Genomic DNA, 115,343 nt, shown 5'->3' with positions numbered 1-115,343 from the left:
TGTAATTATCCCATTAATGGGCAAGCAAGAGGTAATGATAAACCCTGCTCGTCCGATGGTAATTTACGAATCAATGCTTATCAATCTTGATAATCTTGATATAACAGCACCAGAACTTGAGTTTGCAGAGCCTAGTTTTGAGTATGCCGGTAAGCGCGGAAAAATTACACTACGTTTTAACCTGCTAGAAAACGGCGTTAAAGTGGGCAGTGGTGAAAAGCACATGGTGGTTTCGGGTATTCGCGAATACTGCCAAGCAACAGTTGACGATTTAATAGCGTTTTACAACGAACGTAAAGCAACACTAAAGCCAGCTTAAAGCTACAGCAAATTATAAAAGGCGCTAAATACAGCTGTTATTTAGCGCCTTTTTTATTGGGTTTTTTATTGTTTTAGCGCTAAAGCGAAAGTGAGCAATCACGATTAAATACTTTTCTGGACTGGTTAATTTACGCAGTACAGTAATATGCGTACAATAGCGCTCTTTGTTATTTTAAAGCTAAGCCTATGTCTGCCACTACATTCTCATCACTTAATCTCGACCCGTTATTATTAACAGCGATTGAGCAAAATAATTACACTCAACCAACCGCAATTCAGATTAAAACTATTCCGCCTATTTTAGCCGGAAGTGATGTAATGGGCAGCGCGCAAACAGGTACGGGTAAAACCGCCGCCTTTGTTTTACCTCTATTACATAAGCTTTTAAATACCCCTAAAAAAGATGAGCAAGGCCTTGCCCGCGTTGTAATTTTAACGCCAACACGAGAGCTTGCTCAGCAAGTATTTGCCAGCTTTGAAAAGTACGCACAAGGCACTAATATCAATGGTGCTTTAGCCTATGGTGGTGCAAGTATTGGCCCTCAAATTAAAGCACTTAAAACAGCACAAGTTATAGTGGCCACACCAGGGCGTTTGCTTGATCATATAGTTAAAGGCAGTGTGGTACTTTCAAGCGTAGACTCTTTAGTGTTTGACGAAGCCGACCGCATGCTTGATATGGGCTTTATTGATGAAATTAGACGTATATTGCGACATATACCAGGCGATCGCCAAACTTTACTCTTTTCAGCTACGTTTGATGACAGCGTGTTTGAACTCAGTAAAAAACTACTTAAAAATCCAGAACTAATTGAAGTTGATAAGCGCAACTCAGCCGCAGTTGAAGTAGAGCAAGTTATTTACGCTGTAGATGAGGATCGTAAGCGTGAACTTGTATCGCACATGATTGGCATGAAAAACTGGCACCAAGTGCTTATTTTTACTCGCACAAAACAAATGGCTGATCAGCTTGCTAAAGAAATGTGTAAAGACGGTTTAAAAACCGAATCAATCCATGGCGACAAATCGCAAGGCGCACGCGACCGTGCATTGCAAAACTTTAAAGAAGGTATTACACGCGTACTTGTTGCAACCGATGTAGCCGCGCGTGGTTTAGATATTTCCACACTTAGATACGTAATTAACTTTGAACTACCGTATATTGCCGAGGACTACGTACACCGTATTGGCCGTACAGGTCGTGCTGGTGAGCAAGGGCTTGCCATGTCGCTGGTAAGTCTTGATGAGCAATGGCTGCTAGAAGAAATTGAAGTATTACTCGATACGCGTTTAACGCCGCAGTGGTTAGAAGGTTACGAGCCAGATCCTAATAAAAAGCCAAAAGATAATCGTAAAAACACCAACAAGTCGCGAAAAGATCGCGATAAAAAACGCATCACAGGAAAAAGAGAGCCTAGTAGGCGTCGTAAATAATAGCTTTTCTTTTGCTTTTTTGCCTATACTGAAGCTAATAAGTAGCTGAGGTAAAGCAATGTTTGAAATTGATCAATGGGCATTTTCTGGTATTGATGGCCAAATATCTTTGCATAAATGGCAAAAAACAATTGATCTTATCACGGGGCTATTTTCGGCCCCGTCAGGTTATATAGTTCAGGCAACAAGCAAAGGCTATCGCGTTGTTATTAGAAATAACGAAGGTGGCTCTAACTTTGAGACCAATCCTATCCTTCCTCCCCAAACACCTCTTTTTTGTAAGTACGTAGCAGAGAATAACAATACCTTATACGTTAATAATGCAAGTAATAATGATGCATGGAACACTCTACCGGAGGTTGTTGAAGATGGTGTTGAATCCTACTTAGGTTTACCAATCCATTGGCCAGAAGGCGAAGTATTTGGCACGCTATGCTTAAAAGACACTAAAAAAACAACTTATACCAATGAATATTTTGAGCTTATAGAACAACTACGCGATTTAATTGAAGACGACTTAGCGCTTATTTATAGTTATGAACAAATGCGCGAAATAGCCATGCTCGATGCGCTAACTAATATCTATAACCGCCGAGCACTTAGTTTGCTCGCTCAGCAAAAGCTTAATTTAGCGCTACGCTTAGGTTTTGATGTATGTTGTTTATTTATTGATATAAACGACTTTAAAAAATTAAATGACACCTTTGGTCATGAAGTGGGTGACAAAGCCTTAATTATATTGGCAGATACGCTAAAAACCCATTTAAGAGATGCTGATATAGTCGGGCGTATCGGAGGTGATGAGTTTGTTGTGGTAATGCAAGTAAGCGATAAAAGTAAGATTGGCTACATTTTGGATAAAATTTCGACTGAGTATTCAAAAGCCTTACTCAAAGAAGACGTTTGCGATTTATCGCTCAGTATTGGTTATAGCTTTACTGACAAACAAAGGCAGTCATTTGAAAAACTATTAAATGATGCAGACCAGGCAATGTATAAAAATAAACAAGCGTATAAGCTCGCTAAAAAAGCACAATTATAAAAGGAGGTTCATGCCACACAAACTTGGCTAGTTTTTTCTGCGATAGGTTTTATTTTTTCCTTAGCAATAATAAGCTTATTTGAAACGTTCCCTAGCATTAGATTTATATCTAATGAGGGAATAATTTTTGGTGTTATGTGCTCATCGATGGGGGTTGCCTTAAAAAGGCTTGAGAGTAATAACCAAAAATAGCTTTCATTGATAGCTTAAGCTGCAAATCTTTACTTGTATTTATTAATTAATTTTTCAAAGAACGGACATAAAAAAGCAAGCCATGAGGCTTGCCAAGAAGGGTGTTAATTAGCTCTTACCTAGCCTTTAAGCTATTAGCTTTTCCGCAAGGTTTAATTCCATAATGGCTTTTAATAAACGGTATAAGTTAATTGACGCGTCAATTTCTTCTTTACGGTTTGTTAAGCTTTCAATATTTAAGCCCAGCGGTACATCTAAATGCGCACAGCTTTTAAGTATTAAGTCGAGGTTTTCGCGGCAAATACGGACTGATTCGCTTAATGTATTGTCTGCATCAAGCATGCGCCATTTAGTTGCCTCTGGCACTGAGATACCCAACCATTGCATAAACTCTAAGGTTTTTTCGCCGCCGCACGGGGTAAACGTTAATATAATACGTTGAGGTGTAATCCCTTGTGCTTTACATGTACGTGCGTAGCTAGTAATTAGCTCTATAGTAGCTTGTGCGTCGTAAACAGCTTGCGATATAAAAAACTGACAACCTTGTGCTGTTTTTTCTATTAATCGTTCGTGCTCATTTCGTTTACTTGAATGGCGCTCGGCAATCGTAACGCCACCTAAAAAGAAATCATCTGATTGCTCAGCCATCGCTTTATACGCATCTGGCAGGCTTAGCTTTATATCGCCTATTGATGACGGGCTACCTACTAAAACTACATTTTGTAAATCGTAGTCGTTTTTAGTCTCACTTAGCCAATCTTTAAATTCGCCTACGCCACGCTGCGCCACACTTTTATAAGTAATTACATCTTGTGCAGATAAATTACGAAGTAAATGGCTGTATTCACGCGGATCAACGGTTTGTTTAAACGCAAATGGACGGTCTTGATTAGTTCGGCTGCTTTCGTCTTGAATGTCGTAAATTATCACGCCGTCGTATTCAATTTCGTGTAAGCGACCTAATAGCTTTTCTGCAATGGTTTTTAATTGCGCTTTATCGGTGCCAATTTTAGGCGGGGTAGTACCAATAAGATAAACACCTTGATTGGTGTCCACTATCTTCTCTTTTAGTGATAAAGCCATAATCCTCATTCCAGCTAAGTTTGTTTTGATGGATTTAATATAGCAGCCATTTAGACGTCTAGATAGATTTATTTAATGAAAGTTTTTCAATTAACATGATGTTTATTCATAGTGCTTGTTCCCATAATTTATAATTGACACAGTTGTTTACATAATAAATTCCCTTGGGGCTCTTATATTTATTGGCTTTGGGGCATAATTAAAGAGTTAAATCTGACAACAAATTTGCTCAATTTAAAAAGGGACAACAATGAAATTTAAATTATTAGCAACGAGCTTAGCGGTATCGCTGGCGTTAACAGGTTGCGCCATGCAACAAAACCAAAGCACGCAAACAACAGCACAACAAGAACAAGTAAATAAAGCTGATGACCGTGTTTTTTCACAAGATTACTTAATTGAAGAGCTAGAAAACGGCTTACGTGTCATGGTTGTTAAAACCGATTACCCTGATGTCGTATCGCTGCAAATTCCGGTATCGGTTGGATCGCGTAACGAAGTTGAAGAGGGTAAAACAGGCTTTGCTCACTTTTTTGAACACATGATGTTTAAAGGCTCACAAAAATACCCTGAAGATGTGTACTCAGACATATTAAAAAATTCAGGTGTTGATAACCGCGCTTATACAACAAACGATTACACAAATTACCATTTAAACTTTTCGAAGCAGCACCTTGATAAAGTACTTGAGCTTGAAGCTGATATTTTTCAAAACTTAACCTACACCGAAGAGCAATTTAGAACAGAAGCACAAACGGTAAAAGGTGAGTACTTAAAAAACAACGCGAGCCCAATTCGTAAATTATTAAGCGCTGTACGCGAAGAAGCGTTTGATAAGCACACGTATAAACACACCACTATGGGCTTTTTTAAAGACATAGAAGCCATGCCAGATCAAATGGCGTACGGGAAAGAGTTTTTTGCTAAATTTTATAAACCTGAGTATGTGTCACTTGTCATCGTGGGCGATGTAGATCCACAAGCAACAATGGCAATGGTTAAAAAGCATTGGGGCAGCTGGAAAAAGGGTAACTATGTTGCTGACATTAAAGCAGAGCCTGTTCAACAAGCATCAAAATATTTGCACCAGCAAGATGAAGCGCTACCAGGGCATTGGTTACTCGTATCGTACAAAGGCGCTGCGTGGGAACCTGCTAAAAAAGACAGAGCGGCACTTGATTTAATCTCACAGCTTTATTTTTCAAATAATTCAGATTTATATCAAGAGCTAGTGGTCGACAAACAAATTGCCAGCCAAATGTTTACCTATAACCCAGAGACTAAAGATCCGGGTTTATTACACGTATTTGTTAAAGTAGAAAACGCAGATGATTTAGCCACTGCACGCGATGCTATTAACCGCACTTATGCAAAAGCACGCACTGAGCTTGTTGATGAGCAAAAGCTAAGTGATTTAAAATCGAACCTTAAGTACAGCTTTATTAATGGCTTAGATTCGTCGCAAGCGATTGCATCAACCCTTGCCAGCTACATGCATTTTGAGCGCGATCCTGAGGTTATAAACCAGCTGTATAAATCGGCAGATAACATCACCAGCGCAGATATTAAAGCCGTTGCTAATAAATACTTTACTGATAACGCACGTACCACATTAACAATGTCGGCACTTGATAAAGCGCCAAGTTTTGAGCAAGAAGTTGATTTAAATGCGCTTACTGCAAAGCTTGAACAAGCACCTGCGAAGCCTGCATTTAAAGTACTTGATAAAACCAATGGCTCGCCATTAATCGATGTTAACTTTTTATTCAATACCGGTGCGGCTGCCGACCCACAAGGCAAAAAAGGTGTTGCTGCGTTAACTGCGGCTATGCTTGCACAAGGTGGCTCAGAGGCGACAAGCTATAAAGATATTCAAAAAGCACTTTATCCGCTTGCGGGTAGCTTTGGCTATCAAATAGATAAAGAAATGCTGTCATTTCAAGGGCGTATTCATAAAGACAATGCAGCGCAGTGGTATACACTTGTGAGCGATCAATTATTAAATCCAGGCTTTAGAGATGACGACTTTAAACGCCTTAAAAAAGAAATGATCGATGGCATTAAGTCAGGCTTGAAAGCATCTAACGATGAAGAGCTAGGCAAAGAAGTGCTATACAGTGCGCTTTACAAAAATCACCCTTACGAAAGCTACAACTACGGTGATATTTCGGATTTAGAAGCGCTGACGCTAGATGATGTTAAAGCGTTTTATAACAGCGAGCTTACGCAATCTAAACTCACGGTTGGCTTAATTGGGGCTGTGCCTGCAAAACTTAAAGCTAAAATGATGAGCGACTTTGCAACGCTACCAAAAGGTGAGCAAAGCCGTTTAAGTATTCCTGATGCGCCAGCGCTTAAAGGTCATCATGCAACTATTGTAGAAAAGTCAGCGCAATCGACTGCGGTATCATTTGGTTTTCCTATTGATACAATTAGAAGTAGCGAAGACTGGACAGCCCTTTGGCTTGTGCGTTCGTACTTTGGTGAGCACCGTAGTTCTAACAGCTTTTTATATGAGCGCATTCGTGAAACTCGCGGCATGAACTATGGCGATTACGCATACATTGAATACTTTCCACGTGGTATGTTTCAAACCAAGCCAGATGCAAACCTAGGGCGCTCAGAACAAATATTTCAAGTGTGGTTACGCCCACTTCGCTCTAATAACGATGCGCACTTTGCAACACGTACCGCCTTGTTTGAGCTAGATAAGCTAATTAAAAATGGTATGAGCGAAGGCGACTTTGAAGCTACGCGTAACTTTTTAATTAACTTTGTGCCGCAAATGGTGGCAAGTCAAAACCGCCAATTAGGTTACGCACTTGATAGCGAATTTTACAACACAGATAGCTTTGTAAGTTACGTAACTAACAAACTTAAAACGCTAACGCTTGCTGATGTTAATCGCGTTATTAAAGAAAACTTACAAACAGACAATGTTCACTATGTATTTATTACTGGTGACGGCGCTGATATGCAAAAACGTTTAGCATCGCAGCAAACATCGCCAATGATTTATAACACAAATAAACCTGCCGAATTAGTGGCTGAAGATAAAGTGATTGCTGATTACAAATTAGCAATTCCTGCAAAAAATATTGAAGTGATGAAAGTCGATAAAGTATTTCAATAATTTAAGTGGTTTTTAAGCGTTAAAATAATGCCTCGGTGCTTAAAGTATTGGGGCTTTTTTATTATTTAACCTGAACTCTGGTTAAGAGATTTACTAGCGTATTGAATCATGGTGGTATTTAAATTTATTTTCTCTAGCCAGAGATTTTCAGTAAATTCAACGCAGTTAGCGCTGAAAATAGCTGCTCGAGATAGATTTATTATCCACAGTTCAGGTTATTTAATAATGAAACTTAATAAACGGTTATACCTAATAACCAGAACAAATAACTAAGGGGTTAACACCTTAGGCTTTAAATCCGTTAGACTTGATAAAAGGCTCTTTTATATCAATTTAAGGCAGTGCAGTATTATGCGTCATGAAATTTGGCAACAGCTTCGTACTGAAGCAAATGAAGTCGTAACCCGTGAACCTCTTTTAGCGAGTCATGTGTATTCATGTATTTTGAATCATGAGTGTTTGGGTTCAGCGTTGAGCTTTATTGTTGCTAATAAATTGGCGGACGCGGTGGTATCTGCGTTTACTATTCGTGAGTTGTTCGATCAAGCATTTGTAAAGTGCGATCGTATGCTTACTTATGTAGCTGAGGATATTAAAGCGGTAAAAGACAGAGATCCCGCAGCTGAAACTTACCTTACGGTGATATTAAACTTAAAGGGTTTTCATGCTATTCAAGCGCACCGTTTAGCAAATTGCTTATGGCAACAAAACCGTAAAGAGTTAGCGCGCTTTGTACAAAGCCGAACATCTGAAGTGTTTGGGGTCGATATTCACCCAGCATGTAAAGTGGGTAAAGGCATTATGTTTGACCATGCAACCGGTATTGTTATTGGTGAAACAGCGGTAATAGAAGATAACGTATCAATTTTGCAATCTGTAACGCTTGGCGGTACAGGCAATGAGCAGGGCGATCGTCATCCCAAAATTAGAGCGGGCGTATTAATTGGCGCCGGCGCTAAAGTACTTGGTAATATTGAAGTGGGCGAGGGCGCACGAATTGGTGCAGGCTCTGTTGTACTTAGCAATGTTCCAGCACACACAACCGCTGTTGGCGTACCCGCTAAAATTATTGGTCGACCGGATTGTGAGTGTCCGGCGCAAAGTATGAACCAAAACTTTTTAGCAAATCCTGAGCCTGAAAATGCTTCACATACAAGTGCAATGCTATAAAAGTAGGCGAAAATAAATGCCATATAAAAGTAACTTATTTGCAATGATACTCAGCTTTTTTGTGGGGGTAGGATTAACAAGTGGTTACTTTTTGCATTTGTATGAACCGTTTAACGATAAAACGGCTCAATTTATACATGCTAGTCAAGATGTTATTATTGAAGTAAGCGGTAATAAATCAGTTCAAAAATCACCTATAAACACTACAACCAAAGCACTTCAACAACCGCTGGAAAAAGAGTACATTACGAAAATAAGTGCGCTAAATAACGAATTGTCAGTAGCTACAAAACAGCTGAAAGTTGCTCAGCAGCAGTTAAAGCGAACTCGCTTAGAAGGCACTGATTTTGCTAAGCAGCTTGATGAAAAATTTGATAGTGAAAGTGAAAATACGCAGTGGAGCTTCGAAATAGAAACGGCACTTACTGACTTTTTAATCATCAGTGATTTAAGTAATACGGCGCAGCTAAGCTATTTAACTTGTAAACAAACTATCTGTAAATTTGAATTACTAGCCGATAAGAATAATGAACAAGGCCATGCACAGTGGCGTGAACTTAATGATAAGTTGGCAACGACACCTTGGTGGCAACAGTTTAAAATCACCTCATCAAGCTCAAACGACGAGCGAATAGAATTTATAGTGAGCACCAAAGAGTAAGTGCTCCTATTTTAGTTAAGCGTGCTAGCTCACTACTTTAGAATGTATAACACCATCAACAAGTTCGGTAATAAGTGCATCACCGGTTTTCACATCACTTACTGACTTAACCACTTTATTTTTTTCATTTTTTGTAATGCTGTAACCGCGTGCTAAAACATTTAGCGGACTTACCGAATCTAATTTACTTGCCTGTAGTGCCAAGTTGTTATTTGCTTGCTGCAATTGATGCTGTATAGCTTGGTTTAGTCTTGCGTGTAATTGCGTGAGTATATGGTTTGCTGTAGCGAGTTTTTTGTCAGGCGATTGGCGCATTAAACGCGGCGTTAAGTTATTAAGTGTGCGTTCTTGCTGGTATAAGCGATTACGCATAGCTTGTTGCAGTGCAATGCTTAGCTCATCCAAACGTTGCGTTTTTTGATTAAGCTGATTACGTGGATGACATAAATTAAGGCGGTGTTGTAACTGCGTTGCTAATGCGCGCTTGTCGGCAATACCGTGCTTAAACGCGTTAGATAAACGATTAACTAATTGCGTTACTTTGTTGTGTAACTCTTGCGTATTTGGGCTTACAAGCTCAGCTGCCGCTGATGGGGTTGCTGCACGAACATCGGCAACATAGTCGCTAATAGTGGTATCTATTTCGTGGCCTACCGCACTTACTATGGGTAATTCACTTTTAAAAATAGCGCGGGCGAGCTGTTCGTGGTTAAAACACCATAAATCTTCAAGTGATCCGCCGCCTCGTCCTAAAATAAGTACGTCTACTTCATCACGAGCATTAGCTAATTCAATTTGATTAATTAAATGCAGGTGTGCTTCTTTGCCTTGCACCATCGCAGGGTAAATAATGACTTCTAATTGCGGCGCACGGCGTTTAAGTACCGTTAAAATATCTTTTATAGCAGCGCCGGTTGCTGAGGTAATAACACCAATACGATTAATATTTTGCGGTAATGGCTGCTTGTGAGCAGAGCTAAATAATCCTTCGGCGGCCAAACGCATTTTAAGCGCATCAAACTCTTGCTTTAGCTGACCTTCGCCGGCCGGCTCCATATGCTCAACAATAAGCTGGTAGTCACCGCGAGGTTCATAAAGTGATACACGCGCTTTTACTGTGACTTGTGCGCCATTTGCAGGGCGGTAGCTTTGGTTGCGGTTGTTGCCGCGCCACATTGCGGCTTTAATTTGTGCTTTATCGTCTTTTAGCGAAAAATACCAATGACCGGATGCAGGGGTAATGAAATTAGAAATTTCGCCTGTTAATACTAATGAGGCAAAGCCTTGCTCAAGTAATGTGCGAATTTCTCTATTAAGGCGTGACACGGTGTAAACCGTCTGCGAAGGCTTCGAAAACATAAAAAACAACCTAAAACTATTTATGAGGCAAGTTATAAGGTAAGTTTATCATAAATATTTACGAAATATTATTTACTCATGCCAACAACGCTGTTAAAATTTGGCCGCAATTCCTTATCGTAGTTCCACATGTGAGAAGTTGCCAAAATGCTTAGAATCGCTAAAGAAGCTCTTACCTTTGATGACGTACTTTTAGTACCTGGTCATTCTACTGTTTTGCCACACACGGCAAACATTTCAACTCGCTTAACGCGTGGTATCAAACTTAACTTGCCGCTTATTTCAGCATCTATGGATACTGTTACAGAAGCTCGTTTAGCTATTGCCCTTGCGCAAGAGGGTGGTCTTGGTTTTATTCATAAAAACATGACTATCGAAGAACAAGCGAAAAACGTACGTAAAGTTAAAACCTACGAAGCAGGTATTGTTTCTTACCCTGTAACGGTGACTGCCGATTTAACAATTGCTGATGCAGTTGAGCTTTCGCACGAAAAAGGTTTTTCAGGCTTTCCGGTTACCGACAGTAATAATGTACTTGTAGGCATTGTTACTAGTCGTGATATGCGTTTTGAAACTAAGCTTGAACAGCCTGTTTCTACCGTTATGACTAAAAAAGAAAAGCTTGTTACCGTTAAAGAAGGCGCAGCTCGCGAAGAAATTTTAGGCTTAATGCACGAACACCGCATTGAAAAAATCCTTGTTGTTGACGACGCTTTTAAACTTAAAGGCATGATCACAGTAAAAGATTACCAAAAAGCCCAAGACAAACCTGACGCATGTAAAGACGACCAAGGTCGTTTACGTGTAGGTGCTGCTGTAAGTGTTGGCGCGGGTACTGATGAGCGTATTGCTGCATTAGTAGAGGCGGGTATTGATGTTTTACTTATTGATACATCGCATGGTCACTCTCAAGGTGTTATTGACCGTGTTACTAAGACTCGCAAAGAGTACCCAGACTTACAAATTATTGCCGGTAACATAGCTACCGCTGAAGGTGCGATTGCACTTGCAGACGCTGGTGCCGATGCAGTTAAAGTAGGTATAGGCCCTGGTTCTATATGTACTACACGTATTGTTACCGGTTGTGGCGTTCCACAAATTACCGCTATTTCAGATGCTGTTGAAGGCTTAAAAGGTCGCGACATTCCTGTTATTGCTGATGGTGGCATTCGTTTTTCTGGTGATATTGTTAAAGCGCTTGTTGCTGGTGCATCGTGTGTGATGGTGGGTTCTCTTCTTGCTGGTACAGAAGAAGCACCAGGTGAAGTTGAATTATACCAAGGTCGTTACTACAAGTCTTACCGCGGTATGGGCTCATTAGGTGCGATGGACCAAAAAGAAGGTTCATCAGATCGTTACTTCCAAAAATCAAACGAAGCAGACAAGTTAGTACCTGAAGGTATTGAAGGTCGCGTAGCTTACAAAGGTCCAATTGCAACGATTATTCATCAGCAAGTGGGCGGCCTACGAAGCGCTATGGGCTTAACGGGTTGTGCAACAATTGAAGAGCTAAATACAAAACCACAATTTGTACGTGTTACTTCAGCAGGTATGGGTGAGTCGCACGTTCATGATGTGCAAATCACTAAAGAAGCACCAAATTACCGCTTAGGTTAAGCCGCGTAATTAATTTAATATACTGGGCTTGCTTTGCAAGCCCTCTTTTTAGTCGTTTACATTAACAAATGACATTTAGCATCAGACTTTACGAGATACTCCATGAGCAAAGATATTCACGATTCACGAATTCTCATTTTAGACTTTGGTTCACAATACACGCAATTAATCGCGCGCCGTATCCGCGAAATTGGTGTTTACTGTGAACTATGGGCATGGGATGTGACTGAAGAGCAAATCCGCGAGTTCAACCCACAAGGTATTATTCTTTCTGGTGGTCCAGAATCAACAACACTTGAAAACAGCCCGCGCGCTCCAGAGTATGTATTTAATGCAGGCGTGCCTGTACTAGGTATTTGCTACGGCATGCAAACAATGGCTGCTCAACTAGGTGGTAGTGTACACAGCTCTGATAAAAAAGAGTTTGGCTACGCACAAGTTGAAAAAGTGGGTAATTGTGCATTGTTTGATGCAATTGAAGATCATATTACCGATGGTGGCAACGGCATACTCGACGTATGGATGAGTCATGGCGACAAAGTAATGGATATTCCAGCTGGTTTTGCAACAACAGCTAAAACATCTACTTGTCCACATGCTGCAATGTCTAACGAAGAAAAACGTTTCTACGGCGTACAGTTTCACCCAGAAGTAACACACACACATCAAGGTCAGCGTTTGTTAGAGCGTTTTGCTATTGATATTTGTGGCTGTGAAAAACTGTGGACTGCGGCAAAAATTATCGATAATGCAATTGAGCGCATTAAAGAAACTGTTGGCGATGACGAAGTTATTTTAGGCCTTTCTGGTGGTGTTGATTCATCGGTTGTGGCTATGCTTATTCACCGTGCAATTGGCGAAAGGCTAACATGTGTATTTGTTGATAATGGGTTACTTCGTTTAAACGAAGGCCAACAAGTAATGGACATGTTTGGTAATAAATTTGGCTTAAACATTGTTAAAGTTGAAGCTGAAGAGCAGTTTTTAAATGATCTAGCGGGTAAGTCAGACCCAGAAGATAAACGTAAAGCCATTGGCCATACGTTTATTAATGTATTTGATGAGCAAGCCAAAAAGCTTAAAAATGCAAAATGGTTAGCGCAAGGTACAATTTACCCAGATGTAATTGAATCAGCGGCATCTGCAACTGGTAAAGCGCATGTTATTAAATCTCACCACAATGTGGGCGGATTACCAGATGACATGAAAATGGGCCTTGTTGAGCCATTACGTGAGTTATTTAAAGATGAAGTACGCAAAATTGGCCTAGAGCTTGGTTTACCGTACGACATGCTTTACCGTCATCCTTTCCCTGGACCAGGTTTAGGTGTGCGTGTACTTGGCGAAATCAAAAAAGAATACTGTGATTTATTACGCCGCGCCGATGCGATTTTCATCGAAGAGCTACACAAAGCAGAGCTTTACCATAAAGTAAGCCAAGCGTTTACTGTATTCTTGCCGGTTAAATCGGTAGGGGTTATGGGCGATGCACGTAAGTACGATTGGGTTGTATCACTTCGTTGTGTTGAAACAATCGACTTTATGACGGCGCGCTGGTCACATTTACCGTATGAGTTTTTAGGTGTGGTTTCAAACCGTATCATTAATGAAATAGATGGTATTTCTCGTGTTGTTTACGATATTTCAGGTAAACCACCTGCAACTATCGAATGGGAATAATTAATTTTAGTTTTAATTAACTAATTTTAAGTGATTAAAAAACGGCGGATTAGCATGCTAATTCGCCGTTTTGTTTATTTAAAAAGCAGTTAAACTAAAAGAGTGATTTTTCTCTTTACCTTTAGCGAAACTTCTCTATAATTCGTCGTCATTGCAGGGGCGTAGTTCCAATTGGTAGAACAGCGGTCTCCAAAACCGATGGTTGGGAGTTCGAGTCTCTCCGCCCCTGCCATTTCTTCTTTACATCGTATTTATTAATTCTTATATTACCTTACTTACTAATTTCATCGAGTCGTTATGCATTCACGGTACGCAGCTGTTTTTGGTATTGAAAACCTCGAATTAAATAAACACTTTAAACCAGCCGATAAATTTCCAGCGGATAGCCTTCCTGCAAATAATCTTTTAATAGATAGTGTTGCGGCAAGTAGTCATGCACCTGATACTGCACCAAAAAACAATGTACTTGAGCCTATAGTGCTTTGTGAACAATTATTTGCAGATATTAAGCGTGCAGCTTTACCAATTGCTATTAATAGCGTTGTACAAAGCGCTGAGATGCAATTAAATGACGATCAGCTAGTACTTACAAAACCACAGCTCAGCACGGCCGATAAGCGCGCTTTATGGGCTTTAATGAGTGAACACCTTGATAAACTTTAAACCAGTAGACGAAACCGCAATACCTCAATTAATGGCAATAGAAACAGCATGCCATAGCCATCCGTGGACGTTAAATACAATGAGTTCGTGTTTAGGTGGGCGCTATTTTAATGTGGCCGCGTTTGAAAATGAGAATATGGTTGGTTTTTATATTGGTGAAAAAGCAGGTCCTGATTTTACGCTCATGGATATTTGCGTAACACCAAGTTATCAAGGCAAGGGCATTGCTAAGCAGTTGTTAGCTCAGTTTATTGAATACGGTGAGCAACAAAACGCTGAAAACTTATTTTTAGAGGTACGCGAATCTAACTCGCGAGCAATTGCGTTGTATGAGTACGCAGGCTTTATAGAAATGTCAGTGCGTAAAAACTACTACCCAAGCGACAACCCAGCTAAAAATGGCTTTGAAGATGCTATTTTAATGGGGATGGCATTAAGTTTAGGTTTCCAATAACAGCGAGCATGTGTTGTTTATACTTGCTTATTATTTATAGAGTTTTCAATAGCGGTAATTAAATCGGCTATAAGATCATCGCGAACTATTTTGTTATCATTTTTTAATGAATCTTCCAGTGCGCCTGCGCTGTGGTAAATATCGTCAAAGTTAAAGCACCCAGCACTTCCTTTAATACTGTGGGCAACATTTCGTAGTGCTTCCCAGTCATCAGAACGTTGATATGTTTTTACCTCATCTAAGTAAGTCGGCAAATTAGCTAAGTAGTTGTCTGCAATTTGTTGGAATTTTTCACTTTTTAATAAATTATCCCATTTATTTTGGTTATCTTTTTCAAGGTGTAAATAACTCACGAGTACGTTTTCTAATGCGTCTTTATCAATCGGCTTACCAAGTGCTTTATCACAACCAGCCTCTAAATAAGTGCCAATATCATGGTTCATGACGTTTGCGGTTAATGCGATGATAGGGCCGTCGTACGCAGCGTGGCGTAGCATTCTAGTTGCTTCTAACCCGCCCATAACCGGCATTTGCATATCCATAATAATTAACTGATAGTCGTTAACTAGCGCCATTTCTACTGCTTGTGCGCCATTACTTGCTATATCGGGTTCTAGGCCCCACGTTTGCAGAAGCAGTTTTATTAGTAATTGATTATCAGGGTTGTCTTCAGCCACTAAAATATTGGCATCAAAGTGGTTGGTTGCAAACGATAGTAGTGGATCTCTTTCTGGCGTTAATTGGCTTTTATCTGTAAGTAATTGTAGTGCGGGTTTTCTGCCTGTTAAATGACACGACACGCTAATAGAAAACTTACTTCCTTTACCTATTTCACTTTTTAGTACTACATCACCACCGAGTAGTTGCGCCAAGTTTTTGGAAATACATAAACCAAGCCCTGTACCGCCAAATCGACGGGTAGTCGTTGCATCAGCTTGCTCAAATGGTTTAAATACACGCTTTATTTGATTTTCAGACATTCCGATGCCGGTGTCTGTGACAACAAATTCAAGCATTTTTCTTTTTTGATGAAAGTGTACGCAAATAGAAACGCTGCCTTGCTCTGTAAATTTAACTGCATTATTCGCAACGTTAATTAATATTTGTTTTAAACGCGTAATATCACTGTATATGGTACGAGGCAGTGGTAATTCATAGTTTATATTTAAAGTAAGCTGTTTCTCTTTTGCTAAGGGTTCAATAATAGATTCAATATCATGTACGAGCTGTACTACATTGATAGGCGCTTGATCTACTGCAAGCTTTTCGGCCTCAATTTTAGATAAGTCCAAAATGTTATTGATTAGTTCTAGCAAGTGTTTTGAATTTCGTAAAATAGTACTGAGGTGCTGTTTATCGTTCGCTATTTTATCGTTGTGTAGTAATTGTTCTGTAAAGCCCATAATAGCAGTGAGCGGTGTACGTATTTCGTGACTCATATTTGCTAAAAAACGACTTTTAAGTTGATTCGCTTGTTCAGCTTGAGCAATCGCCAGCTCTAGTTGGCTGTTCATTGCTTCAAGTGCTTTGGTACGGCTTTCTACTTTATCTTCTAAGTGATGTTTATAATCTTCCAGCTGTTGTTGGTAGTGTCTTATCTGGTTAACCATGTGATTAAAATCGTTAAATAAAATGCCTACTTCATCATTTGTATGCGCAGGTAAATTCACCGATAAATCACCATCCCCAACGCGGTGGCTTGCTGCACCTAATAACTCGATAGGGTTGAGTAGTAAGTTACGCACAACCACAAAAATTAATATAGGCAGGGTGATCACCGAAATAAGAACAATTAAGCCTGTTATTAAACTAATAGCCTTACCAGATTGATAAAGTACAGCTTTAGGAATAGTAGAAACATAATAATAACCGCCACTCATTTGCACCGCAAAAATCATGCGCTCTATTTTATCTATACTTGATAGTTCGATAGTCGACAAGGTGCCAATATCAGCTAAATCATGTATTCGGTTTAGTTCGTATTCGCTAATGTATTGGCCGCGCATACTGTAATCGGAACTAAATAAAATTTTACCATCTTTGGTGAGTAGTAAATTAAGTGTATTGTTATAAGGCGCCTCTAAAATACTGGTATTGAGTATTGAAGGCTCAACATGGACAACGATAAAGCCTAACTGTTGAGGGCGTTTTAAATAGTAGTCAACACTATAAATTCGCTGAATAAAATACAAACTGGTTGTTCCGTCTGATTTTTGATCCATGAACTGTTGCTGGCTTAAATTACTTTGCAGTACTTTATTTAAAAAGGGATAGCTTTTAGGGGCTGTAGTCAGGTTGTTTGAATAATAAGCGTCGCTTTTTCCGCTTGCAGAGACTAAATTAATACTAACTATATCTGGATAGGCTTCGCTATAACTGGCAAATACATCCATTAAGGCACCTAGTTGGCGTGTATAACTGCCATTAGCTCGTACATCATTTGCTAAAAAGTCACTCAGTACGGGAGAAGTCGAGAGCAGCTTTGTAGTTGAGTGAAAAGAGTCTATATAGTTAAATACTTTTTGTTGTTGTTGCTCAACAAAACGACTCATTATTAGATCGGCTTGTTTTTGAGTGGAGTTAGTTACATTCGTGAGCGTGAAGCCCCCTAAAAATAATAGAGGCAATATAACAAGCGGCGTTATATACCATAATAATCGAATGCTTAACTTACTGGTTTTCATGACCAAACTACTTATCCTCCATGCAATTTATCAATAATATGCGTAACCGCTATATTACACAAGCCTGTAGGTGTCTTGATGGCTAATTTCTGTAACCAACGAAAGAAACTTACGTAAAATAATAAGGGGATGGGGGGCGAGCTTTGCATTTTATTTTAGAACTCAACGGCCTTTAATAAAAAGATCAGTTAATAACTAACCATTGATTGTTTATAAGGCCAAGATCAGCGAAAATAGTCTTCAATTACGATTAACATAACGGATCGCATGTGAAGAGCCAATTTAGGGCTTTTCTGATGGTGTGTTGAGCTTTCGAGGTTGCTTTATACCAATTTTATTAAAAATATGATCATTCTAGCGTATTGAATAACTCACTAACTACGTTAAAAAATTATTCATAGAGAACAACTCTATGTGATAATTTTCGCCTTGTTATTACACTATTTACTTATCGCTATAATAGATCACTAATTTAATGCAATTGTTATTATTTAAGCCTTGAAAGCTCAGCATACTTAAAGTGGATAATATCCGTATACAAACTAAAAGAACTTTTTAATGGCAGATCAAAATCTCCTTAGCGAAATTAATAAACGACGAACCTTTGCTATCATCTCTCACCCAGATGCTGGTAAAACAACCATCACCGAAAAAGTATTGTTATTCGGACAAGCTATTCAACGAGCTGGTACTGTAAAAGGCCGTGGTTCTAACCAGCATGCTAAGTCTGACTGGATGGAAATGGAAAAAGAGCGTGGTATATCTGTTACCACCTCTGTAATGCAGTTTCCATATAACAACGCACTTGTTAACTTACTTGATACGCCAGGGCACGAAGACTTCTCTGAAGATACTTACCGCACATTAACAGCGGTAGATTCGTGTTTAATGGTTATTGATGCAGCAAAAGGTGTAGAAGACCGTACCCGCAAGTTAATGGAAGTTACACGCCTGCGTACCACACCTATTGTTACCTTTATGAACAAATGTGATCGTGATATTCGCGACCCAATGGAAGTGCTGGACGAAGTTGAAACAGAGCTAAATATTGCCTGTGCCCCCATCACTTGGCCAATTGGCTGTGGTAAAGAGTTCAAAGGTGTTTACCACATTCATAATGACGAAGCTGTTTTATACAAAACAGGTCAGGGTCATAAAATTCAAGAAGTTCGTACCATTAAAGGTCTTGATAACCCAGAGCTTGATATTGCCATTGGTGAAGATTTAGCTGCGCAATTACGCGATGAGCTAGAGCTTGTTATTGGTGCATCAAACGAATTTGATTTAGATCTGTTTTTAGCCGGTGAACTTTCGCCAGTTTATTACGGTACAGCACTTGGTAACTTTGGTGTTGACCACGTGTTAGATGGTTTAACTAAATGGGCGCCAACGCCATTACCACGCGAAACCGAAGACAGACTTATTGTTGCAACTGAAGAAAACTTTACTGGTTTTGTATTTAAAATTCAGGCCAACATGGACCCTAAACACCGTGACCGTATTGCATTTATGCGTATTGTATCGGGTAAGTACAGCCAAGGCATGAAGATGAATCACGTGCGAATTGGCAAGCAAGTGAGCATTTCTGATGCGGTAACCTTTATGGCGGGCGACCGCGAGCGCGCAGCTGACGCTTACGCCGGCGACATTATTGGTTTGCATAACCACGGAACTATTCAAATTGGTGATACATTCACGCAAGGCGAAAAACTTAAATTTAGTGGTATCCCTAACTTTGCGCCTGAATTATTCCGCCGTATTCGTCTTCGCGATCCTCTTAAGCAAAAGCAATTATTAAAAGGCTTAGTACAGCTGTCTGAAGAAGGTGCTGTGCAAGTATTTAGACCGCTTATAAACAACGATTTAATTGTGGGCGCGGTAGGTGTACTTCAGTTTGATGTAGTTGTAGCGCGCTTAAAAGCCGAATATAACGTAGATGCTATTTACGAAGGTGTAAACGTAAATACAGCGCGTTGGGTAAGCAGCGACGATGTGAAAAAGTTTGAAGACTTTAAGCGCAAGTGCGAAAGTAATTTAGCACTCGATGGCGGTGATAACTTAACTTACATTGCGCCGAGCCGTGTAAATCTTAACTTATCGGTAGAGCGCTACCCTGAAGTAACGTTTAGCCATACACGCGAAAACTAGAATCGACTGACTACAGTTAACTGAAAGCCTGCTTTGGCGGGCTTACAAAGGTAAAAAAATATGAATATTCGTACTATTTTAATCGAAAAAGCCGTTGCAGCTATGGTTGGTGCAGGCTTACCTGAAGATACAAACCCGGCAGTAACGCAAAGCACGCGTCCACAATTTGGTGATTACCAAATTAATGCAGCAATGGGCGCGGCTAAAAAAATGAAAAGCAACCCACGTGAGCTTGCGCAAAAAATTATAGATAACCTTGATGTAAGCGATATTGCTCAAAAGACTGAAATTGCAGGCCCAGGTTTTATTAATATTCATTTAAAGCCTGAGTTTTTAGCGCAAAGCGTACAAGCCGCTAACAGTGATGCAAAGCTTGCTGTAAATGAGCATGCTAAGCCACAAAAAGTGGTTGTTGATTACTCATCACCAAACCTAGCTAAAGAAATGCACGTAGGCCATTTACGTTCAACCATTATTGGTGACTCAATTGTGCGTGCGCTTGAATTTAGAGGCGATACGGTTGTACGTCAAAATCACATGGGTGATTGGGGCACGCAATTTGGTATGTTAATCGCGCATTTAGAAGATCAAATTAGCCAAGGTGTTGATTTAGATTCTGTAGCGCTTGCTGATTTAGAAACCTTTTATCGCGATGCTAAAAAGCGTTTTGACGATGAAGAAGGCTTTGCAGATAAAGCACGTAATTACGTTGTTAAACTACAAGGCGGCGATACGCACTGTGAAAAACTTTGGAAACTATTTATAGCCACCTCAGTTAAACACTCTGAAGAAGTATACAAGCGTTTAAATGTAACGCTTACTCAAGCCGATATTATGGCTGAAAGCGCATACAACGCAGAGCTTAACGATATTATTAGCCTACTTAAAGATAAAAATATTGCCGTAGAGTCGCAAGGCGCGCAAGTGGTGTTTTTAGATGAGCTTGCCAACAAAGATGGCGAGCCATCAGCGTTCATCGTACAAAAATCTGGCGGTGGCTTTTTATATGCAACAACCGATTTAGCAGCATGTGATTACCGTTCAAATAAATTAGGTGCCGATCGTATCTTAATTTTTGTAGATGCACGTCAAAACCTACACTTTAACCAAGTAGAGCTAACAGCGCGTAAAGCTGGTTTATTACGAGACGAAACAAGTTACGAGTTTTGCCCGTTTGGCACCATGATGGGCGCCGATAACAAACCATTTAAAACACGTACTGGCGGCACAGTAAAACTTGCTGATTTATTAGAAGAGTCAATTAACCGTGCAGCCGCAAAACTAGCTGAACGTGAGTCTGATTTAAGTGATTCTGAGCGCAGCGAGATTGCCCGTAAAGTAGGTATTGGTGCAGTTAAATACGCCGATCTTTCTAAGCATCGCACCAGCGATTACATTTTTAACTGGGACAGCATGCTAAGCTTTGAAGGCGCAACCGCTCCTTACTTACAATATGCTTATACACGTATACGCAGTATTTTTCGTAAATCAGGCGTTGATGCAGCTACATTAAATTCAGATGTTGCAATTGTTGAGCCTCAAGAAAAAGCACTAGCACTTAAGCTACTACAGCTTGAAGAAGTCCTTGATTTAATGATCAGCGAAGCAACACCGCACGTACTATGTGGTTACTTATATGAGCTTGCAAGCTTATACATGACATTTTACGAAGCCTGCCCAGTACTTAAAGAAGGCGTAGAGCCAAGCGTGCGCGATAGCCGTTTAGTGCTGTGTAATTTGGTTTCAAGAACATTAGAAACGGGATTGGATTTGCTAGGTATTGAAGTTATGGAGCAAATGTAATCTGCTGCGTGTAGTTCGCTTTAGCTGCGTTGGTAAAACTATTTAGCCTAAGTCACATACAACAAAACGTATGCTCCTTGGCATAAATAGTTTTACCGCCTTGCTAGCACTCCTACACTTGCAGATATCTGAGTTGTGTAGTTTACGTTGTAGGTTGGGTTGAGTGAAACGAAACCCAACGATACACCTGAATCTTAATATTTGTTACTGCTCAACATCTAATGTTTTAAGCTCGCTACTCTAAGCTCTTTTCTAAGGCTTTATTTAAAGGATTTGTTATGAAACTCGACGATATCCGCCGTGAATACCTGCAAGACGCGTTAAGCGAAGATAACTTGCAAGATGACCCATTCAAGCAGTTTGAAACATGGCTTGAGCATGCAGTAGCAAGCCAATTACCTGATCCAACAGCGATGGTTGTAGCAACTGTTGATGAAACCGGTCAACCTTCACAGCGCATAGTGCTTTTAAAGCATTTGGATGATAACGGCTTTGTGTTTTTTACCAATACAGGTTCGCGTAAAGCGCAAGAGCTTAAAGGTAATAATAAGATATCGCTGCACTTTCCGTGGCATCACATGGAACGCCAAGTTATTGTATATGGCGAGGCTAAACCATTACCAACTTCTGCTGTGGCTAAGTACTTTTTATCTCGTCCTAAAGAAAGCCAATTAGCCGCGTGGGCATCAGCGCAAAGTCGTCCGGTGTCATCACGAAAAGTACTCATGGAAACCTTTGCCAATATGAAAAACAAGTTTGCTAAAGGTGAAATTCCACTTCCCGATTTTTGGGGCGGATATTGTGTAGTGCCCACTAAAATTGAGTTTTGGCAAGGTGGAGCACATCGTTTGCATGACCGCTTTATATATCAGCGCCAAGCAGATAATAGCTGGCAAATTACGCGCTTAAATCCTTAATAAATAGATGAGTAAGTAACTGTGCAATTTATTGACTCTCATTGCCATCTCGATTTTAGTGAGTTTGATTCAAATCGTGAATCTCTCATAAGAGAGTGTGTAGCAAAGGGAGTTAATCAGTTTATTGTGCCAGGCATTACCCTTGCTCAATCGCATGCCCTCATAGAGCTCAAAGCAACCTATCCAAGTATAAAAATAGCGGCAGGGCTCCATCCTTATTTTTTAAAACAGCATGAAGAATCTCACATTGAAGCGTTGTTTGAGTTTGCAACTACAAATACGCATCAGCTGGTGGCCATTGGTGAGTGTGGGCTTGATAGAAGTATTGAAAACCTCTGCAAACAAACTTATTTATTTGAACAGCAAATAGAGCTATCAAACAAGCTTAACTTGCCGCTCATTGTGCATCATAGGCAAAGCCATGATTTAATTGCGCAATCGTTTAAACGTTGTAAGCCAAAAAATGGGGGTAATTCATGCATTTTCAGGTTCAATCCAACAAGCGCAGTACTATATCAAACAGGGCTTTAAGCTAGGAGTAGGTGGTGTTATTACCTATGAGCGCGCAGTTAAAACACGCGCCGTTATTGCTGCTATCGAGCCAGAAAATTTAGTGCTAGAAACAGATTCTCCCTCAATGCCTTTAAGCGGCTATCAAGGTGAAGTTAACACGCCATTGCATATACCCGATGTATTTAATGCATTGTGTGATTTAAAGCCACACAGTAAGAGAGAGACGCTTGCTAAGCTACTTTATGATTCTTGCTCAGATGTTTTTTGCATGTAGCGATTAACCTGCCAACGTTTTAAGCCTCGCCCTAATTGCCACGTGAAAATGCAGGCAATCACTAGCATTAAAAGTACTTGGCGACCTAAATCATGAAAATGATTATGACTGTCGGCAATTGCTGCTCGTGTTAAATACGTAACTGACACAAACCCAAGTGGACGATCATCATCACTTATCACAGGCTCTACAAAGGGGGTTTTTAATTTGCTAATACCTGGTGTTGAATCAGGAAGTTGGCCAAAAATATGATGCGATTGCCAGTTATCGCTACTGGCTATTAAAATACCTTGTTGATCGTAAATAGTTGCCGAAAGTACAAATTCATCTTTGCTTATATCGTTACAAATTGTATTTAGCTGTGGTTTGTTTTTTTCGATTAAAGGTGTTTTTACATTCAAAGCCATAAACTTAGTTAAACTTTTTGCAGTGCTATCGGCACTATCATAAAGCAGTTGGTGGCTTTGGAAACTGCTACTGACAGCAACCCAACTTAGCAACACAAAACAGGCAGCCGCAAGTAACAGGCGCACAAGCCGCTTTCTTTGAGAAGCCGATATAGGATTTTTAAGATGGTTATTTTTCATAGTCACCGTATATGCTGCTGACAGGATTTTGATTTGATGTTACAACTAGCACTATAACCTTAAACCTCACCTGATGGCGAATTTAGCGCTAATAATACCTACATCAATTAGTTTATATCAGGAAAATAAAAATAAATACGGAGATCTCATGGCGCAAACGAGCATGGCACAGCTTAATACTGATCAATCATTATCAATGTTAACTTTAAATCAATGGTTTAGTTATCAGGATTGTACTTTTTTACCGCTTAATAATGTTCCAAATAAACAGCTGGGATTATTTAGTATCGCATTTGCAGGTGACTTTAACACAAGCCATGTGACTAGCATTATTGATTTTTTAGCTAAGCATAACCAAATAGTTACAGCTATATGCCAGTATCAACCTGATTTAGGGCTAGCCCCCGCACTGTGCTTTTATACGCAAAATGCAGAGCAAGCTATAAACCCGTTAGAGCTTCAAACGTTTTCAAGTACGCTTGATTGCCAGTTAGTACAAGTAGCCACACCTCCTAACCTTTATGAGCCTGGTTTGTTGGTTATGGATATGGACTCAACGGCGATTACCATTGAATGTATTGATGAAATAGCGCGTTTGGCCAATGTGTATGACGAAGTAGCGTCGGTTACAGCACTCGCGATGGCAGGTAAACTCGACTTTAGCGAAAGCTTAAATCAACGTGTCGCTAAACTGGCTGGTATTGAAAAAAGCTTGATTGAAGAGCTTAAAAATACATTACCACTCATGCCAGGTATTAAAGTGCTTTGCCAAATTTTAAAACAACATAACTGGTACTTAGCTATCGCATCAGGTGGTTTTGTACCGTTTGCAGAACGTGTACAAGCGCTTATTCATTTAGATGAAGTTCATGCTAATGTACTTGAATTTGAAGGCGATAAACTAACGGGTAAAGTACTGGGTACAATTGTCGATGCACAGCAAAAAGCGGTTGTTTTAGAGATGCTTCAACAAAAGCTAGGACTTGAAAAAATACAAACGGTTGCTATCGGTGATGGTGCAAATGATTTAGTCATGATGGCTAAAGCAGGCCTAGGTGTTGCTGTACATGGTAAACCTAAAGTAGTTGAGCAGGCACAAGCTGCTATTTGCCAAGGATCATTATTGCAATTGTTGTATATGTTGGCTATTCCGTTAGGAGAAGAGCCTACTTTTTAAATAGATTAGGTTAAACCGGTTAACGTAAGCGGTTTAACCAAATAAGTTTACGACGTCCCATTTGCTCAATTTGTTGTTGATTGAGGTCTAGGTGGCTAAGCGCTTCTTCAGTAATATCTACTACGTCACCTACGCCTGCTACAGACCATAATGCTTTTTCCAAATCTTTTGCTTTATGCATAGCGTATTGGCTTACATATTTTAATTCGTTAGATAAGTAATCGGTATCAGGACGTCCCGTACGTGATAAATATAAACGCATCACAAAAATTAGATCCGATTTAATACCTTGGCTAATTTGTTTCTCAAAGCCGCTGTAGTCTTCACCTAGAACACATTGGCTTGTAATAGCCTCTTTGATATCTCCTTTGCGGGGATCAAAATTAATAGCGATTGTAAATGCCAGAGGAGGATCTTGGCGGCTTCTATCTTTAATATGCGGCGAAATTACATTAATTATTTGCTCATCTGTCAATATACTAGATAAGTCTGTTTTATTACTCAGCAGCCCAAAGTTTTGTAAAATCACATGTAACGGGCTAGCGTATAAACCAAAACCAATGGCTCCCGTTTTAAAATGAGCAGCTTCTTTATGTAAGTATAATGGAAATTGACATACGCTTTTTGTAACCATGTTTCTAAGCGCGGTAGATAAGCCTTCTACTTTAGGTGCTTCTTCAGATACTTTAAGTTTGTCTTTGTTGTTTTCAATTAACTGAGTGAAAAAGGTAACGCCAGCATGAGGGAAGTCAGATACCCGACTTGCTTTTAAGTTAATGGTAGTAAACGATTTACCAATTGCCATTACTTCATATTTTAATTCACTAAGTTGGTGCTTTTTAGTTATTTTTTGCAAGTCAGGAAATGATAATAAAATAATGTCACCTTTTTTAAAGGTGATGGGTTGCTCGCACTCAAGTTGTAAGCCCATTACAGAAAAGTCACGCGTGTAGCCACTAAAGGTAATGTCACCTAAGGTTACTTTTGCTGCTGTTTTATATAGATAGCGCTTATGCGAACGTAAATTTACATATTCAAGTGCAACAATATCTAAATAAGGTGGTGTTTGATGTTTAGCATGACCAAAATGTTTAAGCTGATTAACAAGTGCTTTATCATAATTTAATTTTTTATACTGCTCTTGTTCTACAGCATTACCAATACTTGTTAAAACAACAATGTACTTTACATCTTTTACTAGCCCTTCAACGCGAGGCGAAGGCGGCTTATTAAGCTTTTCAATGTTTTCACCAGCACTATTGGGTAAAGAAAGTGGAATGTACGAATCGTCTGGGTGAGTAGGCATGATTTGAAGTTTAAAACATTGCCAACTTTCTTTTTGACTGCCAAAACTTAAAAATAAACTGCTCAACTCAGGCGTTTTTTCAAGTTCACTACGTGTTGCAGAATAATAGTAAATTTTACCTGAGGATACATGCGTAAAAGTATATAGATAATCTTCTTTAACGGCCGTTGTTTGCGTTAGCAATTGGGTTATACGCTGGTGATTGAGTACATTGTACAAGCAAGGGATTGCTCTTTCGTCAGTAAAATAGCGCTGAATAAAAATATTATTTTCTGTTGTTAAGCTCAAGCTTGGGTAATAGTGATCATCTTTTTTGCTTAAAAATACATATAAAGAAGTTACTCGCGGAATGTAATATTGCTCATAGCCTTTTGAAACGACAGCATCAAGAGTGTTATCAAGGTTGACTTTATAACGGCGTTTATTGCCATGAATAAAGCTCTTTAAAAAGCGATCAAATGCTTCATTATTTTCTACATAAGTACGCTTTAAACGAATGTGGTTGTATTCACGAGATATATTTTCCACAGCCACTACTTCGTATTGAATACCGTTTTTTAAGCCTAGCTCAAAGTCTTGCTCAAGCCCGACTAAACGCATTGCGATGAGTTGACCTTTCTTTAAAATATGGCGGGTAACGAGCTTTACTTTACAGCCACTAAGAGAAATGTCAGAGGTACTTGCCGCAATGTTTTTCTTGTCATCGTAGGTAATAGTGACTTTTATTGAGTAGTTCATCCGCTCTTCACGGCGACTCTCATAAGAGGCAAATTTAATGACATCGGTATCTAACGAGTCATCTAGTTCTGGTAATTCAGCCTTTTCTATAGCCTTTTTTTGTAACACACGATGATTATTCTCAGTATTCATTACTGCTTCGTAAACGGCTAACGTGTACTCACCATGTTGTTCTAAAGCTTTTTCAAAAACCTCAATGGCAGTATCATCCATAAAGTGCTGTTTGCCATTGTGCTCATAGGGCTTTACATGTCCGGTAACTAAACCGCGTAAATCAACAAATCGGGCAACAGGCTGAGATAAGCGTGACATCTCCATTTTCATCAAAAATTGTTCAGGCTTTGTAAGCTCTGCCGTTTTTGATTTGAAAATCATGTCAAACTTGGTGTTACCTAAATATTGTTTTAGCTCATTCACGAGGTCTTCGTGTTTGAGCATTATGTCATCAGCCATTTATAAAACCATCACCGTCTAATTGAAAAAGTAGGTATACTGTTGAGTCTATTTATTAGAAAAAATAAACGTTAAACCATTCTATGTTATTAATATAGGTACGGTTATTTGAGTAACTACAGTTTAGCTCTTGTTATTATGTGTTAAATGCCATTTTGTTGGCAAGTTACTTTAAATTATTTCAAAGCAAAAAGTATGCCCTAAATTACAGGGAATAAAAACAGAATTGTATTTAATGATTGTGATGCTAGGTTTTTCACAGTTAAAAATCGTTGCTGAGAAAAAGCGTGGAATGGCAAGATAATCATTTAATAGTAAGTATTTTAAAAATTAAAGAATAGTAGGTAAGGTTATTAATGGCAAAAGCGGCAAAAGTAGAGTTTGTTTGTACTGAATGTGGCATGAACTACCAACGTTGGCAAGGTCAATGCCGCTGCGGTGCATGGAACACATTAGCAGAATTTAAACCTTCAGCAGGGCACAGTAAAAAAGCGGCAGTGCGAGCAAGTGTAGGCGGTTATGCTGGTGGTATTGGTGGCGGCTCTAAAAAAATTAATGACATTACTACAACAGAGGCTGAAAAACAGCTAACTGAAATCGGCGAACTCGATCGTGTGCTAAGCGGTGGTGTCACAACTGGGTCGGTTAATATAATCTCTGGCGACCCTGGCGCTGGTAAAACTACATTGCTGTCTGATTTAGTGGCTAGGATGTCACAGCGTATGCCATCACTTTACTGTACGGCAGAGGAGTCTTTATCACAGTTTAAAAACAGGGTTAACCGTTTAAAGTTAAACTACAACCCTGATGAACTTTATTTACTTTCAGAAACAAGCGTTGAAACAATTATTGATGAGCTTGAGAAGAATAAAATTAAGTTTGCTGTAATCGACTCTATTCAAGCTGTTGTAACCGATACCGCTAATGGTAGCCCAGGCTCGCCTTCGCAAGTAAAGAGTGCCGCACAAGCATTGACTCAATATTGTAAGCAAAATGATGTCACCATGTTCATTATTGCTCATGTAAATAAGAATAACGAAATAGCTGGCCCGCAGACCTTGGTGCATATAGTGGATGCGCTTTTACATATTGACACCAACGATGGGCAAATTCGTACTTTGCGAGCCAATAAAAATCGCTTTGGTGATATTGATACTGTGGGCATTTTTAAAATGTGCGAACGCGGTATGTTAAGTGTTGATAACCCAAGCGAAATATTTTTATCGGGTTCAACCACCGATTCACCTGGGTCTACAATTACTTGTATTCGTAAAGGAAATCGTAATTTATTACTCGAAATTCAATGTTTAACCACCGAAACTGAGGCGGAATTTCCGCAGCGTGTTTGCGTTGGTTTAAATATGAATCGTATAAAAATGCTGACCGGTATATTGCGCAAGCACACTAAAACTAAAATATTTCACGATACGTTTTTCAATATAGTAGGTGGTTTAAGAATTGATGAATCAGAAACCTGTATTGATTTGGCGTTAGTTACCGCATTACTTAGTAGTTTAAATGAATTTGTTGTACCTCGTACCACGTGTATTATGGGGGAACTTAGCTTGAACGGCGATGTACGCCCAATTGATAGTGGTGTACCGCGCGTTAAAGAAGCAGCACAACATGGTTTTACTGAAATATTTATTCCATTTCGTAATTATCATAAATCCATGGAAGGGTTGGGTGCTAAAATTACCCCAGTAAAAACAGTGCATGAGTTACTTAGTTTAATTAACTAGCCAGCAAAAACGCTTAACCGGTAATGTTCATCAGTGTTACTCTTGAGTTAAGACCATTTTATATTAAGAATTAAATAAGGAGATAACATGAAAAAATTAGTTATAGTTGCCGCTATTGTTGCAGCAGGTGTTGGTGGTGTAAGTTATGCAAATTACGTAGCAACACAAGAAGTGCGTGCAGAAGTAGATAAGCAACTTGCTTTAGTAAGTGAGCAAACGGGCGCTATATTTAAATATGCTGGTTTATCAGCAAGTGTTATTTCAAAAAGCGTAGAAATAACAAATATGGAAGTAATAAGCCCTGAGGGTGACAATGTTGCTAAGATTCAAAGTATTGAAATAACGGGTTACGATCCGGATAATATTTCGCCTCATACATCGTTTGATGTAAAAAGCTTCCAGTTTGATAAAGACTTTGCCGCAAAATTACCAGCAGATACGAACGAAATGTTAGCATCGGCAAGCTATGACTTACACTCATCGCTTGATTACGACGAACAGTCGGGCAACAGTGATGTGGTTGTTAAATTAGATGCAAAAGATATTGTTAGTTTTAATATGGATATGGGCTTAGCTAATTCAAAAGCATTAATGGATGCGTCATTGGCTATTAGTAAGGCGCAACAAGAAGCCGGTAATCAACCTCTGACTTACGAGCAAGAGTTACAGCAGCAAACACTTGTTATGCAAGCAATGAGCAAACTGGAGCCGCGCAATGTTAGTTTTTCCTTAAATAATCAAGGTAAACTAAAAGATTTATTATTAAGCGAGCTTGAAAAGCAAGGTATGACGTTAGAGCAAATGGAACTTATGCTACAGCAGCAGCTACAACAAGCTCCCGTAACGCAAGACATAGCTGAGGCTTTAACTAGCTTTGCTAAAGGTTTGAATTCATTTAGCGTATCTGCAAAATTACCTGAAGGTAAAACCATGATGGAAGTTAATCAACACATTATGATGCTAGTAGGGCAACCTGAAGAGCTCGTTAAGTTTATTAATTTAGAAGTAAAAGGTGATTAATAATCGCGTTGAGCTGTCAGTGAAGCGAAAAGGTGTTGATAGTTCAATTTAAATGATTTAAGCGTGAGTTTTACTCGCGCTTTTTTGTGCCTTGAGGTTTTTATTTTAAACGGTGTTATTTAATATATTTAGATATGTAAAGCGAGGTATAAAACCTCACCTACAAAATTATATATACCCAAGCGGTAGGTGCGATTTTACATCGCGCTCATGTAACGTGTTTTTAATATGTAAAAGCGAGGTATAAAACCTCACCTACAACAGCACAAACACCGAACCTGTAGGTGATTTTATTTCGCGCTTATGTAACGCATGTTTTTAATATGTAAAAGCGAGGTATAAAACCTCACCTACAAAATTATATATACCCAAGCGGTAGGTGCGATTTTACATCGCGCACATGTAACGCGTGTTTTTAATATGTAAAAGCGAGGTATAAAACCTCACCTACAAATTATATATACCCAAGCGGTAGGTGCGAATTTATTTCGCACTTGTGCATTGTCGCTTAAATTTTAAACAGCGAGGTATAAAACCTCACCTACAAAATTATATATACCCAAGCGGTAGGTGCGATTTTACATCGCGCACATGTAACTTATGAGAAATACACAGCTTATAAAAAAACACCGCGCTTAAATTAAGTGCGGTGTTTTTATAAAACAGTAGTTATTGCTCAAAGAGCCAATCTCATTATTAATGAAGAATACGTGCTCTAATTGTACCCTCAACAGCGCTTAGTTCTTTAAGTGCAACTTCAGAGTGATCAGTATCTACATCAATAACAACATAACCAATTGCTGAATCTGTTTGCAGGTATTGCGCGGCAATATTAATACCGTGCTGTGCAAACGCTTGGTTAATTTGTGTTAGTACGCCAGGGCGATTGTGGTGCACGTGTAATAAACGGCTACGATTAGCAAGCTCTGGTAGCGATACCTCGGGGAAGTTAACCGCAGTAATGGTTGAGCCGTTATCTGAGTATTTAGCCAGTTTACCTGCTACTTCAATGCCAATATTCTCTTGTGCTTCTTGTGTCGAGCCACCAATGTGTGGTGTTAAAATAACATTGTCGAATTGACGCAGTGGCGATACAAATTCTTCATCGTTAGATTTAGGCTCAGTAGGGAACACATCGATTGCTGCACCACTTAGCTTTTTCTCGGTAAGCGCTTCTGCAAGTGCATCAATATCAACAACAGTTCCGCGAGAAGCGTTGATCAAAATAGATCCCTGCTTCATAACAGCAAGTTCAGCTGTGCCGATTAGGTTTTTAGTTTGCGGCGTTTCTGGTACGTGTAAGCTAATAATATCAGAGCGTTGTAATAGCTGAGTTAGGTTATGAACTTGTTTTGCATTACCCAGTGATAACTTATCTTCGATATCGTAAAACTCCACGTTCATACCGATATTTTCAGCCATAATACCCAGCTGAGTACCAATATGACCGTAGCCAATAATACCTAATGTTTTACCACGTGCTTCAAACGAACCATTTGCTGTTTTTAACCAGCCACCACGATGAGCCGCTGCATTACGCTCTGGAATACCACGTAGTAAAAGCAGAATTTCGCCAAGTACAAGCTCTGCAACAGAACGAGTGTTAGAAAACGGTGCGTTAAATACAGCAATACCACGTTCGCGTGCGCTGTCTAGGTCAACTTGGTTTGTGCCAATACAAAAACAACCAACTGCAACGAGCTTTTCAGCGGCATCTAATACCGCTTCGCTTATATGAGTGCGAGAACGAAGGCCTACAAAGTGTACATCTTTAATGCGTTCTTTTAGTTCGTCCTCAGGTAAGGATGTTTTAACGTAATCGATGTTGCTGTAACCGTTACGCTTTAGCGTTTCAACAGCGCTTTGGTGAACACCTTCAAGCAAGAGAATTTTAATTTTGTCTTTTGCTAACGATACCTTACTCATAACCTCATCCTATTTAATTTGAGGCCCATTTTTAGTGCCGATAATCACTTTATCAGCACCACGCATCGCAAATAGGCCGTTGGTAACTACGCCAACAATTGAGTTAATTTGTGTTTCAAGTTGTTTGGCATTGGTAATTTTTAAGTTAAATACATCTAATATAACGTTACCATTATCGGTAACTACACCTTGACGGTAAACAGGGTCACCACCAAGTTTTAATAATTCTCGTGCAACGTAGCTGCGCGCCATTGGAATAACTTCTACCGGAAGCGGGAAGTCGCCCAATGTATCTACCAGCTTTGTGTCATCAACAATACACACAAACTGTTTTGCAACTGCTGCTACTATTTTTTCACGTGTTAGCGCAGCGCCGCCGCCTTTAATCATTTCGTTTTGAGCGTTTATTTCGTCAGCGCCGTCAACGTATACATCTAAAGCATCAACGTTATTAAGTTCAAACACTTCAATACCTAACGCTTCCAAACGTGCAGTTGACGCTTCTGAGCTTGATACAGCGCCTACAATAGTGTCCTTTACTGAGCCAAGGGCATCAATAAAGTGATTAACAGTAGAGCCTGTACCGACACCTACAATGGTGTTTTCTTTTACAAACTCGAGTGCTGCCCAGGCAGCTGCTTTTTTTAATTCGTCTTGTGTCATTGCTTTGTGCTCATGTATGTCAGAAATATGCGGCTAGTAACCAAAATTAAATGTTACCAACAGTATGTTTTATCTGGGGTGATAATGGTTTTAAGTGGTACGTCCCATGACTCGATTGGTAGAGCATCAACTTTTTGGCATTCATGTGCAAGGCCAATTAGTTGCGGTTTTTGCCAATTTTGTTCATGTAAACGCGCCAATGTCCGGTCGTAAAACCCACCTCCCATTCCTAGGCGATTACCTTGTTTATCAAATGCAACTAATGGCATAAGGAGGTAATCAAGCGCTGGTAATGGGCATATTTGAGAGCAGTTCAGCTTAGGCTCCAAGATACCATAGCGATTTGCCCTCATGGGTGAGTTTTTCTCATAGCGCTGAAATAGTAAATTAGCGCCATTGAATGGGTGTATTATAGGTAGATAAACAACGTGGTTTAAGTTCCATAATTCTTTAATTAACAATGAAGTGTCTAGTTCTCCGTCGTTACTTAAATAAATGGCAATATGCTTTGAATTCGTTGTGTTTTCGCTTTTCAAGTGTTGAATAAAATTCATATATAGCGATTGCGCCGCTAAATTTTGTTGATTTTTTGACAAGTTATTACGTATTTCACGGATAGATTTTCTTATCTGCGCACGGTTATTATTCATTTGATGATTTCACTATGCAATTATAAAGAAAATAAGCTAGGAAATGCCAAATATACAGCCAATATAATAAGTAACGTCACGGCTGTTGCTATTAAAGAATATAAAAGCACATTACTGCGTTTTTTAGGTGTGCTTACTAACTCTTCATCAAGCAATAAATCGTCGTCTTGCCAATCGTCATCCTCATCTATTTCAGGATTTTTTGATTGCTCTTCTGGTAAGCGTTGTTCAAGCTCTTCGAGTTTTTCTTCAAGGCGAATTAAGCTACTGGTGATGTAATCAAGGGCATCAAAAATACGCTCATCACGTTGACTGTTTTGAGGTTGCTCAGTTGGCGTATTAGCTGCATTTGAAACTGCCTGCAACTTACTTTTAATGCCCAAACTAGCCAATAGTTTGGCTTGTTTTAGTGCTTTGTCTTTATGGCTCGGTGCAAACAGTGGCTTTCCTTTAAAAAAAGAGCTACTTTTTCTTCTGAGGTTTTTAGTTTATCTGCAAGGTTGATAGATGCAGCGTTACTGTCTACTCCATCAGCAAGTCCAGCAAATATAACGCGAAAATTGTCGGCCATTTAAGTACCCCTAAAGCTTTTTAATAAAAAGAGTATAAACCGAACTCCTTTATAAAGGCATCCATATGTAAAATTAAATTATTTTAACTTATGAGCTACTTTCTGTGCGATCACAAAATAAAGTCTGTGGATTAGGGCTTGTTGGCCTTTCAGGATTGAAATTTGTTCAATCTAGGGGCTGTTTAATCGCGGCGTGAGGTTTGTAACCTAGTGGGCTCGGTAACGGCTCCTGCGCTGCGCTACTGGCTTACATCCATGTAAGAATAAGTAAAAACCGAGCAACAAAGAGTAAATTGCCTTAATATTTTTATTAATGTACCGTTATTTTAATTAAGTTTGAATTTATTCTGCTATTTATAATACATAAAAAAAGCGCCAATTGGCGCTTTTTTTGTATTTAGATAGTTACCTAACCAATTAAAGGCCAGCAGCTGCGCGAAGTGCTTCAGCTTTATCTGTACGTTCCCAAGGGAATTCGTCACGACCAAAGTGGCCGTAAGCCGCTGTAGGAAGGTAGATAGGGCGCTCTAAATCAAGCATTTGAATTAGACCATAAGGGCGCAGGTCAAAATGTTCACGAATAAGCTCGATTAAACGGCTTTCTTCTAGCTTGCTTGTACCAAACGTTTCAACGCTGATAGAAGTAGGCTCTGCAACACCAATTGCGTAAGAAACTTGTAGCTCACACTTGTCAGCAAGACCAGCAGCAACAATGTTTTTAGCAACGTAACGTGCAGCGTATGCTGCTGAACGGTCAACTTTTGATGGATCTTTACCAGAGAAAGCACCACCACCGTGACGAGCCATACCACCGTATGTATCTACAATAATTTTACGACCAGTTAAACCACAGTCACCCATTGGTCCGCCAATTACAAAGCGACCTGTTGGGTTAATGAAAAACTTAGTTGCACTTGTAATAAGTTCTGCAGGAAGTACCGGCTTGATGATTGTTTCCATCACAGCTTCTACTAAATCTTTTTGCGAAATGTCTTCGCTGTGCTGAGTAGAAAGTACAACAGCATCAATACCTACTGGCTTACCGTTTTCGTATGCAAAAGTCACTTGAGATTTTGCATCTGGACGTAACCAGTTAAGCTCGCCGCTTTTGCGTACTTGCGCTTGGCGCTGAACTAAACGGTGTGAGTAAGTAATTGGAGCAGGCATTAGTACTTCTGTTTCGTTACATGCGTAACCAAACATTAAGCCTTGGTCGCCAGCGCCTTGCTCTTCTGGGCTAGTACGGTCAACACCTTGGTTAATGTCTGGAGACTGTTTACCAATAGTGTTTAAAATTGCACATGAATCGGCATCAAAGCCCATGTCTGAATTTGTGTAGCCAATGTCACGAATTGTTTTACGTGTAATTTCTTCGATATCAACCCATGCGCTAGTCGTGATTTCACCACCAACCATAACCATACCGGTTTTCACGTACGTTTCACACGCTACGCGAGCATGAGAGTCTTGCTCTAGGATAGCATCAAGTACCGCATCAGAGATTTGATCGGCGATTTTATCCGGATGACCTTCAGAAACTGATTCAGAAGTAAATAAATGTTTTGCCATTGTATTTCTGCTCACAAATATTGCGCTTCACAAACGTCGGTATTAGCGCTAAAAAATTAAGGGGCGTATTTTATCGAAAACAAAACACCTTGCATAGTGTTTTTACGCCTAGACGTCTAAATAAAATTACGAATGTCGTTCTTGTCTTAAAAAATATTCATAATGCTCCCTTTTATGGGGTTTTTAATTGCACACCGCCCCCACAATAAGTAAGAATGGTCGGTATAACAGTATTCAATAAACTTGGATACATAAACGAATAATAAATACCCGTGCAAATACACATATAAAGGTAGGAGAATTCATGCCATCTCGCAAAGAACTTGCAAATGCTATTCGCGTCTTGTCAATGGACGCAGTACAAAAGGCCAAATCTGGTCACCCTGGAGCCCCTATGGGCATGGCTGATATCGCAGAAGTATTATGGCGCGATTATCTAAAACACAACCCAACAAATCCAGAGTGGGCTGACCGTGACAGATTTATTCTTTCAAATGGCCACGGTTCAATGCTTATCTATTCTCTATTGCACCTAAGTGGTTACGACTTACCACTGGACGAAATTAAAAACTTCCGTCAAATGCATTCTAAAACACCAGGTCACCCTGAATATGGCTATGCACCAGGAATCGAAACTACTACGGGCCCATTAGGTCAAGGGATCACAAATGCCGTAGGTATGGCAATTGCCGAAAAAGCGCTAGCTGCACAGTTTAACCGCGAAGGTCACGATATTGTTGATCACTTTACCTATGCATTTATGGGCGATGGCTGCCTTATGGAAGGTATTTCTCATGAAGCTGGTTCACTTGCAGGCACATTAGGCCTTGGTAAACTTGTTGCATTTTGGGATGACAACGGCATTTCAATCGATGGTGAAGTAGAAGGTTGGTTTACAGATGACACGCCAGCTCGCTTTAAAGCATACGGTTGGCATGTAATTAGTGGTGTTGATGGCCACGACAGCGATGCTATAAGTGCTGCAATTGCAGAAGCTAAAAGTGTTACCGATAAACCATCACTAATTTGTTGTAAAACAATTATTGGTTACGGCTCACCTAATAAATCTGGTAGCCACGATTGTCACGGTGCTCCACTAGGTGATGACGAAATTAAAGCGTCTCGCGAATTTTTAGGTTGGACTGGCGATGCATTCGAAATTCCAGCTGATATTTACGCACAGTGGGATGGCAAAGAAAAAGGCCAACAGCTTGAATCAAGCTGGGACGAAAAATTTGCAGCATACGCAAAAGCATACCCAGAGCTTGCAGCTGAATATAAGCGTCGTATTAATAACGAACTGCCTGGCGATTGGGCTGAAAAATCTCAAGCATACATTGAGCAGCTTCAAGCAAATCCTGCAAACCCAGCGTCTCGTAAAGCATCGCAAAATGCATTAAATGCATTTGGCCCGTTATTACCAGAATTTATGGGTGGCTCAGCCGATTTAGCTGGCTCAAACTTAACAATTTGGGATGGCTCTAAAGGTTTAACACGCGATGATGCAAGCGGTAACTACATTTATTACGGTGTGCGTGAGTTTGGTATGTCGGCAATTATGAATGGTATTGCCCTTCATAAAGGCTTTATTCCTTACGGTGCAACGTTCCTAATGTTTGTTGAATATGCAAAAAATGCCGTACGTATGGCTGCATTAATGAAGCAACCAAGCATTTTTGTATACACGCACGATTCAATTGGTTTAGGTGAAGATGGTCCAACTCACCAACCAGTAGAGCAAATTGCAAGCATGCGTTTAACGCCTAACTTATACAACTGGCGTCCATGTGACCAAGTTGAGTCGGCAATTGCATGGCAACAAGCTATTGAGCGTAAAGACGGTCCTACATCGTTAATCTTTACTCGCCAAGGTCTTGAGCAACAAGCGCGTGACGCACAGCAATTAGCAGATGTTAAAAAGGGTGGTTACATCCTTAGCTGTGACGGCAATCCAGAGATTATCTTTATTGCGACGGGCTCTGAAGTGCAACTAGCACAAGATTCAGCAACTGAGCTACGCAGCCAAGGTAAAAAGGTACGTGTTGTATCTATGCCATGTACTGATGCCTTTGAAGATCAAAGCGCAGCATACAAAGAAAGCGTATTACCGGCATCTGTTACACGCCGCGTAGCAGTAGAAGCGGGTATTGCTGACTACTGGTACAAGTACGTTGGTTTAAACGGCGCAGTAGTAGGTATGACTACCTTTGGTGAGTCAGCACCAGCTAATGAGTTGTTTGAGCACTTTGGCTTTACAGTGGCAAACATTGTAAGCAAAGCAAACGAGCTTTTTTAATAGTATTTGATTAAATAAAGTAAGTAATTGAAAAGCCCGCACTGTGAAAAAACAGCGCGGGCTTTTTTGTTTGTAGGTCGTGCTTTAGCGCGTTAAAGGTAAATCAAAAATATGACGCCATAAATGACGACCTACAATGGAGCCAAAAAGGTGCAATTCAACATTATAATACTGCGTTAAATTATTTTTGCTCTAAAAATTCGTTTACGGTATCATTTTAACCCAGACTCATTTACAAGGAAGAAATATGTCTTGGTCTAAACTCAATAAAACTATCAATGCTCATTCTGTAATCCCTCTTGACGCGCTTAGCTGTCGAGATTTTGGTGTTAAACTCCCTATTAACTTCCCATTTAGTAAAGCTAAATTTACTTGCCAAGCTCTCGCTATGCTATCGCAGCTCAATGACTATGATTTAAAAATGGTATGCGCCGATATTATTCAAATATGCGCGAACCCTAATGCTACAAACTCAATTAAGCACAGCCGTAACCCGCTGCGCCGTTTATGGCGAACAAAATATCCATTTCGTAATTATCATTTTTTAATTCAATATATGTTGACTGATGGAATGATAAATATCGATGATATTCTATTTGATTCACAGTTACATGGAGCTAAAAGTAACTTTTCTGCGGAGCGGACTATGTTATATGAGGTGAAAAGGCGCAGCAGTGATACATACGACAAAGCAATGAACGAAGAAGAAATAAAGAAAGTACAAGGTGCTTGGGAGCCAATTCCAACTCCAACCACACAAATAAAAACGCAGCATGCGGCGGTCAATGGTATGCAAAATGAGCTTACCAAAGCTACGTGGTTAATGGGTACACACCTTGATAGAGCTTATGAGGGAGACGGTATTAAAGCTTATACGTTATTTCATAACCCCACCGATTATACAAAGCTTGACTTAATTGAGTGCGCGTTTGATAAACTCTCAAGTACTAAATCCCATAATGCCCAACATTTAGCGGCTGTGCTGGCACAAAATAGCCAACAAGGTAAACAGGTAAAATGGCTGGCGCACAGCCAAGGCGCGATAATTTTTTGCGCGGCTCTGGAGCACTATCGTATTTATTATGGTAAGCCTCTTACAGGCCAACAACTTGCTGTGCATGGCTCAGGCTCAAATGTCGAGCGTTTAAAACGCATTGCCCACAGCATGGGTGTAAAAGTAATCGCAGTGCGTAACAACCCTTATGATTTTGTACCTAACTTAGCTGACCGCAGTAAAATATCACCCAGTAGTTTAGTGCGTTCGATGAAATTTAAAGGTCTTGTTACAGGTGGCTCTGTTGGCGAAAGCCCACACACTTTACCGTTTTTAGGCTTAGTCACCTATGCAGCTCAGCTAGAAATGCTAGGAAATAATGAAAAAGCCGATATTGTAAAAAGCTTTATTAAAACCCTACCACCTACGGATAAGCGATTATGATCAAATTAGCCAAGGCTTTTTACCGTGGCTTTGTAGGTGGGCCCCGTTTTGAAAATTGCATCCACTATCGCCTTATTTTAGAAAACAAACTGTTAACCCTTGACATGCCTAGCAGTAATGTTACTGCTGTACCTTCTACGATTGATGTCTCATTTCCTTTTAATTCAACTACTTGGTTTAATCAGTATAAGCAAGATTATTTACAGCACGTATATGTACATATGCTCACTAAAAACTGGATGTACTTGCCACCAATAAGTTATTTGCCAAGTGGTGAGTATGGCATGCTCAGTTGCCAATTGAGAATTAAGCAAGTTTTAGAAATAAATGTACTGGATATCGCACAATTAAAACATTTTGTTATTGAATCATATGATAAATTTCATTGGCGTACAGATGGGAAAAATACAGAAATAACTGAAAAAATCAAATTACAAAAGAGTAAAAGTTCAGTGGCGTGGACTGAAGCTGAAATAGAGGAAGAAATTGAGGAATACATCAAACTACATGGTCAACCGCCCTTACCAGCGGCTAAAGAGATAATTATTAATAATCGCCTGTGGGTGTTTTACAAAGAGTGCAGAGATAATGTCCTTTCTCGCCAAGATTTTTATTGTTTACCATTAAGTGAACATGCATTTTTAGAGGTTGAATTTAATCATCGAGTTGATCGCTCTGATAAGCATAAAAAATGGGCTAAGCATGCGCTTGAATCACAACAGCGAATTATGGAATCAATAAAGCTCAGTGATTTACCTCCTGATCACGATAATTTAATTGCTGATAATTCTAAAAGTGTTTAATTTAGCCAAGGCTTTTTACCGTGGTTTTATTGGCGGGCCTAATTTTGAAAATGGTGTTCATCACCGGCTCATTTTAGAAGATAAGTTACTTACTCTTGATATACCGGATAGCAATGTCGCAGCTGTACCATCTACCATTGATGTGTCGTTTCCCTATAATTCGAAAACTTGGTTTAACCAACATAAAAAAAACTATTTACACCATGAATACGTACATATGCTTACAGAAAACTGGATGTATTTACCACCGATTAACACCTTCCTTAGCAGAGAGTTTGGTATGTTTAGTTGCCAACTAAGGATTAAACAAACCAATGAAGTCAATGTGCTTGATATCAACCAATTAAAACATTTTGTGATTGAATCATATGACAACTTTCATTGGGGACCTGATGGCAGAAATACCGAAGTTAAAAATGATACCACATTAGAATCCAGTAAAAGAGCAAACCCTTGGCAGGGCGAAGCACTAAAAAAGGAGATTTTAGAGCGTGTAGAAATTTATGGTTATCCACCATTGCCCGCTGCTCAAGAGACAATTATTAATAATCGTCAATGGGTATTTTATCAAATTAAAAAATCAAATCGACGCTCTCGCTATGATTTTTATTGCCTCCCTTTAAGTGATCATGCTTTTTTAGAAGTGAAATTTAACCATCATGTTGAGCTACCATATAAGCATAAAAAATGGGCTAAGCATGCGCTTGAATCACAACAGCGAATTATGGAATCAATAAAGCTCAGTGATTTACCTCCAGATCACGATAATTTAATTGCTGATAATTCTAAAAGTGTTTAATTTAGCTAAGGCTTTTTACCGTGGTTTTATTGGCGGGCCCAATTTTGAAAATTGCATCTACTATCGCTTTATTTTAGAAGGTAAGCTATTAACCCTTGATATGCCTAGTAGTAATGTTGCTGCTGTACCTTCTACAATTGATGTCTCATTTCCCTATAATTCAACAAGTTGGTTTAATCAGCACAAGGAAGATTATTTCCACCACGTATATGTACATATGCTTACTAAAAACTGGATGTACTTGCCACCAGTAAGCTATTTACCAAGTAGTGAGTATGGCATGCTTAGTTGCCAACTAAGGATTAAACAAACTAATGAAATCAATGTACTGGATACCGTGCAATTAAAGCGTTTTGTGATTGAATCATACGATAACTTCCATTGGGGACCTGATGGCAGAAATACCGAAGTTAAAAATGATACCACATTAGAATCTAGTAAAATGGCCGTCCCCTTTGAGCCTGATGAGTTAGAAGAAGAAATTTTAGGTCGTATTGAATCTTATGGAAAGCCGCCATTGCCTGCCGCTAAAGAGGCTGTGATTAATAACTGCCAATGGGTGTTTTATCAAGTAAAAAGAAATAATAGCCTCTCTCGTCAAGATTTTTATTGTTTGCCATTAAGTGAACATGCTTTTTTAGAGGTTGAATTTAATCATCGTATTGATCGCTCTGATAAGCATAAAAAATGGGCTAAGCATGCACTTGAATCACAACAGCGGATTATGGAATCAATAAAGCTTACTGAGTTACCCCCGACCACGATAATTTAATTACTGATAACTCGCAGGGCGTTTAACTTTGTCAGAGCCTTATCTCTTTTTTTGAAAGCGCAGTGTCTCTTATTCCTCCTTGTAATAAATTATAAGTTCTGTTGCGCGATCTCGCTGGTTTAAAATTTTGTAAAAGAGTTACTTTTAAAACAAGAAAAGCTAGCTTTACAAAAAGTTGCACCAAAAGTTAAGGAGCGTTATTTGTAGACGTAGAGCTTGCTCACGTGAGAAGCGTAGCTTCTAATTATTTAACGTATCCTCTAAAGCTAATATTCAATAAAAATAAGTTGTTGTTTGCCGTTATGATATTTTGACTTAATGTTTTTCGCTCCACTTCCTTGCAAGCTCATTATGTATCAGGCAATGTGACCGCAATTAAATATAAAAATTAGCAGGAGCTAAAAATGCCAAAGTTCGATAACGTAAGTGTAGTAAAAAAAGCCAATGTATATTTTGACGGAAAAGTGTCAAGTCGTACCGTTATTTTAGGTGATGGCGAAGCGAAAACTTTAGGCTTTATGCAACCTGGTGAGTTTGTTTTTGATACAAACCAAAAAGAATGCATGGAGCTTTTAGCTGGCCAATGGGATATTTTATTACCAGGTGCAAGTGAGTGGAAAACATTTAACGCGGGTGAGTCGTTTAATGTTGATGCAAATGTAAGCTTTAAAGTAAAAGTATCTGATTTTGCTGACTACTGTTGTTCGTACACAGATTAACCAATCTTAGTTTAAGTTAAGTAGACGTCTGAAAGCCCATGTACAATGGGCTTTGCATAAACTTTGCACAACGCATGATTTAAATCACCAAAAGCCGCAAATAAACCTCAAATATCTCTCTTTTTTCCTTGTGTTAATCTAAATAGCCCCCAATACTATTTATGAGGTAACAAATAAAAGGATACCCTATGAAAATTAATCTTTCTGGTCACCATGTTGAAGTTACTGACTCTATTAGAGAGCACATCAACGAAAAATTTTCTAAAATCGAGAGCCACTTTCCATCGCTTATTGCACTCGATATTATTTTGTCTAAAGAGCATCATAAAATCCAAGCTGAAATTAGCACTAATTACGAAGGCACGCGCATATCGGTAAAAGGGGAAAACGAAGTTATGTACCCTGCCATTGCAAGTGCAGCTAAAAAACTCGATGCGGCACTAAAACATCGAAAAGGGCAGATAAAAGCAAACCTACACGAAAAGCCTGTTAGCACGACACCTGAAATCGCACACGAGATCATCCAAGAGATGGATCTTAAATAAAATTTAGTTCCAAAGTATTATAAAAAAGAGCCGTATGGCTCTTTTTTATTGCCTGTAATTTAGGTAAGTTATGCGTTCTTGCAGTTTATTAATCAAAAGAATTAATAAAAGCAGCGTACAACACACATATTTTGAGAAATTAATGCACACAACAAAAGCAGTATGGAAGTCTCGACTAGGTGCGCTTGGACCTGGAATACTCATGGCAACAGCCGCTATTGGCGGTTCTCACTTAGTTGCCTCTACACAAGCTGGGGCAATATTTGGCTGGCAATTATTTTGGCTTATCCTCGTTGTGAATGTTTTAAAGTACCCGTTTTTTCGCTTTGGGATGGAATACACACTCGCTACTAAAAATAGCCTAGTGGAGGGCTATAAAAGCAAAGGCCCGTTTTACTTTTATAGCTTTATCGGTTTAAACATTGTAGCTGCTGTAGTTAATACAGCCGGTGTATTGCTGCTTACAGCAAGTTTGCTACATTACGCTCTACCTGTGGTTATTGAAGTAACCTTGCTTTGTTGGATGCTGCTAGGCGTATGTTTAGTTATATTGCTACTTGGGCACTTTAAAGCGCTAGATAACGTTGCCAAAGGCATTATGGGGCTGCTGACGCTCGCTACTTTGATTGCCCTTGCCATTGCATTTAGTAACGGCCCAATGGCACCTGCTGATTACATAGGGCCTTCACCGTATGAACTTGCCATGCTTAGCTTTATGGTGGCTTTAATGGGCTGGATGCCAGCCCCTATCGAAATATCTGCATTAAGTTCTTTATGGCTAAAAGAAAAACAAGCGCAGCAAACAGTTTCTAAAAGCCAAGGCTTATTCGATTTTAACGTAGGTTACTGGCTTACAGCTGGCTTAGCCTTGGTATTTTTTAGCTTAGGTGTATTAGTGCAGTACGGGCAAACCAGTAGTATAGAACTCGGCGGTGTCGCGTTTGCCAAGCAGCTTATTGATATGTACGCATTAACAATAGGCGAGTGGGCAAGGCCGCTTGTATCAGCAATCGCCTTTTTATGTATGTTTGGCACTACACTCACCGTGCTAGATGGCTACGCCCGTACGCTTAACGAATCTCATAAACTACTTGGCTTTGGGCAATCAAAACACAGTCTAAATATTTGGTTAATACTACAAGCATTTGCCGGTATGGCCGTTATTTTATTTTTTAAATCAGCCCTTGGCCCCATGCTTACGTTTGCCATGACGCTTTCGTTTGTTACAACGCCTGTATTTGCATGGCTTAACTTTAGCCTTGTGCGCTCAGAGCCTGCTATAAAGCACAGCGTGCTATTACGTAGTTTAACGTGGTTAGGTTTAGTGTATTTAGTAGGCTTTGCTGTTGCGTTTGTAGTATGGAAACTAGCAGCCTAAATAGAGCCACTTACTTTAGGGTTTTCATTAAAGCCCTAAAGCATTAAATTCTAGGATTAAACGAGGTATAAATGGATATTAGAATAGGTGGGCTATCAAACCCACACGTTATAAAGTTACTACAAGCGCATCATAACGATATGTTAAAACACTCGCCCGTTGAGAGCGTACATGCACTTGATGTGAGTAAACTCACTCAGCCCGATATAACTTTTTATAGCTTATGGATTTATAATAATTTAGCGGGTGTTGGCGCTTTAAAAGCACTAAATACAACACATGGCGAAATTAAATCAATGCGCACATCAAGCAACTATTTACGCCAAGGCATCGCTGCTAAATTGCTCACGCATATTATTGAGCAAGCAACTTTGCGAGGTTACAAAAAGTTAAGCTTAGAGACCGGCACGGCAAAGGCATTTTTGCCCGCACAAAAGCTTTACACTCAATTTGGTTTTAAAGAATGCGAACCATTTGGTGATTATGAGTTAGATCCGTACAGCTTGTTTATGAGTAAAGGGCTTCAAAAGTGAGTAGGAGATGTTATGGAATATAAGGTTGAATATTCAGCTCCAGCACTGGATGAATTTACTAATTTACGCGCACAAGCAAAGTGGCAAAACCCTGACGATAAAACATTAAAAGCAAGCATCGAAAATTCATTGTTTTGGGTTGCCGTGTACCACATCGATAAGTTGATAGGTACTGGTAGAATAATCGGTGATGGCGCAATGTATTTTTATATTCAAGATGTAATTGTTGCGCCAAGCTATCAAAAACAAGGCATAGGTCATTTAGTTATGACCCACATTGAAGACTACCTAAGCAACACCTGCTCTAATGGCGCTACAATAGCTTTATTAAGTGCTCACGGTAAAGAAAGTTTTTATACACAATATGGTTATGTCAAGCGTGATGGAGATGTTTTAGGATTAGGAATGTGTAAGTTTATTAAGTAAATAAAATTCTACAGAAAAAATAAAATGTCTTTAATATAATAATTTAACTGGATCAGAATAATATGGAAGTTAATAAGTTTGGTTTGAGTAGAGTAATTCCAGCAGAAATAAAGCGAGAGATTCGTCAGCAATGTGGGTTCGGGTGTGTTATTTGTGGATTAGGAATAATTCAATATGAACATGTAGATCCTGAGTTTAAAGATGCAAAAAAACATGACCCGGCTAATATGACCCTCCTATGTCCACAATGCCATTCAAAGGTAACTACAAAAATGTGGTCAAAGTCACGTGTAAAATTAGCAATGCGGATGCCAAAGTGTTTACAACAAGGTTACTCTAATGAGTTTTTTGATTTCCCAGAGCGTAATCCTTCTTTAATTTTTGGTGGTGTAAAGTTAAGCAACTGTAAAATCCCTATTCAAGTTGCAAATTACCCATTATTTCAATTAAAAAAACCAGAGTACTTAGGTCAACCATTTTTGCTATCTGGTCTATTTACAGACTCTAATGGAGAAGTCTCACTAGAAATTAAAGATAATGAGTGGAAAGCTAATTCTTCTCTCTGGGATGTAGAAGTTAAAGGCCCTTGTATAACTATTAGAGAAAGGCATCGAAAAATACATCTTGTACTAACTATCACTGAGCAGTGTGATATTTTGGTTTCGCGTCTGGATATGGTTTTTGCAGGCTTCTATTTTGAAGCTAATGGTGATTATTTAAAAGTAACTTTTCCTGATGGAGGTTCTTCAGAGTTATCTGGATGTGTTGCAGATAATTGTAATGTTGGTATTTCTTTTTGATGTAAATAACTAAAGCTACTATTACTTTTTAAATTGATGATTCAAACTACTCTAATACAAATATAGCTGAGTCAAACTTTAACTCAGCCCTTTTATCGCTCTACTTATCCTATCCAAGCTCAGCGCATACATGCGATTGTTCATTAGCTTTTTTATAAAGCCAATTGATTGATAGTGCAGCCAATGCTCGACGAGTTGTGAGTTCAGCCAATCTAGCCTAATTGTTACTCATTTGAGTAAACAATAATTTCATCAGAATTTGGTAATTTATAAAATCCAACATTTTTTGATTGCTTACCCATGAAATCAATAGCATATTTCATCTCTGCAATTGTTCTTACTGTAGAAAATTTATCTTTAAAACATGCTGAGAATTCGTATGTGAAAGATGTTGACTGATCATAACCTCCCAGCTCTAAAAGGTTATACTCAGTAAAAGGATCTGGTCCTAAAACTTGATGAGAGGTAATAAAAGGCACCCTAGAGTCTTGTGATTTCCAATCATTCAAGCATTTAGCTTCAACATTGCTTGCTAATAAATAAATGCTTTTATCCTTTTTAGAATCACTTATAAAGATAGTTATAAAAACCAAATTTATAATAAGTGATGCAAACAAAATTAATTTTAATATATTTCTATTATTCACTTTAACTCAGCTCTTTTATCGCTCTACTTATTCCATCTAAGCTCAGCGCATACATGCGGTTGTTCATTAACTCTTTTATAAAGCCAATTGATTGATAGTACGGCCAGTGTTCAACGGGTTGTGGGTTGAGCCAGGCGACTTTATCAAAGTGGTTTGTTATACGTTGCAACCATGCACTGCCGGGCTCTTCATTGTAGTGTTCTACCGAGCCGCCCGCATAAGCTATTTCGTAAGGGCCCATAGTGGCATCGCCAACAAATATGACTTTATAGTCGCTGGTAAATTTATTAATCAGCGTCATGGTGTCTATTACGTTTGAATGGCGGCGTGCGTTGTCTTGCCAAACGTGCTCGTATAAACAGTTATGAAAGTAGTAAAACTCTAGGTGTTTAAATTCGCTGTGAGCGGCGCTAAATAATTCTTCGCAGGTGTGGATATAGTCATCCATTGAGCCGCCAATATCAAACAGCATCAATACTTTTACTGCATTGTGGCGTTCGGGTGCCATTTTTACATCAAGCATGCCGCCTTGCTTTGCAGTAGCGCGAATAGTCTCGTTTAAATCAAGCGTGTCGCTTGCGCCAGTGCGGGCAAACTTTCGTAACTTTTTAAGGGCGAGTTTAACTGTGCGCGAACTAATTTCTCTGTCGGTGTCGAGGTTTTTGTATTCTCGTTTATCCCACACTTTTACCGCTTGGCGGTTACGGTTGCCGTCTTGCCCTATACGCACGCCTTCGGGGTTATAGCCGTATGCACCAAAAGGTGATGTGCCGCCAGTGCCCACCCATTTATTGCCGCCTGCGTGGCGTTTTTGTTGCTCTTGTAAACGCTCTTTTAGGGTTTTCATAAGCTCGTCGAGCCCGCCCATGGCTTTTAGTTGGGCTTTTTCTTCATCGCTTAGGTTTTTTTCAAACTCTTTGCGTAGCCAGTCTTCAGGTAAGTTGTGCTGTTGCTTTAAGCTCTCGAGCAAATCAAGGTCGGCAATACCACTAAAGTAGTCGCTAAAGGCTTTGTCGAATCGATCAAAATGCGTTTCATCTTTTACCATTATGGTGCGTGCTAAATGGTAAAAGGCGTCTACGTCGGCAAATATAACGCCTTTTTTTAAGGCGTTAATTAAATCGAGCAGTTCGCGCAGGCTTACAGGTAGGCGGTATTCACGCAGTTTGAAGAAAAACGCAATCAACATCTTAACGGCGGCTCATAAAGGCTAATTTTTCGATTAGGCTTATGTCTTGCTCATTTTTAAGTAATGCGCCAAACATGGGCATTAAACCGCCTTTTTGTGCTTTGTCGTGCAGTGTTTTAGCGTCTATGTCTTCTGCCATAAGTAGTTTAAGCCAGTCGAGTAATTCGCTGGTGGAAGGCTTCTTTTAAGGCCGTTAGCTTCGCGCAGATTAAAAAACACTTCAAGTGCTTGGCGTACTAAATCCTGTTTAACGTTAGGGTAGTGCACGTCAATAATCTGCTGCATTTCGTCACTGCTTGGAAAATCAATGTAATGAAAAAAGCAGCGGCGTAAAAATGCGTCTGGTAATTCTTTTTCGTTATTTGATGTGATGATCACAATAGGGCGCTCTTTTGCGACAATGCGCTCGTTAGTTTCGTAAACATGAAACTCCATTTTATCAAGCTCAAGTAGTAAGTCGTTTGGGAACTCTATGTCGGCTTTGTCTATTTCATCAATCAAAAGCACTGGGCGTTTACCGTTGAGCTCTGCATATGTAAATGCCTGCCAAAGCTTACCTTTAACGATGTAGTTACTAATGTTGTGTACGCGCTCGTCACCTAATTGGCTGTCGCGCAGGCGCGAAACTGCGTCGTACTCGTATAAACCTTGCTGCGCTTTAGTGGTCGATTTTATATGCCACTGAATAAGCGTAGTATCTAAGCTTTTAGCCAACTCCTCAGCCAGCATGGTTTTACCTGTGCCAGGTTCGCCTTTAATCAAAAGTGGTTTTTCGAGCATAATGGCAGCATTTACAGCTTGTTTAAGCGCGCTACTCGCTATGTAATTGTCAGTTGAATTAAATTGCACGGTGTACCCTTGTCTGGTCTGAGCAGTAAGTTATTTTGTTATAATGCCATAGTTAAGCAGCAGGTCCAATATAAGCAAAACGCGGTATAGTTTTACTGTCTTTTTCAACAGTTTCTAAAAACATGCTTAATGGGCGCGCCCATATACCAAATTCACCATAAAGTGCTTGGTAAATCACAAGTTGTTCCTCGGTTTCGCTATGGGTGGCAACATGAATAACTTTATATTGCGGGCCTTTGTAGTGTTGGTAGATGCCTGGTTTTAGGGAAAGTGGTTTTATTGCTGTAGTCATGTTTTGATCTCTTGTATAATTTGGCTTTGCACTTTTAATGTTAACTAATTTGCCAATACTATGAACTATATTTCTTTAGATGATTACAAAAAGGCGTGGGTTTTTCGCCACAAAGATTTACCTGTATCTGATGAAGACGCAGCAAAAATAAAGCCTATGAGCGACGAGCGCGCAGCCGTACTTTGGACAACCATGGTGAGCCGTGAGTTTGATCACCCTGATTTTTTTGAAGACACCGATTGGTGTGGTCAAGAAAAAGCTTTAGCCAAGAAGTAGATTGGCAAGATGCGTGGGAAAATGGTGATGCGCTACCACCAGAAGCAATCTTAACGTTTTTAGATTGGGAAGCTAACACCACGGTTTATTTTTGTATGGCACGCGATAATATTATCGAAACGACGTTTGATGTATTTAAACGCAATTGGCAAAACTTTATGTTTTTAGCTGATGGCAGTTTATTAATTGGTAAAAAGCGTAATACGGTTGTGCAATTTTTAGAATCAGGTAAAGCTAAATTAGGTGAAAAGCCAAGCGCTTAAATTAGTATGTAATGCTTAAAAAGCATTCAGTACTGTGTTATAAAACATTTACCTGGATATTTTTGAGTACAGCTTTTGGTCGCTAAAAATCAGTCACTTGGTGCTCTGCAACAAGTTGAAATTTGGCAAACTGATGCGCAAAAAGTGTTATATGCACAATTGTGCAATGCATTTTATCAGCGTGAGGTTTTGCGTTTAGTCGCAGAGCCTAATGCTGATAAGTTACGTCGGCAGTTAAAAAGCCTACCCTATTATATTGAGCGAGCGGCAACGTTAGTTGCCAATGGTGACACACCTTTTACGTTGGACTCGCAAAATGGGTCTTGGCTTGAAAAACAAAAACCGACACCACCCGATGTGAATGTTCAAGCTAATGAACTTTTTTATCAAACACATGCCAAAGTGGGGTTAATAGTGCCTGTTATATTGCATGGCTACGATCAGGTGCGCCTGAGAATAGACAGTATCGATCAGTTAGATGAAAATAAGCTGCATTGTAACGAGCTAGGTTGGTTTGATTTTTTAGGAAATGGGCTTGAGCAGCAAAACGCTCAGTTAATAAAGCCAAGTAAGGTAAGTTTTACCGCAGCTTGTTGTGGGCATCAATGGCAGTTTTCAAAGCGCTGCTCACCACGGCTCTTATCACTACGCGAAATGCTTTTAGCGGGTAGTATTAATTGGCGCAATTTAAAGCGCCCTTTAGCTTAATAAAGTTAAGGTATTCGGGATTTAAAATAAGGAGTGTTAAATGCGATTTTTTCAAGCTTGCTTATTGTGCTTAGCACTGTTTGTGCAATATAGATTATGGTTTGGTCATAATGGCGTACAAGACTACACGCGATTAAAAGGTGCTGTCGCATCACACCAACACACTAACGAAAAGCTTATTAAACGAAATAAAGTGCTTACAGCTGATATAGAAGATTTAAAGCTTGGCCAAGAAGGTATTGAAGAGCGTGCACGCAACGAATTGGGAATGATTAAACCGGACGAAACATTTATTCGTGTTTTACCGGGCAAACAATATGACAAATAAACAGACTATTGCAGCAATTGTACCTGCTGCAGGTGTTGGCAGTAGAATGCAGCACAATGCGCCTAAGCAATACATACAATTAGCGGGTAAAACCATTTTAGAACACACCTTAGCTAAACTTTCTCAATTACCTAAATTAAGCACTATTGTTGTTGCTCTTAGCGACAGCGACCCCTATTTTGACGAACTTTCATTCGCTGATAAGCGCATTGTTCGCGCCAGTGGCGGAAATGAACGTGCCGATTCAGTGCTCAATAGCTTACTTTTTAGCGCCCAATCCTCCAGCATGGGTGCTGGTACATGATGCTGCACGCCCGTTAGTTAATATTAGTGATATAGAACGCTTAATTGATGAATGCATGTGTGCTGACGAAGGTGGTATTTTAGCTAGCAAAGTAAAAGACACCATAAAACGTGGCCACACACATGCCCTACAAACTGTGCCACGAGACGATTTATGGCAAGCACTTACCCCACAATTTTTTAAATATGACGAGCTTAAAAATGCACTTCAAAACGCATTAGCAAGTGGGGCAACTATTACCGATGAAGCCAGTGCTATTGAATGGGCGGGCAAACCGGTAAAGCTTGTGGCAGGGCGCAGCGACAATATTAAAATAACCACACCAGAGGATTTAGATTTGGCTGGGTTTTTATTACATAAACAACAAAACGAGAGTGCATCATGATACGAATTGGCCATGGTTTTGACGTACATAAATTTGGCGGCGAAGGCCCGTTAACTATTTGTGGTGAAAAAATTGATTACCCACAGGGCTTTTTAGCGCACTCCGATGGCGATGTTGCTATTCATGCATTATGTGATGCTATTTTAGGCTCCCTTGCTATGGGTGATATTGGTAAGCACTTTCCCGATACAGCTAGTGAGTATGAAAATATCGACAGTCGTATTTTACTTCGCCATGTGGTGGGCTTAGCTAAAGAGCAAGGTTACGTACTTGGCAATGGCGATGTGACTATTGTTGCGCAAGCGCCAAAAATGCTGCCACATATTCAAGCTATGCGTGCTAATTTAGCCAGTGATTTAAATTGTGACCTTTGCCAAATTAACGTTAAAGCCACTACCACCGAAAAGCTAGGCTTTGAAGGGCGCAAAGAAGGTATTTCGAGCCATGCGGTGGTTATTATGAGTAAAGAGCTTGCGAGTACAAAAAACGCATGAGCGATTTAAATTATTTATACGGTGCACCGCTTTCTAAAGCTGATTTTAAAACCACTGCTGAAGACTTTATGGTTGATGAAGACTTAGGTATAGAATTTACCGGCAGTGGCGAACACGTGTGTTTGCAGGTGGTTAAAAAAGGCGAAAACACGCAATACGTTGCAAAGCTAATTGCGCAGCGTGCGGGTGTTTCACCGCGAGACGTAAGTTACGCAGGCATGAAAGATCGCCACGGTGTGTGCTCGCAGTGGTTTAGTGTAAAAGTACCGATTAAAAAGCCTATCGATTTTAGCGACTTGAATAGCGAGAGTATTTTTATTGTGTCGCAACAGCGCCACGACCGTAAGTTACGTACGGGCTGCCACAAAGGTAATAAATTTACTATTACGCTTCGTAATGTAACCAAGCCTCTTGATATTCTATGCCGTATTAACGCAGTACGCGCAGGCGTGCCTAATTACTTTGGCGAGCAGCGCTTTGGTCATGGTGGTCATAACTTAGTTATGGCTGAAAAAATGTTTGCCGGTGAGCGTATTCGCGATAAAAAGTTGCGCGGTATTATTATTTCAGCAGCACGATCGCATGTATTTAATCAGTTAGTGAGCCTGCGTGTAAAAGAGCATGGTTTAGCTAAAACAATGCACCGTGAAGTATTTATGCTCAGCGGCAGTAATGCATTTTTTGAAGATGCGATTAACGATGAAAACATTGAGCGATTAGCCACTGGCGATATTATGATGTCGGCACCTATGGTGGGTAAAAGTGAAAAAGGCTTAACCGAGCAAGAAAAAGTATGGCTTGCACCTTACCAAGCATGGTGCGATGGCTTGGGTGAACTCGGCCTTAAAAATGAGCGCAGAATGCTGCGTTTAATTCCGCAAAACTTAACGGTTGAGACCATAGATGAAACGAGTTTAAAGCTGAGTTTTGGTTTGCCTAAAGGGTGTTTTGCAACCGCATTATTACGCGAGCTGGTGGATTATACAGATGCAAGCCCACGAGAGCGCAAAGAAAAGGATAATGGCATAAATGAAGATACTGTTAAGTAACGATGATGGCGTAAATGCCAAAGGCATTGCGGTTTTATATCAGGCGCTTATACAAATTGCAGAGGTAACTCTTGTTGCGCCCGATCGTAACTGCAGTGGCGCGAGTAATTCTTTAACATTAATGAACCCGCTACGAGCGACGACACTCGAAAATGGTTTTATGTCGGTTAATGGCACGCCTACAGATTGTGTACATTTAGGTGTAAATCAGCTGGTTGATGAAAAACCAGATCTAGTTGTTGCTGGTATTAATCATGGTGCCAACTTAGGTGACGACACGCTGTATTCTGGCACAGTGGCTGCCGCGACTGAAGGACGTCATTTGGGCTTACCTGCAATTGCGGTATCGCTTTGCTCACATAAAGGCGAGCATTTTGAAACAGCCGCTGCTGTTACCGTAAATATTATTAAGGGCTTGGCTTCGCATCCGCTTCCAAAAGATCAAATAATAAATATTAATGTGCCAGATATTCCACTAAGTGAATTAAAAGGGGTGCAAGTAACACGTTTAGGCGCTCGTCATAAAGCCGAAACCATGACCAAACAAACGGATCCCTGGGGTCGTGATATTTATTGGTATGGATCGCTTGGCACCGAAAGTGATGCAGGTGAAGGCACCGACTTTTACGCAATCAATAATGGCTATGCCTCAGTTACGCCATTAAGTGTTGATATGACCGCTAAAGATAGCTTAGAAGCGGTAGGAGACTGGCTTGCCGATTTGGAGATAAACCGTGCTCGCTAATTATACGCGCAGCGCCAAAGCGTTATCTGATTTACTACAGCGCGAAGGCGTAGAAGATACCCAAGTGCTTAGTGCTATTGCGAATATTCCGCGCCATGTTTTTATTGATGACGTGTTGCAACATAAAGCGTATGAGAATACAGCGTTACCCATCGGGCAGGGGCAAACTATATCGCAGCCTTATATTGTTGCCCGTATGACTGAGCTACTTCGCCTTGCGGGTGTTCGCAATAAAGTACTGGAAATTGGTACTGGGTCTGGTTACCAAACTGCAATTTTAGCTAAAACGTTCACTAAAATTTATTCAGTTGAGCGTATCAAAGCCTTGCAATGGCAAGCTAAACGCCGGTTACATCAACTCGATTTATATAATGTGTCGATGAAGCATGGTGATGGCTGGCAAGGTTGGCAGTCACAAGCGCCGTTTGACGGTATTATAGTGACGGCTGCGGCCTCTAAAGTGCCAAAAGATTTACTTGCTCAATTGGCTGATGGTGGCGTGTTATTAGCCCCTATTGGTGAAAGTGATCAAAAATTAATAATGGTTATTCGCAACGGCGACGATTACACAGAACATGTTATTGCACCAGTTAGGTTTGTACCACTGGTACCTGGCGATATTGAATAGGAATTCATTTTGAAGTTGTTTACTAAGTTATATGATATGGCCCTTGTATGGGCCAAGCATCGCCATGCCGAGCGTTATTTGGCTGCAATGAGCTTTGCTGAGTCTGTTTTTTCCAATCCCACCTGATGTTATGCTTGCGCCTATGTCGCTTGCTCAACCTAAAAAAGCATGGCGCTTTGCAAGTTTTGCCACAATCGCATCGGTTGTTGGCGGAATAATTGGGTATTTACTCGGCTTTTGGTTATTTGAACCCGTTGTTGAGCCATTAATTGCACAAATGCACTGGCAAGAAAAGTTTGATGTCGCATTAAACTGGTTTAAAGATTACGGTGTTTGGGTTGTTTTTTTAGCTGGTTTTTCACCTATACCTTATAAAGTATTTACGATTGGCGCGGGTGTTTTACAAATGGCCTTTTTGCCTTTTTTAATTGCATCTGCCATCGGGCGCGGTGCGCGATTCTTTTTAGTTTCAGCTTTAATGAAGTGGGGCGGAGCTAAGATGGAGCAAAAATTACGTCAATATATTGAAACACTTGGTTGGGGATTAGTAGTATTAATTGCAGTAGCGTACTTTTTGTTGCGTTAAGCTTTATAAAATAACTTTTTTACATAAGGAGCTAAATACAATGAATAAACAATTTATGCGTTATGTTGCTTTATTTATTAGTATTTTGCTTTTTGGCTGCTCGTCTCGTCATGTTCCAGCACCAGTCAGCAGCCTAAATAATAATGTTAACTATTTAGATCATAAAATTAACATTAGTGGTAATAAGTATAAAGTTCAAAAAGGAGATACTTTATATTCAATTGCTTTTAGTGCAGGTCAAGATTTTCGTAAATTAGCAAAAAACAATTCTATTTCATCACCTTATGTAATATATCCTGGGCAAGATATCTCTTTAATACCATTGCAGTCAGAAAATAAAAAGTCGAAAAAACATACGAATTCGAGTAAAAAGTCTAGAAAAAGCATACAAAAAAATAACAAAAAATTAAAGAAAGAGCTTGATCAGCCAAAACAACGAGAGTATGTTCAAAAACAAGCCAGTAACAAAGTTAGTAATAAAAAGTATTTGTCGAGTAGTAAGGTGAAGTGGTTTTGGCCAGCAAAAGGTAAAATTACTAAACGCTTTTCTAATAAGGAAAACGGATACAAAGGCTTACAGATTACTAATAAAAAAGGGGCTTCAGTATTAGCCGCGGCACAAGGAACGGTGGTGTACGCGGGTAACGCACTTCGAGGTTATGGTAGTTTAATCATATTGAAACATAATGATGATTACCTAAGTGCTTATGCACATAACTCGAAATTACTTGTTAAAGAAAAGCAGAAAATTAAGGCTGGACAAAAAATAGCAGAAATTGGTAATTCAGAATCTTCGGTCACCGCACTTCGCTTTGAAATTCGCTACCGAGGGCAAGCTGTCAATCCTGCTAAATACCTACCCTAATTTTAAGGTATTGATAATTGCTCGGGAGAAGGCTTATGGCTAACGCAGCAAAATTTGACAAAAACATCACGAATGATGACAAGTTCGATGATACCACCGTTGAAGAAAACACATCGTTACTTGAAAAAGTAGATGACGAAGATATATTTGCCAAAGAAGAAGTAACAAAAAACCTTGACGCCACTCAGCTTTATCTTGGTGAAATAGGTTTCTCTCCATTACTGAGTGCAGAAGAAGAAGTCTTTTTTGCACGAAAATCACTTAAAGGTTGTGACGCCTCTCGTAAACGCATGATTGAAAGCAATTTACGCTTGGTTGTTAAAATAGCTCGCCGATATAATAACCGTGGACTTGCCTTACTTGATTTAATTGAAGAGGGTAATTTAGGTTTAATCCGCGCTGTTGAAAAATTTGATCCTGAACGTGGCTTTAGATTCTCAACTTACGCGACATGGTGGATACGCCAAACAATTGAACGTGCCATTATGAATCAAACACGTACGATACGTTTGCCTATTCATGTGGTTAAAGAGCTTAATGTTTATTTACGTACCGCTCGTGAATTAACTCAAAAGTTAGATCATGAACCCACTGCTGAAGAAATTGCAGAGAGCTTAGATAGACCCGTTGAAGACGTAACAAAAATGCTACGTCTTAACGAAAAAATAGCCTCTGTTGATATGCCAATCGGCGGCGAAAATGACAGTGTATTATTAGATATTATTCCTGATGAAAAAAGTGCAGGCCCTGAAGGCCAAGTACAAACGAATGATATAAATAAACACATTGTAGATTGGTTAGGTGAGTTAAATCCTAAACAACGCGAAGTGTTAGCACGTCGATTTGGATTACTTGGCTATGAGCCATCTACACTTGAAGATGTAGGCCGAGAAATAGGCTTAACACGTGAACGTGTAAGACAAATTCAGGTAGAAGCATTACGTCGTTTAAAAGACATTTTGCAACAAGAAGGTTTAAGTACAGACAGCTTATTTAATCAGTTTTCGTAGCTAGTTAAATAGTTTAAGAGACTATTATGTGTGTTAAAAAGCCGAAGAATTTATTCTTCGGCTTTTTTATGCTTGTAAATTAGATGACATAAATTACAACAATGCTTTTAGTTTATATAACAAATCGTGTGCTTGGCGTGGCGATAAGTTATCAGGGTCGATTGCGCTTAACTGCTCTTCAACTTCTGAAGGTGTACTTTGTGCAATTTCGTTATTAAAAGTAAAGGCTTGTTGCTCTGTATTTGGTGCAGTAACGCTTTGATGATTTTCGAGTAGCTTAAGTTTTTGCTTTGCTTGTGCAATCACAGCTTTTGGCACACCCGCAAGAGCTGCTACTTGCAAGCCAAAGCTTTTACTTGCTGCGCCATCAAGTACTGTGTGCATAAAGGCGATTGTATCGTTGTGCTCTATTGCATCAAGGTGCACATTTACCAGGCCAGCTGTTTGCTCTGCAAGCTCTGTCAATTCAAAGTAATGCGTAGCAAACAATGTTTTAGCAGATATTTTTGACGCTAAATGATTCGCTGTTGCGTACGCAAGCGAGAGCCCGTCATAGGTACTTGTACCGCGCCCAATTTCATCCATTAATACCAAAGATTGCGCCGTAGCGTTATTTAAAATGGTTGCTGTTTCGGTCATTTCTACCATAAAGGTTGAGCGCCCTGATGCTAAATCATCGCTTGCACCAATACGTGTAAATATACGGTCGATATTACCAATTTTAGCGCTGTCAGCGGGTACATAACTGCCAATGTGAGCCATTAGTACAATGAGTGCTGTTTGGCGCATATAGGTTGATTTACCGCCCATGTTTGGACCGGTAATAATTAACATTTTACGCTGAGAATTTAATTCAACAGGATTAGCAATAAATGGTTCTTTCATTACTTGTTCAACAACAGGGTGACGACCTTGCTTAATGCTTATATTGTCGTTATCGCACAGTTCTGGTTTTGCATAATTGAGTGCAAATGCACGTTCGGCCAGATTATTTAATACGTCTAAATCAGCCAGTGCTGCTGCCATCATTTGTAACTGTTCAATATGTGGAGCAATAAATCTAAACAACTCCTCGTATAGCTGCTTTTCAAGCGCTAAGGCTTTTGATTGGCTACCAAGCACTTTATCTTCGTGCTCTTTAAGCTCTGGAATAATGTAGCGCTCGTTATTTTTAAGCGTTTGACGACGAATGTAGTCGGCTGGTACTAAGTGCGCGTTGGCGCGGCTTACTTCAATAAAAAAGCCATGTACGCGGTTGTAACCAATTTTAAGCGTACTAATACCCGTACGTTCTCGTTCTCGCAGTTCTAGTTGATCAAGAACATCGGTTGCACCTTTGCTTAAGTTACGCCATTCATCAAGTTCACTGTTGTAACCCGGGGCAATAACGCCACCATCGCGAATAAGAACCGGTGGGTTTTCTATCACTGCACGTTCTAACAATGCTTTTAAATCAGGGAGTTCAGGCGAGTGCTTGATAATATCTGTTATACGAGGATCATTAGCATCACCTAACAAAGTATGCAGTGGTGCAAGTGCTTGTAGTGCACTGCGCAGACGCGTTAAATCGCGTGGGCGAGCAGTACATAAAGCTAGGCGGGCAATAACACGCTCTACATCACCAATCTCTTTTAATGATTCGTGTAATTCACCGCACAGTTGTACATCTAAAATAGCGCTAATTGCATTTAAGCGAGAATTTAGCTCGTCTTTATTGCGTATAGGTGAATGGATACGGCGCTTAAGTAAACGAGAACCCATTGGCGTTGCTGTTTTATCAAGTACCTGGGCAAGTGTATTTTCAAACCCGCCCGATAGATTAACGGTAAGTTCTAAATTTTTACGTGTTGCGGCATCTAAAATAACTGCGTGCTCGTTGTGCTCAAGCGTAATTGCACGGATATGCGGCAATGCAATACGTTGTGTATCTTTTACGTATTGCATTAGGCAACCTGCAGCAACAAGTGCGCTGTGGGCTTTATCAACACCAAAGCCGACTAAATCTTTAGTACCAAACTGATCGCATAATAAGTGTTGGGCCGTATCTAAGTCGAATTCCCACTCTGGGCGACGACGAGCGCCTTTTATATGCTCAATTAAATGAAAGTTTTCAAAGCTTTCGCTATACAGAAGTTCTGCTGGTGATAGGCGCTGAATAGTTGAGCTAAAGGCTTCGTCGGTGTTTACTTCAACTATGTTGAAACGACCTGAATTAATATCAAGGTAGGCAATACCGTATAAGCCTTTTTACTTTGCCAAACACTGGTAAGGAGGTTGTCTTGTCGTTCTTGTAAAAGCGCTTCGTCAGAAATTGTACCGGGTGTAACTATACGTACAACTTTACGATCAACGGGACCTTTACTGGTTGCAGGGTCGCCAACTTGTTCGCAAATAGCGACTGATTCGCCCATTTGGACTAGGCGTGCTAAGTAGTTTTCTACTGCATGATAAGGTACGCCCGCCATAGGGATAGGATCGCCACCGGCTTTACCGCGATGTGTTTGCGAAATATCGAGTAATTGAGCGGCGCGTTTAGCGTCATCAAAAAAGAGTTCGTAAAAATCGCCCATACGATAAAACAATAAAATATCGCGATGCTCTGATTTTATTTTTAGATACTGCTGCATCATAGGGGTTTGTTGTTTTATAGTGTGTGGTGCATAAAGATCAAACGACATGTATTTACCCAAAGGCTGAATATGGAATTACATCAAGAGATTAAAACACTTGCTGCGCAATTAGGCGCTATTTTAACGGATAAATGCTTATGGATCACTAGTGCTGAGTCATGTACTGGTGGCGGAGTGAGTTATGCCCTTACCGATACCCCTGGGAGCTCGGCTTATATTGACCGTGCATTTGTCACTTATAGCAACCAAGCAAAGCAAGACTTATTAAATGTAAGTGCAAGTACATTAGCAAAGTATGGTGCTGTAAGCGAACAAACAGTGCGAGAAATGGCAGTAGGTGCTATTAAAGCAACAAACGCTAATATTGCGATAGCTGTATCGGGCATTGCCGGGCCTGGTGGTGCAACTGAAGGTAAACCTGTTGGACTTGTGTGGTTTGGCATACAAATTAATGATAAGTTGCTTACATTTAAACAAGTATTTATTGGTGATAGAGCTCAGGTTAGGTTACAAGCTATTGTATTTGCATTAAAAAATGCAATAGATGAGATAAAATAAAAAATTAGCTTGATACTGTGATTTCATACAGTATACTTGGTTCCATTAGCTGGATTTGGAGAACAAAATGAACGATAACAAACAAAAAGCGTTAGACGCAGCACTATCACAAATTGAACGTCAATTTGGTAAAGGCTCAATTATGAAATTGGGTGATAACAAAGCGTTAAACATTGAATCTGTATCTACAGGCTCATTAGGTATTGATATTGCCTTAGGCATAGGTGGTTTACCTATGGGACGTATTGTTGAAGTGTACGGTCCTGAATCATCTGGTAAAACAACGCTTACTTTACAAGTTATCGCAGAAGCTCAAAAAGAAGGCAAAACATGTGCCTTTATCGATGCTGAGCATGCTCTAGATCCAATTTATGCACAAAAACTTGGTGTTAACATTGACGATCTTTTTGTATCGCAACCAGATACAGGTGAGCAAGCGCTAGAGATTTGTGACATGTTAGTACGTTCAAGCGCGGTAGACGTTGTTATTATTGACTCGGTTGCTGCACTTACACCAAAAGCTGAGATTGAAGGCGACATGGGCGACTCGCACATGGGCCTACAAGCACGTTTAATGTCACAAGCATTACGTAAGCTTACTGGTAATATTAAACGCTCTAACACGTTATGTATTTTCATTAACCAAATTCGTATGAAAATTGGTGTTATGTTTGGTAACCCAGAAACAACAACGGGTGGTAATGCACTTAAGTTTTACGCATCGGTACGTATTGATATTCGTCGTATTGGTTCTGTAAAAGAAGGCGATGAAGTTGTTGGTAACGAAACTCGCGTTAAAATTGTTAAAAACAAAGTAGCGCCGCCATTTAAACAAGCTGAATTTATCATCATGTACGGTGAAGGTATTTCTAAGCAAGGCGAGTTAATTGACTTAGGTGTTAAGCACAAAATTGTTGAAAAAGCAGGTGCTTGGTATAGTTACTGTGGCAACAAAGTAGGCCAAGGTAAATCTAACTCAATTAAATTTTTGAAAGAAAATCCAGAAATTGCAGATGAGATTGAAGGTAAGTTACGCGAAATGCTTTTACTAAAAGCAACTATTGAACCAGAAGATGGTGAAGATAAGTTAGGCGACGACGCAGACCTTTAAGCTGTATCAAAATGAGTTTCTAAGCTTGATTTGACCCGAGCTTTAAAAAAGCGCTAACCAGTAATGGTTGGCGCTTTTTATTATTAAAAACTTAAAGTAGATAAGATAAAAACGACACATAGAAACGTGTTGTTTGTAATTTAACCTATAAAATCTACGGTTAAATCGCGCATGAGTAGGCACTGCATTAGTAATTACTATACTAAATGAAGAGCAGAGCGATCATACGCTATACGTTTTAATCAGATAAAAGCATTCTTTAGGGCGTGTTGATCTTTGTGGATTGAAATTTGTTCAATCTAGGGGCGGTTAAATCGCGGCGTGAGATTTGTAACCTAGTGGACTAAGTAAAAATCGAGCAACAAAGAGTTAATCGTCCCTAGAAAGAATCCAAAGGGCAGCGCATATTTGGTATTTATGCTGCGTTATCGCCTATTTATGGGGAATAACCACACTATATAGGCTCTGCCTTGCCTAAAAACCAAATATGCTGCTGCAAATTCAACCACCAAAGATAAACACGCCCTAATAGTTAAAGAATGCGACCTAATTAAAATAGAACTTTAGAAGCGATAAGTTAAGCTAACTTTTCCGCTAATAGGGGAGCCATAAAAACCAACATTGGCTAAGCTAGTAATATGTTTTTCATCTGTGATGTTATCAATGTTAGCTTGAATTGATAAGTCTTCGCTCGCATCCCATCGAGCAAATGCGTTCATAAGTAAATAAGAATCCTGCTTAACATTACTGGCTATATTTTCTGTTTTTGATTGCCATTTTCCGGCTAAACCAAACTGAAACTCAGGTAGTTGAGGCAGCGTATAATCCAATGAAAAATTAACAACATTTTCAGGCTCCCATTCGTGAGAACTATCGCCTGCGTCATCATTTATATCTAAGTATGTATATGCAAATACAGCATTTAGATCATCAGTTATATGTCCGGTTAATTCTAATTCAAAGCCTTGGGTATCTTGATCAGCTCCTTTATAGTAAGTAAATCCAGATGCGTTTAGCCCTGCATAAGTTGCAATATTATCTTGTTTGGCACTAAATACTGCAAAGGTTGCAAGTAGTTGATCATCAAACCATTGAGTTTTCACTCCAACTTCGTAATTAACACCTTTGCTTGGATCTAAAAAGTTACCATCGTAATCGTACTGCTCTTGTGGCTGATAAATATCGGAATAGCTCACATATACATTAACATCATCATTAATTGCATACGTTGTTGCAAGGTAAGGGCTTATCTCACTTTCATCATTATCTATATCAACGCCTTGGCTAAAGCCTGTACGCTCATAATCGATAGCGTTAAAGCCCGCAATAACAAATAAGTCACTTGTTAGGTTTAATTTAGTAGAACCAAAAAACGCTTCAAAGTAACATCAATATCAGCATACTTGGTTTGTTCACCCCAAATAGGTTCAGCTATCGCATCTAATGCGTATGGAAAAGCAGGCGCCAAGCCATAAGCTTCAGTTGTTGCTGCATCGTAAGAGTTGGTAAAAGAGTAAGATGTGCTTTGCGAAATACTTCCACCAAGCATTAACTCATGTTCTTGACCAAACAAGCTGTACTCACCCTTAGCTGTTATATCAAATAAATCAGCTGAGAATTCTGTATCATATCGTCCTGGAAGACTGACTAAACCTAAATTAGTTTCACTATCAAACATTCCATAAGGGTCATAAAGATAAAGTAATTTGCTTTGATCTTCTGAGTCTTGGTAATTATAAGTTGTTTTAATTTCCCAGTTATTATCAAATACATAAGTATATTCAATAAAAGCAGTGGTATTAAGAGTGTCCCATTTAGTCCATTCTTGAGTTGGGCTCGCACTTACGTCCCACTCTGCTTGTGTACCATCGGCATATGAAAGCGGTAATCCTCCCCACATTGTTCCATCTGTATTTGCATCTTGATGTGAAGCACCAAATGAAAGTGTCGAATTACCAGTAAGTTGCCCATCAACTACAGCAGAGAAGTAAGTACGATCATTTTCTAAACCATCAAGGTATGAATCTGATCCTTCTACAACACCAATAACACGTGCAGCCCAGCTACCAGAATCTGTTAACAAAAATGAATAATCAGCTTGTAAGCGCTTTAAACCATAAGTACCTACAGAAATACCTACTTCACCTTCATTTTCATTTGTTGGGCGCTTTCGAACATAGTTAATAGTGCCCGCAGCATTACCTACACCTGTTAATTGCCCATTAGCACCACGAATAACTTCTATTTTCTCATAACCATAGCTTTCCATAGCACCAGTAACAAGACCCCAATTATTAGGTAGACCAACACCATCAACTTGAGTACTTTTAATATCAAAACCGCGAGAAGTATATCGTGTGCGGTTAGTTTCACCTTGTTCAACAGTAATACCCGTGGCCATTTTCAATGCATCATTAATACTATTTGCTGCAAAGTTTTGAAGTTGCTCTGCGCCAATTACACTAATCGATTGTGGTGTTTCGTTAAGCTCCATTGTTAAACCGGTAGCACCTTTGCTAACGCGATCTTGGCGTACACCTACTATTAATATTTCTTCCATTTTTTCATTATTATTTTCAACTGTATTCTTAGTTGATGTTTCTTGCGCTTGAGCTGAAAAACCCATGGCTAAAACTAAAGAAGAAAGTGCAAAAGTGCGATTGAGTTTCATGTTTTCCCTTAATTAATATTCAATATTATTTGAATTTATATAAATAATTAGGGCATTCTACTAGTTAGAATTAAAAAACTCAAACAAAAACCATTATCATTTACAGGCGCGTTAACATTTTTTTAGGGTAAATTACTTAGTCTGTAAATAATATTATGATTAGGATAAACGATACAGCTTATAAAAATATGCTTTGTTTTTTAACTTAAATTGAATTATTAAAAAAGCGGCCAAGGCCGCTTAAGGAAGTAATTAGATTTTTAGCTATTAAAAAGAGTATTTAACAGAAAATTGTAAACGGTCTAAATCACCATCAACGCCGCTTTCAGTTTCTCGCTCAGCATGCTTTAGTTCAGCGCCAAATGTTAAGCGTTTAACGGGGAGTATAAGATATTTGCGCTGTAGCTTTGGCTTGATTCTGTAGGATCACCAGAGATAGCGAGTAAATCGGTATTGTTATCAGCAGAGAAGAAAGAGTATAAGAACGTTGAACGCCACTGACTGTTCCATTTATGCTGGTAAGCTACAAAACCTGATGTAGAATCAATAGCATCAAGATCATCACCATCAAGAACAGCGCCATGTGCTACGTTTAAGCCTACATAACGGCCTAAACCTTGCCCTTGGGTAAGCATAAATTTAAGGTTGTCTTCACCTAACTTAACCATACCTGATGCGCTAATGCCAAATGATGTTTCATCAGCGTCAATTTCACCGACTTTATAAGTAAGTTGACGTGCTAGTGCTGCAACAACGATGTTACCCCAATCAGCTTTGTGAGTATAACGTGCTGTAAAATCAGGTAGTGATGCATCATCAGTGGCAACACGTGTGCCGCCCGCTGTCGTAATTGTACTTTCTGGATTTTCTAATGAAAAAGACCATGCGCCAGTTGTGTATTTAATTTGAGATTGACGAACAAACACAGTGCCTTCAGCTGGGCCTACAAAGTCGAGTGTTTCTGCAAGAGCACCTACGTTTTGAAAGTTTGACCAAGTTTGACCAAATAACCAACCGTCATAAGTGATGAATGCATGTCTAATGCGTGGTGCGTATGAATTTGAAACGCGCTCGTTTCCACCGGCTGCAGACGCTAAAAAGTCAATTTCAATTTTAGTTTTTACCGTTTTACCGTTATCTAATAACGTGGCTGTACCAAAATTAAAACGAGATTGACGTGCGTGCATATCAAAAACTGCATCAGAGCTATTATCATCGCCAACTGTAAGTGTACTTGGTACGTAAAAATCACGACCAACACTTGTGCCTGCTGGTGCACCGGCTGAATAATCACTCCACATAGAGTCAAGTTTAATGTATCCGCCGTAAGTAAATTCGGTATCACCAACCTTTGCAACAGTTGCTGCGTATGTTGCGCTTGAAAGCGAGCAAAGAACAGCACTTGCTGCGAGTGTTTTTAATGGAGTAAATTTCATTTTGGTGTCCTTTATAGGCTACTTGTTTATTACTTTTTATTCATTTATTTTGTATTACTTGCTAAAGGTATTACTTACGAATAAAAAGTGCTTTTTTGCGTGACTTGTCATTACTAATACACATTCTATTTTTATTTGTTAAATAATAGATTAGTTAAGTTTTAGCAAAATTATTTTATTATTGTACGGCAACACTGTTAAATATGTACGAGATATACTCAATTACCTATTGGTCTATAAGACTAAGGTTTAAGGTATAAGTAGTTTGCATTTACTTACATTTAACATCTTGTATTATTTATGTAAAATAATTAAACCAAGCCAATTATAAACTACAACTGAAGAATTTAAAGGTGTGTACAACTAAGGTCTAATACTTAATAAAGCACTGCTGAGTAATCCTTGATAAGAGCCCAAGGCAAGTAATTTAAATGGAGACTAAGATGTCACAAAGTATCTATCCAGTTCCTGCGCACATTAAAGACGCAACACTCATTGATAAAAATAAATATAATACGCTTTATAAGCAATCTATTGACGATCCAGAAAGTTTTTGGGATGAGCACGGCAAACGCCTCGATTGGTCTACTCCTTACACTAAAGTTAAAAACACCTCATTTGATAAAGGCCATATCAGCATTAAATGGTATGAAGATGGCTACCTTAACGCTTCTTATAACTGTATTGACCGCCACTTAAAGACAAAAGCCGATAAAGTGGCGCTGATTTGGGAAGGTGATGATCCTTCTCAAAGTGAGCACATTACTTATCAAAAACTTCATGATGAAGTGGCTAAATTTGCCAATGGCTTAAAAAAGTTAGGTGTTAAAAAAGGTGACCGTGTAGCTATTTATATGCCAATGACGCCTCAGGCCATTTACGCAATGCAAGCTTGTGCACGAATTGGTGCTATTCACTCTGTTGTATTTGGTGGCTTTTCACCATCAGCGATTGCCGACCGTATTAGGGATTCGGGCGCTAAAGTCGTTATTACTTCTGATGAAGGTCGACGTGCAGGTAATTGCGTACCATTAAAAGCAAACGTTGATGAAGCGGTAGCGCAAGATTCTGTAACCACAATTGAACATGTTATTGTGCACCAATTAACCGGTGGTGAAGTTGATTGGAATAAGCACGATATATGGTGGCACGAGCTAGTTGCTGACTTACCAGCACAGTGTGAGCCAGAACCAATGAATGCTGAAGATCCTTTGTTTATATTGTATACATCAGGTTCTACTGGTCAGCCTAAAGGTGTTGTGCATACCACCGGTGGTTACTTAGTTTACTCATCAATGACACATGAATACGTATTTGATTTAAAAGAAGATGATGTGTATTGGTGTAGTGCCGATGTAGGTTGGATCACAGGCCACAGTTACATAGCGTACGGGCCATTAGTAAACGGTTGTACTCAAGTTGTATTTGAAGGTGTACCTACCTATCCAACAGCTGGGCGTATGGGCGAAGTAGTTGATAAACACGGTGTGACTATTTTATATACCGCTCCTACAGCAATTAGAGCACTAATGGCCAAAGGTGATGAGCCAACAGCTTCGTCAAATCGCGATAGTTTACGTATTTTAGGTTCAGTAGGTGAGCCAATTAATCCAGAAGCGTGGACATGGTATTACGAGAGTATTGGTAAATCTAATTGCCCGATTGTTGATACATGGTGGCAAACAGAAACCGGTGGCATAATGATCACACCACTTCCAGGCGCTACTGATACAAAACCAGGTTCTGCAACACATCCATTTTTTGGTATTGCGCCTGCATTATTTGATGCCGAAGGTAGTACACTCGAAGGTGCTGTAGATGGTAATTTAGTTATTTTAGATAGCTGGCCATCGCAAGCGCGAACTGTTTATGGCGACCATGAACGTTTTGAACAAACTTATTTTAGCGCCTACCCAGGAGTATACTTTACAGGCGATGGTTGTCGTCGTGATGAGGATGGTTATTACTGGATCACAGGTCGCGTGGACGATGTATTAAACGTATCGGGTCATCGCTTAGGGACTGCCGAAATTGAAAGTGCACTTGTATCGCATGAAGCTGTAGCTGAAGCAGCTGTAGTGGGTTACCCGCATGATATTAAAGGCCAAGGTATTTATGTATATATTACGCCTAACGAAGGTGTAGCGGTAAGCGATGAGTTAACCAAAGAGGTACGTAACTGGGTTCGTAAAGAGCTAAGCCCAATAGCATCTCCAGATATGATTCAGTGGTCACCTGGATTGCCAAAAACACGATCAGGTAAGATTATGCGTCGTATTTTACGTAAAATCGCTGCAAATGAGCACCAACAACTCGGTGATACGTCAACGCTTGCGGATCCTTCAGTTGTCGATGAACTAATCGAGAACAGATTAAATCGTTAAATGTGCGTTAAAAACTTGATTACAAGTTGATTCTAAACGTAGTATATCGGCTGTCAGTAAGGGTTTTAAACCTAACTGGCAGCCGAATTTATTAGGAGTGAACCATGAGTCAGTTTTTAATAGCGGACGACCATCCGTTATTTCGTGAAGCACTAAAAGGCGCACTGAGCGCAAAATTTGAAGGTTTAGCCGTTTTTGAATCATCCGATTTTGACAGCACATTGCAAGTGTTAAGCGAGCAAGAGGATCTTGATATATTACTGCTAGACCTTCACATGCCAGGTAATGGTGATTTATATGGCCTTATTCGTATTCGAGAAGAATACCCAAGTTTACCTATAGCCGTTGTTTCGGGTAGTGAAGACGTGAATATCGTTTCAAAAGTAATGGGTTACGGCGCTATGGGTTTTATTCCTAAATCGTCATCGTCTGATGATATTGCCAGTGCAATTAACCAAATACTTGAAGGCGATACATGGCTACCAAAAGAGTTAAAAAACAAAGTAGCTGAAATTGAAGGTGAAGATAGAGAAATAGCAGCGCAAGTTGCCTCATTAACGCCTCAACAATACCGAGTGCTGCAATATCTGCACGAAGGTTTACTTAATAAGCAAATTGCTTATGAACTACACATATCAGAAGCGACAGTAAAAGCACACATTACAGCCATATTTAGAAAACTTGGTGTGTACAATCGTACCCAAGCCGTTTTAATTGCCGCTAAATTAAAGCTCGAACCAATAGAGCAGGCATAATTTACATTTAAAAAGTTATTAGCTTATTTATGAGCAAAAAAATGCCAGCAACAATGCTGGCATTTTTTATATGTAGAATAATTAAGCAGTTGGAATAATGCTAAGAAAACACCACGGTTTTATTACCATTAATAAATAGCTTATGTTCTGAGGCAAGTTGAAGTGCTTTACAAAAGACAGTCTTTTCAACATCTTTGCCCATTTTAGCCATCATTTCAGCGGTATTCGCATGTGTAACGCTGGTTACATCTTGCAAAATAATAGGACCTTCATCAAGCTCATTATTAACAAAGTGAGCGGTAGCACCAATAATTTTTACGCCACGCTCAAATGCTTGATGATAAGGTTTAGCACCTATAAATGCTGGCAAAAATGAGTGATGAATATTAATTATTTTACCTTCAAATCGACCCACAAATTCAGGACTTAAAATACGCATGTATTTGGCAAGGCCAATAATGTCAGGGTTGTAGCTGGCAATTAAATCGCCTACCTTTTCATCATGCTCGCTACGGGTTAACCCTTCGTGCGATACAACATGAAATGGCACACCAAACCCTTTAGCTAGCGGCTCTAAATCAGCATAGTTAGCAATTACAGCGAGTACTTCAATATTAAGAGTTTGTTCAAATTGCTTTAACAGCATACCACCTAAACAATGAGCTTCTTTAGTTGCCAATAAAACTACTTTAGTTTTTGCGCCGCAATGTAGCGCAAGTTTAGCCCCATCTGGCAACAATGCGCGTAGTTGATCTAAAAAGTCGCTTTGTGGCTCGCCTGTAAGCTCTGTACGCATAAAAAATCGCTGCGCGTCTTTATCTACAAATTCGTTGTTACGCGTAATGTTTAAATTATTTTTATGGCAAAGCCCTGTGATTTTAGCTATTAAGCCTACATCATCAGCACATTGGGTGGTTAGTATATAGCTCATTGTCCTCATTCTTACCCTGTAATTAATCCTTTCATTATTTGTGTTTTGGCACATAAAGCAAGGGCTTTGTGAACTAATCCAATATTAATCATGTTGTTGAGTGCAAAAGAGGTAATAAAGTTAAAAAGTATTGAATAGAGGGTAAAAAAATGCCACCTAAGTTACCAAGGTGGCATTAATAAAAATTATCTAGGTTTCAGGTTAATTAACTCTTGGGCTCGGGAGATAAGTTTTTTCTTGTCTTAAATACCCGGCAGCTTCTTCATCATCTTTCGCTATCGCTTGCTGAGTAGGTATAGCGCGCGTTTGTTGGTTTAGTTGATGTATTTGTGACGCATTACCTAAATCGCGCTCACTGGTGATTGAGGCGATAGATTCGCGGTCTTTTAAGAACGCAATAACGTCTTTTTTGATTGCTTGCAATTGTCCTTCGTCTTTATGCATTTCCATAATGTGGCGAGGATGTTCAAGGTTTTTCATACCTGTTGCAGCAAACGTAGTAGAAATAACACGAGAAACAATAATCCAAGGCGTTATGCTACTGCGTACTAAAGTATTTTCTGAGCGGGTGCTATCGTGAATACCAGTACCTGTTGATATTTTAGACTCAGTAAAAGTACCTTCGCATTTAAAGTACACAAGCAGTGATTCAAATTGCATTTCGGCAAAAAACAGATGAGCCGTATTTGTTAGCAATTGTGCAAATGCTTTAATAAGTATACCTATTAGCAATAAGTGAAAGCTTGTCATTAATAGTTCACTAAATTGAATAACATGTTGGTTATTAAATGCTTGTTTAAAGCTATTGATATTTGCCGCATCAATGTAATGGTAAATATTAATAAACGAATACGCTAAAAACACAGTAAATGCTAACGCTACAATATAAAGTAAGTTACCGCTCACCAAAGCAAGTAATCTCGCGAGTGTAAAGTTTTTACCTAAGTCCATTGAGTGCAGTTTAGGCTGAATCTCTTGGATCATTTCACCTTTAAAACCGCCTTTACCTTCTATTTGTTCTTGAAGCTTAGGGTCTAATTCTCTGTAAACTCTGTTAGGTACTTCTTTATAGCGACGATTAGCCATTACTAGGTTATCGAGGTTTATGAAAATCTCGTCTGGATGAACAGACTCTTGCCAGTTTTCACGTAGTTCAGATACTTCAGCTGAAGGGGTAACTGAATTTAAACGCGCTTTGATCATGATAAAAGCAAGCGCACAACTTAGAGTCGCTAATATAATAATTGCAATTAAGTACATTCCAGCGTGAAGACTAGGTAGTTGCTCAAGCCAGTTATCTATTTCTTGTTTACTAATGCGCTGCTCTTTCATCAACCATGACATAGAAAGACCAATAGCGATGGGTAAAATAAAAGATAAAGAAATAATTTTTGCAAGCGCACCAGTACCAAGTGCTTCAATATTCTTTTCTGCATTTCGAGAGATAGGTTTACCTGTAGAGCGCCACGAAAAAAGAACGTAAAACATTAATATTGCACTATAAACCGGAAATGCTAATTCCCCAGCTTCACCGGTAAAGCCCGACAAAGACACAAATGCAACAAGGCCATAAGCAATAAGGGCGACAAAGGTGCTTACCCATGAGCCAAATAATCGCTGGGCAACATTACGAATAGGATATGGTAGAAACAATAACTTAGGGATTAAGCTGTGAAGTAATCGTGATAAAAAACCATTAGGCTCTTTAAATGTACTGTTTTTACGACCAACCAGCATTTCTTCAAGTGATTGCGCTGTGTAGGCTACTTCTTTTTGTTCTTCTTGAGCGGTTGATGCTTGCGATTTACTGTAGTTATAAGCAAGTGAAGTTGGGTGGTTTCTACCTACAAAGTATTTAAGTGTTGCATAAATACCTGCCGATAGTGAGCGAATGCCGAATGCTAAAATAAGCATGCCAAACACCATTAAAATCCAACCTGCGGTTGTATCTTCTTTCACAGAGCCTGCAGCAATAACAAGTAAACTAATACCTGCTATAGACTCAATGAGTCCTCTTAATGCTGTTGCTTTACCTTCCAGTTTGAAGGGGTTTTTTAGTCCAAGATCAATCGATCCATAATCAAAAGCCATTGAATGCTCCTTTTAAACAGCATGCCCAATTAAAGGGATATAAGCGTAATTAAAATAATTAATACAGGTAAAGTATTTTTATCTTTGCTCTATTTTTGATTATATATCAATAAAGTCGTTCAGTTTAATGTTATTTTAAAGCGTAATATTCTATGATTTGAAATATACTTTTATACAGATTAAGTTAATTTGGTTTAAGAAGTGGTTTTGTAGGGGTAAATGATTTTTTGTCAAAAATTGGCCTGTTGTAAATTGGTGTTGGATATATATCTATTTTGGCTCAGGTGAGCTATGGATAGCACTTTTGAATTTTTACTTAAACACGAAGGCTGCACCGTGCAGCCTTTGTGTTTATACCAATTTTACTAAAAACATGAGCCCTTTATTGAATTAAATAACTTACTATTTTCGTTGGGAGTTCTTTACATAATAACCAGCATCATAATTTTAGCTCGTTATTAAGCTATTTCTTTATCGCCATAATAGATTGCTAATTTAATGCAATTGTTGTCGTATTACTGCAGCATGAAAGTTTCGTATTCTAAATCTTCAAATTGTTTAGAAAGCCAAAATAGACCAATAACGGAGCTAATTATGGTCGCTAACGCAAAGCCATAACCATAAAATTGTGGCCCAAATGCAATTGAAAGTAAGGTTAAAACTACATTTATAACTAAAAATAATCCAGCCAAAAACAGCACGGTTGAACGTTTATCTAAATAAAATAAAATGTTTAAAATAGATAAAAATATAACTTGTACGCCTACACCAACTACATCAATAAATAAGAGGGTTTTATAGTTTGGATCAATACCAATAAAAGTTAGTATTTGCTCTCCCCATAATAATAAGCAAGCGACAGTAATTCCTTGAATTTTAAATATGTCGTAAAGACCACTGCGCGCAGTGCGGATCATATTATCTTTCAAATGATAAATTTCTTGTAACGTTGAGCCGTCGCGAATTGCAGAGTAAAAACGGTCATATTCTTCAACAAAGTCAGTTTCCATCCTTACTAAAAATACGGCCATACCTGGGATAATAGATAGGTAGGCTAAAAATATAGGTAAATCATAAATTGGGCTGGCTCTGAGAGTTCCAATAATTTGGATTGATGTACTTGGTGAATACCAAAAAATGATTTTATCGGCCCATACAGCGATGTTATAAAACAGGCCGCATAAAAATAGGCTGTAATACACTTTTTTATTGTTCAAAAAATCGAAACTTATGAGCTTATCACCCGGATAACGGCGAATAATCATAAATAGAAAACTGAAAAATAATAAGGCTTCACCAGCAAAAAAGGCAAAAAACAACCCGTCTAACTGCCAGTCCCTAAGCAAGTAAGCCAGTAATACCATAAAAGCATAGCCGCTCAGCATCGTGACTAAAATCAGCCTGTATTCTTTCATGCCTGATAAAAATATTGCGCCAAGCCACTGATTACATAAGCTAATAAAGGCACCTAAAATAATCACTTTAGTCATAATGGGTAAAGGTAAAAATGGCCAAACAGCAAGACCGACCAATAGGGCGCCAATTGTAGTAATTAGTTGTGCGCCAAGTAGGTTTGGTAGCACTAATCCATCATCTTTTGTAAAAAATAAATCGGCAATAAAACGGGTTAGCATCAATTGCAGACCACCCGTTAAAATAAGCGATGCGGCCATCATATAGGTTACAAGCGTTAAGAACTGAATGATCAACACTTTCGGTAGCACAATACCTAAACTTAAAATGCCAATCAGCATAAGCGCAATAATTGACAGTAGCCACGGGCCAGAACCAATTAATCCAGCGTAACTATAAGCTTCAAATACTGAAAGTAGGGTGTTTTTTTTGAGAATTTTTCGTATCTCAAAACCTATTCCGGCCATGACATTGCATCCTTATAAAGTGTGTCGTATTGCGCAAACATATGGCTTTCGTCATAAAACGCTTTTACGCGCTTAAGACCACTCGATTGATACTCATGCCACTTTTCGTCGTTATTTAAGATATTTGATATTTGCTTTGCTGTTTCGCTAGGAGAGGCGATTGATACCACTTCTCCGGCTTTGCCAAGTGCTTTGTCTTCGTCAGTTGCGCCTTCAATAATCTCTCGGCACGAACCAACATCACTTGCAAGGACTGGTACGCCAGCTGCCATCGCTTCTAGTAGTACTAAAGGTTGTGCTTCAGAAATAGAGGTTAGTGCAACGATACCTAATTTAGGCAGTATTTCAGCTATATTTTGCATACCTAAAAACGTAACGTTATTTTCTAAATCTAAACTGCTGACAAGTAATTGACATTCTTTATAATATTGAGGGTCTTCTTCGTATGGGCCAATAATCCAGCCTTCAATTGTAGGTATACTAGACTGAACCTCTTTGATTGCACGGATAAAAGTTTTAATATCTTTTATAGGCACTACACGACCAATTAAGCCTACCGTGAGTGGAATCGTTTTTGGACGCTGTGCAAGTGCTTCAATAAAACGCGATGTTTTAATACCATTTGGCACTACGCGTGTTTTTTCTGGTGCGGCGCCATCTTTTATTTGTCGTTGTCTATTACCATCATACAAAGAAATTATTTTATCGGCTTCTTGATAAGATGTTCTGCCGATCTGCTCAAAGAAACTAATCCACATTCTGCGAATAAAGCCCATTTCGGTATTTAAATTTTTACCTAATACCTGCTCTGACTCTTTGATCCAGCTGGCTTGAATAAGGTCTATTTTACGCTCTTTGGTATAAATACCATGTTCGGTTAGTAAATACGCAGTGTTGCTAATTGCGCTTGCACCAGAACCTAGGAATCCCGCATAGCCTGTTGATATTGAATGTATAAGTTTAACATTAGGTAATTCGCGAGCTATCTCTGCTATTTTAAACAGCGGTTTGTATAAGTTACGATACGACCAAAAGAAATCGATAAATGATGATTCATCACAGTAGGTTAAATAATATTTTGCGAGAACTTGCCATGAGGATTCACTATACAAAAAGTCGGCTTCGTTTATGCCGTCTTTTTGGGCAAGCTTTTTAAAAGCAAACTTTAGTAACTCGCTAGGGATCGGTTCTTTAGAGTCACGGAAATAGTTTTGCAGTTGTTGCCAAAATTCGAACAACTCTTTTTTATACTTTATGCCATGTTTTGCTTTTATTTCAGAAGCGTTGTTTTCAACTAAATAATGAACATGTAATTTGGTTACATTTTTAGGTAATGTATATTGAATTTCACCATAATGCTCAGGTGCACCGCCCAAAAAAACCAGCTCAAAGTTATAGTGTGGTAAGCCTTCAATAATTTGATGGACCCAGCTCGATACGCCGCCTCGGACATAGGGGTAAGTGCCTTCTAAAAGCAGTAATACATCAGCGTTTGGTTTAGGCATTCCAATACTCCTGTAAATGGCGTAACTCGCTACCCTTTGGTTGCTCTGGTAGTTCTTTTAAATAACGTTTACAGTCATCGAATTTATTCATACAAAAAGCAACTTCAGCTTTATAGGGCAAAACATGACGACGTGCCATACCAAGGTCTGTGGCTTGTGCTAAATGACTAAGTGCAAGTTCATATTTACCAAGAGCTAAACAAAGCCGGCCCAAAAATACAAAGGTTGCAGGCTTTTTCACATATTCGATGCTTTGCAAGGAAAGTGTTTCTGCTTTTTTTAACACGTATTCTCGCAATGCACCTTGTGCCAATCCTAAGTAACTAAGTTCCCAATATATTTCAGCTAATTGTTGTTGCAAGTTACTCAGTTTTGGTTGCTGAGTCGTTAACAATATCTCTTGCTGATATAGGCCTATTTTTTCGTTTAACTTAGTTTCTTTAGCATCGAGAGTGGAGTAAGCAAGCAGACGAATATCATCTTCTAAGTCTTTAAGGGCGAGTTTTAAAATAGGAATTGCCTGCGTATCACTCATGTGACGTGCAGCCATTACTGCACTAAGACGTTTGTTTGGCTCACTTGCATACTTGAGGATCGCTTTCAATCCACCCATCGAATAGGTTGGATTAGCTGAAATACTACGAACTTCAAAAGGGAGACCTGGGATTTTGTGTTCTTGTATTTCAATATCATTATTTTTAAGCGGTTTACACAAAGCAAACGTGAGTGCGAACATAACGCCTAAAATACCAAATAGAGGAAGCGTAAACAGTAGTGAAAATAACAGTAATAGGGCACCAAATAATGTACTTTTGTATTTAGCTGGGATGACAATATAGCTTACAAAAGTAAAAAGCATACTTGCTATAGCATGTAATAAAATAGCGATAAGCCAATTGGGTGTATCAAGTGTTTCTATTAAAGCAAAATATTCACATATAAATCCCACTATTACAGCAATGACAATTCTAATCATGAAGTGTTACCAGTGGCTTAATCGCATCTTTACTAATTGGCAAAGCAATTTGTTGTTCAATAACGATATCTAATTCAGCTAAATTTTTACCTGTACGTTCTTTACTCCACCCATTTATACGCGTTATAAAACCGTCTTTTTCTAATTCATCAGTAAGTGGCATAAGTATTAACAGAGTTTGCTTCTCATCATATAAGTAAATATCTAAGCCTCGACGGGCTTCCGTTAAATACTCCATAAGTCGACGGGATTCGTTGGTAATATTTAATGTTTTAACTTTTAATAAATGTGCAGGAATTTTGTAACGTTTAGCTTCTTTGTTAGCTCGTTTTACTTGGCGAACAAAGTACGGAGATTCTTCGCTAGTCATTATCGGGTTGGTTATTTCATGTCGAAGTAAGTCTCCAACGTGTCCGGCCATTACGGCAAGTAAAGTAAGCGTGTTTTCTTTGAGCGCAAAAAACTGTACTTTTTCGACTAAAATAGCGCCATAAATGGTATCGTTTACATCAATAAGTGGAATTGCGATATGGTATTTACTGCTGCCTAAATAAACTTTAGAGCTTTTAACCGACACCAGTTCTTTTTCTTCAAACATAGCAAGGATTAGTGGGTCAGATGTTATTGGCGAAGTCATTTTACCAATAACAGCAAGAGGGGCTCCACTATATTATTGTTTTCCACTTTATATAGCCCGGCTTTTTCTAATGCTCCATACTCTACAAATAAATTGATAATCACTTGCGCTGCACTATCTAAACGTCTTTCTTTAAGTTGGCCTATAGATGCTCTTACAGCTTGCAATGACTCCCTTAAACTCAATGTATGCCCAGCTAACATTTGTTCTATTCGATCGTGTGAAGAGCTAATTAAATGATATTGACGAGTGAATTTTTCAAGCCGATCAGACACATACTCTAGTTGAATAGTCTGTTGTTGATTAGTACGCTCCCAAACATCCCTAAATTCACCCGCGATCATAATTACAATAGTATAGCCAATCATGGCGTTGATATTGAATTCGCTTTGAGGTGCCAAAATATCGCTTTGCAACAACAGTAATTGGCCTACGAGTAAAGTTAAAATGCTGATAAAACCTTTAGAGAACCCATAACGCAAAGCAACCAGTAAAGGCCCTAATACAGGCCAAGAAAACCCTCCTTGCGTCCAAAAAGGATCCTCGGCATTAAACAGAACAGGCAGGCCTAAAGCCAATGTGGTAAATATAATTACCTCAGCCCATGTCTGTAGCTCAGGGACTTCTCTTGGGCGAAAGAAATGTGTTTTCACTCACTAACCTCTATATAAGAAATTAAGTCGGCAATTACATCTTGTGCCGTTGCTGCAATGCTATCGCGTCCCCAACCACTTTTTGCAATTGTTCCTGTCCATATCGGCGTGGTTTGGCCGTTCGCAGTTAACGATAAAGTAAGAGCAACAACGGGTTCGCCATCAAGACCAGCTTTGTAGCGCCACTCTTCAATGCTACCGGTGAGTAGATAATCCGCTTGTTGAGTGCTTAGCCATTGCATGGCGTTATCTAAACGATATTGATCGTCAAGTGGTGGTAGCTCCTTATTGCTATTTCTGGGTGCGCGAAGAAGCGTTGGTAATTTATTTTGTTGCCAAATACTTGTTAAAATGTCTTCAGCACGCTCACCAGCGAGAGGTGTTTGAGCATGATTTACTAGCGGTAATAAGGCAACTGTTGTTGATGGGTTTATTTCTACATCATCAGTAACTCTACTCGTTGTACAGGCTGATAGTAATAAAACTAGACATGGTATAACTAAGCGAAACATATTTTCTCCTAACATTAAAAATGTACGTAATATCCTAATTGTAACTGTGTATCTGAATTACCAACCTTATTACTACTTTGGTAACCCAGCTGTAATTTAAATAAATCATCACCTAAAATAGACCAACCAGCGCCACTTGAAACAGACACATCAATATCATCGTTGATAGTTTGGTAACCGGTGCTTATATCAAATAGCCATGATGGGCTAGTACCTAAATAGGGCGGTTCTAGTGAGCTGGTTGAGGAAAATGAGGTACCGAGCGCAAAGCGTCTAAATGGCTGAAGTTCTATATTTAATGCGGCATCGTTACCTGTATTTATAAGCGTGTTCACTTGTTCAAAATCTTGCCATTGCGCGCTAAAATAAGCAGTCCAAATTGGCCTATCTTTTAAAATACGGTATTGGTATCGGGCGTTATACTCTTGCCCGTTGATGAGTGAACTTCCACTATCTCGTCGTAAAAAGACATTATAGCGGCCGATAATTGCACGTTTTGTCGACCATCAATATTATAGTTTACATAGGCCGTAGCTTTGTTAAGTTGCGCAAAACTAAGTAAGGCCTCTGACTGGCGATTTTCAACATTGTGTTCAAGCTTTAAACCAACTTGTGTACGAGAATCCCATTGATAGCGAGAATCTAAGCTAATACCCTGACGATTTGCTAAACGACCTTGGTGGGAATCAATTTTTGCATGGAAATACCAGCGACCCCATGTCATTTTATTTTCTACAGCAAACAGTAATCCATTATTATTAAAGTTTTTCTGATTACTTAGGCTTAGTTTCCACTGGCCATTGGCATAAGGAAAATAAACATTTACATCGTATTGGCTACTGTTTAATCCGGCCTCAGGCGATAAATTAATTTCAAGTGCTCTAAAGTATGAGCCTCGGGCATTACGAACCAAACTTAATTGTGATTCGCTCGGCTCAGTTGTTAGTTCTTCGTACCAACGCTGCATTGTTGCGTAGGGTTGCCTGAGGTAGAGAAGTGCATTTAACTTATCTTCCTCGGTTAGTGCATTTTGCGTTATGAGCTGTTTAATTTTATTAAACTCGCCATTAGTCATGTAAAGTTGTAGTTTTTGCCAAGGAACTAACTTTTGTGCTGCTCGTCGTGCTAACCACCAGTTTGTTTGAGGCTCGCCAATTGTCTCGGGTGCTAGTTCATCCATTGAATTAAGTTGCATTAAATGTGGAATAGCCATCGCACCTGCCCAGCGGTACATTAAGCCTCGGTAGGCGTATTTATCTTTAGGTAAATGTTGTAATAAGTAATGATTAAGTTCGGTGGCATTTGCGTAATAACCAAGCTGTTTCATCACATCAGCTAAGTTAACCAGGGTTGTTAAGTCGTTTGGAGCAGCCAGCGCTAACTTTCGTAAGTAAAAGTAAGCGCTATTATATGATTTTTCATGAATCGATAAGCTAGCTAACAGTTGCGTCCAGCCGTTAGTAGTCTCATCTTCTGAATGATTATCTATAATGCGTTTTATCATTACTGTATCGTGCATTTGCAGTGCTAACCAACCTTGTGCAAGCACCACGTCTGGATTGTACTCACTTAGTTTTGCTGCGCGGTTTAAAGTGGTATAGGCTGAATTTAAATCGCTTTTGTTTTGATACCAGTTTGAGAGTATTAACCAAGCAGGATAAAGTGCTTTATTATAGCGCTGCTTTTCGAGTTCTTGGTGGATACGTTTTATCGATTCTTCATCATCAACGTGTGAACTCAATAATGCAACTTGGATTAATTGTCTAATTGTAAGCGATGGTTGCTGCCATAGGTAATTGAGAAGGCCTTGAGGATTGTTCTCAAAGCGCAGTTGTTGATAGTGCAACATATCACCTACACTGAGCTCACTAATGGTCATTAATTGTTCTAGCGCATAAAGCTCTTCTTTTTTATTTTGAACTCGTAATGCCATATCAACGCGTGCAGTCCAAAATTCAGTGTCTGTACTTTGTTGTTTTTGCTTTAAAATGGTAAGTGCGGTTGAAAAATCATCGATAAGCCAAAATGATCGGGCAAGCCATAATAGATCTTCTTCATTTTTTGGACCTTGGTATGTTGGCCATAGTGACCTTAAGCCTTTTAAGTTACCAGTATCGTGCAGTACTTTAGCTTTCCAGTATTGTGATAACACACTTTTACCACTAATTTGTTCAAATCGTTCAATATGATTTAGCTCTTTTTTTGCATTGCCGATGAACTCATTGGTTTGCATCCATTTAGCAAAACCATTGCCTTTCAACTGCCTATTTTGCGCTTTGTATTCGTAAATATCATTTGCATCTTGATACAAATAAAGAGAGGTTGCATCGTTTATGCTATCACTGAGCATGGCTGGTGTTACTGCATGATTTGCCATTAACCACTTAAATTCATTAAGTGCTTTGCTGGGTTTATTTTGCCAACGTTTTACTTTCCAATTTAGTAAATGGAGTTCTTTGTTATTTGGACTTTTTATTAGCAATTTTTCGAGTAATTGTTCGGCACCTTTTGCATTACCATTGGCTAAGCGTAAATACATTGCCTTAGTTAAATAGTGTGTATTATTAGGGGTAGCTTTTAGTAGAGCTTCTACCGCATCTGCAGCATCTTCTGTATTGCCGGCTAAGTCAGCTAAATAAAGAGTACGTTCAGTGTTAGCTTGGTCGCCATACTTTTTCCACCACATATAGGCTTGCACAGGATCATTTGCGCCAAGCGCTGTTTCAATTGCTTTTTCAGCTATATTTGCGTGTATACCTGCTTTATAAATGACTAATGCTTTAACTGGTTCGCCTGCACTTAACCAGTAATCAGCGGCGAGTAATGGCTTGTTTTTTAGCTGGTAGTACTGTGCAACACTTACATTTAAGCCAAGCGCTTTAGCTATGCTTAGCACTTGTTCATTCCAATTTTTATGGGCCTTTATTTTTAAAGATAACTCTTCAAATCTATCATCTATATTTGCACCACTTGCTAACCATAATGAGTAAAGTAGTTTGATTTCAAGTGTCGCTTTGCGCTCACTTTTAGGTAACTTTGCAAGCTCAATTTTCGCTTGTGCGTATTCGCTTAGCTCTATGTGTAGCTCAATTAGCTTAGCGCGTAGTTTTTCATTGTCAGGGTCAGTATTAAGCGCTGCATTTAGGTACGATGTTTCAAAAGTATAATCTTGTGAAAGCGTATCATCTTCAAAAAATAAGGTATGCGGAAATAACGCATAAAGTGCAAAGCAACTTACGGCTAATATCGTTAATATTGTTTTTATAGATACTAACTGAGGGCGTTTATTAGAATTCATTATGGGGCAGTCCCAGCACAGTTAAGGTAGCCATAAAAGTCACCCATAGGTATTTTGAAATGCGTTAATTTACCGTGAGTGATACCTTTAAAGTGCTCTCCCAAATGAGATGTAAATTGACATTCACGTCCATTCATTAAATCAAGTGAAGCGGGTACCCAAGCTTTAAAGCTTACTGCGCCATTTACCTGCCAATTATCGATAACCACATTAGCAGAAGCTAAATAAGGCTTACTATTATTTTGGCTGTGATCAAAGCTAAGGCGGGCAATATTATTGATAATATGTACGTAGTCGCCTTTTTGAGTTACACCAGATATCCCTTCACTTTGGGCTATATTTGGTATATCAAAATCGCTAGGTATTCGTAAAGTACGAATATATTTTGAGCTAAATAGCCATTCATCGTCATTATTTTTTGCTAATGCAGAGAAATAAAAATCTTTTGCAATTTTTGCAAAATGACTCAAATGTACAGGTGTATTTGGCCGTGCTAAAACATAGTCTATATTGTGTTTTAAGGCATCGAGACCAGCAGGTATTTCCCCCGAATAAAAGTGATAATAAATAGTGTAAGGCTTTAACCTGTATGGTTTTTCTGTTATTTCAAATGTTTCGGTTAAACGTTTAAACCCATAATAAGGCCCGTGCCATAAATTAGTGAATACATTTTCATTCAAGATAGGAGCATAAATTTGATATAACAGGTCGCGCTCAGGTCGCCCAATTGGCGATATATGAGACAGGCTAGGGTTATCGGCATTTGCATCGGTGTTGCCGCCATTAATGTTTAATACACCCGCGTCACGGGCAAGTTCAAGTGCTTTTGGCCCAGGTGTTGCGTCACCAGACCACAGCATTAATACTGTTTTTTTATTTTTTGGTGCCAGCTTTTCGTCAATGTATTTTATAGAGCCCGTAATTTCTTTTTTTAAACTTATAGTGTCGTATCCTGGCACATCAAGATGAAAACCATAGTCGGTGTCATCCTCATCTATTTTTTTCCGACCAGAGAGTGCGGTCCAAAAATAAGGGTGGCTATAAGTATGAGATGCAATTTCAACATAGGGTAAATCGAAAATACTGCGCGCAATACGTTCTAATTTAGGACTCGCTTTTGAGTGAAGTCCAGTAGCTTCAATATCTGTTTGAATAATTGATGATGTTAAAGGGAGTTTATAGCGTTTAATTATTTCATCGCGGATCACTTCTGCCGAATAAGGTCTACCTGTAAAATTTGCAATACTTGAAAAACCATCACCATCAATATGTAGAGTAAGCATGCGCCTACCACTTTCAGTTGTTGTATCGGGGACTAAGATAGGCGGGAGCTCCATCGCCTTTGTCAGCAATGTACGAGGGTCGATAACCCACTTACTACCTTCCATCGGAAAAGTATCAATTAGCCAAGGGGCAACCACCACAGCACCATATTTTGTTTTTGCACTTTGTACAACAATGCTGCCATCAGCCGCTTTTATATTAATAAGCGCAGTGGCATTTGGCGCTAGTTTCAGTAAATATGGTTTTACTATTGGTGGTGGTGTCGCGGCTTCACCTTTGAACCATGGGGCAAAGTAATTTAATTCATAAGGAGCAGGAGGTAATACATTGAGTGCTTCTACACCTAGTTTGATTAGTAGTGTAGTCGAAAGCGGTAATTCTCCCACAACTAACAAAGGGACAGCGCCTAAATTTGTTTCTAGCCAATTAGTTATCGCCGGGGTATAAAAAGCATCACTGGTAGTCCACGAAATAACGCCAGCATGTAAACTTGGATCTATGAGAGGAAGCGCTCTTTTTGCTACATCAATGTAATCAGGGATATACCCCAAATACTCAATCATGGTTGCAAGTTTTAAGTGCACCGTAGTATAGATAAGTGGCTTAATATCACTATTGTAAGGAATTAGAATACGCCTAGCTATTGGTGTGATATTTGACGTTCCCCATGTTTGTAGGTGTCCGTCAGTTATCCAAGGTGCATAACCGTTTTTTATTATTTTTTGAGCCATAGCAAGGCGATTTTTGGGCTTTGCATAATCAATCACTTGTACATTAAAGCCCAAGTTTATTGCTGTATTTAATTGTGCAATTAGCCATGTTTGATCACTTTCGGCAGTGAGTTTGTAGCTATTATCAAGAGGATTGTAATGGCTATATAACCCCTCCGCTACTAAATCAGTTGCGAACCCTTTTAACTTGGGAAGTAGTTCAAACCCACGATTGAGTATTAAATGTTTATCAAATGAGCTTGAGAGGTCCTCAATAATTGAAATTAGCCCAGCTTGTTGGTCTGCTTTATTGCTTGTTGTATCTAATAGCTGATAGCTATCTAGTGTATCTAAGAATAAGCCAGTGAAACCACGGTCTTTTAAATCATTAGCGCTGTTTTTTATGTGTTTATGCCAATACGTAGAAGTTAAATCGGAGATATGACTATTCCAATTGGGATTAACAACAAGTGATGACGTGTTTTTTTCGAATGACTCACCCACACTAAGATAAGCATAAACAGCAATGTTACGCTGCGTAAGCCAATTAAGCTCATGCTCTGTGATTAATTCTGGTTGCACTACCACACGAGAATAAAATGTCATTTCAGCAAGAGGCATCGGTGCTGAATAATAAAAAGCAGTGCTGTTGTTTATTGGCTTGGCGAATACATGAGCAGAAATTAAAAGCGTAAAATATAGAATGTACTTCATTGATGATTCATTTTGGTTGGGATTAAGCAGAGATAAGAAATGACGTGCGTTCCGATTTTATGCTAGGTAATTCGTATTAGTAAGATAGGGTGATTATATGTTAATAAAAATAAAAAAACTACATGATTGTTCCTAAGTTTCATCTTTGTTTTTCGTTGTTTTACTTATTGGTGGGAGTAATTGGTTAGGTTCATTATTTTGCTTACTACTAAGGTCGCAATGTTTTAAGTATTAAAATGTATGCCTTACAACTATAATATGGACAAAATCGCCAAGGTTGGTTTGGCTCTTACCTCGACATTTACCTTTAATATTTACACGCTTCGTAAATATTAAGTTGTATGTAAATAAACTAATTTACCTTTATCAGTGAGCATAAAATAAAAAGTATCTTTTGTTATTTTATGTTGTTGCTGTTTAAATTTACTGCCTTAGATTTGGAGAAATAATGAGTAATTTAAGCTTAAAAAACAAATTGTTGTTATTAGCTATTTTGCCACTGATGTTACTTTTAACTAGCTTAATGCTGAGTTCTTATTATTTAGAGTCTAAAAATCAGCAGCAAAATTTTGATTCATTTAAGACTAAATTGATCAAAGATAAACAGAACTTATTAAGTACAGAAATCGAAATTGCGAGCAAAATTGTTCGTCACCAATTAGATACTGGCTCTGCCCAAGATGCTAAAAATGCGCTTAGAAACTTAACCTTTGGTCAAGGGGGTTACTTTTTCATCTACGATACAAACGGTGTTAGTGTTTTTCATGCGTTATTAGGTGATGCCATTGAAGGGCAAAATAAAATAGGGATGACAGACCCCAATGGTAAAAAAATTATAGTCGGGTTACTCGAACAGGCTCAAAAAGGTGGTGGCGCATTTAACTACCACTTTCAAAAACCTAATACGACAGGCCTAGTAGAGAAAATGGGCTATGCTGCCATGATCCCAGGAACTAATTGGATGGTTGGCACTGGCGCATATATGGATGATATAGAAGCAGAGCTAATTAAATACGAAGTAACGATGCAAGAGCATATGAATGATAAAGTAATTACCTTACTGCTAATTGCTTTATTTTGGGTTGTTTTAACGATTGCATGTGCATTGGTTGCGGCGAATACCATGGTTAAGCCAATTCAAAGAATGGTGCAAAGCCTTGACGACATAGCAAAAGGTGAAGGTGACTTAACTAAGCGCTTAGAGATAGACACGAATGATGAAATTGGTCAATTAGGTGAAGCATTTAATGTTTTTGTCAGTAAGCTACACGGTATTATTGCGAATGTGGTTGATGTTACACATGATGTGAAATCAGCATCCAGTGATATAAATAAACAAACACGACTAATTGAGGGCAAGCTACTCAATCATAATCATGAAACAGAGTTAGTTGCGACCGCCATTACTGAAATGTCTGCCACATCACATGAAGTTGCACAAAATACTACGCAAGTTGCTGTATCAACTCAGGCTGCAACACAGGAAGTTGCTAAAGCACAAGAGTGTGTTGATATTTCACTCAGCGAAGTATCAAAATTAATGGATGAAATAAACGTCGCTGCTGAACAGGTTGATTCACTGAGCGAGCAGTCTAAAAAAATTAATAGTGTGCTGAGTGTTATCGGCGGTATTGCAGAACAGACAAACCTATTAGCACTTAATGCCGCAATAGAGGCCGCTCGTGCTGGTGAATACGGTAGAGGGTTTGCTGTTGTTGCAGATGAAGTAAGAAGCTTGGCGAGTCGTACGCAAGTGAGCACACTTGAAATTAATGAAATGCTGAGTGAACTACATAATCTAGTGTCCTCAGCGGTAGGTGCAATGCAAGCAAGCCAACAAAGCTGCAATCGTTCAGTTGAGTCATCACGAGCTATATCCGATAGTTTAGGATCGGTTACCAATTCAGTGACATCAATTAACGATATGAGTACGCAAATTGCGACAGCCGCTACGGAACAAAGTAGTGTAACAGAAGAAATAAATCGCAATGTATATGCTATCCAAGAAATAGTTAATGAGCTTACAGTGTCGAGTAAAAAAACGTCATCAGTTAGTGAACACTTAGCCGGAAGAGGTGAAAGTTTAGGGCAATTAGTTGGGCAGTTTAAAATTTAGTACTTATGTATTTACCGTTATTAAAGCCGCTAACTGCGGCTTAACCTTATTGGTAAGTTTTACAATTTTTTAAAGTAGATCGTAAATAGACTAAATTGAGTGGATTTTAATGCAAAGTATGACATCAATTAAACGCTGTACTCGCGATGAATTGGTCCCTGAAAAAGACCTAGGACGTTTGGTATCTTTTTTACGCTCAACGCTGGTTACGCATATTGATACCAAATTACTTCCTATGGATTTAACTTCGGCGCAGTACATAGTTGTTGTGTTGCTAGCTAAAGAGTCTGTTAATACGCTTGCTGGGCTTTGTGAGCATATGGTTTATGACCGAGGTGCAATGAGTCGACTATTAAGCCGTCTTGAAGAAAAAGGCTTAATAGCTAAAACACAATGTGAGTTTGATAAACGCTCAACCATTTTATGTTTAAGTGAAAAAGGAAAAGCACTTTACCCAGAAATAATGCCAGTAGTAAACGAAGTCTATACTCAGGCATTAACTGGTTTTTTAGAATCTGAAAAAAAACAGTTAATGGATTTGCTGTTCAAAGCAATAAATAACCTAGAATCACTGCCTCAAACAGCCTCTAAAAAATAGATTATCAATAAAATAGCGATACTGTTTCAATAGAAAATCAAGACCCTAAACATGTGATTCCGTTGTAGGTAAAATCGAACTTTGATAATATAGTTGCCTAGGCAATCAAGGTTATTATCTTGTGAGGTTTGTTATGATTGAAAATGATTTGTTAGCGCAATTACAGCAACAATTTCCAGATCACACTTTTGTGCAACATCGTTTAAGTGTTGTTCATAAAGGACGTTTTGCTAATGCTATTGTTTATCGATATAAAGATGATGGATTTGATTTAATAATAAAAGACTTTAGCCAAAGTCCTTGGTTTATTCGTAAATCGTTTGCACGTATTTCGGTTAACCAAGAATATAAAGGTTTGAGTCGATTATCTGAGTTGGACGCGGTAGCAAATCGTTTTTGCCGTTTATCGCCGATTGCAGTGGCTTATAACTATATAGAGGGCACCTCACTTCGTTCTTTAATTCATCAAGGTAAAAAGCTTCCAGTTGATTTTTTTAGTGAGCTTGAGCGTCAAGTCGCAAAAATGCATCGCAAAGGGATAGTGCATTTAGATTTACGTAATATGGGTAATATTTTATGTGGTGCTGACGGTAAACCTTATTTTATCGACTTTCAGTCAACTATTAGCTTCGCTCGTTTTCCTCGATGGCTACAGCGCTTTATGCGAGGCTCAGATATGTCGGGTGTCTACAAGGCGTGGAGTAAACTTGCTGAACACCCTATGCCCCAAGCTAAGCAAGATTATCTGGAGCATTTTAATCATGTACGTAAACGCTGGATTTTTAAAGGTTACCCAATTCAACGGACGTATGCCTTGGTAACTCAATTCTTAGATTCTGAACTTGTACGCAGCATTACCGACCGCCTTTAAATGTACGCACCTATTTCATTCTTGTTTGCCTATATTAGTTTTTAATATGGGCCTTTTTTTGTAGCAAAAGCAATCTATTTGGATTGCTTATTGTGTTGACTCTCTCCTCAAAAATAATCCCTTTTACTGTTTTTTTAATTTTTTAAAATAAATATTAGTACCGTTTTTATTTTGCCCATACAATGCGCAAAAATAGCCTGTACATGCTTAATAAACTCAAGTTTTCTCAGCAAATTTTTGTTGTCAGGATAAACTGTAAGTAACGTGCATTTTTAAATTTTTAAATTTTAAGGTTTTAAAATGATTGAGTATCCGGTTGATCAACTTCCACAACTAATAAATGATTTACTTCAATGCGATACAACAGAACGCAAAAATAAATTATTAGCTGATGCGCAGGTAACACTCTCTACTGAGCATTTATCTTTACTCTTTGAGGCGATACCAAAAGAGCAACGCCTTGAAATTTGGCTATTGCTTGATGAGGACACGCAACATGAAATTTTTGTAAATTTAAGTGAGGATAGCTGTCTATGGTTACTGCAAACGTTAGATGATAACGATGCATTTAAATTATTAGATGAAGTTAATGTAGAAGAGCTGCTTGAGCTAGAAGAAGTTATTCCAGAACGCTTTGTTGAGTATGCTAAAAAACAACTCGACGAAGCGCAGATTAAACAATACGAATTAGCACAGCAATACCCACCTGAACAACTAGGTCATTGGTTGGGGTTTGATTTCTTAAAAGTATCAGAGAAATTAACCGCTGGTGGGGCTAAAAAGCTGTTGAATAAAGGTTTGCCACAATACAGTGAAGTTATCTATTTAGTCAGTAGAAAAGGCAGCTTAATAGGTGAGGTTGCTGTTAATGATTTGATAAAAGCGAGTGACACTGACAGTTTAATAGCTTTGGCTAATCATGATTTCTCATCATTACATGCAGATGATGATTTATATGAAGCGGCAGAAGTCGTTATTCACTCAGAGAAAATGGCAATGCCAGTCGTAAACGCAGATAACAAGTTACTTGGCAGATTAACGATTGCCTCAGCGTACGAATTGCGCCAAGAAATTACCGATGAAGCGGCAGCTAAAGCGGGTGGTTTAAGAGAAGACGAAGATTTGTTCGCAAGTGTGCGAAAAAGTGCTAAAAACCGAGGTATTTGGTTAGGCATTAATCTAGCAACGGCGTTTTTAGCATCGTGGTTTATAGGATTATTTGGGGCAACGATAGAGCAAGTGGTTGCGTTAGCGGTGTTAATGCCAGTAGTGGCTTCTATGGGAGGGATTGCAGGAAGTCAAACATTGACCGTTATTGTTCGCGGCTTGGCACTGGGTCAGGTTACCGACTCCAACCGTAAAGCGTTACTTAAAAAAGAGCTGCGCGTGGGGGCTGTAAATGGGTTGGTGTGGGCGTTTGTTATTGGTGCACTTACTTATTTATGGTTTAGCGACATTATGCTAAGTATTACGATTACAGTCGCAATATTATTAAACTTAGTTGCAGCGTCGTTAGCGGGTGTTGTTATTCCGTCTATTTTAGACAAAATGAAAATAGATCCAGCATTGTCGGGGTCGGTAATTTTAACAACCGTTACTGATATTGTAGGGTTTGTAACCTTTTTAGGTTTAGGCAGCTTGTTGTTGCTATAAGCTTTTTTAATAGGAAAATACAATGACTTTTGATGTCATGATTTGGTGTGCAATTGGACTGTGTATTTCACAGTCCGCAATGTTTTCTGGTTTGAATTTGGCGTTTTTTTCGCTAAGCCGATTACAACTTGAAATGGAAAGTACGAAAGGTAACGAAGCCGCTATAAAAGTAATGGCGCTGCGTAATGATTCAAATTTTTTATTGTCGACTATTTTGTGGGGTAACGTAGGTATAAACGTATTACTTACTTTGCTTTCTGATTCGGTATTAATGGGGGCAAGCTCATTTTTGTTCTCAACTATCGCAATTACTATCATTGGTGAAATTACGCCCCAAGCTTATTTTTCGCGTAATGCGCTTAAAATGGCGAGTATGTTGTCACCACTTATAAAATTTTACCAGATACTGTTTTACGTTGTAGCTAAACCAACTGCTTTGGTACTTGATGCATGGCTTGGAAAAGAAGGTATTACGTACTTTGCAGAAAGCGAATTAAGAGGCATTATTCGTAAACACATTGAAGCCGAAGAGGCTGATGTTCAGCATGTGGAAGGGATTGGCGCACTTAACTTTTTTAGTTTAGATGAGATCAGTGTAACCAAAGAAGGTGAGGTGATTGACCCTGATTCTATAATTGCATTGCCAACAAAACTAGATTTACCGATATTTCCTGAACTTACGTTGACTGCCGATAACGAATTTTTACGTAAGTTACATAAATCAGGTTATAACTGGGTGATCATTACTAATGAAGATGGTTGGCCGTTATTGGTGGTTGATGCAGATGGCTTTTTACGTTCAGCATTGTTTGAATCAGAGGCTTTTGACCCATATCACTATTGCCACAGGCCAATCATTGTTACAGATGAAACCATGCGTTTGAGTGAAGTTATTTTAAAAATAAGAGCAAACCATTCACTTGATAAATCGTTTGATGGTGCCATTGATCACGACGTTGTATTAGTGTGGAGTGATGAAAAGCGTATTATTACTGGCGCAGATATATTTGGTCGATTACTCAAAGGTATGAGCGCACCTAAGCTTGAACTGCATGAAAATACAGAGAACAAAAAGCCGCTATAAAGCGGCTTTTTTGTATACATTCAGCTGTGAGTTTATGCCCAACCTTCGTAGCGTTTACGACGCGACAGCACAATAGTTAAAATAATACCAAAAAACAGTCCTAAAAATGCAATTGCGCCACCATAAGTAAGTAGCTGGCGTTTTTCTTTAGAGCTGGCAGCTTCTTTTTGAGTCCGCTCTATCTCCAGTGTGCTCTTTAATTTAGTTATTTGCTCAGAAAGTTGTTGGTTTTGATCTGTTAATTTTTGATTCTGCTCTTGCAGCTGCGGTAATTCTATTTGAGCTAGGCGTAACTTTTCTTGCATTGTGCCCATTTCACTACTCAGTGTTTGGTATTGTTGATGTAAACCAGCAGTTTGGGTAACAAACTTGGTTTCTATCCAGCCTTCGCGATCTTTATCGTCTTTAATTTTGATAAAACCATTTTCTTCAGCTGATAATAAAGTTAACTTTGTTCCTGCATCTACAGAGCCAAGAAGGCGATAATTTGTACTCGCTCCAGAGCGCATAAAAGTATATAAATTATCGATGATATAAGCGGTTTTTGCATCAGTGGAATTTGCCGCTTGGGCTTCTTCTGCATGGCTCATAAATGTGGTGGCTGTTAAAAGTAGCCCTAATAAGCAGTGTTTTAGCATTTATCTACCTTGTTAATCTAACTGCGTCCATGATGAACGTGATTTTTATTTCACATAAGTAGCCAGATAGTATGGATTTAAGCGCTTAATAGCAAGACTGATATTGTAACCCAGTCATGATTTTAGGCATAAATAAGACTAAAAAATTTGCATTGTGGATGCGCTTTGTTTATTTTGAGCACTTATTTATTTTAAAGGTAATCCGCAGACCAAATGGATACTGAGATAGAACTGAAGTTTTTGGTATCAGATGCCGTAGTTCCACTGATCCCCTCTTTAATTACTCAATTTGCAAAAACGGTTATAAACAAGCCTTCACGCAGTTTGCAAAACTCATACTATGATACACCGAACCGTGAACTTAGAGCGCTTGATATCGGGTTTAGAACGCGTTGTGCGGATACCCAATGTGAGCAAACTATAAAACTTGCAGGTGAAGTTGTTGGTGGGCTGCATCAGCGCCCTGAATATAATTTACCACTTGAATCAAATCGACCTAATTTGATGGCATTTAACGCCAACATCTGGCCTCATGGTATGCAAGTTGATTCAATTTCACAAAATTTATACCCCATTTTCAGTACTAACTTTATTCGCCGTACTTGGTTAATAGAGACTGAAACAGGGGCCAAAATTGAAGTCGTACTTGATAAAGGCGAAATTGCAGCGGCTGGTAAAATAGAGATTATTAGCGAACTTGAGATTGAGCTGGTTGAAGGCAGTCGCAACGAACTCTTTGCTTTAGCTGATAAGTTGGTGAGTCAAAACTGTATTCGTTTAGGTTTATATTCTAAAGCGGCACGTGGCTATCGTCTGGCTGATGAAAAACCATTAAAACCAAGTAAATCCATTGGCTTTGTGCAATTGTCTAGTTCACCAAGTCAAGAAAGTGCATTAGTTGCAGCAATGAATTTTGGTATACGGTTTGTACAAAAACATGAGCAATGTTATTTCGATAAACCAAGTTTAAAAACACTGAAAAGAGTAACAGATGGTATTAGTTTAATTCGGCATACTTTTTGGTTGTATGACGATATTGTATCTAAAGAAAGCACAGACCATCTTCGCACTGAACTTAAATGGCTATTAAGTGAGTTAGCATGGGTTGAAAATGCAATTCAGCTTAAAACCTATACCTCTAAACGCCATGCTTTTTATAGAAAAATAAATGCAGCGCCGGCACTTGCACAAGTTATTAATGACTTAAAAGAGCTTCAACCCAGTATTGATGATATCAATGCGCTGTTTCATAGTGCGCGCTATAATCGATTACTATTATCGTTAACAACTTGGTTAATTGATAAGCACTGGCGTAAAGATTGGGGGCAGGTTGAACTTCAAGCTGCAGAAAAGCCAGTTTCATCGATTGCTAATCGTCTGTTTAATAAAGATTGGAAAAACTTGCATCATATGCTCCCAAAAGAGCAAACTCTCAGTATTACTGATTATTTAAGCTTGCGTACACAGCTTGAAAATAGCCTACTAAGTGGCAATTGCTTAGGTGCTCTATTTGATAAAGAGGAGCGATTGGAATTTAGGTTGCCTTGGTTGGATATTTCCCATGGAATGTATGAGTTAAGTACGTTGGAGTATTTAAAGCAGTTATGTGCTGGGCAAGAAGATGAGCAACTCGCTAAAATTCAGTTGTGGCTTGAGCAAAAATCTGAGTATTTGGTAAATGCGATGGAGCAAAGCCGGCTCGCGTCATTTGATATAGAACCGTATTGGCAAAAATGATAACAAGGCACTTTTGTAAGCCAAACTTTATTCAAAAGTGCACTTGCTTCTTTTTTTAATGCAAGCCTTTAATGCGTATGCTAATCCGATTTGGCATTTGTACAAAAATGAGAAAGGGGTAAGCGTATATTATCAAATTCATGATGATGATACGTTTGAAGTTAAAGGCGAGCTAGTTGTAAATGGTGTCACCACTGAGGATTTTTTAGCGTTACTTAGTGATACGCAAGTGGCGCAAAAGTGGATAGAGAACGCTTCGAAAGTTAGTGTTATTAAAATACTGAGCCCCTCAGAAAACCTCGTTTACAGCTATTTTGACTCCCCTTGGCCTGTTGCAAATAGAGACGCAGTCACGTATTCGTGTTATTCACAATTAACACCAAATCAAAGCCAGCTAGTTATTAAAGCGCGCCCAAAAGAGCTGCCACTTTATAAAAATGTGGTCAGAATTAAAACTTTAAATGCAAAGTGGTTATTAACTCAGCAAGGCAACAATTTAAGCATTGCTTATCAAGTTTATGCTTTATCCGCAGGCATGATCCCTACTTGGCTTAATAATAAAGTAGGTCTGAAAAGTACCTACAAAACCCTGCTCAACCTACATGACATTCTTATTCATCAGAGGTATCAAGTAAAAGCGCCTCTGATTAAAGCTGGTAAATGCTGAACAGATAAGAATTTTATGGTGACTTACTCAGTCTTTAACTAAGCTAATAGTAATAACACACTCATATTAGGAGAGCTGATGAAGTATGTCGTTGCTATGTTATGTTTATTGCAAAGTTCATGGTTGTTTTCTCAAGAATATACTTTTGGTGTTGTACCTCAGTATGAATCGCAAAAATTGAATGCTATTTGGCAGCCTTTACTCAAACAAGTGAGTGAGCAAACAGGTGTAAAAATTGAGTTAATTACGGTTAAGTCTATACCTGTTTTTGAACAGGCTTTTGCTAATGGAGAATATGATTTTGCTTATATGAACCCTTGGCACAGTGTTGTAGCACATGAAAAACAAGGTTATTTACCCTTAATAAAAGATGCAGGGCGATCACTCCAAGGTGTTTTAGTTGTTAATAAAAAAAGTGGTATAGATAATTTAAGCCAGTTAGAGGGAGCTGAAATTGCGTTTCCTGCACCAAATGCACTAGGTGCTTCATTGTTAATGCGCGCCGATTTAGCTTTACTGTATGGACTAAAAATTAAGCCCGTTTATGTACAAACACACTCTTCGGTGTACTTAAACGTAGCACTGAACTCGACTAAAGCGGGAGGTGGAGTTTTAGGTACATTAAAACAGCAACCTAAAAATTTACAACAAAAGCTCAAAGTTATTTATAAAACTCGTGAAATTAGCCGCCATCCAATTGTTGCTCACCCGAGAGTTGCAAGTGAAATACAGCTTAAGGTACAGCGTGCTTTTTTAAATATAGGCGAAAGTGATGAGCATAAACACTTATTTGCAGGGATCCCAATTATAGAGCCCAGTATTGCGACCTTAGCGGAGTATCAACAATTAACTGAATGGGGGCTAAGCGCATTTTATGTTGAGAATTAATTGGTGGCGTAGTCTGCGAGTACAAAGCTTTGTTGCTGTAATAACATTTGGTTTTTTATTGGTTTGTCTTTTTATTTTTTACGCACTACCAGAGCAAGCTCGTTGGGTTAACGAAGGACTTTCTAAAACCGCACAACGGTCACTGCAACAACTGTCTACTTCAGTAACAACTCCTTTGCTTACTCGCCAATATGCCGAACTTTACGAGCAGATTGATAGCCAGCTAGAAATTCAACCGAATTGGAAAAGAATCCAAGTTATAGATGAGGTAACAAAAAACCAATTGTATCCATTGGACACTTGGCAGGGCACAATTGAGCGTAGTGATGTTGTACTAAGTCAGCAGGTTTTATTTTTAGATAAACCTCTAGCAAAAATTATTTTAGTCGCTAATTTCACTAACGAAATAAATGAATCCTCAAAGCTGCATTACACACTAATATACAGTCAATTTACCATACTCGTTATTTTTTTCATGGCGCTTGCTTGGTTAGTTGATTATCGAATCACAACGCCTTTGCGCAGACTGGAATTTGCTTTTTCCAAGCTCGCAAAAGGCGATTTTAATTGTCATGTTGATAGGCAACAAAAGAATGAAATTGGCAGTGTTATCAATGCATTTAATAAAATGGCTATTGAAGTTCAAAGTAATCATCAAAAATTGAATAGGCTGCGCATTGAGGCGGAATCGGCAAGTAAAGCAAAGTCTGATTTTATGGCAAGTATGAGCCATGAATTACGCACTCCGTTAAATGCTATTTTAGGTTTCGCTCAGTTATATGAATATGACGAATTTGCTAATAATATACAAAAAGGTAACGCCAAAAGTATTTACCGAGCTGGTGAACACTTACTCTTATTGATTAATGATGTGCTTGATTTAACGGCTATCGAGTCTGGAAATATGCAATTTAATTTTGATTATGTGCCTATCAAACCACTTATCGAAGATTCTGTGGAGCTTGTAAGTGAATTAGCAAAAGCACAGTCAATGACTCTGTACACTGAAGGGTTCGATTTACTTAAAGGACTAAATTTTTATATTGATAAACGTCGCTTTAAACAAGTAATGTTAAATTTACTCTCTAATGCGATTAAATATAATAAACGAAATGGTGAGATTTACATAAGTTGTAAAATTTTAAATAATCAGCAGTGTGAAATTAGCGTTGCTGACACAGGGTGTGGCTTTGCAAATGATGATATTTCTCGATTGTTTAAACCTTTCGATCGATTAGGTGCAGAAACGAGCAAGGTCCATGGCACAGGTATTGGACTGGTCATTACCAAGGAGTTGGTTGAGCGCATGCAAGGAAAAATATCAGTACAAAGTGAATTAAATAAAGGATCGTGCTTCAGTTTGACGTTTAATACTTTTGAACAGGCTGGTTTTTCTTCTAATTCAGATGCTTGCGTAATCAAAGATAAAAACTTTTCAGCAAATTCTTTGCCTATTTTAGATGTATTAGTTGCTGAGGATCAGATTACCAATCAACAAGTATTAAAGCAGCAATTAACAATACTCGGTGTGCGCTCAACTTTTGTAAGTAATGGAGAGCAGGCTTGGCAAACATTACAAAACAAGCACTTTGATGTTTTACTTACGGATATCCAAATGCCTCTTTTAGATGGTTTTGAGCTAACGACAAGAATACGAAAAGATAGTCGTTTCGAACCTTTGATCATTATTGCCATTACAGCCAATATTGTTAAAAAGAATTTAGACGATTGCCATAAAGTAGGTATGAATGGTTTTTTAACTAAGCCTGTTGAGTTAGTGAAACTTAAATCACTTTTAATTAAGCACACGAAAACAGTGGTTAATTCTGAGGTTAAAACCAATCAAAAGCCTGAAACAGCGACCCATTCGTTTGATCAACTCGACTTATCTGTGTTGCGTGCAATGCTCGGAGATGATCCCGCAGTACATTGCATGGTATTTAATGCATTTTTGCAAACAGCAGGGGAGCAAGTTAAGTTGATACGTGAGTATGCAAGCTGCGATGACTTTACTGGCATAGCATTTCAGGCCCATGGCTTAAAATCATCATCAAAATCAGTGGCGACGATACGACTTGCAGATATATGTCAGGAAGTTGAAACTTTGGCAGAAAATAAAAGTGTCCAAAGCAACTTAATTGAAGAGTTAGAGTTATGTTTTAACGCTGTGATAGATCAGTTAAGTCGTTATTGTCAGCAATATGAAAATAAATAGGTGGCTCAATAAGAGCCACCTCTAGTAAATTTAGAGATTAGTATTTTGCAGCTTGGCCTTCTTTAGGCAAGGCATTTTTAATAAAGTTACGCAGGTCATTATTAGAGCTTTCTAGATCAGCATGGCGAAGGTACATCATGTGCCCGCTTCTATAGCCCTTAAAACTCAAACGTTCCCTCATTTTTCCGCTAGGATCTAACTGCCATAACGTGTATTTAGCATCAAAGTAATTGGTTGCGCCATCAAAGTACCCTGATTGGATCATGACGTTTAAATAAGGGTTTTGCGCCATTGCCAAACGAAGGTTTTCGCCAGTATTGTTACCCGTTCTATCCCAAGGGTGAACATTACCGAATAAGTTATATTTTATATCTGTTTTATAGTTTAACTCTTCACGTAAGTAGTAATTAATTGCAGGGGTAAAAGAGTGTAACCATGACGTAAGTTCAGCCCAGTAATCAGGAGACTCACCTGCGCCTCGTTTATCCATCCCCAAATAGCGAGAGTCTAGACGCCCTAAAGTTTGACCACGTTCACGTAGTAATTCTTTCCAGAAAAACTGGGTTGGAATATCTAAGTTATTTTGCTCAACAAATTTTTCTGACAAGCCAGCATAGTGCGCCATTTTTGTAATTATACGACGTTTTTCATCTGCATTAATAAAGCCACCTTTAGCAAGAGCTGGGATTAACTCATTTACAGTAAATAGCTCAACTTCTGGTAATAGCTTGTCTAAGTCTTTAGCTTGTAAATCGGCTTTAAGTGCTTTGTGATACCAAGCAGTTGCAGCGAAGTAAGGTAGGCGGTTGGCAGCTTTTATTGGGCCATCGCGCTTAATACCAATATCGGTAGGTGATACGAGTACAACACCGTTAATATACATCCACTGACTGTTTTGAAGCTCATGAGCTAAACCCGATACACGTGTTGTGCCATAGCTTTCGCCAATTAAAAATTTAGGCGAGCGCCAGCGCTCTGCTCTATTTACAAAAGTATTTAACCATTCAGCAAGGTATTTAATATCGGCATTTACACCAAAAAATAGCTCTTTTTGCTTTGCTTTAGAAAGGAGTTCGCCTTTCTCATTTTCAAGTACGCGAGAATAACCGGTATTTACCGGGTTTACATAAACAATATCGGCAATATCAAGCACTGAGTAAGGATTATCTTTTACGCCATAAGGCTGAATAGGGTAACCTTCGTCATCAATTTTTAATACTCTAGGTCCAGTATAGGCAAGGTGCATCCATACTGATGCAGAGCCGGGCCCACCATTAAAAGAAATGAGTAGTGGGCGAGTTGTTCTGTCGTCTACTTTGTCACGGGTATAGTAGGTATATTGAAGCGTTGCAATCGCATCGCCTTTATCATCCCACACAGGTTGCGTACCTGTGGCAACTGTATAGCCAAAACGTTGGCCGTTAATTTTGGCTTTGTGTTGAGTAATTACTTTACTGTCGACATCTATACGGCGTTGGTTATCTGCAAGTGAGGCAGTACTGAGGACTAAGGTGATAATAGCGATTGGTAAACTGATAATCCGACAAAGCGTCATGAGGTATCCTTATTATTGTTGATAGGCTATTAAAAGCAATTACTAGCTAAATAACAAAAGTATTGAGACTAGTGACCGATATTTTTGGTTGAATAAGTAATAATGTGCTTTTAGGTTAATTTATAATTTATTTATTTAGCTACTTATAAAAATCCGGTATATTTACGTGCCAGCTTATTATTGACTCTTTTGTATGATTTTATACCGTGAGAATGAAGTGGTGATATTTTGTACTTGCGGCTATACCGCAAAATTAATCAGAAGTTAAGAGAAGGGTCTATGCAAAGAGTATTAGTGGTCGAAGACAGTAAAGTAGTACAGCAGGTTCTACGCCACTTAACTGCACATTATTTAGACGTTACTGTCGATTTCGCTTGGTCTTTAGCTGAATGTGAAGCGAATGTTGAAAAACATAAATACTCACTTGCTCTTGTAGACTTAACGTTGCCTGATGCACCGAACGGGGAAGTTGCAAAATATACCTTATCTAAAAAAATCCCAACCGTTGTACTGACTTCAAAAATTGATGAATATAAACGCCAGCAAATGCTTGAGTTAGGGGTTGTCGATTACGTAATAAAAGATAATCGCGATTCATACCACTACGCGGTGAAGTTGGTAGCACAGCTTCTGCGAAACCAAGGGTGTAAAGCATTAATCGCAGATGATTCTGTATTGAGTCGTTCCTTGATGAAGCAAATGCTCGAAAAGCAATTATTTGATGTAACAGCGGCACACGATGGTCAACAAGCGCTTGATATATTAAAGGCAGACCCTGACATTAAGTTACTGATGACTGACTATGCAATGCCTACAATGGACGGTTTTGAACTAGTTAAAGCGGTGCGAAATTTTAGAGGCCGTGATGATTTAGCGATTATAGGATTATCGGGGGCTGGAAAACATGGTTTATCAGCCCGCTTTATCAAATATGGCGCGAACGATTTTTTAACAAAACCGTTTATGAATGAAGAGTTTCATTGTCGGGTGTTACAAACAATGGAACAGCTTTCGTTAATTGCAGATATCAAAGAGAGTGCTTTTAGGGATCATTTAACGGGTCTTTATAATCGACGTTATTTTTATCAATATGCAGAAAAATTATTAAAAACTAAAAATCAAAATAACACCTTAGCTTTACTTGATATCGATCTTTTCAAAAACATAAACGATACATTAGGACACGAAGGTGGTGATCAAGCGTTAAAGCAAGTAGGAGCACTGATTCGTTCTGCATTTGCTAACTTTACTGTTGCGAGAGTTGGGGGAGGAATTTGCCATTATTTTACCTGATATAGGGCTAGCTAGAGGGCGCGAATATCTCGAAGCATTTAGAAAGAAAATGGCAATGTATGATTTTTCTATCAGCGATCGGTCATTCACTATTACTACTAGTATTGGTTTAGCCGAATTTCAAAACACCAGCTTAAGCGATGCAATGCGCGTTGCAGACACTGCTTTATACGAAGCTAAAAATAGAGGACGCAACTGTATTGTATAAATGCATTATTGCTTTTAATTGGTGCAGAATCATCTAATGCACCAATGTAGCTGGCTTGTTAAAAAAATGCACCTAAATGGTGCGTTTTTTTGTATTTTTTGGGTTTTGTAGTTAAGTTATTGTTTAATAATACTATAAAATAGTGGCACAAAGGTTGGATTGTATTAGCTAACAGGATAACAATAAAGAGTCCGAGGGGGCCGCTATGAAAATGATTAGTGCAATCATAAAACCATTTAAATTAGACGACGTGCGTGAAGCACTCGCTGATTTAGGAATTGAGGGGATGACAGTAGTTGATGTTAAAGGTTTTGGACGTCAACGAGGTCATACAGAATTGTATCGTGGAGCTGAATACCAAGTAGATTTTATTCCTAAGATCAAACTTGAAATTGCAACTCGTACTGAAAATTGTCAACGCGTTGTTGAAGCAATTACTAAAATTGCATCAACAGGTAAAATCGGTGATGGTAAGATTTTTGTGTACGACCTAGATCAAATTGTCCGTATCCGTACTGGCGAACTTGACGAAGAAGCGATTTAAGGGGGAATCATGGAAAATACAATAATAGAACTAAAATTTTCACTCGATACCTTCTATTTTTTAATATCAGGTATATTAGTAATGTGGATGGCAGCAGGTTTTGCCATGTTAGAAGCGGGTTTAGTTCGCTCTAAAAATACAGCTGAAATTTTAACTAAAAATGTCGCGCTATATTCAATTGCATGTACGATGTTTTTATTAGTTGGCTACAACATTATGTATGTAGACAATGCCGAAGGTGGTTTTATTCCTTCAATAGGCGCTTTAATTGGCACACAAGCTGCTGATGCTGACCATTCTTTAGAATCTGACTTTTTCTTCCAAGTAGTATTTGTTGCAACGGCTATGTCGATTGTATCGGGTGCAGTTGCTGAGCGTATGAAGCTATGGGCTTTCCTTGGCTTTGCTGTAGTACTTACTGGCTTTATCTACCCTGTTGAAGGTTACTGGACATGGGGTGGTGGTTTCTTATCTGAAATGGGCTTTGTAGATTTTGCAGGTTCTGCAATTGTACATGGCGCAGGTGCAGCTGCTGCACTAGCTGGTGTATTAATCCTAGGTGCTCGTAAAGGCAAATATGGTAAAAACGGTGAAATATACCCAATTCCAGGTTCAAACTTACCACTTGCTACACTCGGTACATTTATTTTATGGATGGGTTGGTTTGGCTTTAACGGTGGTTCTCAATTACTACTTTCGGATAAAGAAAACGCAACTGCGGTAGGTCAAATATTACTTAATACTAATGCAGCTGCTGCAATGGGTGCTATTGCTGCACTGTTTGTATGTAAGATACTTTGGGGCAAATCAGATTTAACCATGGTATTAAACGGTGCATTAGCAGGTTTAGTTGTAATTACTGCTGACCCACTTTCACCTTCTCCATTAATGGCATGTTTACTAGGTTTACTTGGTGGCTCATTAGTTGTGTTTAGCATTATAGCACTTGATAAAGTTAAGATTGACGATCCAGTTGGTGCTATCTCTGTACACGGTGTGTGTGGTGCATTAGGTATTATGTTAGTACCGCTAACTAATGGTGATGCAAGCTTTGTTAATCAGTTAATTGGTCTAGTGTGTATTCTTGCCTTTGTATTTGTAGCATCATTTATTGTTTGGACTGTGCTTAACAAAACGATGGGTATACGTGTAACAGAAGAAGAAGAGTTAAATGGTATGGATCAACACGATTGTGGTATTGAAGCCTACCCAGAATTTGTTTCTGTTCGAAATAGCTAATAGTTTATTTAAATAATAGTGTGTTTACACAAAGCCCTACTTCGGTAGGGCTTTTTTTGTTTCAGGGGGGTTAACTTTTCGGATGTTAGGATATGCCCAATATGCTAAGCTCACACTCGTGAATAACCCTTGGAATAAATTACACTTAAATGGCCGACAATAACAAAACACCTACCAGCAAACCTGCAGCTAAACGTGCAAGAAAATCATCAAGCACGACAAAAAAAGCACCTCAAAGGGGCGTAAAAAAACAGTTAAATCCACTGTTAAACGCTCTTTTATGCGAAAAACATGGTCAGTGTTTTGGAAATTAAGCTTGGCTGTTTTCATTGCTATGGCAATGTATTTAATTTATTTAGATTCAAAAACAACACGTATATTTGAAGGTAATAAATGGCAGTTACCAGCGCAGGTTTATGCTCGTTCAATGGCGTTTTATCCGGGGCAGTTTTTATCAAGTCAGGAAGTAGTGTTTGAGCTAGAGCGTTTAAATTACTCATCAGTTAATAGGCTGAGTCGAACAGGGCAGTTTGTTAAGACTGCAAATAGCATCAAAATTTATCGTCGTGATTTTGAATTTTATGATGGCCTTGAAGAGTCCCATATTATTGAACTTCGTTTTTCAGGGCAAAAAGTGGCTACTATTAAAGATAAGTTTGGTAGGCGTTTAAATAGTGCTCGCTTAGAACCGGTGCAAATAGCCCGCATTGGTAACGATTCTAAACAAGATAGAGAATTTGTGCCATTGGATAAGTTTCCGGCAATGTTAAAAGATACTTTACTCGTTGTTGAAGATCGTAATTTTTATGAACACCATGGTGTATCTGTTTTTTCTATTTTACGTGCACTTTATACTAATATTAGAGCTGGGCGTACAGTGCAAGGAGGTAGCACACTTACCCAGCAGTTAGCTAAAAATATTTACCTAACGCGTGAGCGTTCTTTAATGCGAAAAATAAATGAGGCATTCATTGCACTTATTTTAGATTATCGTTATTCAAAAGATCAGATTCTTGAAGCTTATTTAAATGAAGTCTATTTAGGGCAGTCATACAACCAAGGTGTTCATGGGATGGGGCTTGCCTCTGACTTTTACTTTTCAAAGCCTGTAGACGAGCTTGGGTACGATCAAATTGCTCTGCTGGTGGCAATGGTTAAAGGCCCTTCTTATTACAATCCTCGTCGTTACAAAGAGCGCACAATGGAGCGCCGTGATTTAGTACTTCGCCTTATGGTTGAAAGTAAACTGCTTAGTACAAAAGAATATCGCGCATCACTTAAACGTCCAATTGATATTGCACCAATGAAAGCTAGTTTGCAAAAATCCTATCCGGGCTATTTAGAGTTAGTAAACAGGGAGCTAAATAAATTGTTGCCAGATCAACAAACACTAGATGCAGGTGTTAGGGTGTTTACCTATTTTGATCTACAAAAACAAACAGCAATGGAAGAATCTATTGAAAAGAGCTTACCGTATTTAGAAAAACGCTCAAAAACTGAAAAATTAGAAGCCGCCATGATTTCAGTTAATGTCGAAAAAGGCGGTGTATCGGCACTTGTTGCTGGGCGCGATGTACGTTACTCAGGGTTTAATCGTGTTTTAGATACAAAACGTAATATAGGCTCGCTGGTAAAACCTGCCGTGTATTTAACGGCGCTTCAGTTACCACATTATAATTTATCAACACTGCTTGATGATTCACCGTTGCAAGTAACAAATGAGCAAGGGAAAGTGTGGCAGCCTGAGAACTTTGATCATCAATACCGTGGTGCAATGCCTCTTTACAAAGCATTTAGTAACAGTATTAATATTCCTGCAGTAAATTTAGGGCTTGATGTAGGTGTTGATCAAGTGGCAAAAACATTAAAAGGGTTAGGTGCTACCGGGTCTATAGACGAATACCCGTCTCTGCTTTTAGGAGCTGTTGAAATGTCGAGTCTTGAAGTCGCTCAGCTTTATACAACAATTGCTGCTGATGGCGAATATAAAAAGCTCACTGCAATTTCGGCATTAACTGACTCGGTTGGTAAAGTACTTTATAAGCATAAAGTAAATGCAGAGCCTCGTTTTGATAAATCAGCAATGTATATGACTAAGTACGCAATGAAGCGCGTAACGAAAGACGGCACAGCTAAACGCTTAAATTTACACTTCCCGTCAATTCAACTAGCAGGTAAAACTGGAACCAGTAATGATTTACGTGATAGCTGGTTTGCAGGCTTTGATCAAAATACAGTGACTGTTGCGTGGCTTGGTCGAGACGACAACAAAAGTACGGGGTTAACAGGCAGTGTGGGAGCGCTTGAAGCCTATATACGTTACCTAAAGCCACTTAACCCACAAGCAATAGCTGATACTCGTCCGCCATCAATACGCTGGGCATTTGTAAATGAGCAAACGGGTAAGCAAGCGCCACCAGGATGTGGCAAGGTGATTCAGCTACCGCTTAGAGCGAGTGAGTTTGAGCCAAGACCACAATGCATTCGTTAATCTAAGACTACCTTAAACAACAAAGCCGCTTATTTAGCGGCTTTGTTGTGAATTAAAGTCAATTAATTATGATTTAAAAAGCTCATAGACTTAGTTAGGTCATTAGATAAACGGCTTAACTGCTGGGCATCCTGAAGTGTTGATTGTGCCGAGATCAAGGTTTGATCCGCTAAGTTACTGACCGCTTGCGAGTCATTTAATGCTTGTGTTGTAGCATTTGATTGCTGTTTAACTCGTTCTGCAATAACTTCGCCCTGATGTTTAATATCACCCATGCTTTGTTCTGCACTTTGCAATACTTCGTTGGTTTGGTTGGCTGCTTTTACTGATTGTTCCATCTTCTCAACACTTGAACGCATTTTCTGTTGTGTGTCGTCAGAAGCTTGTTGCAATGAGCTAATAATTTGATGAATTTCTTGGGTTTGTGTTTGTGTGCGCTGCGCTAAGGTTCTTACTTCATCAGCTACAACAGCAAATCCTCGACCATGTTCACCAGCTCTAGCTGCTTCAATAGCGGCATTAAGGGCTAATAAATTAGTTTGATCGGCGATTTCACTAATCCCTTTACTTACTTTACTTATTTCTTGGCTATCTTGCGCTAATCTGTCGAGTGCTTGCTGGCTTTCTGCAAATTCAATTTGCAAGTCTTGCATATATTTAGCCAGCTCCATTGTATTGTCTGAGCCTTGTTTTACATGTGAAGCGGCATCTTGAGCTGTCAGTGTCGCTTGGTGAGCTGACTCTTCAACAGTATGTGCAGTTTGTGCCATATCACTTAAAGCATTATGGATAGCATTTACACGTGTTTGTTGTTTAGTAACATCGTCACTTGTTTGGCTACTTGCATGCGATAGTGATTTTGTGGCATCACACAGTTCTACCGTACTTGCCTTTACATCTGACAATAAATGCGAGAATGCATTTAACAAAGCATTATATCTCGAAGCAATAATACTCATTTCATCACTACCAGTTGAGTGAAGAATTGCTTTTAAATCCCCATTAGCAGCTTTATTTGCGGCTTCAGCGAAGCGGTTTATAGTATCAACCACAGCAAAGTAGAAGCCGACCATTAAATAAAAGGCAAAAATTAAGCTACAAACTGAAGCAGCTAATACAATGTTACGTGTCCATTGTTGCGTTTTCAGTTTATTTTCAACTAAAGATTCTAGAGTTGGAATACTCTTATTTATCAATGTACTGATACTGTTATTAACATCATTTGTTAGCTGTTCAAATTTACTTTTACTTAGTTCTATATCATCTGGCTCAAGTAACTTTTTGTCTATCGCATTTTTGAATGCATACACAGTTTCTTGTAGTTGCTGTAGAGCAGGGGTAAGTATTTTACTAACTGATTTGTCTGCTGCAGTTGCTACGGTTAAAGTTTTTTCTAATTGCTTTTCATACAGAGGCAATGACTTACTAAGATTGGAGAGAGCAATAAATGTATCGGGTGTAAATCTGTTACTGGTTAGTACTGTATTTGCGCTTTCGGTCGTTAAATTTATTTGCATTATAAGTGCAGGGATCGGGGTGACTAATGCGCGATTTACATAAGCACTGGCAAGTTGGCTATCAAGTGCTAAATTAGACTCAATTGAAACAAGTTCTAGCACATCATCAGCTTGACCATCTTTTATTGTGAAGCCTAGTTCGCGAGCAACTTTTATATTTTTACTGCTTGTTCCAAGCATTTGATTATTAAGTATGGCTTGATAACCTTTTAAGCCTTGCTGCTGCATTTTAGATACGTTAATGCTATCACTTAATAGCGACACTAGAAAAAACAAACTAATAGCAAGAGGAACTAACAATATACCAAATGTAAGGCTAATTTTTGTTTTGTACTTTAAATTAGCCATTAGCCTGGTGGCAGGTGCTGTGAATTGTCGTAATCCTGACATAAGACTCTCTTGTATTATTGAATAGGGAATTAATGCTAACTAGACCTTGTTAAGGTTAATTATCATTCATTTAAATTACTTTACAAATAAAAAAAGCCCTTTTGGGCTTTTTTTAATCATTTATATTAATTATACGTATTAAAAACAGGCGTTTAATTAATACAAAAGTAATTTTTAAGTTACAGTTTGGCAAATGAGCGTTCGGCAGCTGCGATGGTCTCTTTTACTTCCTGAACAGAGTGTGCAGCACATACAAAACCGGCCTCAAACGCAGATGGTGCTAAGTAAACACCTTCTTCAAGCATAAGGTGGAAAAAACGTTTAAAACGCTCTAAGTCACATTCAGTTGCTTGTTTGTAGGTTGTTACTTTTTCCGCATCGGTAAAAAAGAATCCATACATCCCGCCTGCGTAATTAGTCGTTAACGCAATACCTGCTTTTTTAGCGCCTGCTTCAAATCCTTCACAAATTGCTTTTGAAATTGCTTCTAGCTTATCGTGCAGGCCTGGCTCACTTAATAGCTCCAGTGATTTTAAACCAGCAGCCATTGCGATAGGGTTACCAGAAAGAGTGCCCGCTTGATATACAGGGCCAACAGGTGCAATGTAATCCATTATTTCGGTTTTACCACCAAACGCGCCAACAGGCATGCCGCCGCCAATAACTTTACCTAGACATGTAAGATCTGGTTTAATGTTGTAATAAGCTTGTGCGCCGCCAAGTGCCACTCGAAAACCCGTCATTACTTCATCAAAAATAAGTACTGATTTATATTCGTCACACACATCGCGTAAACCTTCTAAAAAGCCTGGCACAGGTGGTATGCAGTTCATGTTACCGGCTACTGGCTCTACAATAATACAAGCAATTTCGTCTGCGTATTTTGCAAAAATAGCCTTTACTTCATCTAAGTTATTAAACGATACCGTAAGCGTATGCTTTGCAAAGTCTTCTGGAATACCTGGAGAGTTCGGTACGCCCATTGTTAGTGCACCAGAGCCTGCTTTAACTAATAACGAATCTGCATGGCCGTGGTAACACCCTTCAAACTTTAATATTTTATCGCGACCCGTAAAACCACGTGCCAAACGAATTGCACTCATAGTTGCTTCAGTACCTGAGCTGACCATACGCACTTTTTCGATTGATGGGACTAGCTCTTTTACTTTTTCAGCCATTAAAATTTCGGCTTCAGTTGGCGCGCCATAACTGAGGCCGTTTTCTACTGCTTCGTGAACGGCTTGTTTAATCGCAGGGTGGTTATGCCCCATAATCATTGGCCCCCAAGAGCCAACGTAATCAATGTAACGATTACCATCAGCGTCAAATGTAAACGCACCTTCTGCTTTTGTAATAAATAGCGGCGTACCGCCTACACCATTAAAAGCACGAACTGGCGAATTTACGCCACCTGGAATAGAGGCTTGAGCGCGTTCAAATAAGTCTTGGCTAATTGTCATGAAAAATCCTATAAATTGTCACTTAAAAGGGGCTTAGCTATCGCGTTTGCGGCTAAACCAAGGTACGTCTACTTCATACTTCTCAACTTTGTTTTCTACGCCGAGTGTTAAAGCAAACAGTGCCATACGAATTAATACACCATTTTGTACTTGGCGAAATATAGCTAAATTGTCGTTAGCGTTTAAGTCATTATCGAGCTCGTTGGCTTCAATACGACTGTCACGCGGAAGTGGATGCATAAGAACAGAGTTAGGTTTACAGTGTGCACTGTAAATTGATTGGCTAATTCTAAATCCACCTCGGTATTTATTTGCTTCTTCTTGTGAAGGAAAGCGTTCTTCTTGAATACGTGTTTGATAAACGATGTCGGCCGCTAAATTGCCTTCCATCTTGTCTACCAATTCAATTTTGTGACCCGCGTTATCTACTGCGTCTAAGATGTAGTCAGGCATTTGTAAGCCATCGGGAGCAACCATCGAAAATTTTACATTTTTATAATGGCACAATAGTTTTGAAAGCGAGTGTACGGTGCGACCATATTTTAAATCGCCCACTAAGGCTATATGCATACCATCAATGTTTTGATCAAAACGGCTGAGTTCACGTTCAATAGTGAGTAAGTCAAGTAAGGCTTGAGTGGGGTGCTCATTTGGGCCATCGCCACCATTAATTACTGGTACGCTACAGCCCGTAGCAAACTCACTGACCGAACCTGAATCTGGGTGACGCATAGCGACAGCATCAGCATAAGCTGAAATAACACGTGCGGTATCGTAAAGTGATTCCCCTTTTGCAAGGGCTGAGCTTTGCATACCGGTTGTTTCACGAACTAAACCACCGAGTAAGTTAAAGGCTGTACCAAAGCTTACACGTGTTCGTGTGCTTGGCTCAAAAAACAAGTTAGCTAAAATAGCACCTTCAAGTACGTTGGTACGTTTTTGTTTTTTAGCATAAGGCTCCATTTTTTTAGCAACTGCAAAAATGCGTTCAATACAGTCCCTGTCTAGTTGACTAACAGACAGTATATTTTCACCTTGGAAACTTAACATGGGGTTATTCCTAGTTTTTCAAAAGGGCGCGATAATCCAAAAAATGGGGCACGCAATCGCGCGTATTAAAACAAAATTAAAATGTGACTTAACCTGAACTTTGGTTGGGTTGCTCACTAATGCATTGATAAATAATATTTAAATTTATTCATCTCTAGCCAGAGGTTTTCACAAGCTAGGCTTTATTACTGCTAATGCCACAATTATGAGTAGCGCAATAACAGGTAGCTCGTTAAAAATTCGGTAAAAACGATCCGTTTTAGTATTTCGGTCATGCTTAAAGTCGCTCAATAATTTAAAACAGTAGCCGTGGTATATATACAAAATAATAACGAGTACAAGTTTGTAATGTAGCCACATGCTGTATCTAAACCAATCACGACCATACTCAACAATGGTTAGTACTCCAAATACAGCCGTTAAAACAGCAAATGGGGTGACAAAATAAAGTAGTCTGCGCTCCATAACTTTAAGCATAGAGTTACACGACTTTTCTTCGCTCATGGCGTGATATACAAATAATCGAGGTAAGTAAAAAATACCGGCAAACCACGCAATCATAAAAAATATGTGGAGTGTTTTATAAATCAATAATGCGCTCATAATAATCCTTATTGTTTAAAGTAAGCTGTTACGAATGGTCAAAATATGATGAATTTGGTCCCAACGTAAAAGCCCCATAATTTGTTGATTATCTAAAAGGTTGTAAACGTACAGTGCGCCACTTCTTTTGTCTTTTAACATATCGAATGCATCGGCTAGTGTTGCTTGGCTACTAATTCCCTGCAGGCTAATGTAGTTTAAATTGATGGCCTGATCAGACATTAGACTTAAATCGTATTCAGCAAGCCTGTAGCCATTCTCCTCATCAAATACAATAAGTGGTGTTTGGCTATCCATAGCATCAAGGGTATTTTTTATTTGCTCTTTATCATCTGAATATAGCAATTTGAAATTTTCGTCCATGTCATCCATTATCCCTACTTTTTGTAGCGCTTCTGTGGCTGGAGATACATGATAGGGAAGTCCCTGAAAATCTAATTGCTGTAAAAATATGGAGCGATTTCCAAAAAATTGTAATGCAGTTACATAGGCTGTCGTTATAACAAGCATGGCAGGCACAATAATCTCAGGCGATGATGTTAGCTCCATAACGGTTGTTAAAGCAGCTAATGGGGCATGCAACGTTGCAGCCATTAATCCCGCCATTCCTAAAACCCCATAAGTACCTGCTATATCAGTTCCAGGACTAATAAATTGTGCGCAAAAGGCCATAAGAGTACCAATTAATACGCCAAGTCCGATCACTGGGCCAATTAACCCACCAGGAATACCCAAACCAATCGCAAATAAAGTGGCAAGTAATTTGGCAATTAAAATGGTGGTAAGTAATTTTACGTTCTCAGGGGATTCTACCGCAATGGTAATTGCACTCATACCTGACCCCATTGCTTGTGGTACTGCGTATGCAATTAAACTGGCAATACAGCCTGCAATCAATAGGCGAGGGAACATACTCAAAGGCTTAAATGTTTTAATAATTAACATTAAATTTTGATTAAAGCTAAATGCAATTGCACCGAGTGCCATGCCGCACAATATTAAATATGGGTAGTGCCAACCGCTAAGTGGCGCTATTGTAATAAGAGCAAGTTCAGAGCCTTCACCAAAAACAAATTGAGTAGCGAGTGCACCGGTAACCGCAGCAAGCATAATGGGCACAAATATATGTACTTTATATTCCCTAAGTACTACTTCCATTACGAAGATAACGGCTGCCAGTGGGGTATTAAATGAAGCAGCAATCCCAGCTGCAACACCACAACCCGTTAATGTACGCATCGCGTTATGAGGTAAGTGGAGCTTGTCGGCTAAAATGCTTGCACCAGTGGCGCCCATATGAACAGAAGGGCCTTCGCGGCCGACCGAAAAACCACTTATAAGTGCTAATGCACCACCAACAAACTGATTTACCGTATTATAAAGAGGCATTTGTCCGTAATGGCGCTTAATACGGTGAATAACAAAAGGAATGCCTAAACGGTAATGTTTAAAGCCAGTAAACGCAGCAAAACACGCAATTAATAGTGCGGCTATTAGCGGCATTAAAACACGTTCAAGAGTGGGTAGGGTAGTAAAGTCGTCAGGGGTTTCTAAAAATAAGCTTTGGAAAAATAAAATAGTTAAACGAAATAAAATAATAAAAAATGCAGCAATCAATCCGGCAACTACGCCTAATAAGCATAATTGTACAGATGTTTTAGGTTTTGCCAGCCGACGCCTGAGTTGCTCAAGCCACATGCATTATTTCCTCGTCATATTTTTCAGCGAGCAGTTTAGCAAATGCTAACCACTAAGTCCTTGTGATTTTGTAAAATTAATAACATAAATAGATTCACATAACTGATAAGGAAGTTGCTACTAAATTAACTTTATTTCCTTCAAAAATTTGCCTGAAAAAATATTTTGACATGTAAATTAACCTGCACTTTGGATAATAAATCTATCTCAAGCGGTTACTTTTAGCACTGACTGCGTAGAATCTACTCGCAATGAAAGTCTCTGGCTAGGGAAAATAAATTAAAATATTATATAATTCAATTTTTTAGTGTGTCACTTGAACAGTACTCAGGTTAAATTAGTTTTAATATTTATGGTGGTGTTCGTTGATACTATTTATAAACTTAAAATGAGTCGTTTTTATTTTTTAAATGGTTTACTTTTGTTAATATAAGGTATTAACAACTAATTATAATGCGTTAAGCATAGGAAATTTATGTATAAAGGACTAACTGCAGGGATTACTGCGTTATGTGTTTTTAACTCGATGGTAGCCCATAGCGCTGTTGTTGAAAGAATTACACCTGTAAATAAAGTGGAATTGACGGCACTTCTTAATAATTCATCTACAAGCAATTCAAAAAATATAAATCCAGTTTATTTCTCTGAAATATCAAAAAATAGCAGTATGTTATCTAAAGGGATTAATGGCTCTAAAAAATCTAAAAAGATGCAACAGTATTACGCTGGGGTTCCTATTTGGGGGCAGCAAATTAGTGTACAAAATAAAACAAACCATATCAGTGGTTTTTTTGCTAAGAACATCAGCGATGAACAGCTTAAAAAAACAATAAATAATCAGTTCAAGCCTGAAGATGCTGCTAAAGCAATATTAGCAAAGTCAAAACTAAATATAGCTTCGCGTTTTGATATCACGAGTAATGATCGTTACATCTACATAAATAATGGTAAAGCGCGCTATGTTCGACTTATAGAATTGCTTGTTAATGATCAGTCATTGGAGAGCCAACCAGCAGCGTTAATTGATGAGTCAGATTATTCTCTAATTAAAGTATGGAATAATATTCAACAAGCGCAAGCTTCAGGACCTGGTGGTAATACGAAGACTGGCCAGTATGAATATGGGACAGATTTCCCTGCGCTAGAAGTTACTCAAAATGGCACAACATGCTTTTTAGAAAACGACAAAGTAAAGACGGTGACAATGGAGTCAGGCCAAGAACCTGTCGATGCATTTTCGTTCCTTTGTGATAGAAATACTCATAAAGAAATAAATGGTGCATATTCTCCTTTGAATGATGCGCACGCGTTTGGTACCGCTGTTTTTGATATGTATGAGCAATGGTATAACACGGCCCCATTAACATTTAAATTGTTAATGCGTGTTCATCAAGATAATGGCTGGGAAAATGCCACTTGGAATGGCTATGCGATGACATTTGGCGATGGGGCAGATCGATTTCACCCTTTAGTGTCATTAGATATTGTTTCTCATGAAGTAAGCCATGGTTTCACAAATCAAAATTCAGACTTGATGTATTTTGATCAGTCGGGTGGTATTAATGAGTCATTTTCTGATATGGCAGGAGAAACAGCTGAGTTTTTTGTACGAGGTGAAACTGATTGGTTATCTGGCGCAGATATAACGAAACAAGCGACTGCTTTACGTTACTTTGAAACACCTTCTAATGATGGTGTCTCTATTGATCATGCTAATGATTTTTACTACGGAATGGATGTGCACTTTAGTAGTGGCGTATTTAATCGTGCTTTTTTCTTACTAGCGACAAGTGAAGGTTGGGATCCAAAAAAAGCATTTGAAATTATGCTTAAAGCCAATCAAAACTATTGGATTTCTTCATCGGATTATATTGATGCCGCATGTGGTGCAATAAATACAGCAATAGACCTTCGCTACAATGCAGGTGATGTTGTTAATGCATTTAATGCTGTTGGTGTTATCTGTAATAACATTCAGTTCATCGATAGTGATTTAGATGGAATGGATGATAACTGGGAGCGTGTTTACAATTTAGACCCCAGCTCAGCAGGTGATGCAGATCTTGATTTAGATAATGATGGTCTAACTAATTTGGAAGAATACAATGCAAATACTCTTCCTAACAACGAAGATTCCGATGGGGATACGTTAACTGATTTTGCTGAATTAAATGAACACAATACTAATCCTATAAGTTCAGATTCAGATTTAGATACGATGCCTGACAACTGGGAGCTTACATATCAGCTTAATCCGTTAGATGGGAGTGATAGCCAACTAGATTTAGATGGGGATGGAATAAGCAACCTGATTGAATATTTAGCCGGTTCTGACCCATCTGATGCTAGCTCAACACCAGATGTTCCATCCACTACCACGATAAATTTTGATGGCGGACTTGTACCAGAAAACTTTATTTCATCTGTACCTAGTACTCCTTGGTTAGTAGTGCAGGATGTTGAGACCAATAGTTTTGTATTAACTAATAATGATATAGGCGACTCCCAGCAAACGAGTGTTGAATATTCAGTACTTATTGATAGTGACAAATTTTTAAACTTTAACTACAACATTAATTCAGAAGAAAACTTTGATTTTTTCACTGTTTATATTAACGATGAATTGGTTTTAAATAAATCAGGTGTTTCACTGCAATGGGAAACATTTACTCATCCAATTTCTGCTGGTTTGAATAAGTTAACTTTTGTTTACAGTAAAGATATGTCCGTATCAACTGATTCAGATGCCGTATTTATAGATAATATTTATATTGGCGACGAGTTTTCTGACATTGACGCAGACGGTATCGCTGATTATTGGGAATTGCAACACGGTTTAAATATTAATGACTCAAGTGATGCATTACTCGATAATGATGAAGACGGGCTGTCAAATTTACAGGAATTTGAAAACCAAGGCTTACCGAATAACGCAGATACTGATGGCGATAAAATGCCGGACGGTTGGGAGTTTTACAACGGTTTATCTCTAACAGATCCTAGTGATGCGACGAGCGATCACGATGGCGATGGTTTTAGTAATTTAATCGAATTTATAAGTGGTACAAACCCACAAGATATAAGCTCTTTCCCTTTGCATTTAGATATTACGGATTCATTTGAAGGCAGCGAACTACCATCATGGCTAGTGGATAATGAACAGAGTAATTCACCATGGTATATTGATACAACTTTTGCGACTGATGGTGCGCAAAGTATTCGGTCAGGAGTATTATCTGATAATGAAATTAGCCAATTTGATGTGACGGGGTTATTTAAGTCGGGTTACTTACTGTTTGATTTTAAAATAGAATCTGAAAGTTGCTGTGATAATTTACATGTGTATGTAAATGAACAACGAATATTTGCATCAGATTCCTCTTTAAAAGAAGGCCCACTGCTGTTAGAGATTGAAGAGGGGGTTCAAAATATTAGCTTCAAATATAGTAAAGACGGCTCTGCTAGTTATGGTCAGGATACTGTATGGATTGATAATTTTGTATATTTACCATTAGATGATATGCGTGATTCAGACGGTGATCTGTTACCCGATGTTTGGGAGGTCAAATATGCTTTAGATCGCCTTGACAGTACTGATGCGCAATTAGATTTAGATAACGATGGTTTAAGTGCTTTGCAAGAGTATGAATTAGGCACAAACCCTAATCTTGGTGATACAGATAACGATGAGCTAAGTGATGGTTACGAAGTAGATAATGGATTATTACCTCTAGATTCAACGGATGCATTACTCGACACCGATAATGATGGTTACTCAAATTACCAAGAGTTTTATGCACAAAGTCGAGCAGATAGTTCACAATCAATTCCTTCGACATTCTCTAATTTAAGTGAAAGTTTTGAAGGTAATTCATTACCAAGTTATTTAACACCCCTTGCGAATAGTCAAAAGGAGTGGAGTGCTTATCAAAATTGGTTTACTGACGGCGCTCAAAGCATTTCAATCATAGACGTAAAACAAGGTGAGCAAGTTGGGTTTGCACTCGCTGGTGTGTTTGAACAAGGCTATTTGAATTTAGATTATTCTTACTCTTACTCTGGCGTCTTTGCAGTTATTGTCAATGGTAATAAGCTCGATTTATTCACTAATGAATCAAGACTTCTAATTCCGATTAATGCCGGTTTCAATATAATTAAAGTCTCATTTATTCCAAACCACGATATACAATTCGCTTTAGCTGTAGACCAATTGCAATGGATTTCTGAAGTTGATCCGACGCTAGACACCGATAATGATGGCATTCCCGATTACTGGGAGTTTGAGCATGGTTTAAATGTACTTGATAGCTATGATGCATCCAATGATAACGATTACGACGGCTTAACTAATTTAATCGAGTTTGAGTTAAATACAAACCCTCAATCAAATGACACAGACAGCGATGGTGTTATTGATAATGAAGATAGTGCCCCAACAGACCCTACTCAGGGTGAGAACCAAGCTCCTACTTTTACAGATTTATCCGCTGTTACGATTGAGGCTGAACGTGAATACACATATTTGCTTGATCTCTATAGACCCGATGTAGTGGACAATGGCTATTTTACGCCAGAGGTTTACATTTCGAATGGAAGCAGGTTTGATGTAGGTGAACATCAAGTTACATGGATTGCGCGTGATAGGGCTGGGAATGAAACTCAAGCTGTGCAAACCGTCTTCATTGTTGACACCGTTGCACCGACTTTTGAAGCAAATAGTACACTTCATTTTTATGGTAATACAATTGATGGAATTAAAAATGAGCTACTAAACGGTTATGTCATTCGTGAGAATGTATCTGGTCTGAGTTCAGTAACAATAGATAATGATTTTGTTTTTCGTACTGGTTTAGTTAACGTTGCTGTTACGGCTGAAGATGGAGCTGGAAATAAAGCATCCGGGGTTGTGAATGTGCAAATATACCCAGAGATCGCGATTCAACCATTTACGCTTTCTGATTCGATTCATAAAATAGTTGTTAAACTTTACATATCAGGCGAAAACCCCACAGGCTATGCTCGCTTTCAGTTACGAGCAGGTAATAATTATAAATCATTTAGTATAGATGAATCTGGCTCTATTGAAGTTGAACTAGATCCTAGCTTCATTGGTAATTCAACCCAGCTAGAGCTTGAGCCTAATTATAGCGTTTTTGTTACCGACAAAGCTCAAAGCAAAATTTTATTTCATGATGAGTTGATTGAGCCTTATATTTCTTTACTTTATAAACAAAATAATAAAGTAGTAACATCGATAGAGCGAAGTAACTCGCCTACTTCAGTGGTTGTAAAGTTAATGGGGACTACACCTGAATACGCGCAGCTGAACGAAAACACTGGCAGTGACTTAGATTTTTATAGGCTGAGTGATACGAGTTGGGAAATGACTTTTGATTCAAAAAGTATTAGCTCGGA

The 115,343-nt window shown here is 38.9% G+C and carries 77 protein-coding genes, 1 tRNA gene and 14 pseudogenes (2 of these 92 only partly in view); 58 read left to right on the top strand and 34 right to left on the bottom strand.

What is annotated here, in order from left to right:
• The 3 genes and pseudogenes from P4S65_RS17895 to P4S65_RS17885 form a co-directional block, all read left to right on the top strand.
• Positions 1–319 (top strand): annotated as a pseudogene (locus P4S65_RS17895) (DUF3581 domain-containing protein) (its annotated part extends 371 nt beyond the left edge of the window); the annotation flags it as partial.
• A 188-nt stretch (positions 320–507) separates the two neighbouring features.
• Positions 508–1,755 (top strand): DEAD/DEAH box helicase, encoded by a 1,248-nt coding sequence (locus P4S65_RS17890; protein ID WP_337120708.1) that lies wholly within the window; start codon positions 508–510, stop codon positions 1,753–1,755.
• A 58-nt stretch (positions 1,756–1,813) separates the two neighbouring features.
• A complete protein-coding gene (locus P4S65_RS17885; RefSeq protein ID WP_337120707.1) occupies positions 1,814–2,797 on the top strand; it encodes a sensor domain-containing diguanylate cyclase in 984 nt (327 codons plus the stop codon).
• A gap of 318 nt (positions 2,798–3,115) precedes the next feature.
• Here P4S65_RS17885 and P4S65_RS17880 read toward each other — a convergent pair whose 3' ends face one another.
• Entirely contained in the window at positions 3,116–4,072 is a 957-nt protein-coding gene (locus tag P4S65_RS17880) for a methylenetetrahydrofolate reductase (protein ID WP_021032136.1), read from the bottom strand.
• Positions 4,073–4,322: 250 nt separating this feature from the next.
• On the opposite strand from P4S65_RS17880, the gene P4S65_RS17875 reads away from it, so the two are divergent.
• The 3 genes from P4S65_RS17875 to P4S65_RS17865 all read left to right on the top strand — a co-directional run bounded on the left by P4S65_RS17875 (position 4,323) and on the right by P4S65_RS17865 (position 9,036).
• Positions 4,323–7,205 (top strand): M16 family metallopeptidase, encoded by a 2,883-nt coding sequence (locus P4S65_RS17875; RefSeq protein WP_337120706.1) that lies wholly within the window; start codon positions 4,323–4,325, stop codon positions 7,203–7,205.
• Positions 7,206–7,556: 351 nt separating this feature from the next.
• Positions 7,557–8,375, top strand: coding sequence for a serine O-acetyltransferase (gene cysE / locus P4S65_RS17870; RefSeq protein ID WP_033038052.1), 819 nt, complete (start codon positions 7,557–7,559; stop codon positions 8,373–8,375).
• A 16-nt stretch (positions 8,376–8,391) separates the two neighbouring features.
• A complete protein-coding gene (locus P4S65_RS17865) occupies positions 8,392–9,036 on the top strand; it encodes a hypothetical protein (RefSeq protein ID WP_007377820.1) in 645 nt (214 codons plus the stop codon).
• A 24-nt stretch (positions 9,037–9,060) separates the two neighbouring features.
• Here P4S65_RS17865 and xseA read toward each other — a convergent pair whose 3' ends face one another.
• The gene (gene xseA, locus P4S65_RS17860; protein ID WP_337120705.1) at positions 9,061–10,395 is read right to left on the bottom strand and encodes an exodeoxyribonuclease VII large subunit; all 1,335 of its coding nucleotides are present in this window, start codon (positions 10,393–10,395) and stop codon (positions 9,061–9,063) included.
• A 147-nt stretch (positions 10,396–10,542) separates the two neighbouring features.
• On the opposite strand from xseA, the gene guaB reads away from it, so the two are divergent.
• The 5 genes from guaB to rimI all read left to right on the top strand — a co-directional run bounded on the left by guaB (position 10,543) and on the right by rimI (position 14,809).
• Positions 10,543–12,012: an IMP dehydrogenase gene (gene guaB, locus P4S65_RS17855; RefSeq protein ID WP_337120704.1), complete on the top strand. Its 1,470-nt coding sequence runs from the start codon at positions 10,543–10,545 to the stop codon at positions 12,010–12,012.
• A gap of 102 nt (positions 12,013–12,114) precedes the next feature.
• Complete coding sequence (guaA, locus tag P4S65_RS17850) at positions 12,115–13,692, top strand: glutamine-hydrolyzing GMP synthase (protein WP_337120703.1); 1,578 nt, start codon at positions 12,115–12,117, stop codon at positions 13,690–13,692.
• A gap of 155 nt (positions 13,693–13,847) precedes the next feature.
• Positions 13,848–13,924: transfer RNA gene (locus P4S65_RS17845), tRNA-Trp, on the top strand.
• Positions 13,925–13,989: 65 nt separating this feature from the next.
• Positions 13,990–14,355, top strand: a complete 366-nt coding sequence (locus P4S65_RS17840; protein ID WP_337120702.1) for a hypothetical protein — start codon at positions 13,990–13,992, stop codon at positions 14,353–14,355.
• Positions 14,342–14,809, top strand: coding sequence for a ribosomal protein S18-alanine N-acetyltransferase (gene rimI / locus P4S65_RS17835; protein ID WP_337120782.1), 468 nt, complete (start codon positions 14,342–14,344; stop codon positions 14,807–14,809). The genes P4S65_RS17840 and rimI overlap by 14 nt, the downstream gene beginning before the upstream one ends.
• Before the next feature lie 17 nt (positions 14,810–14,826).
• On the opposite strand, the gene P4S65_RS17830 is transcribed toward rimI, so the two are convergent.
• On the bottom strand, positions 14,827–17,493 hold the full coding sequence (locus P4S65_RS17830; RefSeq protein ID WP_337120701.1) for a hybrid sensor histidine kinase/response regulator: 2,667 nt from the start codon (positions 17,491–17,493) through the stop codon (positions 14,827–14,829).
• Positions 17,494–18,051: 558 nt separating this feature from the next.
• Between P4S65_RS17830 and prfC the strand changes: the two genes are divergently transcribed.
• The 4 genes and pseudogenes from prfC to P4S65_RS17810 all read left to right on the top strand — a co-directional run bounded on the left by prfC (position 18,052) and on the right by P4S65_RS17810 (position 23,148).
• On the top strand, positions 18,052–19,641 hold the full coding sequence (prfC, locus tag P4S65_RS17825; RefSeq protein WP_007377813.1) for a peptide chain release factor 3: 1,590 nt from the start codon (positions 18,052–18,054) through the stop codon (positions 19,639–19,641).
• Between the two features lie 60 nt (positions 19,642–19,701).
• Entirely contained in the window at positions 19,702–21,444 is a 1,743-nt protein-coding gene (gene argS / locus P4S65_RS17820) for an arginine--tRNA ligase (RefSeq protein ID WP_337120700.1), read from the top strand.
• Positions 21,445–21,722: 278 nt separating this feature from the next.
• Positions 21,723–22,361 carry a pyridoxamine 5'-phosphate oxidase gene (gene pdxH, locus P4S65_RS17815; RefSeq protein ID WP_337120699.1) on the top strand — a complete coding sequence of 213 codons (639 nt, stop codon included), beginning with the start codon at positions 21,723–21,725 and terminating at the stop codon, positions 22,359–22,361.
• A gap of 21 nt (positions 22,362–22,382) precedes the next feature.
• Positions 22,383–23,148, top strand: a pseudogene (locus tag P4S65_RS17810) (TatD family hydrolase).
• Here P4S65_RS17810 and P4S65_RS17805 read toward each other — a convergent pair.
• Positions 23,115–23,735: an AhpA/YtjB family protein gene (locus P4S65_RS17805; protein ID WP_008137440.1), complete on the bottom strand. Its 621-nt coding sequence runs from the start codon at positions 23,733–23,735 to the stop codon at positions 23,115–23,117. The pseudogene P4S65_RS17810 and the gene P4S65_RS17805 overlap by 34 nt on opposite strands.
• A 148-nt stretch (positions 23,736–23,883) precedes the next feature.
• Here P4S65_RS17805 and serB point away from each other — a divergent pair, with 148 nt between their 5' ends.
• On the top strand, positions 23,884–24,912 hold the full coding sequence (gene serB / locus P4S65_RS17800) for a phosphoserine phosphatase SerB (protein WP_007377808.1): 1,029 nt from the start codon (positions 23,884–23,886) through the stop codon (positions 24,910–24,912).
• Between the two features lie 19 nt (positions 24,913–24,931).
• Here serB and P4S65_RS17795 read toward each other — a convergent pair whose 3' ends face one another.
• Complete coding sequence (locus tag P4S65_RS17795) at positions 24,932–27,409, bottom strand: PilZ domain-containing protein (protein WP_096793602.1); 2,478 nt, start codon at positions 27,407–27,409, stop codon at positions 24,932–24,934.
• A 356-nt stretch (positions 27,410–27,765) separates the two neighbouring features.
• Here P4S65_RS17795 and radA point away from each other — a divergent pair, with 356 nt between their 5' ends.
• A complete protein-coding gene (gene radA, locus P4S65_RS17790) occupies positions 27,766–29,151 on the top strand; it encodes a DNA repair protein RadA (protein ID WP_008137434.1) in 1,386 nt (461 codons plus the stop codon).
• 87 nt (positions 29,152–29,238) lie between these two features.
• Complete coding sequence (locus tag P4S65_RS17785; RefSeq protein WP_337120698.1) at positions 29,239–30,171, top strand: hypothetical protein; 933 nt, start codon at positions 29,239–29,241, stop codon at positions 30,169–30,171.
• Between the two features lie 696 nt (positions 30,172–30,867).
• Here P4S65_RS17785 and serA read toward each other — a convergent pair.
• The 5 genes and pseudogenes from serA to metK all read right to left on the bottom strand — a co-directional run bounded on the left by serA (position 30,868) and on the right by metK (position 35,550).
• Complete coding sequence (gene serA, locus P4S65_RS17780) at positions 30,868–32,097, bottom strand: phosphoglycerate dehydrogenase (protein WP_007377804.1); 1,230 nt, start codon at positions 32,095–32,097, stop codon at positions 30,868–30,870.
• A gap of 9 nt (positions 32,098–32,106) precedes the next feature.
• Positions 32,107–32,760 carry a ribose-5-phosphate isomerase RpiA gene (rpiA, locus tag P4S65_RS17775; protein WP_002958979.1) on the bottom strand — a complete coding sequence of 218 codons (654 nt, stop codon included), beginning with the start codon at positions 32,758–32,760 and terminating at the stop codon, positions 32,107–32,109.
• Positions 32,761–32,813: 53 nt separating this feature from the next.
• Positions 32,814–33,410 carry a 5-formyltetrahydrofolate cyclo-ligase gene (locus tag P4S65_RS17770; RefSeq protein ID WP_337120697.1) on the bottom strand — a complete coding sequence of 199 codons (597 nt, stop codon included), beginning with the start codon at positions 33,408–33,410 and terminating at the stop codon, positions 32,814–32,816.
• Between the two features lie 20 nt (positions 33,411–33,430).
• A pseudogene (locus P4S65_RS17765) lies at positions 33,431–33,981 on the bottom strand (hypothetical protein).
• Positions 33,982–34,398: 417 nt separating this feature from the next.
• The gene (metK, locus tag P4S65_RS17760) at positions 34,399–35,550 is read right to left on the bottom strand and encodes a methionine adenosyltransferase (protein ID WP_007377800.1); all 1,152 of its coding nucleotides are present in this window, start codon (positions 35,548–35,550) and stop codon (positions 34,399–34,401) included.
• A 304-nt stretch (positions 35,551–35,854) separates the two neighbouring features.
• Between metK and tkt the strand changes: the two genes are divergently transcribed.
• The 11 genes from tkt (at position 35,855) to P4S65_RS17705 (ending at position 46,059) form a co-directional block, all read left to right on the top strand.
• Entirely contained in the window at positions 35,855–37,846 is a 1,992-nt protein-coding gene (gene tkt / locus P4S65_RS17755) for a transketolase (RefSeq protein ID WP_337120696.1), read from the top strand.
• 247 nt (positions 37,847–38,093) lie between these two features.
• The gene (locus tag P4S65_RS17750) at positions 38,094–39,284 is read left to right on the top strand and encodes a hypothetical protein (protein WP_337120695.1); all 1,191 of its coding nucleotides are present in this window, start codon (positions 38,094–38,096) and stop codon (positions 39,282–39,284) included.
• The gene (locus tag P4S65_RS17745) at positions 39,281–40,087 is read left to right on the top strand and encodes a hypothetical protein (protein WP_337120694.1); all 807 of its coding nucleotides are present in this window, start codon (positions 39,281–39,283) and stop codon (positions 40,085–40,087) included. Before P4S65_RS17750 ends, P4S65_RS17745 begins: the two co-directional genes overlap by 4 nt.
• Positions 40,062–40,886: a hypothetical protein gene (locus P4S65_RS17740; RefSeq protein ID WP_337120693.1), complete on the top strand. Its 825-nt coding sequence runs from the start codon at positions 40,062–40,064 to the stop codon at positions 40,884–40,886. Before P4S65_RS17745 ends, P4S65_RS17740 begins: the two co-directional genes overlap by 26 nt.
• Positions 40,861–41,658 carry a hypothetical protein gene (locus tag P4S65_RS17735; protein ID WP_337120692.1) on the top strand — a complete coding sequence of 266 codons (798 nt, stop codon included), beginning with the start codon at positions 40,861–40,863 and terminating at the stop codon, positions 41,656–41,658. The genes P4S65_RS17740 and P4S65_RS17735 overlap by 26 nt, the downstream gene beginning before the upstream one ends.
• A 404-nt stretch (positions 41,659–42,062) precedes the next feature.
• The gene (gene ppnP / locus P4S65_RS17730; protein ID WP_002958974.1) at positions 42,063–42,377 is read left to right on the top strand and encodes a pyrimidine/purine nucleoside phosphorylase; all 315 of its coding nucleotides are present in this window, start codon (positions 42,063–42,065) and stop codon (positions 42,375–42,377) included.
• A gap of 188 nt (positions 42,378–42,565) precedes the next feature.
• On the top strand, positions 42,566–42,922 hold the full coding sequence (hpf, locus tag P4S65_RS17725) for a ribosome hibernation-promoting factor, HPF/YfiA family (RefSeq protein WP_007376058.1): 357 nt from the start codon (positions 42,566–42,568) through the stop codon (positions 42,920–42,922).
• A 202-nt stretch (positions 42,923–43,124) separates the two neighbouring features.
• A complete protein-coding gene (locus P4S65_RS17720; RefSeq protein WP_337120781.1) occupies positions 43,125–44,300 on the top strand; it encodes an NRAMP family divalent metal transporter in 1,176 nt (391 codons plus the stop codon).
• A gap of 71 nt (positions 44,301–44,371) precedes the next feature.
• Positions 44,372–44,833 (top strand): GNAT family N-acetyltransferase, encoded by a 462-nt coding sequence (locus P4S65_RS17715; protein ID WP_337120691.1) that lies wholly within the window; start codon positions 44,372–44,374, stop codon positions 44,831–44,833.
• Between the two features lie 12 nt (positions 44,834–44,845).
• Complete coding sequence (locus tag P4S65_RS17710; RefSeq protein ID WP_182712272.1) at positions 44,846–45,259, top strand: GNAT family N-acetyltransferase; 414 nt, start codon at positions 44,846–44,848, stop codon at positions 45,257–45,259.
• Positions 45,260–45,321: 62 nt separating this feature from the next.
• Positions 45,322–46,059 (top strand): HNH endonuclease signature motif containing protein, encoded by a 738-nt coding sequence (locus tag P4S65_RS17705; RefSeq protein WP_182196698.1) that lies wholly within the window; start codon positions 45,322–45,324, stop codon positions 46,057–46,059.
• Between the two features lie 224 nt (positions 46,060–46,283).
• On the opposite strand, the gene P4S65_RS17700 is transcribed toward P4S65_RS17705, so the two are convergent.
• The 4 genes and pseudogenes from P4S65_RS17700 to P4S65_RS17685 form a co-directional block, all read right to left on the bottom strand.
• Positions 46,284–46,706, bottom strand: a complete 423-nt coding sequence (locus P4S65_RS17700; RefSeq protein ID WP_337120690.1) for a hypothetical protein — start codon at positions 46,704–46,706, stop codon at positions 46,284–46,286.
• Between the two features lies 1 nt (position 46,707).
• Positions 46,708–47,895 (bottom strand): vWA domain-containing protein, encoded by a 1,188-nt coding sequence (locus tag P4S65_RS17695; protein ID WP_337120689.1) that lies wholly within the window; start codon positions 47,893–47,895, stop codon positions 46,708–46,710.
• Between the two features lies 1 nt (position 47,896).
• A pseudogene (locus P4S65_RS17690) lies at positions 47,897–48,744 on the bottom strand (AAA family ATPase).
• A gap of 52 nt (positions 48,745–48,796) precedes the next feature.
• Positions 48,797–49,036: a DUF1653 domain-containing protein gene (locus tag P4S65_RS17685; RefSeq protein WP_008135296.1), complete on the bottom strand. Its 240-nt coding sequence runs from the start codon at positions 49,034–49,036 to the stop codon at positions 48,797–48,799.
• A 60-nt stretch (positions 49,037–49,096) separates the two neighbouring features.
• On the opposite strand from P4S65_RS17685, the pseudogene P4S65_RS17680 reads away from it, so the two are divergent.
• The 11 genes and pseudogenes from P4S65_RS17680 (at position 49,097) to rpoS (ending at position 56,677) form a co-directional block, all read left to right on the top strand.
• Positions 49,097–49,575: pseudogene (locus tag P4S65_RS17680) on the top strand (DUF2947 domain-containing protein).
• Between the two features lie 75 nt (positions 49,576–49,650).
• Positions 49,651–50,283, top strand: a complete 633-nt coding sequence (locus tag P4S65_RS17675; RefSeq protein ID WP_008135292.1) for a hypothetical protein — start codon at positions 49,651–49,653, stop codon at positions 50,281–50,283.
• A gap of 40 nt (positions 50,284–50,323) precedes the next feature.
• The gene (gene ftsB, locus P4S65_RS17670) at positions 50,324–50,611 is read left to right on the top strand and encodes a cell division protein FtsB (RefSeq protein WP_007376067.1); all 288 of its coding nucleotides are present in this window, start codon (positions 50,324–50,326) and stop codon (positions 50,609–50,611) included.
• Positions 50,601–51,300, top strand: a pseudogene (gene ispD / locus P4S65_RS17665) (2-C-methyl-D-erythritol 4-phosphate cytidylyltransferase). Before ftsB ends, ispD begins: the two are co-directional and overlap by 11 nt.
• A complete protein-coding gene (gene ispF / locus P4S65_RS17660) occupies positions 51,297–51,794 on the top strand; it encodes a 2-C-methyl-D-erythritol 2,4-cyclodiphosphate synthase (protein WP_007376069.1) in 498 nt (165 codons plus the stop codon). Before ispD ends, ispF begins: the two are co-directional and overlap by 4 nt.
• Entirely contained in the window at positions 51,791–52,843 is a 1,053-nt protein-coding gene (truD, locus tag P4S65_RS17655; RefSeq protein WP_007376070.1) for a tRNA pseudouridine(13) synthase TruD, read from the top strand. The genes ispF and truD overlap by 4 nt, the downstream gene beginning before the upstream one ends.
• Positions 52,824–53,588: a 5'/3'-nucleotidase SurE gene (surE, locus tag P4S65_RS17650; RefSeq protein ID WP_007376071.1), complete on the top strand. Its 765-nt coding sequence runs from the start codon at positions 52,824–52,826 to the stop codon at positions 53,586–53,588. The genes truD and surE overlap by 20 nt, the downstream gene beginning before the upstream one ends.
• On the top strand, positions 53,578–54,216 hold the full coding sequence (locus tag P4S65_RS17645; RefSeq protein ID WP_033028946.1) for a protein-L-isoaspartate(D-aspartate) O-methyltransferase: 639 nt from the start codon (positions 53,578–53,580) through the stop codon (positions 54,214–54,216). Before surE ends, P4S65_RS17645 begins: the two co-directional genes overlap by 11 nt.
• A 9-nt stretch (positions 54,217–54,225) precedes the next feature.
• A pseudogene (locus P4S65_RS17640) lies at positions 54,226–54,802 on the top strand (YqaA family protein).
• 40 nt (positions 54,803–54,842) lie between these two features.
• On the top strand, positions 54,843–55,667 hold the full coding sequence (locus P4S65_RS17635; RefSeq protein WP_337120688.1) for a peptidoglycan DD-metalloendopeptidase family protein: 825 nt from the start codon (positions 54,843–54,845) through the stop codon (positions 55,665–55,667).
• Between the two features lie 35 nt (positions 55,668–55,702).
• Positions 55,703–56,677 (top strand): RNA polymerase sigma factor RpoS, encoded by a 975-nt coding sequence (rpoS, locus tag P4S65_RS17630; protein ID WP_007376075.1) that lies wholly within the window; start codon positions 55,703–55,705, stop codon positions 56,675–56,677.
• Between the two features lie 93 nt (positions 56,678–56,770).
• On the opposite strand, the pseudogene mutS reads toward rpoS, so the two are convergent.
• A pseudogene (gene mutS, locus P4S65_RS17625) lies at positions 56,771–59,355 on the bottom strand (DNA mismatch repair protein MutS).
• 21 nt (positions 59,356–59,376) lie between these two features.
• Between mutS and P4S65_RS17620 the strand changes: the two are divergent.
• The gene (locus tag P4S65_RS17620) at positions 59,377–59,865 is read left to right on the top strand and encodes a CinA family protein (RefSeq protein WP_337120687.1); all 489 of its coding nucleotides are present in this window, start codon (positions 59,377–59,379) and stop codon (positions 59,863–59,865) included.
• Between the two features lie 67 nt (positions 59,866–59,932).
• The gene (gene recA / locus P4S65_RS17615) at positions 59,933–60,976 is read left to right on the top strand and encodes a recombinase RecA (RefSeq protein WP_007376078.1); all 1,044 of its coding nucleotides are present in this window, start codon (positions 59,933–59,935) and stop codon (positions 60,974–60,976) included.
• A gap of 563 nt (positions 60,977–61,539) precedes the next feature.
• Here the strand turns inward: recA and P4S65_RS17610 are convergent.
• Positions 61,540–63,647: pseudogene (locus P4S65_RS17610) on the bottom strand (TonB-dependent siderophore receptor).
• Between the two features lie 267 nt (positions 63,648–63,914).
• Positions 63,915–65,083 (bottom strand): annotated as a pseudogene (locus P4S65_RS17605) (DcaP family trimeric outer membrane transporter).
• A gap of 443 nt (positions 65,084–65,526) precedes the next feature.
• Here P4S65_RS17605 and acs point away from each other — a divergent pair.
• Both acs and P4S65_RS17595 read left to right on the top strand, forming a co-directional pair.
• A complete protein-coding gene (acs, locus tag P4S65_RS17600) occupies positions 65,527–67,467 on the top strand; it encodes an acetate--CoA ligase (protein WP_096793580.1) in 1,941 nt (646 codons plus the stop codon).
• A 104-nt stretch (positions 67,468–67,571) separates the two neighbouring features.
• A complete protein-coding gene (locus P4S65_RS17595) occupies positions 67,572–68,222 on the top strand; it encodes a response regulator transcription factor (RefSeq protein WP_007376082.1) in 651 nt (216 codons plus the stop codon).
• Between the two features lie 100 nt (positions 68,223–68,322).
• On the opposite strand, the gene purU is transcribed toward P4S65_RS17595, so the two are convergent.
• The 10 genes and pseudogenes from purU to P4S65_RS17545 form a co-directional block, all read right to left on the bottom strand.
• Positions 68,323–69,153 carry a formyltetrahydrofolate deformylase gene (gene purU, locus P4S65_RS17590; RefSeq protein ID WP_007376083.1) on the bottom strand — a complete coding sequence of 277 codons (831 nt, stop codon included), beginning with the start codon at positions 69,151–69,153 and terminating at the stop codon, positions 68,323–68,325.
• 201 nt (positions 69,154–69,354) lie between these two features.
• A complete protein-coding gene (locus P4S65_RS17585) occupies positions 69,355–71,244 on the bottom strand; it encodes a hypothetical protein (protein ID WP_337120686.1) in 1,890 nt (629 codons plus the stop codon).
• Between the two features lie 515 nt (positions 71,245–71,759).
• Positions 71,760–73,124, bottom strand: coding sequence for an exopolysaccharide Pel transporter PelG (gene pelG / locus P4S65_RS17580; RefSeq protein ID WP_337120685.1), 1,365 nt, complete (start codon positions 73,122–73,124; stop codon positions 71,760–71,762).
• A complete protein-coding gene (gene pelF / locus P4S65_RS17575; RefSeq protein ID WP_337120684.1) occupies positions 73,112–74,629 on the bottom strand; it encodes a GT4 family glycosyltransferase PelF in 1,518 nt (505 codons plus the stop codon). The genes pelG and pelF overlap by 13 nt, the downstream gene beginning before the upstream one ends.
• Complete coding sequence (locus P4S65_RS17570) at positions 74,622–75,605, bottom strand: hypothetical protein (protein WP_007376091.1); 984 nt, start codon at positions 75,603–75,605, stop codon at positions 74,622–74,624. Before P4S65_RS17570 ends, pelF begins: the two co-directional genes overlap by 8 nt.
• Positions 75,598–76,242 (bottom strand): PelD GGDEF domain-containing protein, encoded by a 645-nt coding sequence (locus P4S65_RS17565; protein ID WP_337120683.1) that lies wholly within the window; start codon positions 76,240–76,242, stop codon positions 75,598–75,600. The genes P4S65_RS17570 and P4S65_RS17565 overlap by 8 nt, the downstream gene beginning before the upstream one ends.
• The gene (locus P4S65_RS17560) at positions 76,239–76,895 is read right to left on the bottom strand and encodes a hypothetical protein (RefSeq protein WP_337120682.1); all 657 of its coding nucleotides are present in this window, start codon (positions 76,893–76,895) and stop codon (positions 76,239–76,241) included. The genes P4S65_RS17565 and P4S65_RS17560 overlap by 4 nt, the downstream gene beginning before the upstream one ends.
• The gene (locus tag P4S65_RS17555) at positions 76,892–77,407 is read right to left on the bottom strand and encodes a protein PelC (protein WP_096793576.1); all 516 of its coding nucleotides are present in this window, start codon (positions 77,405–77,407) and stop codon (positions 76,892–76,894) included. Before P4S65_RS17555 ends, P4S65_RS17560 begins: the two co-directional genes overlap by 4 nt.
• A gap of 14 nt (positions 77,408–77,421) precedes the next feature.
• Positions 77,422–80,705: pseudogene (locus tag P4S65_RS17550) on the bottom strand (tetratricopeptide repeat protein).
• On the bottom strand, positions 80,705–83,413 hold the full coding sequence (locus P4S65_RS17545; protein WP_337120681.1) for an endo alpha-1,4 polygalactosaminidase: 2,709 nt from the start codon (positions 83,411–83,413) through the stop codon (positions 80,705–80,707). Before P4S65_RS17545 ends, P4S65_RS17550 begins: the two are co-directional and overlap by 1 nt.
• A 448-nt stretch (positions 83,414–83,861) precedes the next feature.
• On the opposite strand from P4S65_RS17545, the gene P4S65_RS17540 reads away from it, so the two are divergent.
• The 5 genes from P4S65_RS17540 (at position 83,862) to P4S65_RS17520 (ending at position 89,735) form a co-directional block, all read left to right on the top strand.
• A complete protein-coding gene (locus P4S65_RS17540; protein ID WP_337120680.1) occupies positions 83,862–85,529 on the top strand; it encodes a methyl-accepting chemotaxis protein in 1,668 nt (555 codons plus the stop codon).
• A 109-nt stretch (positions 85,530–85,638) separates the two neighbouring features.
• Complete coding sequence (locus P4S65_RS17535; protein WP_007376097.1) at positions 85,639–86,127, top strand: MarR family winged helix-turn-helix transcriptional regulator; 489 nt, start codon at positions 85,639–85,641, stop codon at positions 86,125–86,127.
• A gap of 133 nt (positions 86,128–86,260) precedes the next feature.
• A complete protein-coding gene (locus tag P4S65_RS17530) occupies positions 86,261–86,998 on the top strand; it encodes an RIO1 family regulatory kinase/ATPase domain-containing protein (protein WP_337120679.1) in 738 nt (245 codons plus the stop codon).
• 300 nt (positions 86,999–87,298) lie between these two features.
• Positions 87,299–88,651 (top strand): magnesium transporter, encoded by a 1,353-nt coding sequence (locus P4S65_RS17525; protein WP_149606585.1) that lies wholly within the window; start codon positions 87,299–87,301, stop codon positions 88,649–88,651.
• A gap of 22 nt (positions 88,652–88,673) precedes the next feature.
• A complete protein-coding gene (locus P4S65_RS17520) occupies positions 88,674–89,735 on the top strand; it encodes a DUF21 domain-containing protein (RefSeq protein ID WP_096793570.1) in 1,062 nt (353 codons plus the stop codon).
• A 32-nt stretch (positions 89,736–89,767) separates the two neighbouring features.
• On the opposite strand, the gene P4S65_RS17515 is transcribed toward P4S65_RS17520, so the two are convergent.
• Positions 89,768–90,373, bottom strand: a complete 606-nt coding sequence (locus P4S65_RS17515; RefSeq protein ID WP_008134564.1) for a TIGR04211 family SH3 domain-containing protein — start codon at positions 90,371–90,373, stop codon at positions 89,768–89,770.
• A 213-nt stretch (positions 90,374–90,586) separates the two neighbouring features.
• Here P4S65_RS17515 and P4S65_RS17510 point away from each other — a divergent pair, with 213 nt between their 5' ends.
• The 4 genes and pseudogenes from P4S65_RS17510 to P4S65_RS17495 all read left to right on the top strand — a co-directional run bounded on the left by P4S65_RS17510 (position 90,587) and on the right by P4S65_RS17495 (position 95,880).
• A complete protein-coding gene (locus tag P4S65_RS17510; RefSeq protein WP_008134563.1) occupies positions 90,587–92,110 on the top strand; it encodes a CYTH and CHAD domain-containing protein in 1,524 nt (507 codons plus the stop codon).
• Positions 92,107–92,777: pseudogene (locus P4S65_RS17505) on the top strand (START domain-containing protein). Before P4S65_RS17510 ends, P4S65_RS17505 begins: the two are co-directional and overlap by 4 nt.
• 78 nt (positions 92,778–92,855) lie before the next feature.
• Positions 92,856–93,665 carry a phosphate/phosphite/phosphonate ABC transporter substrate-binding protein gene (locus P4S65_RS17500; RefSeq protein ID WP_007376105.1) on the top strand — a complete coding sequence of 270 codons (810 nt, stop codon included), beginning with the start codon at positions 92,856–92,858 and terminating at the stop codon, positions 93,663–93,665.
• The gene (locus P4S65_RS17495) at positions 93,652–95,880 is read left to right on the top strand and encodes an ATP-binding protein (protein ID WP_337120678.1); all 2,229 of its coding nucleotides are present in this window, start codon (positions 93,652–93,654) and stop codon (positions 95,878–95,880) included. The genes P4S65_RS17500 and P4S65_RS17495 overlap by 14 nt, the downstream gene beginning before the upstream one ends.
• 37 nt (positions 95,881–95,917) lie before the next feature.
• Here P4S65_RS17495 and P4S65_RS17490 read toward each other — a convergent pair whose 3' ends face one another.
• Complete coding sequence (locus tag P4S65_RS17490; protein WP_337120677.1) at positions 95,918–97,435, bottom strand: S10 family peptidase; 1,518 nt, start codon at positions 97,433–97,435, stop codon at positions 95,918–95,920.
• A 279-nt stretch (positions 97,436–97,714) separates the two neighbouring features.
• Between P4S65_RS17490 and P4S65_RS17485 the strand changes: the two are divergent.
• The 4 genes and pseudogenes from P4S65_RS17485 (at position 97,715) to mrcB (ending at position 103,210) form a co-directional block, all read left to right on the top strand.
• Positions 97,715–98,936 (top strand): annotated as a pseudogene (locus P4S65_RS17485) (diguanylate cyclase domain-containing protein).
• Between the two features lie 205 nt (positions 98,937–99,141).
• On the top strand, positions 99,142–99,480 hold the full coding sequence (locus tag P4S65_RS17480; protein WP_004587162.1) for a P-II family nitrogen regulator: 339 nt from the start codon (positions 99,142–99,144) through the stop codon (positions 99,478–99,480).
• Positions 99,481–99,489: 9 nt separating this feature from the next.
• The gene (locus P4S65_RS17475) at positions 99,490–100,719 is read left to right on the top strand and encodes an ammonium transporter (protein ID WP_033015526.1); all 1,230 of its coding nucleotides are present in this window, start codon (positions 99,490–99,492) and stop codon (positions 100,717–100,719) included.
• A 149-nt stretch (positions 100,720–100,868) separates the two neighbouring features.
• Positions 100,869–103,210: pseudogene (mrcB, locus tag P4S65_RS17470) on the top strand (penicillin-binding protein 1B).
• 62 nt (positions 103,211–103,272) lie between these two features.
• On the opposite strand, the gene P4S65_RS17465 reads toward mrcB, so the two are convergent.
• From P4S65_RS17465 to P4S65_RS17445, 5 genes are all read right to left on the bottom strand, one after another.
• Positions 103,273–105,117: a methyl-accepting chemotaxis protein gene (locus P4S65_RS17465; protein ID WP_337120675.1), complete on the bottom strand. Its 1,845-nt coding sequence runs from the start codon at positions 105,115–105,117 to the stop codon at positions 103,273–103,275.
• Between the two features lie 179 nt (positions 105,118–105,296).
• Positions 105,297–106,577: a glutamate-1-semialdehyde 2,1-aminomutase gene (gene hemL, locus P4S65_RS17460; RefSeq protein ID WP_008133947.1), complete on the bottom strand. Its 1,281-nt coding sequence runs from the start codon at positions 106,575–106,577 to the stop codon at positions 105,297–105,299.
• 33 nt (positions 106,578–106,610) lie between these two features.
• Positions 106,611–107,627: an aspartate carbamoyltransferase gene (locus P4S65_RS17455; RefSeq protein WP_007376115.1), complete on the bottom strand. Its 1,017-nt coding sequence runs from the start codon at positions 107,625–107,627 to the stop codon at positions 106,611–106,613.
• A gap of 168 nt (positions 107,628–107,795) precedes the next feature.
• On the bottom strand, positions 107,796–108,230 hold the full coding sequence (locus tag P4S65_RS17450; RefSeq protein WP_007376116.1) for a CopD family protein: 435 nt from the start codon (positions 108,228–108,230) through the stop codon (positions 107,796–107,798).
• A gap of 15 nt (positions 108,231–108,245) precedes the next feature.
• Positions 108,246–109,928 (bottom strand): chloride channel protein, encoded by a 1,683-nt coding sequence (locus tag P4S65_RS17445; protein ID WP_007376117.1) that lies wholly within the window; start codon positions 109,926–109,928, stop codon positions 108,246–108,248.
• 475 nt (positions 109,929–110,403) lie between these two features.
• Here P4S65_RS17445 and P4S65_RS17440 point away from each other — a divergent pair, with 475 nt between their 5' ends.
• Positions 110,404–115,343, top strand: the 5' portion of a protein-coding gene (locus P4S65_RS17440; RefSeq protein ID WP_337120674.1) for a M4 family metallopeptidase. Its footprint extends 1,339 nt past the window's final position; the window shows 4,940 of its 6,279 coding nt (coding positions 1–4,940); the start codon lies at positions 110,404–110,406; its stop codon lies beyond the right edge, outside the window.

Source organism: Pseudoalteromonas sp. B131b (assembly GCF_037162545.1).
GTDB lineage: Bacteria > Pseudomonadota > Gammaproteobacteria > Enterobacterales > Alteromonadaceae > Pseudoalteromonas > Pseudoalteromonas fuliginea.
The sequence above is the reverse complement of the archived record's forward strand: the minus strand, read 5'-3'. Positions and strand labels throughout refer to the sequence as shown.

Excerpts from the sequence above, each read along its gene's own strand:
- P4S65_RS17480 (WP_004587162.1), top strand. The coding sequence starts at position 99,142 with ATGAAAATGATTAGTGCAATCATAAAACCATTTAAATTAGACGACGTG.
- P4S65_RS17885 (WP_337120707.1), top strand. The coding sequence starts at position 1,814 with ATGTTTGAAATTGATCAATGGGCATTTTCTGGTATTGATGGCCAAATA.
- prfC (WP_007377813.1), top strand. The coding sequence starts at position 18,052 with ATGGCAGATCAAAATCTCCTTAGCGAAATTAATAAACGACGAACCTTT.
- P4S65_RS17770 (WP_337120697.1), bottom strand. The coding sequence starts at position 33,410 with ATGAATAATAACCGTGCGCAGATAAGAAAATCTATCCGTGAAATACGT.
- ispF (WP_007376069.1), top strand. The coding sequence starts at position 51,297 with ATGATACGAATTGGCCATGGTTTTGACGTACATAAATTTGGCGGCGAA.
- P4S65_RS17620 (WP_337120687.1), top strand. The coding sequence starts at position 59,377 with ATGGAATTACATCAAGAGATTAAAACACTTGCTGCGCAATTAGGCGCT.
- P4S65_RS17595 (WP_007376082.1), top strand. The coding sequence starts at position 67,572 with ATGAGTCAGTTTTTAATAGCGGACGACCATCCGTTATTTCGTGAAGCA.
- P4S65_RS17465 (WP_337120675.1), bottom strand. The coding sequence starts at position 105,117 with ATGTCAGGATTACGACAATTCACAGCACCTGCCACCAGGCTAATGGCT.
- P4S65_RS17535 (WP_007376097.1), top strand. The coding sequence starts at position 85,639 with ATGCAAAGTATGACATCAATTAAACGCTGTACTCGCGATGAATTGGTC.
- serB (WP_007377808.1), top strand. The coding sequence starts at position 23,884 with ATGGCGCAAACGAGCATGGCACAGCTTAATACTGATCAATCATTATCA.
- P4S65_RS17455 (WP_007376115.1), bottom strand. The coding sequence starts at position 107,627 with ATGTTAAGTTTCCAAGGTGAAAATATACTGTCTGTTAGTCAACTAGAC.
- argS (WP_337120700.1), top strand. The coding sequence starts at position 19,702 with ATGAATATTCGTACTATTTTAATCGAAAAAGCCGTTGCAGCTATGGTT.
- P4S65_RS17445 (WP_007376117.1), bottom strand. The coding sequence starts at position 109,928 with ATGTGGCTTGAGCAACTCAGGCGTCGGCTGGCAAAACCTAAAACATCT.
- P4S65_RS17490 (WP_337120677.1), bottom strand. The coding sequence starts at position 97,435 with ATGACGCTTTGTCGGATTATCAGTTTACCAATCGCTATTATCACCTTA.
- serA (WP_007377804.1), bottom strand. The coding sequence starts at position 32,097 with ATGAGTAAGGTATCGTTAGCAAAAGACAAAATTAAAATTCTCTTGCTT.
- P4S65_RS17525 (WP_149606585.1), top strand. The coding sequence starts at position 87,299 with ATGATTGAGTATCCGGTTGATCAACTTCCACAACTAATAAATGATTTA.
- hpf (WP_007376058.1), top strand. The coding sequence starts at position 42,566 with ATGAAAATTAATCTTTCTGGTCACCATGTTGAAGTTACTGACTCTATT.
- purU (WP_007376083.1), bottom strand. The coding sequence starts at position 69,153 with ATGAGCTATATACTAACCACCCAATGTGCTGATGATGTAGGCTTAATA.
- surE (WP_007376071.1), top strand. The coding sequence starts at position 52,824 with ATGAAGATACTGTTAAGTAACGATGATGGCGTAAATGCCAAAGGCATT.
- P4S65_RS17745 (WP_337120694.1), top strand. The coding sequence starts at position 39,281 with ATGATCAAATTAGCCAAGGCTTTTTACCGTGGCTTTGTAGGTGGGCCC.
- P4S65_RS17565 (WP_337120683.1), bottom strand. The coding sequence starts at position 76,242 with ATGACTTCGCCAATAACATCTGACCCACTAATCCTTGCTATGTTTGAA.
- P4S65_RS17865 (WP_007377820.1), top strand. The coding sequence starts at position 8,392 with ATGCCATATAAAAGTAACTTATTTGCAATGATACTCAGCTTTTTTGTG.
- guaB (WP_337120704.1), top strand. The coding sequence starts at position 10,543 with ATGCTTAGAATCGCTAAAGAAGCTCTTACCTTTGATGACGTACTTTTA.
- P4S65_RS17495 (WP_337120678.1), top strand. The coding sequence starts at position 93,652 with ATGTTGAGAATTAATTGGTGGCGTAGTCTGCGAGTACAAAGCTTTGTT.
- P4S65_RS17880 (WP_021032136.1), bottom strand. The coding sequence starts at position 4,072 with ATGGCTTTATCACTAAAAGAGAAGATAGTGGACACCAATCAAGGTGTT.
- P4S65_RS17635 (WP_337120688.1), top strand. The coding sequence starts at position 54,843 with ATGAATAAACAATTTATGCGTTATGTTGCTTTATTTATTAGTATTTTG.
- P4S65_RS17785 (WP_337120698.1), top strand. The coding sequence starts at position 29,239 with ATGAAAAAATTAGTTATAGTTGCCGCTATTGTTGCAGCAGGTGTTGGT.
- P4S65_RS17890 (WP_337120708.1), top strand. The coding sequence starts at position 508 with ATGTCTGCCACTACATTCTCATCACTTAATCTCGACCCGTTATTATTA.
- P4S65_RS17450 (WP_007376116.1), bottom strand. The coding sequence starts at position 108,230 with ATGAGCGCATTATTGATTTATAAAACACTCCACATATTTTTTATGATT.
- P4S65_RS17510 (WP_008134563.1), top strand. The coding sequence starts at position 90,587 with ATGGATACTGAGATAGAACTGAAGTTTTTGGTATCAGATGCCGTAGTT.
- P4S65_RS17570 (WP_007376091.1), bottom strand. The coding sequence starts at position 75,605 with ATGATTAGAATTGTCATTGCTGTAATAGTGGGATTTATATGTGAATAT.
- truD (WP_007376070.1), top strand. The coding sequence starts at position 51,791 with ATGAGCGATTTAAATTATTTATACGGTGCACCGCTTTCTAAAGCTGAT.
- rpiA (WP_002958979.1), bottom strand. The coding sequence starts at position 32,760 with ATGACACAAGACGAATTAAAAAAAGCAGCTGCCTGGGCAGCACTCGAG.
- P4S65_RS17805 (WP_008137440.1), bottom strand. The coding sequence starts at position 23,735 with ATGAAAAATAACCATCTTAAAAATCCTATATCGGCTTCTCAAAGAAAG.
- P4S65_RS17585 (WP_337120686.1), bottom strand. The coding sequence starts at position 71,244 with ATGGCTTTTGATTATGGATCGATTGATCTTGGACTAAAAAACCCCTTC.
- P4S65_RS17875 (WP_337120706.1), top strand. The coding sequence starts at position 4,323 with ATGAAATTTAAATTATTAGCAACGAGCTTAGCGGTATCGCTGGCGTTA.
- P4S65_RS17520 (WP_096793570.1), top strand. The coding sequence starts at position 88,674 with ATGACTTTTGATGTCATGATTTGGTGTGCAATTGGACTGTGTATTTCA.
- tkt (WP_337120696.1), top strand. The coding sequence starts at position 35,855 with ATGCCATCTCGCAAAGAACTTGCAAATGCTATTCGCGTCTTGTCAATG.
- P4S65_RS17795 (WP_096793602.1), bottom strand. The coding sequence starts at position 27,409 with ATGGCTGATGACATAATGCTCAAACACGAAGACCTCGTGAATGAGCTA.
- guaA (WP_337120703.1), top strand. The coding sequence starts at position 12,115 with ATGAGCAAAGATATTCACGATTCACGAATTCTCATTTTAGACTTTGGT.
- rpoS (WP_007376075.1), top strand. The coding sequence starts at position 55,703 with ATGGCTAACGCAGCAAAATTTGACAAAAACATCACGAATGATGACAAG.
- P4S65_RS17840 (WP_337120702.1), top strand. The coding sequence starts at position 13,990 with ATGCATTCACGGTACGCAGCTGTTTTTGGTATTGAAAACCTCGAATTA.
- P4S65_RS17715 (WP_337120691.1), top strand. The coding sequence starts at position 44,372 with ATGGATATTAGAATAGGTGGGCTATCAAACCCACACGTTATAAAGTTA.
- ftsB (WP_007376067.1), top strand. The coding sequence starts at position 50,324 with ATGCGATTTTTTCAAGCTTGCTTATTGTGCTTAGCACTGTTTGTGCAA.
- metK (WP_007377800.1), bottom strand. The coding sequence starts at position 35,550 with ATGGCAAAACATTTATTTACTTCTGAATCAGTTTCTGAAGGTCATCCG.
- P4S65_RS17695 (WP_337120689.1), bottom strand. The coding sequence starts at position 47,895 with ATGTTGATTGCGTTTTTCTTCAAACTGCGTGAATACCGCCTACCTGTA.
- P4S65_RS17710 (WP_182712272.1), top strand. The coding sequence starts at position 44,846 with ATGGAATATAAGGTTGAATATTCAGCTCCAGCACTGGATGAATTTACT.
- P4S65_RS17830 (WP_337120701.1), bottom strand. The coding sequence starts at position 17,493 with ATGAAAACCAGTAAGTTAAGCATTCGATTATTATGGTATATAACGCCG.
- ppnP (WP_002958974.1), top strand. The coding sequence starts at position 42,063 with ATGCCAAAGTTCGATAACGTAAGTGTAGTAAAAAAAGCCAATGTATAT.
- cysE (WP_033038052.1), top strand. The coding sequence starts at position 7,557 with ATGCGTCATGAAATTTGGCAACAGCTTCGTACTGAAGCAAATGAAGTC.
- P4S65_RS17500 (WP_007376105.1), top strand. The coding sequence starts at position 92,856 with ATGAAGTATGTCGTTGCTATGTTATGTTTATTGCAAAGTTCATGGTTG.
- P4S65_RS17705 (WP_182196698.1), top strand. The coding sequence starts at position 45,322 with ATGGAAGTTAATAAGTTTGGTTTGAGTAGAGTAATTCCAGCAGAAATA.
- radA (WP_008137434.1), top strand. The coding sequence starts at position 27,766 with ATGGCAAAAGCGGCAAAAGTAGAGTTTGTTTGTACTGAATGTGGCATG.
- P4S65_RS17685 (WP_008135296.1), bottom strand. The coding sequence starts at position 49,036 with ATGACTACAGCAATAAAACCACTTTCCCTAAAACCAGGCATCTACCAA.
- hemL (WP_008133947.1), bottom strand. The coding sequence starts at position 106,577 with ATGACAATTAGCCAAGACTTATTTGAACGCGCTCAAGCCTCTATTCCA.
- P4S65_RS17540 (WP_337120680.1), top strand. The coding sequence starts at position 83,862 with ATGAGTAATTTAAGCTTAAAAAACAAATTGTTGTTATTAGCTATTTTG.
- P4S65_RS17530 (WP_337120679.1), top strand. The coding sequence starts at position 86,261 with ATGATTGAAAATGATTTGTTAGCGCAATTACAGCAACAATTTCCAGAT.
- P4S65_RS17720 (WP_337120781.1), top strand. The coding sequence starts at position 43,125 with ATGGCAACAGCCGCTATTGGCGGTTCTCACTTAGTTGCCTCTACACAA.
- xseA (WP_337120705.1), bottom strand. The coding sequence starts at position 10,395 with ATGTTTTCGAAGCCTTCGCAGACGGTTTACACCGTGTCACGCCTTAAT.
- pelF (WP_337120684.1), bottom strand. The coding sequence starts at position 74,629 with ATGCCTAAACCAAACGCTGATGTATTACTGCTTTTAGAAGGCACTTAC.
- pdxH (WP_337120699.1), top strand. The coding sequence starts at position 21,723 with ATGAAACTCGACGATATCCGCCGTGAATACCTGCAAGACGCGTTAAGC.
- recA (WP_007376078.1), top strand. The coding sequence starts at position 59,933 with ATGAACGATAACAAACAAAAAGCGTTAGACGCAGCACTATCACAAATT.
- P4S65_RS17515 (WP_008134564.1), bottom strand. The coding sequence starts at position 90,373 with ATGCTAAAACACTGCTTATTAGGGCTACTTTTAACAGCCACCACATTT.
- P4S65_RS17750 (WP_337120695.1), top strand. The coding sequence starts at position 38,094 with ATGTCTTGGTCTAAACTCAATAAAACTATCAATGCTCATTCTGTAATC.
- pelG (WP_337120685.1), bottom strand. The coding sequence starts at position 73,124 with ATGGCCGGAATAGGTTTTGAGATACGAAAAATTCTCAAAAAAAACACC.
- P4S65_RS17475 (WP_033015526.1), top strand. The coding sequence starts at position 99,490 with ATGGAAAATACAATAATAGAACTAAAATTTTCACTCGATACCTTCTAT.
- P4S65_RS17545 (WP_337120681.1), bottom strand. The coding sequence starts at position 83,413 with ATGAAGTACATTCTATATTTTACGCTTTTAATTTCTGCTCATGTATTC.
- P4S65_RS17555 (WP_096793576.1), bottom strand. The coding sequence starts at position 77,407 with ATGTTTCGCTTAGTTATACCATGTCTAGTTTTATTACTATCAGCCTGT.
- acs (WP_096793580.1), top strand. The coding sequence starts at position 65,527 with ATGTCACAAAGTATCTATCCAGTTCCTGCGCACATTAAAGACGCAACA.